We start from the raw sequence: 115,343 nt of genomic DNA, 5'->3' as shown, positions 1-115,343 counted from the left end.
TCCGCCTCTACCTGGAGCGATTCGCCCTGACGATCACGGGAATGCAACCCGGCATGGACGAGCTGCTTGATGGCCTTCACGATCAGGGCTTCACCTTGTGGGGACTGTCCAATACCACACGGTCCCATGCCAGGTTGGCTGAACGGAAACTGGAGACGCTCGGCCTCCTGGATGGCGCCCTTATATCCGCTGAAGAGCATGTGCAAATGCCTGATTCTCTGTTCTTCCAGCTTGCCCTGCGCCGGTTTGGTATATCTCCCACCCAGGCGGTTTTCATCGGTGACTCACCAGATCAGGTGGAAGCCGCCGAGTCCTGCGGAATAAGGAGCATCCTCTTCAAAGGCGCAGACCATCTTCGTGAGGAAATACTGAAACTGTCATGACTTCCTGACTTTGATCCAGGGATCTCAACGTACGCATACAGCAGGCAGATGCGTCTTATCGGTATGCGCCCGAATGCCTGTCCTGCCTCAGACGATGCGGCGGTCGGCCGCCCAACGCGTGAGCTCGCTTCGGTTGGAGAGCTGGAGTTTGCGCAGCACGCTGGAAACGTGGGTCTCGACCGTCTTGACCGAGATGAAGAGTTCGGAGGCCACCTCCCGGTAGGTGTATCCGCGAGCAATCAGGCGCATGACCTCCTGCTCCCGGGAGGAGAGTCTGTCCAGTTCATCGTCCTGGGCGGGTAGGCCGGTCTCTGTGGCCTCGTCGTCCTGGAAGGCTGAGAGGACGAATCCCGCCAGTTTGGGTGAGAAGACCGCATACCCTTCGTGAACCTGGCGGATGGCTGAAATCAGATCGTTGGAGGAGATGGTCTTGGTCACATACCCCTGAGCACCGGCCCTGATGACCGAACCGACATCCTTGGGCGAGTCGGAAACGGACAGGGCCAGGAAGACGGAGTTCGGCGAAAGGGGGTGGGACCTGGTCAGGATTTCAGCGCCTCCGCCACCCTGCCCGCCCGGTACGTGAACGTCGAGGAGGACAACATCCGGCTGGGTCTCCCGCACCATGAGAATGGATGATTCCACATCCGGGGCCTGCCCGACAATGCTGAAGTGGGGTTGGAGCGTGGCGATGACGCCAGTGCGGAACATCTCATGGTCGTCAACAACGGCGACACGTATTGACTGAGTGTCATCCGGCCTGCCGGCGGAGGCATCAATGCTCGGATCCGGACCGTCCCCGACTGTCCTCCGACCGCCGTTCTTTGCGGTCAAATCATGGTTTTCCACAAGCAGAATCCTATCATTCCGTCGTCTGTCGGAGGTCTCGGCCTCCATTGGTCTCTTACTGTTTGCCCGCCTGCTGGCTGGCTGTCGAAAGAGGCATGTGCATCCTCACCTCTGTGCCCCAGCCAGGTCGTGAAACTATCTCGACCGTACCGCCCTGTCGCTTGATGCGCCCCACGATGGACTGCCTGATGCCCAGACGGTCCGGTGGCACCTTGTCCATGTCGAAGCCGGAACCGTGGTCTCGCACGAACAACTCGACCTTGCTGTGCCCGGCCTCGCAGTATACCGATATGGGTTCGCCCCCGTGGGTCACCGCATTGACCAGGGCCTGGCGTGAGGCATCGAGAAGGGCGTCCGTCTGGGCGCAGGGCATGGCATCGCCGACGGTGACCACCTCGATTGGCCTTCCGAACGAATCCTCGATCTCGGCGGCTATGTCGCGGATGCCGGTCCCTACCGACCGCTCCGAGGGGGTCCGGTCCTGGTAGAGCCAGTTGCGCAGGTCGCGTTCCTGGGACCTGGCCAGGGTGAAGACGGTCTGGGGATTGTCGGCATGGAGCTGGATGAGTGCCAGGGTCTGCAATACCCCGTCATGCAGGTGGGCGGTCATGTCGGCGCGTTCCTCCTCGCGTTCCTTCAAAGCGCTCTCCCTGCTGAGTTGGTGGATCAGGGAGCCGATCCAGGGTACGGCGACGGCCGTGATTCCCAACAGGAGTATGGCTGCCATCGACATCATGGTCAGCGCCCGGTTGAGCGGGAGGGTGGAAAGGAGGAAGGTGATGACCGAAGCGAGTATGAGGCCCAGGCTGGTCAGTAGGAGGGGGATGCGGAGACCGGAGTCCCCGGTTTGGATCCAGGAGAGGCCGATGCCGGTCAGGAAGAGGAGAGCCGGTATGACGACCGCGGGTCTCACGTTGCCGATGAGCATGAAAAGGGCCAGAAGCAGAAGGATGATGCCCAGGCCTGCTATCAGTTTCGGCTTGGAGGTGTTGCCGAAGAGCCGGCCCAGGACAGTGTGCTGCCTTTCTTCGGGGTGTTGCCCTGGAGTGGAGGTTGTGTTGCCCCGAGAGAGCGGGGACTGACTTTGGGGAGGGGCCATTGCTGCGGCAACCGGGTCTCCGGAGGGAAGTGTCAGCCAGAGAAAGACATACGGGATGGCGCCCACAATAGTCAGAGCCAGGAGAAGGGCGACGATGCGCACCCATCCCACCTTGATGCCGAGATGAAGACTGATTCCCTTGCAGACACCGCAGACCATACGTCCGTCTTGGGGGCGCATCAGAGGAAGCCTTGCAGGATGGATGGGGGCCGGGAACTGTTCCGGATAAGGGCGTTCCTGCCATTGGTATACCTGCTGGGGCGGCACCCCCTGCCGGTCTTCAGGATTCTGTTGCGAACCAAACCGACCTTGGAAGTTCCTCTGTGTCGAGTTCATGCTTCCATTATTTACCGTCGGGAGTAATCAGGGGGGAGGTTTCAGGGTTTTTCAGGGTCGAATCAGGGTGTTTCCCTATGCCCGGGCAGACTTCTTTCTGCTGTAATACAAGTATGAGCGGATATCAAAACAATCGTAACGGGCAGCCCGATGAAAGGCTGAGCGAAAAGCTGTTCCGGATGAGCCGGGAATCCTACCTGGTGCGTCCGGATGACAGGTGGATTGGTGGGGTCTGTGGTGCTATCGCCCGGCGTATGGGCTGGAACGTGGCCCTGGTCAGGGCCGTGATGATTCTCTGCATATTCCTGTTCGGGGCTGGTGCAGCCTTCTATGGGTTCGCCTGGTTCGTGTTCCCTGACAGTTACGGAGCCATCATCGCCGAGGACATACGTGACGGGCAGTGGCAGGGTTCCATGGTCGGCATCATCATTTGCTGGCTCTTGGCTGCAGGGGCCCTGGGAATCGGAGTGGCTTCCTTCCTTATTGCGGGACTCCTGCTGTATTGCCTCATCAGATGGAGCAGGCAGGAGGCCTTACGGTATTTTGCCGGCAACGCTGGCCCCGACGGAGGTCCAAACGCCGCCCCTGGGTATGGCTCAGGACCGCTCGGTCCCTCCCCGGCAGGTCCTGGCCCATATGCTCCCGGGCCATATGGTGCACAGGGGCCATACGGAGCAGGTCCTTACGGTTATGGTGGCAATGGTTCCGGCGGTTTCAACCCGGGTGCGGGTGCCTCAAGTGGTAGTGGCCCCGGTATTGGTGGTTCCGCTCCTTATGGGGCCGGTATAGGTAACTCCGGTCCTGCTGGCCCCGACCCTCGTGGTCAGGGGATTCAGAACCCCGGCCCCTACGCCTTGGGTTCCGGCGTTCCCGGTTGGCAGGGCGGACAGCAGCCTCAGGCCGCGTGGCAACCCCATTCCACCGGAGTTGGTCCGGACCAGCATCAGTCCGGTACCGGTGGCGGACCCGCTTCCCCAGGCGTTCGTGCGGCTTCTTACCCCTCTGCGAGTGCTCCGGCTCCGGCCTATACAGGTCTGTCGCCGGAGCCTCGGCCCCGTGTGCGCAGGCTGCGTCGGAAACCCGCAGGCCCGGGGTTGGTCAGCCTGATGCTGGGGCTGATACTGGTCTCTGGCGGAGTCGTCTGGATAGCTGCCGTCAATCCATACCGCGGCCTCCCCGATACCATACGGATGGCGCTGGTCTGGGCTGCTGCTGTGACCCTGGTGTTGGGAATCACCATCCTGGTCCTTGGATGCATCGGGCGGCGTTCCGGAGGGCTGACCCCGATTGCGATTATTTCGGCCTTGGTGGTTTTGGTTTTGAGTTGCATCAGCATAGGGGTCGGTAATGCGGAATACGCCATTCGCTCCAACCTGGATACCTACCACACGATCCGCGTGGGTGAGAGTGGTAGGAAAATGGGGTCGACCAGAGAGGAGATGGAGAGGTACAGGTCCGGAATTCTCCTGAAGGGTGATGTCGACCACCGGGGCAAGGCGGTCATTGACCTGACCGACTTTGAAAAGAACAATGGCACCCATCAGGTCGAGATGACCGACTCGGACATTTCAACCTCAGGCTGTCCGATCGGTGAAATCCGTCTTGCTGCCTTATTCGCCGATATTGAGGTCATCCTGCCCCAAGGTTGCACGTATTCCTTTGCGCATCCGGGCGACGATCTCCTCAACTACGGACCCGATGTCGAGCCGCGCCTACTGATGAACAGGGACTGGTGGAAGCAGCAGATACAGGACCGGAAAGAGAACGGTCTGGTGCCTTGGTATTGGAGTAATTTCGATCAGGGCGACGAAAAGCACATGCCGGATAATCCGGAGTTGAATATCATGCTTCGGCCGGACATCGGAGGCCACCTCGAGGTCACTACAAGGGGTACCGCCACCCTGCCTGAGAGGAAGGCGGTTAACAACGACAACCACCGGAACAGGTACCACGACGACGATGAAGATTGGTACACGGATCAGGGGGATGAGGATGATGAGTGAGCAGACCGATTCCGAGAGGGGTAAGAACGAAATGGGTGCGGAGGAAGTGAAACCAACCGGGTCGGAAACCACTGAGATGGAATCGACAGGCACAGACCCATCCGAGCTGAATACGGCTGAGATGGGTGAAACCGCAAGGGGTGCCGAGGCGCATCTTGGAAGCGGTGCACCCGTTGATGCCGCCGATAAGGGTGGGTCGGATACCGATACGCTACGTATGGATGAAACAAACATGACCGGGGCAACGGCACCGGGGTCGGGCCCTCAGAAGGCTCCCTTCCAGCCCAACTCCGCTCCCATGTACCGGGCCCCCAGACAGCCCGACCCTGAACCGATACGACCAACCGGGGCAAGCACCCCGACCATCGTTCTGGGGTGCGTCATTTCGCTCTTCGCTCTGGTCTTCCTCATCCTGGGCCTGGTTTACCTCCACTACGGGCAGAAGATGACAGAGGTCCTCAACTGGTCGGTCATCTTCCCTGTCTTCTTTGCGGTCATCGGCTGCCTTCTGGTGGTCATTGCCATCATGTACTGGATGTCGGGAGTGTACAGGAGGCATCGAGATTCCAAGGACCTGCGAGGAACAGCCGAATTCCATGAGGACCAATCGTCACAGGTGAGCGAGAAGGACGCTTCGGCGGTCAATCGGTCAGATACCGGGCCCACGGTCAGAAGCTGAACAGCCCCCAGAAGGCCAGGGTGGCGAGAATCATGATGGATCCGATCACGGTCAGGACCAGGGTGAGCCAGTGTCCCCAGCCTGCGGCCAGATGGATTACATGGGGCGGCACCTCAGTCCCTTCCTCCTGATTGTTCGAAGGAACCCTGATTACAGCCCGTGTAATCAGCGAGGCCAGGACCAAGCTCAGGACCAGGGCCAGGCATCTGAGCCCGGTCCATCCTGCCACGGATGCTGACGACAGAGGTTCGAGGGTCAGGGCGTGGCGAACCACACGCAGCGCATACCAGACCAGGAGCCCCATAACGACCAGTGACCCCAGACCCAGGCCGCATAGTCTGACGGCAATCCCGCTACCGTATCCAGTTGTTCCGGCCCGAGCCTCTTCCGGGTCGCGCTGCAATCTCCGCTTCCTTACCCAGGTTGCCAAGGCCATCCCGCAGGAAGACAGGAGCGCGAGCAGGAGGAGGACGGGACCGCCCACCATCAGTATCAGGAGTGTGTTCAGCGAGCGCAGGAGCCCAGAGCTGGTTTCCTCGGGCGCGGCAAAGAGCTGATTGGGGCTGCTCCCGGCAATCATGGGCGTTGCCCACTGGTCGGCTCCGGTGCCCTCGGCAACCCCGTTGATCCAATCCTCCAGGTCGTGCGTGTAATGGGACTCCAGCGGGAGTCCATCCTTGGCCAGGCGCGATCCGGTTCTGATTTGATGGTTGGTGGGGTAATACCGGACGGTCACGTTCCGGTTGCCGGCATCCCGGGCGCGGCGCATGATTTCCCTGGCCCCCTGTTCCACCGGCATGGAGACATCCTCGGTACCGTAGTTGACCAGGGTCGGCTGGGTGATGTGGTCAAGATAGGGGAGGGACTCAAAGTCGGCATATTCGAGACCCAGGGATGAGAAGTCCATCCCCAGGAGTTTCGGTATGACCTTCTTGATGCCCGACGGGGCCTTGATCAGATCGAGATATGAGGTTGCGGCCATGGGCATCTGCTGGCGTCCCGGATAGACGGGGGCGGAGGTCAGGATGGTGTAGGCCACGTCATGTCGGCGGGCGGTCATGATGCTTGAAATCCATGTGCCCTCGGATTCGGCGTATATGCCGACCATGGCCGGGTTGACTCCGGGCCAGGACCTCAGCTTCTCGAAGGACTTGTCGTAATCTCGCGACATGGCCTCGTAGTTCCTGTGCAGGGTGGAATACGTGTCCAGGCGCTTGTCGGGTACCAGGGTGGTGATGCCTGCCGAGGCCATGGCTGAGGCAAGATCTCCGTATACCTCGGAAGCCTTGCCGGTTCCTGCCCCGTGGATGAAGAGGCAGGCCGGCCTGGGGCCGGGGGCTCCCACGGGTTGGCGCACGATGGCATCGATGGCATGTCCAGGAGCCAGCTCGATTTGGATTTGGCTCTCCCGTACCTTATATGTGCCTTCAGGGGTGGTCGGCCCTTTTGAGGAGGCGATGGCCGTCTTCCTGGTGTCGACCTTGATATGGTCCTGGTACCGTTCCACCTGCCAGTTCGTGTTCATGGCCGAACCCAGCTGGACAAAGGCCACCAGGATGATGATGTATGTGGCCGCCAGGACCATCAAGCGTTTTCCGATTCGCACTGGACCAACTTTAGCGAGTCCCTGACCCATACATGGTGCGAGGAGGTCTCGCCCTGCCTAGGACTGCGCCCGCTCAGCCTCATCCAGGCTGTTGAACCCGTTCTGCTTGACTGTGAACAGGATTGTCTCCGCCGTCAGATTTCGCCCTTGGGAGACCATGTCGGCAATCATCCGCTCATACAGGCCCAGGGTCCTGGCTGAATAGGTGCTCAACTCCCCTCGGAGGTAGGTTTCGAACGAGGTGGAATCAGGGGTGTCCTGGCTGGTTCTGAGCACCCTCATCTCCCTGCCAAGTCTGGGGTAGCGCTCGCGGAATTCCTTGGCCCAGGCCACCTGCTGGTCGATGATGGCCTCCTGTCGGGTCTGACGCTCGATGCCCAGTTTCGGCAGGTAGGGGGCGATGTCGCGCCGGTACTGGTCGGGGACCGTGGACTCCATCATCCTTCCGTACTTCTCGGTCAGGAGGTTGCGCCCCGTGGCATCGGCCTGGTTCAGATCGTCGCCATAGCTGGATAGGAGGTCGGCCGGCCAGGTCATGAACTGGCTCAGTCTCATCTGGTGGAAAATCGGCCAGTTCCCCTGGCAGTTTGCAGGGCCGCCCTCGTTGTTGACACCTTGGAACTGAGCCCACTCGTGCCTGACGATATCCTCCCGCAGGGATTGGTCATCCCGCTGGTCTTGTTCGTCGTCTTCGCTTGTCATTCGACGTCCTTTCCGGATTCGCCCCGTTTTGCTGCCCTTCGCGGGTCCCTTAGATGCTGTGCAGGACCGGGTCGGTGCCATGGATATGTGCCTCGATATAGGGGCGCTGCCATTCCAGGAAGGTCTCCCGACTGTTCGTGAGCCCCTCGGCCTGCAGTTCATGGACGATCCGAGCGCAGATGCCCTCTATCTTCTCCTGTACCTGCTTGGCGGCAGGGCCTGCCCCCTTGCCGCCCTCGCCGAATCCGGCTCCGCCGTAGCAGGCGGCCGAGGCGAGCCTGAGAACGTCCTCCAGTTCCTGGGTGACCTCTCCCAGTCGGGCGGCCATGAGTCTGCTGAGACGACGCAGGGCCGCGAACTGCCACTTGTAGTAGGGGAGGTAACCGACGGTCAGGGGGTTGTTGACCAGGAAGACCAGGGAGGCGGTGGCCCGAACGAATTCGTTGATGGAGAGCATCGCCGCCGCCCCATCCCCACGTGCCAGGGACCTGGGAAGGTTGTACTGACCCGCCTGGGATATCATGCCCAGGCGGCGCGATATGAGGCTGAAACGCACGTCATCCGGCATGTTCTTGAAACCCTGCCGGACTGAGAGCATCCTGCCCAGGGGGTCGGCGAAGATCTTCCCGTTCGTGGCGGCGGCCAAGGTCGGCTCGTCCAGGAGGAGCCACTCGTGAGGATGATCCTCGGGAGGCGCCTGCCTGTACCCGGTCAGGGATTCGAAGAAGTCGCCGATTTCAAAAACGCCGACCCTCCTGTTGGCCCCCTTGGCCCGGACACTGTCGGTACGGGGATGGAAGCCCATGAAGTCCTGGGGGAGGACCAGGTAGTCGGCTTCCAGATCCTCGCCAATGGCCTGGTAGTCCTCCTCCGTCAGCCAGATGCAGAACCCGGGTCCGAAATCATGGTCCCTGGAGACGGCATCGTCAAAACCGTAACAGTCCGACCCATGCCCCATCAGTCCCACAGCCATACGACGTAAATACCGGGGGTACCTTTCCTGAATCATGGGTTTGCCGACTTGCTCCCAGTATGCCTTTGACAGGGCCAGACCACTGATGTCAGGTGTGGTCGAAGTCTTGTAGGAATCCAGGTTGTATCCGGTAACTGAATCGTTGTCGGTGCCGGTATTCCTTCCATTTGCCAACGGACGTGTGGCAGTGGGGAGGGAGGCTTCGACGGCATCGGGATCCTGTCCGGCCTCCTTGGCCGCCTCTTCTGCCTGCTCTAGGTTCTGACTGGTGATGGTGTAGTAGTCGCTGCCCTTGCCGTACCTGGACTCGATGATTGCCAGGGATTGACGATAGGCCTGTACTGCCTGGTCGAACCGGCCGGCGAAGAATCTGACCTGGGCGTATCCAGCCAGCGCCGAGGCATAGTGGGCGCTCTCCTCCAGATGACCTTGCCGGTAGATTTCCAGGGCTTTGACGGCGTGGTTCGTGGCATCCTGAACGATTGCCTCGCGTTTATCCTCGTGCTTGCCGTCCGTACCCTCCTGGAGGAGCAGGAGAGCCAAATTGGTGTTGGTCGATGCCAGATCCAGGTCTGCTGAGGGATCGGGGCTCGAGTCCTCCAATATGGTCATCGCCTGGCGTAGTTCCTGCTCGGCCTGGTCGAACCGCCCGGTCTCGCTGTAGAGCATGGAGAGGTTGTTGTGCAGGGCCGCCAGCCTTCTATCATCGGGCTTGAGGGTTTTTGCTGCCGAGGCCAGGGCCTGTCGGTAGAGGTCCTCTGCCTGGTCATACTGCTTGGCTGCGCGCAGGCCTGTGGCTGCGTTGATCAATGTGGTGGTCCAGGCCTCGGATCCTTCAATCCGCATCCGTGTGGCCAGCTCAATGGCCCGCTGAATAATCCACATGTTCTCCTTGTGTCGTCCCTGGGAGCGGTAGAAGCCCATGGTCTCGTTGAGTACGGTCAGGAGTCCTGCGTCGTCTCCAGCGTTTTCGGCATCCACCAAGGCTTGCTGTAGGTAAGGTTCGGCGTCGTCCTTGGCCTTGCCTGCCTGGAAGATGGCATCCAGACCGTCCAGGAACGCCTGGCTGTCAAATTCCCCGTCAGTCTGCATGTGTGCTGCGGAGTCTTCCCCCTGATGATTGTCGGCCTGCCTGTCGTCGACCATGTGGCCTCCCTCGCCTTTGATGACACTGCGAACCTGGCGGTACGTAGAGCAGTGTTCCCATTCTAAATCCGCAAGCATGAACGAACGCGGGAAACGGACGTTGATTTGGTCACACCGTTGCCGTGGTCTTGTCTGCATCGGTGATGGAAGTGATTACGTGCAGAGGAACGTCCGGTTGCGATTACGGATAGACGCATCAGGGCAAATAAAACGCAAGGGCAGACGATAACCGTCTGCCCTTGCGTGTGTCCGTCGGGGTAGGGGGATTTGAACCCCCGGCCTCTTCGTCCCGAACGAAGCGCGCTACCAAGCTGCGCTATACCCCGTGACAAGTCCTTGATTTTACACGGTGGGGTGGTACAAGACCATTCGGCGTGGCGGTTGGGGCTCATCCATAGGTGCCGTGTATCGGCTTTTGCGTACACTGTTGGGTTATGAGTGAGACTAGCGAAACCACGGAAAGACCACAGGACCAGGAGCCCGGCGAAGAGGGCATGAATACCATCCAGCGTGCCCAGATGCTGCTGGATCAGGACAATGCCATCGCTGCCCGGGTTGAATCCGGAGCCAGCCCCGAAGAGGCCATAGACTCCAGCAACAAGGAATTCGGTCCCCAGGCGCATCCCGAGCAGGTGCAGATCCGTGTGGCCAAGCGTGCGCAGATGCTCAAGGATGGCCTTGAACCATATCCGGTTCATCTTGATGTGACGGAGACCATCAATCAGGTTCGGGACCGTTATGAAGGCAAGCTTGAACCCGGCCAGGAGACCGAGGACGTGGTCGGCATCGCCGGGCGCGTTCTCTTCCTCCGCAACGGCGGTGGTCTCTGTTTCGTTCAGCTCTCCTCGGGCGACGGTACCCGTATCCAGGGCATGGTCTCCAAGAGGGAGATAGGTGCCGATTCCCTGAAGCGGTTCAAGCAGCTGGTCGACCTGGGCGACCACCTGTACCTGCGCGGCAGGGTGGTGTCGTCCAAGACCGGTGAACTCTCGGTCTTCGCCACCGAGTGGGATATCGCCGCCAAGGCATTGCGGCCCATGCCGGCCCTTCATAAGGACCTGACCGAAGAGCAGCGTACCCGCAAGCCCTACCTGGCCATGATCGCCGATGAAAAGGCGCGCGATATGGTCAGGCACCGTTCGGCGGCCGTCTCCTCCCTGCGTCGCACCTTCGACGGGCATGACTTCATGGAGGTGGAGACCCCCATGCTGCAGACCGTCCATGGGGGAGCGGCGGCGCGACCCTTCACCACCCACATGAACGCCTTCGATATCGATCTCTTCCTGCGCATCGCCCCTGAGCTCTTCCTCAAGCGTTGCCTGGTGGGAGGCATTGAGCGGGTCTTCGAAATCAACCGTGATTTCCGCAACGAGGGCGCTGACGGCACCCACGCCCCGGAGTTCACCATGCTTGAGGCATATCAGGCCTACGGTACCTACGACACCATCGGTGATCTGACCAAGGAACTGATACAGAACGCCGCCCAGGACGCCTTCGGCTCCATGGAGGTCACCCTGCTCGACGGGCAGAAGTACGACTTCGGTGGCGAATGGAAACAGATCAGCATGTACGAGTCCCTGTCTGAATCCCTGGGTGAGGAGATCACCCCGGAGACGGGCAAGGATCACCTGCGGGCCATCGCCGACAAGCTGGGCCTGGAGGAGGAGCCGGCCGAGAACCACGGCAAGCTGGTCGAGCATCTCTGGGAGCACTTCTGGCAGGACAAGCTGTACGAGCCCACCTTCGTGCGGGACTTCCCCGTCGAGACCTCGCCCCTGGTCAAGGCCCACCGGACCAAGAAGGGCGTCGTGGAGAAGTGGGACCTCTACGTGCGCGGGTTCGAATTGGCGACAGGATATTCCGAGCTGAACGATCCGGTGGTCCAGCGTCAGCGCTTCGTGGAGCAGGCCAAGATGGCGAGCCAGGGCGATGTGGAGGCCATGGATATCGACGAGGACTTCCTGGAGGCTCTGGGTGTCGGTATGCCGCCGGCCGGGGGTATGGGCATGGGTATCGATCGGCTTCTGATTGCTCTGACCGGTGCCTCCATCCGGGAGACCATCACCTTCCCCCTGGTCAAGCCCCTGGCTTGATTCGTCCCACCGGCGCGACCGGCGGATACAGCTGGGCCAGGTTTGTGGCAATTGCCAATGCATGAGGAGTTGCGATGAATACAAGATTGTGGATTAACGGTATGAGGCCCAAGACCCTTCCTGCCTCGGTGGCGCCTGTCTGTGTGGGCACGGCCGCCGCCCTGGTGGTCCGGGCCCGCCTTCAGGAGCAGTGCAACAGTGGCTGTTCGGTCACCCCTCCCGATCCCAATCTGCTTCAGGCCACTCCTGGCAGGATTGCAGTGGTCTTCGTCCTGCTCGTCTTCCTGGCCCTGTCCATGCAGATTGCCGCGAACTTCTCCAATGACTATTCGGATGGCATACGCGGCACCGACGAGAATCGCGGGGCTGCCGAGGCGGTCTCGGGGAAGCCCCAACGCCTGGTCGCAGCAGGGGTGGATCCCCGGAAGGTCCTTCGAGCCACCCTGATCGCTGCTGGAATTACCTGTGTCATGGGGCTGGCCGTCATGGCCATCACCGGTCATTGGTGGATGATTCTGGTAGGCATCTGCTGTCTGGCTGCCGGATGGTTCTATGTCGGCGGCAAGCACCCGTACGGATACCATGGCCTGGGTGAGCTCAGTGTCTTCATCTTCTTCGGGCTGGTGGCAACCCTGGGTACCGAGTACTTCATCATCGGGTCCGTGGACCTGACCGGAATCCTGGCTGCCTGTGCCTGCGGGCTGAACTCCGTGGGCCTGCTCATGGTCAATAACTATCGCGACATCGACTCAGACCGGGAGGCCGGCAAACACACGTATGCGGTCCTGGTAGGAAAGAGGATGGCGCGTATTTCCCTCTATCTGGTCTATGCAATCAGCATTCTGATTTCCCTGGTCCAGTTCGTCACGATTTCCTGGACTTTCGGCACGGTTTCCGTCCCGGCCGTCATCATTGTCATCCCCATCGCGGCCTTCCTTCTCCTCATTTGCATGAAGTTCGCCAAGGGGCATCAGTCCAAGGCCTCTGTGCTGGCAGGCAAGGGAACCTTGGTGTCGGCTCTGTGCTGGACTGTCGGGCTTCTTCTGGAACTGGTATGACTCTCAGCCGACGAGTATCAGGTCTTTGAACCGTCAGTAGCTCTGTGACAGGTTGCGTTGCAGTGCTCCGCCCGTCTCGTTGGCGCCGCACTGATTTGGATGGTCGACTGCGGCGACACTCAACCAACTGGGGCCGGGCGATTTCGGGATATCGCCCGGCCGATAGGCCTTCTGATGAGGTCTCTCATTCTCCCGCGATATGCCGTGTACTCGGGAGAACCTCGGTAATCCCCTCCGCTTGTTTCAGGATAGGGAGCAGGTTGAGATAACCCTGGTCGGGAGTCCCACTCAAGTCTTAGACTCTTGTATATGACTTACAAACTAGTACTGCTCCGGCATGGCCAGAGCGCATGGAACAAAACCAATCAGTTCACCGGTTGGGTGGATGTCCCGCTGACCGAGCAGGGTGAGGCTGAAGCCAAGAAGGGCGGCAAGCTCCTCAAGGACAAGGGTGTTCTGCCTGATATCGTCTTCACCTCCCTCCTGCGTCGCGCCATCAACACCGCCAACATCGCCCTGGATGAGGCGGACCGTCTCTGGATTCCCGTCAAGCGCGACTGGAGGCTGAACGAGCGTCATTACGGAGCCCTGCAGGGTAAGGATAAGAGCGAGATTCGCGAAGAGTACGGCGATGAGAAGTTCATGCTCTGGCGTCGCTCCTATGCCACCCCTCCGCCCGAGATCGATCCTGATGACAAGTACTCCCAGTCGCATGATTCCCGTTACGCGGGCGATCCCGTGCCTCGTGCAGAGGCCCTGGCCAACGTGGTCACGCGCGTCACCCCGTATTGGGAGAGCGATATCGTTCCCGAGCTCAAGACCGGCAAGACCGTCATGATTGCCGCCCATGGCAACTCGTTGCGGGCCATCGTCAAGATGCTCGACAACCTGACCGAGGAAGAGATCGCCAAGGTGAACATCCCCACGGCCATCCCCCTGCTCTACGAGCTGGATGAGAACTTCAAGCCCATCAAGCCCCGTGGCGAGTACCTGGACCCGGAGGCCGCCGCCGCCGGTGCCGCTGCCGTCGCCGCCCAGGGCCAGAAGTGATTCTGAGCCGGTAATTCAGTCCGGCCTGGTATCACCAGTCCATATAAAAGGTGGTGCCCCCTCAATGAGGGGGCACCACCTTTTATATACCGGGCGAGTCTGGTGTCTTCCCGATGCCCAGTGATTGATTATCTGGTCTTGATCTGCAGGTTGATGCTTGTTCCAGGGGTGACTTCCTCCTCGACTCTGACGGCGGACCCGTCATGCAGGTGGAGCACGCTGGCCTGGTATCGTCTGCTCTCGCCATTCAGCGTCACATCTTCCAGCATGGTGTTTGGTTGCATGGCGATCTGAAGGCTGACATGGAGGGTTTCGTCGGTCCGGTTGGTGAAATGGAGGGTGTTCCCATCCTGTCCGAAGTCGATTGTCCCCCCGCAGAAGGCCAACCCCTCCCAGGTGAAGCTTCTCCATGGCGTATAGGGGGCCACCTTGATGCTGCGGGTATCCTGGTCGCGCTCGATGCCCATGATGTCGTGGAGGAAGAAGCTGACGAATTCGCCGGCGCACCAACCGCACTTGCCCAGACCACGCTTGACTCGGGTCGGATCCTGCTCGGCATGTTCAAAGGGCCACCACCAGAATGAGCCGTCCAGGTCGGTGGTCTTGCGTAGTTCGAGCAGGCTCCGATTGAGCTCCTCCCGGGTGTTCGCCCGGCAGAGGCCATGGATGTGACCGGGATAGGTGATTCCATTGCTGTCATCGAAGTCCCAGAAGTCGATTCCTCCGGTAACCGGGGCGTAGTAGGGGTCGCTGGTGCTGTGGGCCCAGATGGCGTGATTGCGGATTCGTTCGTCGTCGCGGCTGGCGAACCCGTAGACCGATGCCAGGGTCAGGTCGCTCTCCTCTCCATCATGGACACCGATGATGGTTCCATCCTCGTTGGCTCCCTCCACGTACATGGGTATGCCGTCGATGGTTTGGACGCACTCATCGTGCAGTGACCGGCGAAGTTGGTCCGCTATGCTGCCTAGCTGCTCGGCCTGGTCTTCGTCCAGGAGGTTGGTGAAGTCCTCGGCCATGGCTTTGGCTGCCTTCCAGGCCAGTATGTTCGATCCGGTGTGGTAGTCGCCGCGAGAGGGTCCATCCGAGATGTACAGAGTCTCATAAAGGCGTCCGGGTTCCGGTCGTTTTGCGATCAGGTCCGAGGCGAGTCTGCGTATGTAATCGGAGAACACCACTTGGTTGACATGGAGGGCCTTTGCTCCGTACCGGTGCGTCAGCATCGAGGCCAGGACGACGGCCAGACAGGAGTTGCCCAGAGAGTGCTCGAATCCGCTGGCATCCGGGTGCATTCTGGCCTCGCGTTCCCAGGCCTGCTCTGGTATGCCGTATTGGGCCAGGAATTCGATCATCGGATTGGCCAGGTCAGGATTGCTGTCGACCAGCCCCATGGCGCAATATCCGAAGTCACGGGTCCACACATCAGGGAGTGGATTGGCGTTGGAGCCCCAGAACGAGCCGGCGGCCCGACCGTCGTCAAGGAGCAGGAGACTCTGCCGGGCCAGTTCGGCTGAGCGGGTTACCAGTTCGCCGTACCAGGGATCCTCGGGAATGGTCAGCCTGCCCAGGTTGTTGCGTCGGGCGGCCAGGGTCTCTTCAAGGGCCTTCCGGCAGTCTTGGATGCTGGCGTATGTGGTTAGATTCCTCCGGTCTTCGGAGAAATCGAGGACGGCAGCCACGTCCTGGCTCTCACCTGCTTCCAGATGGATCCTTCCGGTTCCTTGAAGGGGTATGTCAGGTTTTGAGGCATCCCGATCGATGCGGTCCTGGCTCTTCGGGTGGTCGTCCAGGAGATTGACCGACAGGGGGAGGGGAGCCGTTCCGTCCTTTCCTTGAACGGAGGTGAGGGTGGACAGGTCCACGTCCACCGGCCCACTGCCCTTGTTGGTCAGCCTGCACAGCTGGATCAGGCTCAGGGGCCGCCGCCCGCCCTGCTGCGGCACGAAGACCGTGGTCCGACTGTGAAGGCCGTCGATGCTTGCGTCGAAAACGGGAATGAGGTCATCAATGAAGGAGAGTGCGGGGGACTGGCTCCTGCGGCCATGGCAGGAGACCTGCAACCCCATGTGTCCCTGGCAGAATGCCATTTTCTTATATACGTAGACACCGGGAATGGTCTTGCCTCGTACGTCATCGAGTCCGACCGCGGTAACGGCTCTTCTGACCTGACCGCTCCTGTCCAGGGCGGCCAGGAGTCGGTTGTTGGACACATCCACGCTGAAGGGGTAGTCGGTGAACCTGCCCAGGTCGCACTCCATGACCATACCGTCGGGCCATTCGAGACCGGCTGCGGCGAAGAGGCTGGTCCTGTTTCGTGCCGCCCCTTTCCGGTCGTATCCCATCAGAGAGGTATCGGCGGTGGTTTCCTGGGTTTCCGGGGTTGGAACCGGCATCAATTGCTCCTTCCAGCAAGAGTGTGGAAAGTCCGTATCGCGCCGGGCATCGATCCTTGGCCGGCACACGTTCCAGGAGTCCCCTCATTGCGGATTCCTGCTTTCCTCAGCCAATGATAACGTATACATCGATAAAATCAAACGTCGAGATGACCTGACGGATACCTGTCAGTGTTCCGGGGGTGCCGTGGTGCTGCGGACAGCCAGGAAGGAGGGTTGGATCCGTACGCTCTCGGAGGGCTCCTGACCAGCGAGCAGTCCAAGGAGGGTAGTGGCCGCTGACCGTCCCATTTCGTAGGGGTCCTGGTGAATGGTGGTCAGCCCGATCTCGCGAGCATAGGTCGAATCGTCGAATCCGACCACCGACATGTCCCGAGGCACCATCCAGCCTGAGCGTTGCATGCAGAATATGAGTGGGAGGGCGTATTCGTCGTTCATGCAGATTACGGCCGTGGGGGGTCGATTCATCCTGGACAGCTGGGAAAGGGCGTAATCCGCCCGCGTCTCGTCCTTGGGCGCATGGATGACTGTGGGTTCCACCTGGTCGCCGAGCTTGGAGCAGGAGGAAAGAAAAGCCTGGAGTCGAGCACGGCCGTTCCACTTGAAGGACTCGGTATCCGGGTCCAGGCATACGTAGGCAATGCTGCGGTGTCCCTGGTTGAACAGGTGGTTGACAACCAGTTCCATGCTGCTGGTCTCGTCAATGCCGACCGTTGCAGAGAACTCCGGAATCGGCTCGGTGTTGATTCCCAATAGGGGGATGCCGGTCGTTGCCAGTTTGTCCGCTTCGGTGTGGGATATCTGGAAGGACACGACCATGACGGCATCAGCGTTGCGTTTGATGGACATGTCGGAGAAGAAGGCGTGACGCTCCTGAACATCGGATACGGCATAGAGGGGTATGTCGTATCCCTCGTCATGGAGGATGGAGTTCAGTCCCGCCAGGACGTGGGAGTCGTACCAGGAGTCCAACTCCCCGCCTGTCAGGAAAGCGATTCGTGATGACTTCCCCGATTTCAGGGCCGATGCGGATCTGGATATGGTGTAGTCAAGTTCCCGGGCGGCTTCGAGGACCTTCTTCCTGGTTTCCGGAAGCACCTTGTCGGGGAGGGTGAAGGTCCGGGAGACTGTGGCTATGGAGACCCCGGCCCGTTCGGCCACGTCCTGTATGGATGCTCCCACGGTGCCCCCCTCCATTCCCCCGCTCAGGCTTGCAATACCAAGGGAATACTATCATGGCGAGCTATGTGAGTGGATACGTATACATAGGATGCCTGGTTTTTAGTCAGCGCTCATCTCTTTCCCTGTAGCGCGAGTTTTGGTAGAGCGCTGATTTTAAGCCATTCCATCGTGACGACCTTATAGGGCTCTGATGTGCTTGCCAATAGTAGAAGTGGGTGCTAACGTTTACATCAACAATCGGGGTGCCAATGGCGGTTCAGGTGTTCACCATCCCGATGGGTTGCAATCGCAAGTCGAACTTCGGCATCAATCCAGGCCGGTTCGGACGGGCAGAGGAGAACTGTCAATGAAGATAAAAGAGAACAAGCTGATGCGTGCCATTACCGTGGGGCTTGCCGTGGTGGTTCTGGCACCCCTGTCTGCGTGTGCCGGCTCGGGAGGGGGCGAAGTGACAACCCTGAGCTTTTTCCAGACCAAGCCGGAAGCAGTGGAGGACTACTCCAGAATCATCGCGGATTTCGAGAAGTCGCACCCGAATATCAAGGTGGTGCAAAATCAGGTCTCATCCGCAGATACGGCTCTGAGGGCCCTCCTGGTCAAGGACCGCACCCCCGATGTCATAGCTCTGAACCCAAATGGAAGCATGGGTAAGATGGCCAAGGCCGGCGTCTTCTATGATTTCAGCAAGACTTCGATCGCCCCACGGGTGCGGCCGGCCATGCAGTCTGTGATTAACGGGCTGGGGCGCGACGGTGGGCAGATCAATATGCTTCCCTACGCAGGCAACGTCTGCGGCATCACCTACAACATCGATATTTTCAAACGCTACGGCATTGAGGAACCACGTACCTGGAAGGACCTTGAAAATGCCGTGACCGTGCTGGAGGCCAACGGAGTGGCTCCCTTCATCGGCACCCTTGGCGACCCCAACCGTGTTTCCACGCCCTTCGACGGCCTGGCACCTTATTACGACAATGACGGGTTCTGGGACAAGATGCGTGACGAGGGCAGGAGTGTGGGACCGGATTCACCCGTCTCCTTCGAAAAGAACTTCAAGCCTCTGTTGGAACGACTCCATTGGATATACCAGCACTCGACCAAGGATGTCAGAACCATGACATACGAGGACGGCAACTCGGCCTTCGCCAGGGGCGAGGGGGCCATGCTCCTGGCCGGGAACTGGTCCATGGCCCCGGTCACGCAGATCAACCCCAAGATACATATAGGCTTTTTCCCCTATCCGACGGACGACGCCAGGGATGCCATCCTGGTCTCGGGAGGGGATGTGGCCATCACCATGGGGGCCGATCCCAAGCATGAGAAGGAATCAATGGCCTTCATCGACTATCTCTTCTCCGATGAGGTGCAGCGCAGATTCGTCAAGTCCCAGCAGCTCATCCCCTCCCTCTCGTCCATTCCGGTCGATGAGGTCCCTACCCTGAAACCGGCGCAGTACTGGATCGATTCCGGCAGGATCAAGGGGTATGCGGATCATCAGATACCCTCAAGCATCAGTTACAACCCCATTCTGAACAAGGCCATGCTGGATGGCGACCTTGATTCGGCCCTGTCCACACTCGACAAGGAGTGGGGCAAGGTCGCGGCCAGGACCATCGAGTGAGCGGAGGCAATCCCATGACTATGACACAGGCTCGACCCGCAGTGGGCGGGGGTACGATGAGGCGCAAGCGCCGCAAACTGGCGGAGGCAACCTATTATTGGATGGTCTGGCCCTTTGTCATTCTGTTCGCCATCTTCCACACCATCCCCATGCTGGCCGGCATCTTCTTCAGCTTCACGAACTATGCCGGCTACGGCAAGTGGCGCATGGTAGGGTTCTCGAACTACATCAACCTCTTCGGGGACGACAGGGTTCTGCACTCCTACCTGTTCACCATATTCTTCTCCTTGGTGGCCACGATACTGACCAATGTCATTTCCCTGGCGGTCGCCCTGGCCTTGAATGCCAAAATCAAGGCCAGGAACTTCTTCAGGGGGATATTCTTCATACCCTACGTCCTGTCCATGCTCATCATCGGCTATGTCTTCCAGTTCTTCTTCTCCAAGTCGGTGCCGAGGATATTCTCTTCGATTCCCCTGCTCAGGGACAACATCCTGACCAACGAGCACTGGGCCTGGATTCCCATCGTCATCGTGACGGTCTGGCAGGCCTGTGCTTTCGCCATCATCATCTATCTGGCGGGTCTGCAGACCATACCCGAGGACCTGTATGAGGCCGCCTCGCTTGATGGGGCCACGGGGTTCAAGGCCTTCAAGTCCATCACCCTGCCCCTGATCATGGGGTACGTGACCATCAACGTGGTGCTCAACATCAAGAACTTCATGCAGGCCTTCGACCAGATAGTCGCCCTGACCGATGGAGGGCCTGGCATGGCCACCGAGTCCGTGACTTTGCAGATATACCAGGGAGGGTTCACGGGAGGGGAATTCGCCTACCAGTCCGCCGATGCCGCGATTCTCTTCCTTATTATCACGGCCTTCTCCTTTATCCAGCTCCGTTACCTTAATCCGAAGGAGGATTAAGAGCCATGACCGCCAGTCAAGTTATGAACTCAGCCCCGGCACAGTCGACCGATGCGTCGCCTCATACCGGAAGAAGCTTCGGCAGGCGCCTCCACGGTGTCAATTGGTGGTTGACGGCCCTGGTTGCCGTTTGCTCCCTGACCGTTCTGGTGCCGCTTTATTTCGCTGTTGCCATTGCCCTGAAGAGCCCTGAACAGTTGGCCCAGGGAACCGGCTTCGAGTGGCCGAACCCGGTGCACTGGAGCAATTTCGCCGAGGCCTGGCAGCGGACCAACTTCCCCAGCGCCCTGCTGAACACGGCACTGATAACGGTTTGCTCGGTGGTTCTGACCCTGCTGACCAGTTCCGTATTGGCCTATGCTCTGGCAAGAAACATGCACAGGCCGTTCTTCAAGATCGTCTACTACTACTTCCTGGCAGCCATGTTCATCCCCTTCCCGATCGTCATGTTGCCGGTCGTGAAAGAGACGGGTCTGCTCGGGTTGGACAATCAGGCCGGTCTGATTGTGCTCTATACCCTGTATGGGTTCTCGATGAACATCTTCCTCTACACGACCTATCTGCACTCCATTCCCATGGAGCTGGAGGAGGCCGCCCGGGTTGATGGCGCCTCTACCTGGCGGGTCTTCAGGCAGATCATTTTCCCCCTCCTGATGCCGATGAACGCTACGGTGGGCATCCTGACCTGTGTCTGGGCATGGAACGACTTCATCATGCCCTTGGTGGTGCTGACGGACCCCAGCGCAAGGACCCTGCCGCTGGCCCAGTATGTCTTCCAGGGTCAGTACAACACCAACTACACCGTGGCATTTGCTTCCTATCTGATGGCCATGGCGCCACTGCTGCTTGTCTATATCTTCTCCCAGCGGTGGGTCATCTCCGGTGTGGTTCGCGGCTCCGTCAAGTAGACGGATGGTTTGACCGGTCGTCCTCCTTATCATCAGAGCTGTCCGACACCAGGGTGCCGGACAGCTCTGATGCATGCATCGATTGCCGTTTTACTCCGCTCAGGGAGCGTATGGAAAGACGGCCCCTTCCAATGCCGGCCACGCCAGATGCGGGGGAGGGGTCAGTCCAGGTCGGTGTCCAGATCCCTGGGGTCCTTTGACGGATCGAATCCCGATACGATGTAGACCACGCGGCGGGCGGCCGAGACGCCGTGGTCGCCAAGGCGCTCCATGAAGCGGGCCACCAGGACCATATCGATCAACTGTTGCCTGGACCCCCTCCAATCGTCGGAAAGCGCATATTCAAACGTCTTTTGGTGGAGTTTGTCCATTTTGTCGTCGTTGATGATGATCCGCTCGGCAATGGTCGTGTCCCTGTCGGAGAGCATATCGACCAGGCGGTCGGCCAGGACGTCCAGGAACTCCTGCATCTGCTGGAAGAGGGGGACGACCTCTTCGGGCAGGGTGGGGTCGGGGTAGGACCGGCGGGCGGTCTCGGCGATATGCCGTGCCAGGTCACCCATGCGCTCGAAGGTCGCCGAAAGACTCAGCGTGGAGACCACTACACGCAAGTCGGTGGCCACAGGACTCTGCTTGGCCAGTAGCCTGATGCACTGGTCGATGATACTGGCGTGGAGGCGGTCGATGTCGGCATCGCCGTCGATGACTTCCTGGGCGGTCTCGACGTCGCACTTCAGCATGGAACGACCGGCCTTCTTGATGGCATCGCGGACACTCAGAGCCATACGGTCGAGGTCGTCGGCAACCAGCCCCAGTTCCTCGTTGAAGATCACTCGCATGTCTGTTCCCTTTCGGCCTTGGTCAACGGTATGGTCCCAGTCTATGCGACCGGGGCGGCAAGGAAAAGTCCGGAGCAAGCGGCGGGTGGGTGTGCTGAATCGGAATCGGGTATGCGAGAATGGTGCCGAAACGATCAATGGCAATCGGTCCACGACACGACGTCCACCGTCGGTGCAGAGAGACCGGAGGGAGTCGGCATATGGCATCGATCATGGCACGTCTGTGCAGCTTCCTGGGAGACCATGAGGAGGATGACGATCAGGAGGAAGAAGAGGACCTGGACGATTCGACCGAAGCCCTGCTTTCCCTGATTCCGGCAGCCACTGTGGTGGTCGATGGGGACGACGAGGTGGTCAGATCCAGTCCTGATGCCTACAGGCTCGGCATCGTCGGGAACGACGAGATATGCGACCAGCGAATCCTTGACGCAATCGCGCAGGTTCGCCGGTCCGGTGGGCGTCGGAGCCTGTCGCTGACGACAAGGACACCTACGGAATTCGCCGTCGATACCGTGGCCTCGATCGGAACGGACCAGGATGATAAGAATCCTCAGGGTACCGGTGCATCGGATGAGGGGTTGCCGGAAGATGGGGATGAAGAAGACATCGTCCGCGCCCGGGCCGTGTCCAGGACCAACTGGCTCAAGGTCACCCTGGGACGAGTAAACGACTCCCTGGTCGTGGTCCTCATTGACGATGTGAGTGAGTCGGTCAGGTTCGCGCGGACCAGGGATGCCTTCATGACCAATGTCTCGCGGCAGTTGCTCAAGCCGGTCCAGGCCCTGGAGGAGCTGGCCGCACAGCTCAAGACCACCTCAGATCTGGAGGGTGACGACCCCGACCTCCTCCGTAGCCACCTGCGCAGCGTCTCAAAGGATGCCTCCTCCGTGCAGCGGTACAGCGCCTACCTGGGGCACGTACTCAAGGACCTGCTCCTCCTGATTCGTGCTCAGGAGCGAATCAAACCCAGCAAGGAGAACACCCTGGATGTGGCCGGGGAAATCGAGGAAGTGGTTCGCGATGAGCGGGATAGCGCGGACCTGGCCGATGTCAGGTTGCAGTGGCGGTGTGACAGACCCCTGACCATCCATGGCGACGGGCAGCAGATCAGGGTGGCCCTGGCCAAACTGATCGAAAACGCCATCTCCTATTCACCGGAGGGCTCGACGGTCTCCCTGGTGGCGCAGCCGTCCAAGGACGGGCGCTTCGCGGTCATCAGGGTCATCGACCGCGGCAGGGGCATAGACAAGGCCGACCAGGGCCGGATATTCGAGCGGTTCTATCGTGCTGACAATCAGAATAAACAGACAGCCATCGGTATCGGGCTGGGATTGTCCATCGTCAAGCATGTAGCCCTGACCCATCATGGCTCCGTGACGCTATGGAGTGCGCCAGGACAGGGGAGTACCTTCAGCCTGATCCTGCCCCTGGCCGGGGAAGGCGACGAAGAGGACGTTACTCGGCCAACCGACGATAATCCCAACGGTTGAAATGCTCCCAGACAATCAGGAGTATGCCGACTCCCACACCGGAAAGGCAGACAATCAACGGCTTCGTGGTTTCGAATCCGATCAGTTTGAGGACTGCCATGACGGCCAGGACCAGGGTCCACACCACTGTTCCGAAAAGGAAGATCTTGCGCAGGTCGACCTGGACCGGCTTGGGGGAGGGTCTGCGTACATCCGGGTCGAAAATTGGGGCAAGCTTCATGGCTACCACTGTATCCGATTTCTCGACATCGGGCCATGTAGGTAACACCCGCGTCTTTGTCAATCTTGCTCAGAAACCGAGTCCTGTCATATCATGACGTGATTGGCGGGGGCCTTGTGCCCGATCTGTGCAATGACTTCTTCAGAAAGGGGCTTGTGTGTTTCCGATCCGAGCCGTGGAGAAGCATTACGCCTGGGGGTCCTATGACCGACTGCAGCAGATGTTCCACCTTGGTCAGGAGGGTGGCGGCAGCTCCGAACCCCTGGCAGAGATGTGGTTCAGTGGCCACGCTGAATCCCCGTCGGCCCTGACTCTTTCCGGTGGGGACACGGTTCCCCTGACCGATGCCATCCGGCGCGATCCCATGACCATGCTGGGCGAGCAGGATTCGCGGCTCTTCGGCCCGACCCTGCCCTACCTCTTCAAGGTAATATCCGCCCGGATACCCCTATCCCTCCAGGTTCACCCCTTGGATTTCGAAGCCCGGGCAGGATTCAACCGGGAGAACGCCGCCGGCATACCCCGGGAGGCGCCTGACCGTTCTTTCAAAGACACCCTGGCCAAAAACGAGATGGTGGTGGCACTGGAGCCCTTCACGGCCTCTGTAGGTTTCTCGCCGGTGGCTTTCCAGCTGACCCTCTTGCGCGCGGTCGACCACCCGCTGGCCCGATTGATGGCAGAGGCCCTGACTGCGCGGACCTTCCACATGGGGGTTCCCCCGGCCCAGTTCGCCCAAGCCGATGCCATGATGCCCGTCTCCTCGCTGATATGGCCGGACTCCAGGCGACGAATCTTTCGGGCCTTTCATACCGCCATCACGGCTCCGGAGGAGTCATCCGCCGCGCTTGGTGCCGCCCTTGAGTCGGCCAGCCAGAAGGTCAAGGGGCGTAAGACCCATGCCGTCATGGACAACGCTCTCCAGGCCGCACAAGCCTTCCCGGGAGACCCGTCGGTCCTGTGTCTGCTGATGCTCAACCCGGTCTGTCTGGAGGAGGGTGAGTCCGTTTATATTCCTGCGGGCACCCCTCATGCATATATCCACGGTACGGCGGCTGAGATCATGACCAACTCCGACAACGTGCTCCGTGCCGGCATGACCCCCAAGCACCGCGACATCCCCAACCTGTTGCGCAGTCTGGATTGCCAGCCCAACGCCCCTATCGACCCGTCCAGCTCCATGATCGCCACCCTGATCATGCACAACATGGTGACCTACAAACCCAAGATCAGCGAGTACATGCTGGTATATGGGAATGTGTCAGCGGGTGAGGCGGCCTGGCCCCTGATGGCAAGACTGAACCAGCGGTACGGTGACCTGATCGAGAAGCTGGGGCCGCGCCGGCTCATGATTCCCCGCAAGGGTCCACGCATCCTCCTCTGTACCGAGGGGGCGATCCAGTGTTCGACCGAGTACAGCTCCGTTACCTTGAAGCAGGGTCAGGCCGTCTTCATCCCGTCGGAGGACGGGCGGGTTGTCGTCACCCTGCCGCAATCTACCGTCCAGGAGACTGGAACGGCGACGGAGAACGGCTCCTTCCTTCTGGCCGCGACCCCTGTCTGAGTAGCGGCACCAGTTCGCTTTCGGTGGATAGAAAAGCCGACACGCCCGGATAAACACGCCGTAATTGAATGTCCCGGGCCACAATTGACCAACTTTTCGCCAGTCCGTATAATCCTTATGAACATGCGGTTGCTCAAGTTGGGTGGCGTACAGGGAGTGGGTTGAGTACGCCAGTATGGACAACCGATCACAGTTGTCGAACGTAGTGGTTTGGTTTAAGGTGTTCACCTGTGAAGTTTTAGAGTGGTACGACACGATAGTCGTGTTGGAACGCAATAGGAGTGATTGATATATGAAGCATGCTGCGCACAGGGCTCCGGCCAGGAAAGGCGCACGTATAGGCAGATTAGTGTCCCCTCCTTCGAGCTCCACCCAGCAGGATGGCATGGATGCCGATGATGCCCTGGTTGCGAAACTTAATGAGGTGGCCCCTCCTACACGTCGCTCCATTCGCCTGGCCGCCAAGGCCGAGGCACGTCGCGCACACCTTGTGACCGGTTCGGCCCTGACCGTTCTGGTCGGTGCCGCAGCTTCTTCTCTGACTTTCTCGCAGAACAGGAATGATGGGGTTTCCCCCATGGCCAGCAGTACCGGGAGCTATCTGGCCACTCCGGCCGGGTCCCTGGATTCGACCGTCTATGGCAGCACCACCGTTTCCCGTTCGGAGACCCGTCAGAGTCTTCCCACCGAGTCCCAGACGAATGAGGGTTCCTGGCAGCTCGGTGATAGTGATCTTGATGCTAGCCAGATGTCCAAGTCTCTGGCTGAGAATCCGGTTGTCGCCAACCTGATGGACGAGAACCGGGACGCGATTCCCGAGGGGTTCAACCCGAATCATGCCACTGGTGAGAGAGGCAACGCTTACGAGTTCAGCCAGTGCACGTGGTGGGCCTATGTTCGCCGTCATCAGCTGGGCCTGCCTGTCGGTTCCCACCTGGGCAATGGCATGAACTGGGCTAATTCGGCCAGGGCGCTGGGGTACTGGGTCGACAACACCCCCCGCAATGTCGGCGATGTGATCGTCTTCCAGCCGGGTCAGGAAGGGTCCGACATGACCTATGGTCATGTGGCAATCGTCGAGAAGATCAACCCCGATGGTTCGATAGTTACTTCGGAGTGCGGTGCCGTCATGAACGGCAAGACCTATTCCCGCACCCTGACCAATGTTCACGCGCTGCAGTACATCCACTACTGAGCGCAATCCCTGAATTCCCGGGCGGCCTGTTCGGGAGTTCATCACTGTGCCGGGCTTCCCGCCACCTCGGTGCGTTCGCTCATTTCATATCGGATGCACCTGAGCATTGAACAGTCATCAGTTGTTGTGTTAGGATTGTAATTGATGAATAACTTACACAAAAAAGTGACTCGTCTTGTGACAGCCGCCCTGTGCGGTTCCTTGCTTGCAGGTATCCCTGCTGTGGCTAATGCCGCTGGTAGTGCGGATTCTGCTGTTGCCTCGTCACGATCTTTCACACCTCATAACAGGGTGAAGGCAAACCTTCTTGATGAGTCGATTTCGACTACGGTCGAAAAGGACTCCAACTGGGGTGGCATTGAATCCCTGGATGTTCCTGTGACCAAGTCCCAGGCGGAAAAGGATGCCGAGGCCCGTCAGGCGGCCCGCGCTGCTCAGGCCGCCCAGGCCGCTCAGAACGCCCAGACAAGGAATCAGTCCGGAGTTGCCAGCCGCTCCAGTCAGCGGGCTACTCAGCAGGTTGCCGTTGATGATGCCCCTGTGACCGGGACCGGTCAGGATGTCGTTAGCTACGCCATGCAGTTCCAGGGTGTCCCTTATGTTTTTGGTGGTGAGACCCCGAGCGGATTCGACTGCTCAGGATTCACCAAGTACGTTTTTGCCCACTTCGGAATCGCGCTTCCGCACAATGCCGATGCTCAGGCCGGATTCGGCACGCCGGTCAGCACTCCTGCCCCCGGTGACCTGATGGTTGCTCCCGGGCACGTGGCCATCTATGTGGGTAACGGATACATGATTCATGCCCCCGCTCCGGGCCAGACCGTCAAGGTACAGGCTCCCTACCGGTCTTTCGAATACAGGAGACTGGTCTGACGTTACCGAGGTCGGTTAAGCAAAAAGGCCGACTGGAATAGGACTTGCCAAGCGCCCCCTTTTGGGGGCGCTTTTTGTGTGCAGGTCAGGTTTCTGCGGGCCGGTTGCGGCAGTTGGCATGAGTGCTGGAATCCCTGTCGCGGCAGACGCAGGTCATGGAAGGCGTTTTGTCCTTGGGCGTGTTCCCCGTCCGCCGACTTATTTGTGGAACGCGAGTGAGCTATTCTGACAGTAGAGCGATACCGGGTTGCAGTATCGCCTTGAGCACAAGGAGGTCGTCTCATGAGCAACGATAAGGCTGTTCTGGTAGGTGTCGACGGTTCGGATGCGAGTTACAAGGCTGCCTGGTGGGCTGCCAATTTCGCCAAGCATGCAGGTCTGACTTTGCAAATCGTATGCGCATACTCCCTGCCAAGCTATGCAGCGGTTTCATTCGATGCCACCTATACCACCATGGGCGATGATGTGGCCGCCCACAATGATGCTCAGGAGATCCTCTCCAAGGCCAAGGCCATCGCTGATGACCAGGGTGTCAGCGCGGCGACACTGATTGTCACCGGCGACCCCTCCTCGGTCTTTGTCGAGCTCAGCCGTAACTACAAGCTCATAGTCATAGGAAACAGGGGCAAGGGTGGACTGGCCGAGCGTCTGTTGGGTACCACCAGTTCAAGTCTGCCTGCCTACGCTTACTGCCCGATTGTGGTCGTGCCCTATACCGACGATGATGGGAACCTGATGCACCTGAACAATCAAATCAGGAGCGTGGCAGTCGGATCGGACGAATCGAAGTGGGGACTGAAGGCCCTGCAGATTGCCGCCGGGTTTGCCGACAGCTGGGGGGCTGAGCTGAACGTCATGTCGGCCGTTCCCAACATCTCGGGCCTGACGGGTACCGGATCGGCGGAGGAGCAAAGCGTCATGGAATCGTACATGGACGATTTGAACACCCGTATCGCCCCTTTGCTGAAGACCTACCCCAATCTTCATGTGACCAAGAGTGTGGTGCCTGGTTCGGCGGTTGAGGCCCTTACCCAGGCCAGCAAGACCCATGATGTGGTGGTTGTCGGATCCCGAGGTCGCGGAGGCTTCACCGGTCTCCTGCTGGGGTCAACGAGCCAGGGCCTGCTGCAGCATGCCGTGAGCCCTGTCTACGTGGTCCCCCGTAAGTACGTGGAGGCCGAGGAGTCCGGGCTCAAGGCCGCCGCAGAGGGCGGTCTGATTGTCGAAACGAAGGACATCGATCAGATAACCGGAGTGGAACAGGTCTCCGTCGATACGGCGAAACCTGAGCAGCTGGCCGATATCGAGTCCACGATTGACCCGGAACGCCGGAAGTAAGGGCGAAAGACCTGATCTCCTGACATTCGCGTAAGGAATTGAGCCTAGATGGTGGTACGTCGGCCGACTTTATGATTGCCGGGCAGGATTCAGATACAAGGAAGACCCTCTGGGAGGAACTCCAACCCAGAGGGTCTTCCTTGTATGCGAGTTGACTTGCGCAGACCTCGTCCGGTGTCAGTGACGAACCTTGACGGACAGCCTGACCGGGGTCTCATGCTCATAGGTGTGCTCGACCGTGCAGGCCTTGGCGATGTGACGACGGATCCGCTCCTCGAGCTTGTCGGCATCCTCCTGGCTCAGATGGGCATCGGTGGCATCCACGTCCACCTGCTCTGTGAAGTTCAGGTAGGCGTCGTCATCAGGGTCATAGGTCCCGTCGACGACTATCCTGGCGCCCTTACCCTCGCCAAGTGAGTTCTCGATGGCGAACTGGCTGGACAGGGCCCCACAGCCGGCCAAGGCGATTTTCATCAGGTCGCCGGGGTTGAACTGTCCCTTACCCTTGCCGAACTTGATGTGGGCGCCCTCATCCGAATAAGCGTCCCAGGAACCGTCCTTGTTGCGTTCCACCCACAGTCTCTTTCCCATGTTTCCTCCTTGGTCGGGTATCCCATAAAGGGGCACCGGTCGCCGTCGGCACCTGCCGTCGGTCCTGTTTTCTTCAATCTAACCCTAACCGACCACATTGGCCGTTATTCTTTGTCACCGGCGTAGAGGTGGTGCAGGAAGGCAGCAGGCAGAGGATGAGGCGTCGATCCGGGGGAGGGGCAATGACCGGCGTCCGCGGTTGGGACTGCGGGAGGAGTCCTCCCGCTCCAGTCCAGAGATTCAGCTCCTGGGGAGGATACGGCTTGGTAGACTGGCTACCATGGTTTTGTCCCAAGAACAGTTGCAGGAAATTCGTTCCAGGATTCCGGAACGCCCACAGACCGATATCCCCATGCCCTATGAGGATCTGGTCCGCAGGATACTCATGGAGGGCAACCTCAAATCGGACAGGACCGGGACGGGTACGATCTCCCTCTTCGGTCAGCAGATGAGGTTCGACCTCTCCTCCTTCCCCCTGCTGACGACCAAGAAGGTCTACTTCCGCGGCATTGCCTACGAATTGCTTTGGTTCCTCAAGGGGTCGCAGAACGTGCGCTGGCTTCAGGAGCACAACGTGCATATCTGGGACGAATGGGCGGACCCGGAGACTGGCGATCTGGGTCCTGTATACGGGGTGCAGTGGCGCAGCTGGCCCGCGCCGACCCCGGATGACCCCAACCGGACCATCGACCAGATTCAGAAGGTCATCGACCTTATCAAGACCCATCCCGACTCCCGTCGGATGATTGTCAGCGCTTGGAATCCCGCCGAAATCGATCAGATGGCCCTACCGCCCTGCCATGCCCTCTTCCAGTTCTATGTGGCAGACGGTCGCCTGAGCTGTCAGCTGTACCAGCGCTCCTGTGACATGTTCCTGGGCGTTCCGTTCAACATTGCCTCGTACTCGCTTCTCACCATGATGATGGCCCAGCAGGCCGGCCTTGAACCCGGGGAGTTTGTATGGACCGGTGGGGACTGCCACGTTTACGACAACCATATCGATCAGGTCCTGGAGCAACTCTCCCGTGCGCCTTACCCCTATCCTGGGATGCGGATCCGGAAGGCTCCTTCGATTTTCGAATACCAGTATGAGGACTTCGAACTGGTCGACTACCAGAGCCATTCGGCCATCAAAGCCCCGGTGGCCGTCTGAGAGTGCGCCCGGATAAGCTTGCGCCGTCAGTGCAGGCGATTATCATGGACTCGTATATCCAACTCTTCACGAGGAGTGAACGCAACAGATGGAGCATGACAGTAGTAGCCGTAGCGGCTATCACGAACCCGAGCCCGGGCAGGCCGGGCTTTTAGGTGGTGAGGATTGGCAGGATCTGGAAGGTGACATCGAACGTCCTTCGTCCGTCAATCTGATCTGGGCACAGGCGAGGTCCATGGATGGACGGCCTGGTGCCATAGGAAATCAGAATGGGATGCCCTGGCATCTCAGTGAGGATATGAGGCACTTCAAGGAGCTGACCATATCCCACCCCGTGGTCATGGGGCGTAGGACCTGGGAGTCCATGGGGTCCAAGCCGTTGCCCAACCGGGACAACATCGTCGTCACGACCGATCCCCGGTACCGGGCACCGGGTGCCACGGTGGTTTCGGCCGCAGAGGATGCCCTGGATCTGGCCCGGCAGGAGACCATACCTGCGGACGGGATGGACCGGGGGGAGATCTGGATCATCGGTGGGGCCAAGCTCTTCGAGCACTTCTTCTCCCTGGCCGACCGTGCCTTTGTGACAGACCTGGACCTTGAGGTCCCCGCCGATACCTTCATGCCCGACATGGATGATCTGGTCCAGGAGCGGTTCTGGCGGGTGGCCGAGCAGGGGGAATGGCAGGTCCCGGCCGATTCCGAACAGCGCTCCAGGATTGGACGGTATCGTTTCACGACATATGAGAAGGTGCGATGATGGGCACAGGCAAGAAGGAAGGCACTCGCGAGTCGGGGCCATATACGGTCATGACGGTCTGCACCGGCAACATCTGCCGCTCGCCCATGGCGGAAATCATTCTCCGGAAGTTCTTTGCTGATCGGGGGTTTGAGAGCGATAGGGTCGTGGTCCAATCCAGTGGGGTCAGCGACGAGGAGTTCGGCAACCCCATAGACCGCCGTGCCCAGAAGGTCCTGCGTGATCGGGGGTACGAGGTGCCTGCCGATCACTTCGCCCATCGCATCAGCCGGGAGGAGGCTGACGAGTCGGATCTGCTTCTGCCCATGACCGCTGAGCATATGAGATCCCTGCTTCGTCTTCTTCCGGCGGAAAAACGTCAGGCCGTCCACCTGTACAGGAGTTTCGATCCGGATCTGCCCAAGCCGGCACCCGGGCAGGAGAGCAGGATTGATCTGGTCGACCCCTGGTATGGCGGCTCCCATGAATTCGAAGTGGCCATCGACCAGATTGAGCACACGGCCCCTTACATTGTCGATTGGGTGATTGAGCGGCTCTGAATGAGGAGGGGCTGCAACACTTCTGTAGTTGCGCCCATTGTTGCCTCTGCAGGATACGCCTGGGGTTGCTGATTGTGGTGGTGGTCGGGGCAAATCTGCCTCGGCCACCATTGTCTATTGGACCGCCTCGCCCAAGCGTTGGTCGCCTCGGCAAGATATGGAAAATCCCTCTTACCACAAGGGGAGAGGGATTTGTGCTGGTGGCTCCGAGCGGGATCGAACCGTTGACCTAGCGATTTTCAGTCGCTCGCTCTACCAACTGAGCTACAGAGCCATGAACAGTCGAAAAGACCCGGACGAACCGGGCCAGACCATTCAGAGCGACTCCGGCCGGACTTGAACCGGTGACCTCCGCCGTGACAGGGCGGCGCTCTAACCAACTGAGCTACGGAGCCGTGGCTGCGTGAACAGCCAAGAGAAAAGTCTACATGACGGCCGAGGGATTGCAAGCCCCCGGCGCGTCGTTGATGGAAACGCCGTATCAGTCGGTCTGGTTCCAGGTGGCCACGTCGATGTGGTGGTCTGGATTGGCCTGCCATGCCTCCCATGCGGACTCGACGATGTCGTGCACGTTGTACTTGGCATGCCAGCCCATTTCCGTATTGATGCGAGAGGGGTCGCCGATGAGGTGTGGCGGGTCGCCTGCGCGGCGCGGTTTGACGGCCTCGGTGAAGGGGAGACCGGTGACCTTCTTGACCTCGTCGACGATTTGGCGGACCGAGGTGCCCTCTCCGGTTCCGACATTGAAGGCGTCGTACTTGCGTTCATCCTGGTTCAGGTATCCCAGGGCTGCGATGTGGGCATCGGCCAGGTCGGAAACGTGGATGTAGTCGCGTACGCAGGTGCCATCGGGGGTAGGGTAGTCGTCGCCGAAGATGGCTGGCGCCTTGCCCTGCTTGAGCCTATCGAAGAGCATGGGGATGAGGTTGAGGATGGCGGGATCTTCGAGTTCCACGGGTCCGCAGCCGGCTACGTTGAAATAGCGCAGGGCGCAGAAACGGATGCCATGAGGTTTTTCGCAGGACCGGGCCATCCACTCGCCAACGAGTTTGGTCTGCCCGTAGGGGTTGATCGGGAGCATGGGCTGAACGTCCTCGGGCACCACGTCGACAGGGGGCTCGCCGTAGGTGGCGGCCGAGCTTGAGAAGACCAGCTTCTTGGCATCCGTCTTGGCCATGGCTGCCAGGACATTGATCATGCCGTTCAGATTCTGTCGGTAGTACCAGATGGGCTTCTCCATCGACTCTCCGACCTGCTTGCGGGCGGCGAAGTGGATGACCGAGTCGACATCGTTCTCCCTGATGATTTCAATCAGGCGTTCATCGGCTCCGGGTGCGGCTACGTCTGCTCCGTAAAGACGGGCATTGCCAATGCGGGAGGGTTTGCCGTAGCTCAGGTCGTCGACCACAACGACCTCCGTGCCGGCTTCCTGCAGGGCGTGGACCACATGGGCACCGATGTACCCACATCCACCTGTAACCATAACTGACATGCGTATGCCTTTCCTGTCGATAACCGGCCCGGAGGCTTGTTCGGTTTTGCAATATTGTGTTATCTTTTGTTACATATTGAGTATATCACGGGCACATATTCATGCCATGCCCATGTTCATGCACTTTCTAGGATATATAGGAGATGTGATGAGCACAGAAACACAGAGCAATGCCGGCCGGCGGTCCATCGTCTCGTATGTGAGGCGGTCCGAGAAACTCAACGACCGACTGGCGAGGGCCTGGTCTGAGTATTCCTCCCGTTATCTTCTCGACCTGGGCCAGGCAGAGGGTTCGCTGGCGGTAGGTGAGGGTTTCCGCTTTGATTCCGCAACGGTCGAATCGATCTGGGGCAGGAAGGCCCCACTGATTGTGGAAATCGGATCCGGTCAGGGGGAGAATGTTGTTGCTTCGGCCCGGGAGCATCCCGATTGGAATTACCTGGCCCTGGAGGTCTATCAGCCAGGGTTGGCCCATACCATGTTGATGGCGGGGAAATCCGAACTGGATAATCTGCGTCTTGCCCAGGTCAACGCCCCGGACCTCCTGACCCGAATGGAATCAGGACTGATCGCCGAAGTCTGGACCTTCTTCCCCGACCCCTGGCCCAAGATGAAGCATCACAAGCGTCGTCTGGTCCAACCGGCTCTGGCTGATGACCTGGCGGATTGCCTGGAACCTGGAGGGGTCTGGAGAATAGCGACCGACATCGAGGATTATGCGCTGCATGTGCACGAGGTGATGGACGCGAATCCGCGATTCAGAAACCTGGGCAATCTGCAGGTAAGTCTGCCCACCCAGCATGTCGGCAAGGGAACGGCAGACCAGGCCGAGACCCTTCCTCATGCTGCCTTTATGGAGTCTGATCGGTTCGACGGCAGAATCGTGACCAACTTCGAGCGGAAAGGCATCGAAGCAGGTCGGGTCATCCATGATCTGACGTATCAGGTCTCTCCCGTACGGTGACCCGGCCCGAAGGATATCTCGCTTGAATCCTCCGAAGCGCACGGAAGGTGGCGGGAGCCATCGGTCGATCGCGAAACTTGTCGAGGAGGTTCCCGGGAGGGCGGGTATGTGCCTGGTCGTTTCTGTCTGGGGGAGTAAGGGAGGCCCGCGATGGTCAAGAGGATAGTGGTGGGGATGCTGGCTCATGTCGATGCCGGCAAGACCACGCTCTCAGAGGCCATGCTGTATCAGGGAGGACGGATTCGCCGTCTGGGCAGGGTCGATCATGGCGATGCCTATCTGGACACCTCGGATCTGGAGCGGCAGCGTGGTATCACCATCTTCTCCAAGCCGGCCCAGCTGACCTATCGAGATGTGGATCTGACCCTTGTCGATACACCCGGCCATATGGATTTCGCCGCCGAGATGGAACGGACCTTATCGGTGTTGGACTATGCCCTTCTCGTTATCGACGCCACCTCCGGGTTGGAGGGATATGCCGACACGCTTTGGCGACTTCTGGCACGATATGGGGTACCCACCTTCATCTTCGTCAACAAGCTCGATGCAGTAGGTGCCGATGCCACCCGCATTCTCGATGCATGCAGGCATCGTTGGTCTCCGGGCTGCTTTGATTTGAGTCGAGGACTTGATTGCAACGACGCGGAGGATGTTGCCCTGCTTGACGAGGGCATCATGGATGAATACCTCAAGTCCGGATGTATTGCGGATGAGAGTCTGGCAAGATTGGTGGCTGATCGCCGTCTCTTTCCCTGTTTCTTCGGATCCGCCCTTCGGCTGGATGGGGTGGATGCCCTTCTTGAAGGACTGGAGCGGTACACCCTATCGCCCGTGTACGGTACGGAGTTCGGTGCCAGGGTCTTCAAGATATCGCATGACGACAAGGGCGCCAGATTGTCCTGGCTTAAGGTGACTGGTGGTGATCTGCCAGTCAAATCCTCTTTGGATACGGAGGTGGGCAGACCCACCGGGGATTCCGGGAAGGCCGACTGTACTGGGGCCAACGAGACGGTTGACCAGCTCCGTGTCTATTCCGGGTCCACCTATACCTTGACGGACTGTGCCCGGGCAGGCGGCATCGTGGCGGCAACCGGCCTGGACCTGACCCGACCTGGGCAGGGTCTCGGGTGTGAGTGGAAGGACCAGACGCCGGTTATGGAGCCGGTGCTTACCTATGCGGTGGTGACTGAGGGGTTGGACCCACACTCGGTGTTGCACGCATTGCGCATCTTGGAAGATGAAGATCCCCTCCTGCACGTGGTCTGGCAGGAACGGCTCCGGGAGATTCACCTGCGCCTCATGGGTCAGGTTCAGTTGGAAGTGATACAGGAGGAGCTGGATCGACGATTCGGCATACAGGTCTCCTTCAGTCAGGGCGGGATTTTATACAGGGAGACGATTGCGGCTCCGATTGAAGGGGTCGGGCATTTCGAGCCCCTCCGACACTATGCCGAAGTCCACCTGCTCCTGGAACCCACAGAGCCGGGGAGTGGTCTCAGTTTCGCATCGGACTGCAGCCTCGACCGTCTAGACGGGAACTGGCAACGGCTCATCATGACCCACCTGGCTGAAAAGGAGCACCTGGGGGTTCTGACGGGAGCACCCATTACCGATATGCGCATCACCCTCTTGGACGGCCGCGGGCACATCAAACACACAGAGGGAGGGGATTTCCGCCAGGCCACCTACCGGGCCGTCCGACAGGGGCTGATGAAGGCGCACAATATCCTGCTGGAGCCTTGGTATCATTTCAGGCTCACCATCCCCCAGGCGAATCTGGGCAGGGCCATGTCGGATATCTACCGGATGAAGGGGAACTTTGCGGAGCCGCAGACGGACGGCGATGCTGTCGAACTGGAGGGGGACGCGCCGGTATCGCAGATGCGCGATTACGCCATGGAGGTCAGCACCTACAGCCATGGCTGCGGGCATCTGACATGCGTCTTCAACGGATATCGCCCCTGCCAGGACCAGGACGCAGTGGTGGATTCCGTCGGTTATGACCCTGAATCCGATCTGGAGAGCACCTCTGACTCGGTCTTCTGCGCCCACGGGGCCGGGTATACGGTCAAATGGAACAGAGTGGAGGATTTTATGCATCTTCCCGGCGGTGCGTATATCTGAATCCCGGAGTCCCCGTTTTGGAAAGTGCGGATCGGGTATTCTCCAGGCATGGGTTATGCCGTGACCAATAGTGGAACAAGTGTGTACTAGGTTGGCTCGGAATAGCCTGAAACAGCTTGATTCGCGTTATTTGGGTGCAGTCTGCCAACTTCTGATTAGCGGTTGAATTCCGCCATTTTCCGGCTTTTCTCTGGTACCCCCGGAGAGAGTCGAACTCTCGTTGTCAGATTGAAAGTCTGGTGTCCTAACCGTTAGACGACGGGGGCGAACGTGCCTATAATACCTGGCTCCCCCGGACCAGGCAAGCCTGGTGTGCCGTGTCGGGGGAGAGAGGCTGTATAGGGGGGCATGGAAGACGGCTTGATCAGTCTTCCTGATCCATCTCCTGCTCATGGCGGTGGAAGAGCTCCATCTGCTCGCTGATCCATACCCGTTCCGCCGGGTTGATGTCAGCTGATTCCAGGTACTTCTGGTAAACGGGGTAGAAGGCCCGCAGGATCGGATAGAGGGCGTAAAGCGTGTGTTCCGGTTTCTGTTCGCGAGTGTGCTGGGGGTGGGCGTCGAAGGTGTTCTTGAACCGCTGCATGTAGTGGCGGAAGGAGGTGAAGGAGGTATCCATCCTGCGGGCCGATATGCCCGCGTTCATGTCCTTGCAGTAGACGGTTTTGAACCCCTGGTCGATCAGGTGGAGGGAGACATCGACATCCTCGTGCAGAATGTCGGCCTTGTCTCTGCAGACCTCGTTGCGGATGGCCTTCCATGCCGTGGCGCGAAGTGCCATGTTGGAGCCATACAGCAGGTACTGGCCATCGTCGGCACGATAGATGGCCTTACGTATGGTGTCATCGCCCTTAAGGCCGATCTTCTTTCCGGGCATGTCGTAGTATGCGACAGGGCCGGTGGCCCCCATGGCATCCGGGTCCTCGGTGAAAGTACGGCTGACCACCTCGACCCAGTTCGGTCTCAGCATGCAGTCAGCATCGATTCGGCCGAGAATGTCACCCTTGGCCCTGTCCAGCCCGTAGTTCCGGCTGGGAATCAATCCCTGGTCCTTGTCCTGATGGAGAAGTTCCACGTGCTGGTCGGGATTGCGGTCGATGAAGTCCTGGACGATGGCCGCTGTGCGGTCGGTGGACTTGTTGTCCACGACCAGAACCTCGAGCGGGGCCTGACTTTGCCTGGTGGCATTGACGAGGCAATCACCTATGCGATCCTCCTCGTTCCAGGCAGGAATGACTATGGAAACGGTCAACATGGTTTACAGGATACGTGTCACGGGATACACCGGAAGAAAATCGGCAGGCCGGACGGATTCCCGAGGGCTCTCTCCCCGGGGTCGAATCATGTCAGCATGATTGGGATAATGGAGACCATGGCGAACGATAAAAAGCAGCTGTTCGATTTTGCGACTGTCTTCCCGCCCAAGGGTGACCCCCGCAGACCACCGGAGTGGTTCGGTCGGGCCCTCTTCTATGTGGTCATCGCGGTGTTCCTGGCCTGGTTCGCCTATTCATCCTGGTGGAAGCTTGAATTCCTGGTGCTGGACGTGATTATCTCGGTCTTCGTCGCCCTGGCCATGGAACCCCTGGTGGTCAACCTGGTCCGGCACGGTTGGAAGCGGGGCGCGGCGTCGGCTGTCACCCTGATCGGGTTGATTATCGTTGTCATCGTCCTGATGGGTTTGTTCGGCAACCTTTTTGTCAAGCAGCTGATCGGCATGGTCAATGGGGCTCCGGCCTTCTATGACCAGATAGTGGATTTCATCGGGAAGTACACCCAGTGGCGCATGCCTCCCATGCAGGATCTGGGGGGTGAGATAGCCAAGAACATCCAATCCTCCTGGGTGACTGATTTCGCCGGTCAGGCCGTGAACACGACCGTGGGCTTCTTCGGGGTCATCATCAACATGATGACCGTTCTTCTGGTCACCTACTACATTTCCGCAGCCGGTCCGAAACTGCGCAGGAGCCTTTGCCAGTGGCTGGGCCCCAACAGCCAGCGGCGTTTCCTCTTCGTGTGGACCATCGCCCAGGATCAGATTTCCAGCTTCCTCTTCAGCAGGACCATCCTGGCCCTGATTTCAGCAGCCTGCATGTCGGTCTTCCTGGTCGCCCTCAAGGTGCCCTACTGGTTGCCGCTGGCCCTGTTCTGCGGCCTCGTTTCCCAGTTCGTCCCCACCATCGGCACCTATATCGGAGGTGCCATACCGATTGTGGTGGCCTGGGGGAGCAAGGGGCTCCTGATCGCCGTGGCTGTCCTTGTCTACATCATCATCTACCAGCAGATAGAGAACCTTATCCTGGCGCCGAAGATATCGGAGCGGACCATGGACCTGAATCCGGCCGTGGCCTTCCTTTCCGTCCTGGCATTCGGCGCTGTCTTCGGAGCTCTCGGGGCCTTCCTGGCTCTGCCTCTTGCCGCCAGCTTCCAGGCGATTTTCAACGCTTCCATCAAACACTATGAGCTGATTGATTCTCCGCTGATGCAGGATCCCAAGCCGGTAGGAAAGTCCAAGGTGGTCGAGAGCGTCGAGGCCTTCAACGAGCACGTGGTCCAACCGGTCACCAATCACGTAGGTGCCCGGTCGGCCAAGGGGAGCAGTGCCCGGGTGAGCGTTCAGGATCCTGTCTCCAGGATTGCGGAACAGCTTTATCGGCCGCCGACGGCGGAGGACCTTGACGAGTCACGGACCGTTGCCATTCCCAAGTCCGACAAGGCCAAGGGCAAGAGTCCGCTCAAGGGGGCCGAGGGTGGTGAAGCAGGGCAGGGAAACCCTGAATCCGGAAGTCCTGCGCAATCCTCCCAAGAGGCTAATCCTCGTAAGGGGTGGCGCTGATGGCCTTTTTGAAGGTGCTTGACATCCTCATGATGATTCTGGGGTCGGTCGGCGTGGTCTATCAGGCCATCTGCATCGTAACCTCATTCGTGTCCAAACCTGTGGTCTTCCCCAAGGCCCCTTATAACAAACGTTTCGCGGTCCTGATTTCGGCCCGTAACGAGGAGGGTGTGGTCGGGACGCTGATCGACTCCATCCAGTCGCAGACCTATCCCAGCAGTATGGTCGACATCTGGCTGGTGGCCGACAACTGCACCGATGATACGGCCGGGCTGGCCCGGTCCAAGGGCTGTCACGTGGTCGAGCGGCAAGACTCCGAACGGATAGGCAAGGGGTACGCCCTCTCCTATCTTCTCGACAACATCATCAGCCAGGGGTACTCAAAGCAGTATGACGCCTTCTTCGTCTTCGATGCCGACAACCGGCTTGACCGTCACTACATCGAAGAGATGAACAAGGCCTTCCAGTCCGGGTTCCGTATCCTGACCAGTTATCGCAACTCCGTCAACTTCTCCGACAACTGGGTTTCCTCGGGATCGGCCCTGTGGTTCATCAGGGAATCGCGCTTCCTCAATTCCTCCAGGATGGTCTTCGGGTCCAGCTGCCACGTGGGCGGTACAGGATTCATGTTCTCCAGGGAGGTCATGGAGCGCAACAATGGTTGGAAATTCCACCTTCTGACCGAGGATCTGGAGTTCACCATGGATTCCGTTCTCCACGGTGACAGGATCGGGTATTGCGGCACCGCAATCCTCTATGACGAGCAACCCGTAACCTTCAAGCAGAGCTGGCGACAGCGGTTGCGGTGGAGCAAGGGCTTTCTCCAGGTCTTCCGCTACTACGGGCCTGCCCTGATAAGTCGTGCTTTCAGGGAGCGTGACTTTTCGGCAGTCGATCTGACCATACTGATCTGCCCTTTGACCGTTCTTGCCGTCATCCGTTGCGTCTTCGGTGTCCTGTTCCCCGCCCTCGGCTTTGTGACCTGGGGGAGTCAGATAACGGAACTGGTGGATTGGGTGGCTTCTGCGCTCCTGGGCATTCTGGCATTGATGGGTCTGGCTGCCATCACCGTCCTGGCTGAGCGTGACAAGATTGGCGCTTCCAACAAGGAGCTCTTCGCATACTGCCTGAGTTTCCCAATCTTCATGTTGAGCTACCTGCCCATCTCCTTCCAGGCCATCTTCGCCAACCCGGGATGGAAACCCATCGAGCACAGCGGGAAATAGGCTATCTCCGGAGACCCGGGCGCGAGGGCCGGGGCCGGGGTGGACTAGGCTGTCTGATGTTCATACCCGTTCCCCCGGGGTGGGGGTCTTCCTCGCAGGAGTGTTCAATTGGATGGTAGACACCAAGTGGTGCAGACCCGAAGGTCGCTGGTGGCGCGGCGGTGGAGAGTGGCCCTGTCCATCCTGATGTCGGTGATCCTGATCGGTGGGTATGCAGTTGCGGACGTCATGGATCTTCTGCCAGGTCCTTTGACCCTTGAAACATCCAAAACCAGAACCATCTCGCCGGCCAGATCCGTCCGTGCACCCGCAGATGACCTGGGGGGTGACGGTGCCGGTGGTCCTGTTGACCAGGCTGTGGCCCGGCAGCTGGTAGAGGAGTTCACTACTACTCCGGGGTTGGGGCATGACTACTCCCTGGTCGTCCACCAGGCGGATGGGAGGCCGGTCGTTGAAGAGTCTGCCCAGGTGGTGCGGCAGCCCGCTTCGACCATGAAGACCCTGACGGCAGCCGCAGCCGCCTCCGAACTGGATATGTCATCCTGCCTGACCACCGATGTGCAGCTCAGAGAGGTCTCGGGCGACCACGCCGTGCTGGTGCTCAAAGGACATGGCGATATGCTGCTGGGGACAGGCAACAATGATCCCGCTCATGTCAACGGCCGTGCAGGTCTGTCCAGCCTGGCCGCGAAGACGGCTGGAGCCCTGCGTAAAGCCGGCGTCAGCCGGGTGTGGGTGGCCTATGACGACAGTCTCTTCGGTGAGGAAGGGGAACCCGAAGGAATCCAGGAAAACAATCCTGACGGTGTTTACTTCCAGCATCCCACTTCCATGGCCATCGACCAGGCCCGTGACTGGACCGGCATCCAACAAGGTACCGATCCGGATGCAGGCGGTGTATATCTGCCCAGGGTTGTCGATCCGGCGGCAGAGGCCACCAAGGTCTTTGCCAGGGTCCTGGCAGGCAACGGTATAAAGGTCGATAATCCGGATCAGCCCAATCAGGCCGAATCCGGACAAGGGTCGGTCATCGCCAGTGTTCAGTCAGCTCGTCTCAGCGAAATCATGGCTCTGATGCTCAGAACATCAGACAACACGCTGGCAGAGCTCTTCGGCCGACTGACCGCAGCCAAACTGGGCAAGGAGAACAGCCCTGGTGGAGCAGTAAAGGCCGTTACAGAGGCGCTTGACCACCTTGGAGTGAATACAGGTGGGCTGGTCATGGCCGATTGCTCCGGACTGGCCCCCGGATCCGAGCTGAGTGTGAACACCCTGGTTCAGATACAGGAGCTTGCCCTTGAATCCAAGGGAATCACCCCTGTAGCCAAAGGACTCTCGGTCGTTGGGTTGACTGGAACCGCAGCGGAGAGGAAAGTGAATGATCTTGCAGACGGTCTGGTCAGGGTCAAGACCGGCACCCTGGATCAGGTCACATCCATGACGGGCAACGTTTCCCGAAGATCCGGCGGGAGTCTGGTCTTCGCCGTCATCGTCAACAACCCGGAGGATATGACTGCCGCCCGGCAGGCCGTGGATCGGCTGGTCACATCCCTGGACCGTTTGTAACCGTGCGTACGCCGAGGAGGGATGGTGCATCGTGGTGTATTCCGCTCAGATGAAGAAGGCCGTGGGAGCCCTCCGCTCCAGTCTTGAGGGCGCCGGGCTGGGCAGGCAGGGCGATAGGTTCACCCGACACGGCAGCCATCTGCCCGACCCCGATGCGCCGCTCGTACTTGTGGCCTGCTCCGGCGGGCGGGACTCCATGGCTCTGGCATCGGTTGCTGCTACGGTCTCGTCCATGTTGGGTCTGCGATGCGGGGCGATCCTGATTGATCATGGGCTCTCCGAGGGGTCCGATCGAGTCAGCCTCGAAGCCGCAGCGAACTGCCGGAAGCTGGGTCTGGACCCTGTTCTGGTCAGGTCTGTCCAAGTGCGCCGCACCAGTGCAGGTCTGGAGGCCGATGCCCGTGAGGCCAGGTATGAGGCCATAGGTGAAGAAGCCGGACACGTTCACGCCTCGGCCGTCCTTTTGGCCCACACGATGGATGACCAGGCCGAGACCGTGCTCATCGGGCTTATCAGGTCCCAAGGTCTGGATGCCATCACCGGTATGAACCATCGGATGAAACGGGACGGGCTCGACTATCTGCGCCCCTTCCTGGGACTTACCCGGCAGGAGACGACGGAGATATGCCGGCAGCAGGGGCTCTCCTGGTGGGATGACCCCACCAACGGCGATGGGTTCCCTGACGACCAGCCCCTTCCTGCGGACCTTCCCCTGCGCTCGCGGGTGCGGCATGACCTCCTGCCTGGGCTGAGCCGGTTCGCCGGTCGCGACATGGTCCGTCGTCTGGCCCAGGGGGCGGACCTTGCCAGGCGGGATGCCGAATATCTGGACCGGCAGGCGGATGCTTTGGCCGACCAGGTGGTCATGCCCCCCGAACCCGATGACGCCGACCAGGGGATTCTGGCTCGTCTGGATGCCCGCAGTCTTTCCGCCCGGGATTCGGCCCTTCGCTTACGGTTCCTGGCCCACCTTCTGTCCAATCTGGGAGTCCCGGCGAGCTCCCAACAGGTTGAATCGTTGGATGCCCTGGCTTCGGATTGGCACGGCCAACAGGGGCCCGTTTTTCCCAGTTCGTATTCAGCTTTTCGTAAGTGTCAAGTCATTCTCATATGCAATGATGGAGTCCATGCGAATCGCTGATATTGAATCCCACATTGATCATGAGTTGGTATCCAAGCAACAGATAGAGGACCTGATTCAGAAGACGGCCGTCCGTATCAGCAAGGATTATCAGGGCAAGGACCTGATGATGGTGGCCGTGCTCAAGGGGGCTTTCAATACCCTGGCCGCCATCTCCCAGGCCGTCACCATCCCGGTCCAGATCGAGTTCATGAGCATCTCCAGCTATCCCGGTCAGAAGACCACGGTTTCGAATGGTGACATTACGGTGCGGATGGATCTGGGGTGCGATGTACGCGGCCGGCATATTCTGATCGTCGAGGACATCATCGACTCCGGATACACCCTGCATTGGTTGGTGAACGAGCTGAAATCCCGTGGGGCCGCATCCGTAGAGGTCTTCGCCCTGCTCGACAAGACCGTCAGGCATGAGGTCGAAGTGGACGTCAAGTATCCCGGATACACCATTCCCGATGAGTTCGTAGTCGGCTTCGGTCTTGATTATGACGAGCAATACCGTAATCTTGACTCGATCGCCGTGCTCAAATCGGACGAGTATCTGACGCAGGAACAGAACCAGGGGGAAATCGCATGAGCTACTCGCAGGGACCACAGCAGGGTCCGCCCAGGAACAACGGCGGCAACCGAAATGGGGGAAATGGCCCAGACAAGGGCAACAACCCCTTCTTCAACTTCAACCAAAACGGGGGAGATGGGAAAGGGCCGGACTCGAACCGGTCCTTCTGGCGTTCTCCCTGGCTCTGGGCGGTACTGGCCGTACTGATCATGATGGGCATCTTCGGCTTCTTCAGCAGCCAGAACGGCCCTCAGACCATCGACACCAAGGATGGTCTGGAGCTTCTGGCCGGTAACCAGAGGAGCGGGGCGGTCAAATCCGCTGAGATAACCGAGAAGATGCAGGTGGTCGAGCTCAAGCTCAACGACGATTTCACCAAGGACGTCGAGGGCTTCCAGGGGAAGAAGACAAACAAGAATTTCGGCAAGGACGTTCAGTTCTACTACGTGTTCGACCAGGGTCCCCAGGTGGTCAAGGCCGTCGAAAAGGCCAACCTGAGCGAGGGCTACAACTCGGTTGTTCCCCAGACCAGCATGATGAGCCTGTTGATTTCCTCGGTTCTGCCCATGTTGATCATCCTTGGTGTGTTCTGGTTCCTGCTTTCCAGGATGTCCTCGGCAGCCGGGGGCAACATGTTCGGCATGGGGGGCAAGAAGAACTCGGCCCGGCTCAATGACGGGCAGACCCCGAAGACGAAGTTCGCCGATGTGGCCGGCGAGGAGGCCGCAGTACAGGAGGTCGAGGAGATCAAGGACTTCCTCAAAGACCCCTCGAAGTACAAGGCTCTCGGTGCCCGCATACCTCGCGGTGTCCTGCTCTATGGCCCTCCTGGAACCGGTAAGACCCTTCTGGCCCGGGCCATAGCCGGTGAGGCCAGCGTTCCCTTCTACTCCATGGCAGGTTCTGACTTCGTCGAGATGTTCGTCGGTCTGGGTGCATCGAGGGTCCGTGATCTCTTCGACGAGGCCAAGAAGAACGCACCGGCCATCATCTTCATTGACGAAATCGATGCCGTGGGTGGCAAGCGCGGCTCCGGCATGAGCGGTGGTCATGATGAGCGTGAGCAGACCCTGAACCAGCTTCTGGTCGAGATGGATGGTTTCGACAACGATACGAATCTGATCATCATCGCCGCCACCAACCGACCCGACATTCTGGATTCGGCCCTGCTGCGTCCCGGTCGTTTCGACCGTCAGGTGGCCGTTGAGGCACCTGACCTGGAGGGGCGTGAGGCCATCCTCAGGGTTCACGCCAAGGGGAAGCCGTTCGTGCCGGATGTCGACCTGCATACCGTGGCGGTCCGCACCCCCGGATTCACCGGTGCGGACTTGGCGAATGTCCTGAATGAGGCCGCGCTCCTGACGGCCCGCTCGGATGCGCAGCTGATCGACAACCGGGCCATCGACGAGGCCATCGACCGTGTGCTCAGCGGTCCCCGACGTCGTACCAAGGGGATGGCCCTGGAGGAAATGCGCAATACGGCCTACCACGAAGGTGGTCACGCCATGGTTGCCGCCGCCCTTCACCACACCGATCCGGTCACCAAGGTCACCATCCTTCCCCGTGGGCGTGCTTTGGGCTACACGGCTGTCATGCCCACCCAGGACCGTTACTCCCAGTCTCGCAACGAGCTCCTGGACCAGATGGCCTACGCCATGGGTGGCCGTGTGGCCGAGGAAGTTGTCTTCCACGACCCGACCACCGGAGCCTCCAACGACATTGAGAAAGCCACCAGCATCGCCCGCCAGATGGTGGTCGAGTATGGGTTCTCCTCCAAACTGGGTGCCATCAAGTGGGCTGATGGAAGCGATCAGGATTCCGGTCTTGACGCCCTGAAGCCCCGGGCCTACTCGGAGCAGACTGCCGAAGTCATAGACAGGGAGGTCCTTGACCTGGTCGAGACCGCCCACACTGAGGCCTGGCAGATCATCAGCAGGAACAGGGATGTGCTGGATGAGCTGGTCCGTCAGCTCCTGGTCAAGGAAACCCTGAACAAGGATGAGCTGGCTGCAATCTTCGCCAATCTGAGAAAAGCGCCTGAGCGGGAGCTTTGGCTCTCCGATGTGAATCGGCCCGATTCCGAACTGCCACCGGTGGAGATCCCCAAAGAGCTTGAACGGAGTGTGACCGGCACGTCCTCCCCGTCCGGTCCGGCACCGAATACCACCCCCGCACAGGGGTAGTGGGTTTTTCGGCGCCACAAACGCTGTGTGGCCTGTCGCCCTGGTCGTGATGGGGTGTGGGGATTGCTGTGCCGCTGAGAGGGGTTGACGCATGGATTCGATTCAACTGAGCAGGATCAGGGCCAAGCCCCTGAGTCCTCCTGATGGACACGATTACACCTACCAGGTCGATGCCACGCTTTTCCTTGATTTGAGCGAGGCCGGCAGGTTTGATGATGCGACCGCAACCGTGGATTATGTCCAGGTGGTCAATAGGATTATCTCCCTGATTGAGCATGACTCCACGGATCTTCTTGAGGCCCTGACCACGAGAGTGGCTGATGCCATCCTTCTCTCGCATCAGGTCAGGCGGACCAGGGTATCGGTAACACGTCTAGGCGCCGATGATCAGACCGAGGCGGACTTTCAGGTGACCGTGACCATCGAAAGGGCTGCTGAAGGGGATGGTCAGGCCACCCTGGCCTCCCTGGTTTCAGCCCAGGAGCATGGGGCTGCCCCGGTGGAGCCAGGATTCGGGGAGGCCCGCCAGACGCAGGCACGTTCCGCCTCTCATCCGGCCTTGGGCGTTGGGCTCGCCAGACATCATGACGAGGCGCGGAACCGGCACTATGCGGATGAAGACCATATGCAAATCGGCTCAGGCGCGGATGTGGATGACACTGATGGCAGGTGGCCGTCCGGGCCGCAGACGGATACGTCCGAGGCTGAAGGTCCCGTTCAGATGCATCAGGCGGTTGTCGCCATGGAGTGCGTCGATGAGAACTCCAAGCAGGCCATGTATGTGGCCCTGGCATCCTTGGACGGGGTCCCGGGTAGTCAGGTAGTCGGGATATCGCCTTTGTACTCTTCCGTCCATCCGGGTGCCGGGCGTGGCCCCAGCCTCTGCGCCGTGGTCATGGTGCAGACACCGTTGGGGCCTCGGGACCTCTATCGGACCCTGACCATGATTGAGTCCACTTGCCGGGGCGGAGACCCCGGATCGGAGGGTTCCGGCCCCCTCGTCTTGAGTATCGTCGATTACGAAGGCTTGGAGGTCGATGAGGACGGGCTGAGGTTGCCCCTGGCCGGGGCGGCCACCAGGGCTTCGGTCCTGGTGCCTTGGGCCGCCCTGGATGCCGATGCTGTCCTGGCCGGTCCAAACGGCGGATCCGTGGCCGAACTCTCACGGAGGGCACCGGATGTGGGATGCCTGCATCTCCTGTCCGAGGACTGGATATTGGATGGTTTGTCATGAGAACACGTCGTACGCCGTTGGCCTACTACCTGGTTGCGCTGATTCTGGGAATGGCAGGAGGCCTGACCATATCCGAAATCAGCATGTCATCCCGAACCGACCTGATGGGGGCGCCCTGGTTGGTCTCCCTCCTGCTCTTCATCCTCGGTGTCATGATTCTGCTTATGGCCATCCAGGTGCACAGGTACGCCAAGGGCGAGCGAAAAGAGATGGATTCCCGTTTTGCCGTCAACACGCTGGTCATGAGCAAATCCCTGGGAATTGCCTGCGCTGCCCTTCTTGGGTGGTATGGCAGCCAGGCCCTGGTCAGCATGGGTCATTCCAGTGCGCCCTACTATGCGGCGGTCATGGGGGAATGCCTGGCTGCTTCGGCAGTGTGTCTGATTGATGTGGTCATCGGGGCTGTGGGGGAGTGGCTCTGCCAGCTACCTCCGGATGAGGGGCCCGAGAATCCCAAGAAGCGGAATTCCGCAAAGCGTCGCTTGCCGGATGCTGCTCAGAAAGAGAGCATGGACCGCTGAGCCATGCAGCAAGCTACATGTGACTCCGGCCTCTCAACGACGTGGACGGAGCCACATGAGAGGCCGGAAGCAACCAGATATCAGGCCTTCTCCTGGCTGTCCTGGGGAACCCGAATCATGGCCTCCTGCACCATTGTGGCGGCAAGAGCCCCATCCTGGGTGTAGACCTTGGCCACGCAGAGGCTGCGACCATGGTCGGCAACCGGGGAATCCTGGACGAAGAGGTGCCACTGGTTGAGATCGATGTCCTGATACCACCACATGGAGTGGTCGATGGAGGCGAAGGAGATTCCCCTGGTGGTGATTCCCAGGCCGGAGCGCCGCAGGGCGGGCTCCATCATGATTTGGTCGCACTCAAGCGCTAGGAGGGCACGGTTCATGGTCTGCGACATGTCCAGGTGCCCATCGGTCCGGCTCCATACCATCTGACGACCGGAATCGTTGGCAACGGCCTCCTTGTCGACACCCATCAGGACGGTCTTGCCCAGGTGGCGGATGTCGAAAGGCGACTGGGTCACGTAATAGTCGGCGAAGGGAGACTTCTCAACATAGGGACGCATCAGGTCCTTTGCGCTGGTCAAATCCTCGGGGTCGGGCAGATCCGTGGGCATGGGGTCTGCGTACCTGACGCCCTGCTGTCCGGGCTCCTGATAGGAGAGGATGGTTGTCAGTATCGTGCCCTTGGACTGGGTCACATCGGCACGGCGCGAGGAAAAGGACCTGCCGTCACGCATGGTCTCCACATCGATTCCGACCTTCTCCTCGATACTGCCTGTACGGAGGAAGTAGGCGTGGGCAGAGTTGGGCTGCCGCCCCTCGGGGACGGTCCGTGACCCGGCCATGATGGCCTGGGCCACGATCTGCCCCCCGTATATTCTCTTGGTGGGGAAGTAGAGGGAGTCCCCCTCAAACAGGGTGTGGGCACCCTCCTGGCCCGTCCCTGCGACATCCAGGACCTTTACCACGTGCTCCAATGGAGTTTCTTCAATGGTCATATTCTCCCCCATCCCTTGATGATTGTGTGCCGGAGCCGGTTCAACGGGTCAGCTTGCGGTGAATCCTGTGAGGTCGTGATGCTTCCTCGCCCAAACGCTGGATCTTGTTCTCCTGATAAGCCTGGAAGTTGCCCTCGAACCAGTACCAGTTTGCCGGGTTCTCATCCGTGCCCTCCCAGGCAAGGATGTGGGTGGCGACCCTGTCCAGGAACCAGCGGTCGTGGGATATGACCACTGCGCAGCCGGGGAATGCCAGCAAGGCGTTCTCGAGGCTTTCCAGGGTCTCCACGTCCAGGTCGTTGGTGGGCTCGTCCAGGAGGAGGAGGTTGCCCCCCTGCTTCAGGGTCAGGGCCAGGTTCAGTCTGTTGCGCTCACCACCGGAGAGGACCCCGGCCGGCTTCTGCTGGTCCGATCCCTTGAACCCGAAGGAGGCCACATAGGCGCGGGTGGGAACTTCGACGCCGGCCACTTCGATGAAGTCCAGACCGTCGGAGACCACCTCCCAGAGGTTCTTCTTGGGGTCGATGCCTTCGCGGTTCTGATCCACATACGAGATCTTGACCGTATCGCCGACCTCCAGGGAACCCGAGGTCAGGGGCTCCAGGCCTACGATGGTCTTGAAAAGGGTCGACTTGCCGACGCCGTTGGGGCCAATGACGCCAACAATGCCGTTCCTGGGCAGGGTGAAGCTCAGATCGTCAATCAGGACCCGGTCGCCGAAGGCCTTGTGGATATGCTCGGCTTCCAGGACCTTGGATCCCAGGCGTGGCCCCGGCGGAATCTGAATCTCGGAGAAGTCCAGTTTCTTGTTGTTCCTGGCCTCGATCTCCATCTGCTCATAGCGTTCCAGACGAGCCTTGTTCTTGGCCTGCCGGGCTTTGGGGGAGGAGCGGACCCATTCCAACTCGGAGTTCAGTCGCTTGGCCAGGCGGGCATCCTTCTGTCCCTGTACCTCAAGACGCTTGGCCTTGGTGTCGAGGTAGGTGGTGTAGTTGCCCTGATACGGGTAGAGGTGTCCGCGGTCAACCTCGCAGATCCACTCGGCCACGTTGTCAAGGAAGTACCGGTCGTGGGTCACGGCCAGGACGGCTCCCTTGTAGGTGTGGAGATACTGCTCCAGCCAGAGTATAGACTCGGCGTCAAGGTGGTTGGTGGGCTCGTCCAGAAGCAGGAGGTCTGGGGCCTCAAGCAGGAGCCGGCAGAGGGCCACGCGGCGGCGCTCACCACCCGAGATGACCGAAACCGGGGTGTCGGGGTCGGGGCACTGCAGGGCATCCATGGCCTGATCCAACTGGGAATCCAGGTCCCATCCGTCTGCCGCGTCGATCTCCTCCTGGAGCTTGCCCATCTCGGCCATCAGCGCATCGTAGTCGGCATCGGGGTTGGCCATCTCCTCACCTATCTGGTTGAAGCGCTGGACCTTCTCCATAATGTCGCCGTAGGCCATGCGGATGTTCTCTCCGACGGTCTTGTCCTCGTCCAGGGGCGGTTCCTGCTGAAGGATGCCCACCGAGTAGCCCGGGGTGAGCTGGGCCTCGCCGTTGCTGACGGTCTCCAGGCTGGCCATGATCTTGAGCAGTGTGGACTTGCCCATGCCGTTCGGGCCCACCACGCCAATCTTGGCTCCCGGCAGGAAGCTCAGCGTGACGTCATCGAGAATAACGCGGTCGCCGAAGGACTTGCGCGCCTTGATCATCTGATAGATAAATTCGGCCAAGGAAACTACCTCGCAAAGGGTTGGAAAACGACGGTTCAAACTCCATTAATCGTAATGGAGACTTCCGACTTACGCAGCAGGCCATCTGGGTCTCATCCCATGAGGGACCTATCAATTTTCCCTATACCCGCATGCGGGATTTGCTGAGCGGCAGAGGGTAGCCTTGAGGAGGTGTTCCCGCCCGACATGCGCAGGTCAAGGAGCGCCGACTTGGTCTTTGCCGATACGGATGGGACCGGGCCTTCGGCTGTGCGCATGAGGAATGGGCCGTGAGCTGTATGCGGTCGCAAGGGAGTATCAATGACAGAGAAACGGCAACATGGTCGGATTTCCGCAACCCATCGGTTGCGCTGGAGGCCTCTTGATATTGCGGTCGGTGCCGGCCTTGGGGCGGTGTCGGGGTTGATTTACTGGGCTGCCAGTCTGCTCTCCTCATGGATATTCCCCTTGATGACAGCCATTCTTCCCGGGATGGCGGCTCTCCTGCATGGCATCTTCTACTTCCCCTGTACCTTGTCCCTGCTGATATTGCGCAAGCCCGGTGCGGCCGTCTATGTAGGAATCGTCAGCGTGCTGGTCGAGATTCTGCCGGGCAACGCCTATAACGGGCCGATGATTTTCGTGCAGGCCATCGTCGAGGCCCTCTGCGCGGAGCTGGCCTTCGGGATATTCCGCTACCGTCGGTGGACCCTGGGAACGACCATTCTGGGAGGTCTCCTGATAGCCCTGGCGTACAACGCCTTCCTCCTGGCCTTCTACTACCAGGGAGTCTCCCTGCTTAGTCCGAGGGGGATCATCGGCACCATCTGCGAACTAATCAGTGGGGTGGTCCTGGCTGGTCTGACCAGCTGGTTCCTCTTCCGGGCCATCGGCAGGACCGGAGCGCTGGATCGGCTTGCATCCGGGCAGGATGTCAGGGGGGTCTGAAAACCGACCCCTCCGCCCGCCAATATTGACCATAGTTTGTGAAGCTGTGACAAGGCCCGTACCGGGCAGGAAGGGTCCAACCATGACCAACCTTCGCTCCTACTTTGCGGCAGCGGTACTGCCGCTCATCCTGGCAGCGGGTGCCTGCGGCTCCTCCCAGACTTCCGAAGAACACCGGATTGACCCCCAGGCCGCCGTCAGTGTCAACAATGTTGAGCCCACGGCTCCCCTGATTCCTTCAAGCACCAATGACACCGCAGGTTGGAAAGTGGTGACCCAGCTTTTCGACGGGTTGGTCACCTTCGATGCCAAGGGTGGGATGACGCTGGTCGAGGCCAAATCAATCACCCCCAATGAGGATGCCAGCCGGTACACGATTGTCCTCAAGCCAGGACTCACGTTCAGTGATGGGGAGAAGATCACCGCCAAGACCTATGCCGATTCCTGGTCCTTTGCGGCGAATGCGGCCAATGGGCATCTGGGGGCTTCGGCCTTTTCGACCATCGCCGGATATGAGCAGGTGCAGGACGAGCATGGCGACCCCAAGGCACCCCTATCGGGTCTTCGCGTGGTTGACGACCTGACCCTGGAGGTGACCATGGGTAAGCCGGATTCCTCCTTCCCCTACAAGGTGGGAGATGTGGCCTTCCTTCCCCTGCCGTCATCCGCATACAAGGACATCAAGGCCTTCGGCAAGAACCCGATCGGGAACGGGCCCTACCGCTTCAAGTCATGGGTGCCCAATCAGGGAATCAGGTTGGAAAGGGACCCCGCATACAAGGGACCACGCAAGGCCCGGAACGGAAGTCTGGAGTTCAGGGACTACCAGAGTCTTGATGCTGCCTATGCGGATGTTCAGGCCGGACACCTGGATGTGCTCGATACGGTTCCGGTTTCCCGCCTGAAAACGTTCCATACTGATTCGGGCCTGCATCCCTTGGTCAAGCCGGGGCCGGCCTTCCGGTCCCTGACCATCCCGCAAGGCCTGCAGCATTTCCAAGGGCAGGAAGGCGCCCTGCGCCGGGCGGCCCTGTCGTATGCCCTTGATCGTGCGGAAATAGCCGACAAGGTCTTCGCCGGTTCGGTCACTCCAGCCACCGATTTCCTTGCCCCCACCATCAGAGGGAACGCCTCCGACATCGGAGGCAGGAAAGTGCTGGACCACGATCCGGACCAGGCCCGTAGCCTCTGGGAGGAGGCTGACGCCATCTCTCCATGGGAAGGTACGCTCCGCATTGCCTACAGTGCCGACGGGACCGACAAGGACTGGGTTGATGCGGTTCTGCACGAGTACGCCCAGGTTCTGAACATCAAGACGGAGTCGAACATCTTCCCGACTGGCAAGGAGTTCAATACGGCGGTTCATAATCGCCAGGTCGACAGTATTTTCAATTCCGGCATCACCTCGGACTATCCCCATCCCGAGGGTTACCTTGTTCAGGGATATGCCTCCAGTCAGGCGGACGGCAAGGGGTTGAACAACGGGGACTACAAGAGTGCGGAGTATGACACCCTTCTTGCCCAAGCCGCCTCCAAGACCGACCAGGACGAAGCCATGCAGGATTACCGCCAGGCCGAGGCCGTCCTCCTCAGGGATCTTCCGGTGCTGCCGCTCTGGTACAGGAAGGTCTCCGCAGTGGCCGGCAAGCAGGTTCGTCAGGTTCCCTTCGGCTACATGGGTCTGCCGGTCTACAACCAGGTCACCAAGTAGGTTCGACGAACCGTACCTGGCTGATGACGAGTCGTTTTGATACCATGACTCTGGCCGATGTGATCGGCGCGGGGCCTTAGCTCAGTCGGTTAGAGCAAACGACTCATAATCGTTCGGTCCAGGGTTCAAGCCCCTGAGGCCCCACCAAAGAACCCCCTACAGGCACAAAGCCTGCGGGGGTTCTCTGTTTCTTCCTGTCAGCAAATCTCTCGGTCCTGTGACGGGCAAGTTCTGAAGGATTGAAGCAAGACCGATTGCCCTATGTGCCGTGGCGAGATGTTCATGTGGGGACTTTGCCCTGGAACCGCTGGTTGTTGCTAGGCTTATTGAAAGGACGGACCGTGAGTGGTTCGCGGTCCGTCCTATCGCGGCCTAGCTCTAGCACCATGCTGTGTGCCGATTCCATATGGGTCGACGAACATGGCAGCCGGGGGAAATGGAGCTAGGCGCGTTTACTTTTATCGAACCAACCACTCCACTTTCCGGCCTGCGGCTGCCAGGTGAACGGGGTGATGGGCATGGTTCGGGATTGGTCTAGCGACCAAAAAGCTGTATATCGACTGGGCATAGGGGAAGAGATATGCCTGATCCCAGACACAGTCTGATAGTGATTGCGGTATATAGCCGCACAGATGGGAAAAACTGATACATGCGCTCTCCATACTGAGACTCTGCATAAGGCAGATTCTCAAGCGAAACTATCGTATATACGTTTTCCCCCGTATAGAGATATTCTCTGGTTTACAGCATACACCCGCCCGTATCGGTGTCAAAAGGGCAAGGCGCATTCCCGATTCATATGGTCGGACATCCGGCATGATGGGGAAGCTGCTGAGGTCAGGACCTGTTCAAGATGGAATGGGCAGGCCGGGCTTTGATCAAGAGCGTGTGCGTAAAGAGGGCTCCCGGTAGAATTCAGGATGGACACCGTTCCGGCGACGGCTACCGTCCTCTGATTGCAACTGGTGGATGCCGGCCTGTCATCCGAGGGAAAGGAAAACGATGAAGTACGATTTCACAACGATTATGGACAGGCATGGCAGGGATTCCATAGCGGTGGACGGGCTGGGTACGGAGCCCGGTTTCGCCCCTGATCCCCCCAAGGACGGGTTCGATGTGATTCCCATGTGGGTGGCCGACATGAACTTCCCGACCGTGCCCACGGTCCAGGAGGCAATAATCGAACGTGCCAAGCATCCGGCGTTCGGGTACTTTGATCCGACTGATGAGTATTACGATGCCATCATCGATTGGCAGCGTGCCCGTAACGGTGTGGAAGGTCTGACCGCTGAAGACATCGGTTATGAGAACGGGGTTCTGGGTGGTGTCGTATCCACCCTGACGGCATTCGCAGCGCCTGGAGACAAGGTCCTCCTGCATAGTCCGACCTATGTGGGATTCACCAACTGCATCGAGAACAACGGATACCATATCGTCCACAGCCCCCTGAAGAAGGATGAGCAGGGTGTCTGGCGGATGGACTTCGAGGACATGGACCGCAAGCTCAAAGAGAACAACATCCATGTGGCTGTCTTCTGCAACCCCCACAACCCCTGTGGGCGCGTTTGGGAGAAGTGGGAGATCGAGAAGGCCATGGAGGTATACAAGGAGAACGACTGCGTGGTCATCTCCGATGAGATTTGGTCCGATCTCATACTGGCCGGTAACAGGCACACCCCCACCCAGTCGGTGAGCGAGGATGCCAGGAACAGGACGGCCGCTTTCTACGCACCAAGCAAGACCTTCAACCTGGCCGGTCTGGTGGGCTCCTACCACATCATCTACAACAAGTACCTTCGCGACAGGGTGGTCTCCAAGGGCTCCAAGGCCCACTACAACGATATGAACGTCCTGTCCATGCATGCCCTGATTGGAGCCTATAAGCCGGAGGGGCAGGAATGGGTCGATGAACTGCGTCAGGTCCTGACCGGAAATGTGGACTATGCGTGTGACTACATCTGCAGGCGTTTCGAGGGGGTGGATGTTTCCAAGCCCCAGGGAACCTACATGCTCTTCGCGGACTGTTCGCAGTGGTGCGAGTCCCACGGCATCAGCCTGGACCAGCTGGAGAAGCGAGCCTGGGATGTCGGCGTGGCAATCCAGGATGGACGGCAGTTCAAGGCCCCCTGTGCCGTCCGCATGAACCTCGCCCTGCCGCTGAGCCGGGTCGAGGAGGCCATGGAGCGTCTGGACAGGTACGTTTTCAACGCTTGAGCGACAGGGGGCTGCACAGCCCTGTAGTCACTGGAACTGCATGCCTCCATCGACGATCAGCGTCTGCCCGGTGATGTAGTCGGAATCATGGCCGGCCAGGAAGGCGACGGCGTTGGCCACATCGCTGGGCTCGGAAAGTCGTCCCATGGCGATGCCATCGGAGAAGGTCGACATGCCCCACTCGTCGTCCTTGCCGGCATTCTTGCCCACCTGATGGGCAATGTCCATCATCATGGGCGTCTTGACGATGCCCGGGGCGTAGGCGTTGGCGGTGATCCCCTCCTTGGCCAGGTCACGTGCGGCGACCTGTGTCAGGCCACGGATGGCGAATTTGGTGGAGGAGTAGAGCATCAGATTCGGATTGCCCACCACGCCCGCCTGGCTGGTGGCGTTGATGATCTTGCCGCCGTGGTGCCGGGCACGGAACTGCTCGACGGCGGCCTGTATGCCCCATATGGTGCCTGCCACATTCACGTGGTATACCCGATCGAACATCTCAGGGGTGATGGATTCGATGGGGGTGGTTGGTCCGAGACCGGCGTTGTTGACGATGACATTGAAATCACCGAGCTGTGTGGCGGCCTTCTCGACGGCGGAGTGGACCTGGACCTTGTCGGTCACGTCCAGGGTGACGGCGATGGCCCTACCTCCGTCCTCATTGATGGAATCGGCGACGCTGGTTGCCTTGTCGCCGTTCATATCGGCCACGGCCACAGCGAATCCGTCAGAGGCAAGACGCCGCGCAATGGCCTCTCCTATGCCTTGGGCGGCCCCCGTGACGAATGCGACTTCCTGTGTCATGCTCTTCTCCTTCATTGGATGAACCGCCAATCAGGTGGTCTGGTTGTTTGATTATAGGTACGGGGTACTGGAATCTCGGGGAAGCCGTTCGGCGTGTGGCGCAATAGGTTCGGTTCTCCTGAAGGTGCGCTACAATTGTCTCCGGTTCCGGTTCACGTTGACCATAGGGGTCGGCGACCCGGTGCCCTTTGTCTCCTAGGAGTCCAATATGAAGCAGGGAATTCATCCCGATTACCATCCCGTAGAGGTCACGTGCTCGTGCGGCAACACCTTCATTACCCGTTCGACCGCCTCTGGCGATCATATGACGGTTGATGTCTGCTCGCACTGCCACCCCTTCTACACCGGCAAGCAGAAGATTCTGGACACCGGTGGGCGTGTGGCAAGGTTCGAAGCCCGTTACGGCAAGAAGAACAAGTAGCATTTCAACGCCAGTCCCGACCCGGGTCGTCTGCTATGCCCGGTTTGGAACTGGCGTTTTTCTATGCAAATCGGCCAGAGAGGGCAGGATTCGATGAGTGATGAAGAGTTCCCGGCGGCCAAGGTCGCCCTGGAGGAGTACCAACGCCTGGAGCATCAGATGAGCCAGCCCGAGGCGGCTTCGGATCCGGCCCAGATTCGTAAGCTGGGGCGTCGCCATTCCGAGCTTGCACCTATCGTCGAGGCATATCGCAGATATAAGGGTCTTCTCGAAGACCATGAAGCCGCCCAGACCATGGCTGGTGAAGACCCGGAGTTCGCCCAGGAGGCCAAGGACCTGGCCGACCGGATTCCCGCCGCCCGGGAACGCCTGCGGACTGCCCTGATTCCGCGCGATCCCGATGACTCCCGGGATGCCATCATGGAGATCAAGGCCGGAACCGGTGGCGAGGAGGCCGCCCTCTTCGCTGGAGATCTGATGCGTATGTACATCCGCTATGCCGAAAAGCGCGGATGGTCCACTGAAATCATGAATGAGAACCGCACCGAACTGGGTGGGGTCAAGGACGCCGAAATGGCTATCCGTGCCAGGGGACAGGTGGCCCCTGCCGATGGGGTGTGGGCCTCCATGAAGTACGAGGGCGGGGTCCACCGCGTCCAGCGTATCCCCGTTACCGAGTCCCAGGGGCGGATCCAGACCTCGGCGGCAGGTGTGATTGTCTTTCCCGAGGCCGACGAGGACGATGACGAGATTCAGATCGACCCCAAGGACCTGAAGATTGATATCTTCATGAGTTCGGGGCCGGGCGGTCAGTCCGTCAACACGACATATTCCGCCGTCCGCATGACCCATATTCCCACCGGAATCGTGGTCTCCATGCAGGACGAGAAGTCGCAGATACAGAACCGTCAGGCGGCCCTGCGGGTGCTCAAGTCCCGGCTCCTGGCCATGAAGCATGAGGAGGAGGCCGCCCAGGCGGCCGACATGCGCCACTCCCAGGTGCGCTCCCTGGACCGGTCCGAGCGGATTCGGACCTACAACTTCCCAGAGAGCAGGATTGTCGATCACCGTACCGGGTACAAGGCCTATAACCTGGAGCAGGTGCTGGACGGGGATCTCCAGGCCGTCATCGATTCGGATATCCAGGCCGATGAGGCCCAGAGAATGGCCTCCCAGGAGTGACTTCCGCAGGCGGCGACCCCCAGGGCCTCCCAGCCCTGATACAGGAAGGGCGCAGCATGCTCCGCGCCGCCGGTTTGGAGGCTGCCGAGCACGATGCCAGGATTCTCCTTGCCGAAGCTGCCGGTGTGGACCTGCACGATCTCGACAAGGGACTTCTGCTCGGGTGGGACCTTGACCAGCTGGCAGTCCCGACAAGGAACGCGGCGCAGGCTCTAGGGGACTACCGCAGCTGGTTGCAGAGGCGGTCTGAACGTGAGCCTCTTCAGTACATCCTCGGCCATACGGCATTCAGGATGCTTGACTTGGCCGTGGGGCCAGGCGTTTTCATTCCCAGGCCCGAGACCGAGACCGTGGTCCAGGCGGGATTGGATTGGATTGCCGCCCAGGGGTTGTCGGAACCGGTAGTGGTCGATCTCTGTGCCGGCAGTGGGGCTGTGGGACTTTCGGTCGCCACCGAGGTCGGCGGGGCCCGGGTCTGGGCTGTGGAGGCTTCGGATGAAGCGGCTGTCTGGACCCGCAGGAATGCTGATGCACAGTCTGAGGCCCTCGCTCGGTCCGGCTCTTCATATCACCTGGTTCACGGTGATGCCACCAGCGGGACGGTGCTCGCCGAACTTGACGGTCGTGTTGACCTGGTCATCAGCAACCCCCCATACATCCCCATGGATCGGGTGCCCACCCAGCCTGAGGTCAGGGACTGGGACCCGGCACTGGCCCTATACGGAGGCTCTCCCGATGGATGCCTGATACCGGAGGGCATCATCAGGCGGTCGGCGGATCTGCTCCGCCCCGGGGGCCTTCTGGTCATGGAGCACGACTGCAGCCAGGGGAGGGCACTGCGCAGTATTGCCAGGCAGGCTGGGTACGTGAATGTCTCAACAGGGCAGGACCTCGCCGGTCTGGATCGGTATCTCCTGGCTCAGGTCATATGATTGGACTGGCAACGGCCCTGACCATGGGGCACAATAGTGAGGTACGACCGAGATCGCCCTTCGACGGGCGGTGGATTTGTGGTGTGCCGATTGGTCGGCAGAAGCGGAAAGGGCAGTGAATCGGATGAGTCAGGTGCTGGATTGCAGCCATGATTCCTTGCTGCGTCTGGCAGAGGTCATCGGCAGGGGGGAATTGGCGGTTGTCCCGACGGATACGGTCTACGGCATCGTCTGCGACCCCTGCAACGACCAGGCCATTGCCAGACTCTTCGCTGCCAAGCAGCGGGCAAGAACCAAGTCGATACAGGTGCTGCTCGATTCCGTCGAGGCCATACCCGCCCTGAAGCTGAGCCTGCCCAGTCCCTTGGATATCCTGGCCGACCGCTTTCTGCCTGGTCCATTTTCGCCGATTTGCCTGGTCGGGGAGGGGTGTGGGCTCTGCACCCCCCGCCAGGAATCGGATTGCAGGACACAGGCCGTAAGGGTGCCTGATTCCGACGTGTGCCGCTCCCTCCTTGGGATGACCGGGCCCCTGGCCGCTTCCAGCGCCAACAGGTCCGGCAACCCCAGTGTCCGCACCGCTGAAGAGGCCCGCGAACAGTTGGGGGACTCGGTTGCGTGCTACCTGGATGGTGGGCCGACCCCCGGTTCGGTGGCCAGCACGGTCGTTGAGGCGGATGCCGACGATCCCGAGGGCATACGCATCCTTCGTCAGGGAGTGATTGACCAGGCGGCCCTGCGCAAGGTCATCAGGGAAGTCGCTGCGGAAGGCGGTCGGGCATGAGGGTCTATCTGTTCATCGCTGCAATCGCTGGCGGGGCCACCTGGCTGGTCATGCCCATGGTTCGGCACATCGCCATCCGTATCGGAGCGGTGGGGGAGGTCCGCGCTCGCGATGTGCATACGGTTCCGACACCCAGATTGGGTGGCCTGGGCATGCTGATCGGGTTTGCCGTCGCCATGTTCTTTGCCTCGCGAATACCGTTCATTACGGGTCTCTTCCAGACCGGCCACCAGGCCTGGGTCATCCTCGGCGGGGCCGTAGCCATCTGCCTGCTGGGCATGGCCGATGATCTATGGGACCTGGACTGGATGCTGAAGCTGGCTGGTCAGCTGCTCATATCGGTATTCGTCTCCTGGGGAGGGGTGCAGATCATCTCCCTTCCGCTGGGCTCCCTGGTGGCAGCCTCGCCCAGCCTTTCCATGGCCATCACGGCCTTCCTGATTGTGGCCTCCATCAATGCCGTGAATTTCGTGGACGGTCTGGACGGCCTGGCGGCGGGGATTGTGGCCATCGGTGGCATCGCCTTCGCCATCTACTCTTACATCATCGCCCGTATCTCGCCGGACTATGCCTCCCTGGCCACCCTGATCGATGTTGCCATGGTGGGGACCTGCGTGGGATTCCTCCTCCACAATTGGCACCCCGCCAAGCTTTTCATGGGAGACTCGGGGTCCATGCTTCTGGGATACCTGATCACCTGCGCCTCCATCGTGGTCACCGGTCGTCTGGATCCAGCCACCATCCATACCAGCATCTATCTGCCGGCCTTCATGCCCATCCTCCTGCCCATCCTGGTCCTCTTCCTGCCGGTGCTCGATATGTGCCTGGCCATTGTCCGCAGACTCAGTCACGGTCAGTCGCCCATGCATCCCGACCGGATGCACCTTCACCACAGGATGCTGCGCATCGGTCATTCCGTCCGCTCCGCCGTCCTGATTCTCTGGGGCTGGGCGGCACTGATATCGTTCGGGTCCCTCTTCATCCTCTTCTATCGTCCGCTCTATGTGGGCATAGGCTTCCTGATTGCCACACTCATTCTGACCTTTGCCACCCTGTATCCCTATTACCGCAGGCGCATTCCTGAAATCCGGCAGGAAAACGCCCGCCTCAAGGCGCAAGGGGCCGGTCATGCCGGGGACCTTGTTCGTCATGATGATTCGGACCGGGAAGACTGAGTATTCCCGGTCAACCAGGGTCTGTAGAATAACGACATGGCCTTAGATAATTCAAATATCGACTCTGCCCCATACTCGCCACTTCCCCCGATGTTCCAAAAGCTCGGACTCGCTTACGACGACGTGCTTCTGTTGCCCAACGAATCCGATGTGGTTCCCTCCGAGGTGGATACCACCACCCACCTCACCAGGAACATCACCATGAAGTCCCCGGTGCTCTCCGCGGCCATGGACACCGTCACCGAAGCCACCATGGCCGTAGCCATGGCCCGGAACGGCGGTATCGGCGTCCTCCACCGCAACCTGAGTATCGAGGATCAGGCCAGCCAGGTGGATATCGTCAAGCGGTCCGAATCCGGCATGATCTCAGATCCTCTGACCGTCACCCCTGATGCCACCCTGGCCGATTTGGACAAGCTCTGCTCGGTCTATAAGGTGTCGGGCCTCCCGGTCGTCGACCGTGAACAGCGTCTGGTCGGCATCATCACCAACCGTGACATGCGTTTCGTCAATCCTGCTGATTTCGACAGGCTCAAGGTCAGCGACGTCATGACCAAGGATCACCTGGTTACCGGACCGGCCGACATCACCAAGGAAGATGCCCACGCCCTCCTGGCCAAGTACAAGGTGGAGAAGCTCCCCCTGGTGGATGGACAGGGCAAACTTGCGGGCCTGATTACCGTCAAGGACTTCGTCAAGACCGAGCAGTATCCGCAGGCCACCAAGGATGAGCAAGGTCGCCTGAGGGTGGCCGCAGCGGTCGGATTCTTCGGAGACGCCTGGCAGCGTATCACCGCTTTGACCGATGCGGGAGTGGATGTGCTCGTGGTCGATACCGCCCACGGCCACGCCAAGCTCATGCTGGACATGATTCGCCGGATCAGGTCCGATCACGCCTTCGACCATGTCGACATCATCGGTGGCAACATCGCCACCAAGGAGGGCGCCCAGGCTCTCATCGATGCCGGAGTGGATGCGGTCAAGGTCGGTGTGGGCCCCGGTTCCATCTGCACCACCCGCGTGGTGGCGGGTGTTGGTGTGCCCCAGCTCACCGCCGTCTACGACGCTGCCCAGGCCTGCAAGGCCGCCGGTGTCCCCCTGGTGGCGGATGGTGGTATCCACTACTCCGGCGACATAGCCAAGGCCATCGTGGCCGGTGCCGATACGGTCATGCTGGGTGGTCTCCTGGCCGGTACCGAAGAGGCCCCGGGTGAGAAAGTCCTCCTGCGAGGCAAGCAGTACAAGGTCTATCGCGGCATGGGCTCGCTGGGTGCCATGGCTCCTCGTGGCAAGAAGTCCTATTCGAAGGACCGCTATTTCCAGGCCGATGTGACCAGCAACGACAAGGTGGTTCCCGAGGGCGTAGAGGGAGAGGTTCCCTACCGCGGGCCGCTCAACTACGTGCTGTACGAGCTGGTGGGCGGACTCCATCAGACCATGTTCTACACGGGTGCGCGCACGATTGCCGAGCTTCAGGAGAAGGGCCGCTTCATCCGCATCACCGACGCGGGTCTGCGCGAGTCCCATCCCCACGACATCGTCATGACCAAGGAAGCCCCGAACTACTCCGGCTTTCATGACTGAGTGACGCATTTCCACTCCGGAGATGAACGGCGCAGGACCTTAGGTGGTCCTGCGCCGTTTTGCATAACCGTGCATCCATCTGGTCGATTTCCGGCGTTGCGGATTCCGTGACGCGTAGGTATTGCCGGGAAAAATGGAATCGCCGCAGGAAATCCGTTTCCGGTCATGTCCTGGCGGTATCTTGAAATGTTCCGTCCAAGGCGGCGGAAGGAGTGACCCGGGATGCCATCCGGGTCTGAAAGGTGAGCAGATGAGCGACAAGAATGATCTGACCTTCAGTGCCGAGGAATCCCGCATGATCTGGATTGATTGCGAGATGACCGGTCTGGATATCTTCCATGACGAGCTGTGCGAGGTCTCCGTGGTTCCCACCGACTTCAACATGAAAGTCCTGGACAAGGGCATCGACCTGGTCATCAAGCCCTCCCAGTCGGCCCTGGACCATATGGATGACTTCGTCAGACACATGCACACCTCTTCCGGGCTGATCGAGGAGATGAAGACCGGTCTGACCCTGGACGAGGCCCAGCGCCAGGTCATCGAGTACATCACCCCCTTCCTTCCCGAGCACGGCAAGGCCCATCTGGCGGGGAACTCGGTAGGCTCCGACAAGAAGTTCCTAGACCGGTACATGCCCGACCTGATGGGGTTGCTGCACTACAGGGTCATCGACGTCAGTACCTTGAAGGAGTTGTCGCGCCGCTGGTATCCCGATGTCTACAAGAACAAGCCGGCCAAACACGGTGGTCACAGGGCCCTGGCCGACATCATCGAGTCCATGGACGAGTTGCGGTACTACCGTTCCATGTTCTTCACACCCGCTCCCGGCCCGGATGCAGCCCGGTCCAAGGACGGCGCGGCGGAGATCGAGCGGACCAGCCTGCTCCGGCATTACGAAGAGTCCGGCAACCCGATCGAGGACGCTGGCAGTCCCGAGAAGACCGACTACTGACCACAGTTCTGTCCGAGTCCGGGTACGACCCATGTACCTCAGGCGTGGCACCATGGAGACATGCAGCAATCCGAAGCCCTGACCATATTGAACGCGGGGGCCAACGTCTTCCTCACCGGTGCCCCCGGGGCGGGCAAGACCTATGTTCTGAACGAGTTCGTCAGCCAGGCCCGCAAGAACGGGGCGGCCGTATCCGTGACCGCCTCGACGGGCATAGCGGCCACCCACATCAATGGTCAGACCATCCACTCCTGGAGCGGGGTGGGCATCTCCACCTCCATGACGGAGTCTCTGTTGCGCCGCATCAAGACCCGGCGCGGTCGGCAGATCGAAGGAACCGACATCCTGGTCATCGACGAGGTCTCCATGATGCACGCCTGGCTTTTTGACATGGTGGACCAGGCCTGTAGGGCCGTTCGCCACAGCCCCGAACCATTCGGGGGAATCCAGGTGGTTCTTTCAGGGGACTTCTTCCAATTGCCGCCGGTGACCCGGCCCAACCATGTGGGTGGAATGATTCCCGGGCCTGAATTCCAGGTATCGCGGGAGCGTTACGCCCAGACGGGTAAGGACCCGGAGGGGTTCGTCACGGAATCCCTGGTCTGGAACGACCTTGATCCGGTCGTTTGCTATCTGACGGAACAGCACCGTCAGGATGATGGGCAGTTGCTGACCGTGCTGACCGACATCAGGGAGGGCGGGGTCACCCAGGAGGACCATGATGTCCTTGCCACACGGGTGGGTGCAGTACCGGCGCCAGGCACGGTGGCGGTGCATCTCTTCCCTGTCAACAGGCAGGCCGATGCCCTCAACGATCAGCGTCTGGCGGCCATAGGCGAGGAGGCCCATCACTACGAGGCCACATCGCGGGGTGAAACCAAGCTGGTCGAGCGGTTGAAGAAGAATATGTTGGCCCCGGATGACCTGACGCTGAAGACCGGAGCTGCGGTCATGGCCCTGCGCAATGACCAGGATCATCAGTATGTCAATGGTTCGATAGGCACGGTAAAGGGGTTCACCAGCCAGGCCAAGGGGGGCTGGCCGATTGTGTCCTTCCAGAACGGGAACGAAGTCACGATGAAGCCGGCGGCTTGGGAGACCATGGACGGGGACACGGTTCTGGCCGCCGTCAACCAGGTTCCCCTGAGGTGCGCCTGGGGAATCACCATCCACAAGTCCCAGGGTATGACCCTTGACCGGGCAGTCATGGACCTCAGACGCACTTTCGCCCCCGGTATGGGGTATGTGGCGCTCTCTCGTGTGGAGGGTCTGGATGGGTTATACCTGGCTGGCATCAATGAACACGCCTTCCTGGTTTCACCGGATGCCGTTGTCCTGGACGCGGACCTCAGAGCCAATTCCAAGGCCGCCTGTGCCCGGCTGGAGGATGAGGGTGCCCGGTCCTTCACCAAGCGGGCGGTCGGTCAGGCTCCTGAGGATGAGTTCTCCCAGGACCAGCTCTTCTGACCCGATGCCGCAGCTTTCCTGATTCAAGGGTGGGCGGGAATGCGGAGTTGTTCCGGGTTGCTGTGCAGATGAGGCTTATATTCGAAGGGGTATGTCCCTTTGCGCGAATATCTTTGAGGATATGAAAACCAAAGCCATGCGCATGTCAACACTGTTCCTGAGGACCCTTCGCGAGGACCCCGCCGATGCCGATGTGGACTCGGCCAAACTCCTGCAGAGGGCGGGATACGTGCGCAAGGTCGCGCCCGGCATCTTCACCTGGCTCCCCTTGGGACTGAAGGTGCTCGAAAAGGTCCAGGATGTTGTCCGTGAGGAGATCAATGGAATCGGGGCACAGGAGGTCCACTTCCCGGCCCTCCTGCCGCGAGAGCCGTACGAGGCCACCCATCGCTGGGAGGAGTACGGCGAGAACCTCTTCCGCCTCCAGGACAGGCACGGGGCCGATTACCTCCTAGCTCCCACCCACGAGGAGATGTTCACCCTCCTGGTCAAGGACATGTACTCCTCGTACAAGGACCTTCCCGTGGCCCTCTACCAGATTCAGACCAAGTACCGTGACGAGTTCCGTCCACGCGCAGGGCTGATTCGTGGCCGTGAGTTCGTTATGAAGGATGCCTACTCCTTCACGATGGATGAGGAGGGGCTGCAGAAGGCCTACCAGGACGAACGTGGGGCGTATGAACGCATCTTCAAGCGGCTGGGCGTGGACTACGTGATTGTCCATGCCGTCTCCGGTCCCATGGGCGGATCCCAGTCCGAGGAGTTCCTCGCCCCTCTGCCCATCGGCGAGGACACCTTCGCCCTGGCTCCTTCGGGGAAGGCCTGGAATGTTGAGGCGTTGACCACGCCCGAGCCCGAGGGGATCGACTTCTCGGCCACCCCTGATGTGGCGGAAGTGGATACGCCTGATTCCAAGACCATCGAGAGCATGGTGGGCCGGCTGAACGAACTCCATCCCCGCAGTGATGGGCGCGAGTGGACCGCCGAGGACACCCTGAAGAATCTGATCATCGCCGTCAGGCATCCGGCCGATGATGACCATCCTGACGGATGGCGGGAGCTTGTGGCGATAGGTCTGCCCGGAGACCGTAAGGTCGATATGAAGCGGCTTGAAGCGCAATTCGCCCCGGCGGAAATCGAGGAGGCCAACGAGGTCGACCTGGCATCCCATCCGGAATTCGTCAAGGGATACATCGGACCCAGAGTCTTGGGACCGCAGCGTGATGACACCGAGTCCGCCGCCCATGTGAGGTATCTGATTGATGCCCATGTGGCTTCCGGTTCCGAATGGGCAACCGGGGCCGATGTTGAGGGGAAGCACCTTGTTCATGCCGTCTACGGGCGCGACTTCCAGGCTGACGGTGTGGTCGAGGCGGCGGAGGTCCGTCATGGCGACATGAGTCCGGACGGTTCGGGTCCTCTGAGCTTTGAGCGGGGGGTGGAGATTGGACAGGTCTTCCAGCTGGGGCTCAAGTACTCCCAGGCCCTGGACCTCAAGGTCCTGGATCAGAACGGCAAGGCGGTCCCTGTGTGGATGGGCTGCTACGGCATAGGGATCTCGCGGGTCCTGGCCTGCATCGCCGAGATGCACCACGACGAGCGGGGGCTGGCCTGGCCCCTGGCGGTGGCCCCGGCAGCGGTCCACGTGCTGGCTACAGGTAAGAAGGAGGAGGCCTTCCAGGCCGCCGAAGGACTGGTCTCCCAGCTGGAGGAGCAAGGGGTTGAGGTGCTCTACGACGATCGCCCCAAGGTATCGCCCGGGGTCAAGTTCAAGGATTCCGAGCTGATTGGTGTGCCTCTGGTCGCCATTGCCGGCCGTGACACCATAGAGAACGGGACCATTGAAATCCGCAATCGCGACGGTTCCGACTCGGTCTCAGTGCCTGTTGATCAGGCCGCCCAGGTCATCATGGACAGGATTGCCACCCTGGGCTGATGTGAATCAGGGCACTTTGCCGGAGCTGTGAATGAGGAGCGGCCCGGGTCAGCTTTCGAGCATGACCCGGGCCGCCCGCTTGTATATGAAGACCGGGGGCCAGCCCGGTTCATCGCCTGCACCAGAGGCTGGTTGATTCAAATCAGATTCTGAGCAGGATGGGCAAGTGGTCCCTGCGTGAGCCGGTATCGACCGGTTCGCAGGCCTGGACCCTGTCGGCCAGACGGTCGGAGGTCAGCCAATAGTCGATTCTCCAGCCGGAGTTGTTGGCCTTGCTGGTCATGGCCCGCTGGGCGAACCAGGTATAGATGCTTCGCTGATTATCGAAGAAACCCGCCGCCTGGCCATGCACCTTCCGGAAGGTGTCGGTGAAACCTGCATCCAACAGTTGCCCGAATTTGCTGCGCTCCTGGTCGGTGAAACCTGCTGAGTGGTGGTTGGACTGGGGGTTGGCGATGTCGATCTCCTCGTGGGCTACGTTGAAATCGCCGCATGCCAGGACCGGTTTGCTGACATCCAGTTTCTTCAGATAAGCGCGGTAGCAGTCGTCCCAGTGGCCGCGGGGCTCAAGGCGCACCAGTCCGGAACCGGCGTTGGGGGTGTAGACCGTGGTGACAAAGCAGTCGGGGAACTCCAGGGTGATCATCCTACCCTCGTCATCCATGGTGTCGGGAGCGCCAATCTTCGGATAGGTGACTTCGGGTTTCGGCAGGTCCTTCCTATAGAGCATCATCGTGCCGGCGTATCCGCGCCGGGCCGGCGGCTCGGAAATCCGATGGACTTCCTCATAATCGGGGAAGTACTGCATCAGGGCTTTGAGTATCGTATCGGTCTTCTTCCGGTCATCATTGAGCTTGGTCTCCTGGATGGCCAGAACATCGGGGTTCAGGTCCCTGATGGATTCCACTACGTTCAGAGAGAGGGACCCGCGGGCACTGTTGCCGAGCAGGGCTGCGTTGAGGGAGTCGATGTTCCAGCTGACCAGTGTGTGCACCATGAGTGATGATCCTTCCGTGCCGGTATTCACTGTCTGTTTTCCTCAGTCTATCGTCGTTGCCTTCAAGCGGGGCCTGCTTTGCTCTGTAGGCTGCCGGGCCGGACTTACTGATGTTCTGCTCGTTCGCACAGGTAGTCGATTTGTTCACAAGTCATGGCTGAGGTGATGTTCGACCACATGGTCTGGCTGCAGGGAGCGAAAGGTCCTTCCGGGCCCATGATGGGTCTACCACTTGATGGGATGCACCCGGAACGGAGGCCGTGTCCCCTTCCCCCGCTCTGGCAGTCGGTTCTTCCGGTCAGGGCCCATCGAGTGGCATTCAACGGGGATACCCGGTTACAGCGAAAGAGGCAAGAGATGGCAGCCAATGAATCAAAGGTCAGCATGTTCGGATTTGTGGGGAAGGCCCCTGTGCGAATCGGGCAGCCGGAATCCGCTCCGGTGTGTACATTCAGGCTGGGTTCCACCCCGGCCTATTATGACGCAGCCAAGGGGGCGTGGATCAGAAGGCCCACCACCTGGATTACGGTCAAGGCTTTCAGAAACCTGGCTGTGAACCTGTTCCACTCTCTTCACAAGGGCGATCCCGTCATGGTGACCGGCAGCCTGGTTACCGAGGAGTGGACCAAGGAGGGGCAGTTGCATTCGGCTCTGGTTCTGGAAGCCGACGGGGTGGGTCATGATCTGAATCTGGGACAGGGTGCCTTCACCAGGGTCAAACCGGAAGAGGTTGATTCTCCGGGGCGCAAAGACCCCTGGGACGATAGGGCCGATTTGGGGGCAGGGAGCACTTGCGATGATTCGGAAGCCCTTGGAGCCGGCACCGGGGGAGGGGGTTCTCCAGGACAAGGGATGGCGGGGTCGGATACCGCAAATGAAAAGGCGAAGGCATCCACACAACCTGTGGATGCCTTCTGAACCTACGCGTCAGGTCCTGCCTGCGAGTTGACCGCAGTCATGACCGGAACCGCACGACCTACCAGATATGGACCCGGTCTTTCGGTTCCAGCCACATGCCGTCTGAGGTCTGCACGGTAAAAGCGTCATAGAACTTGTCGACGTTTCTGGCAATTCCGTTGGTTCGGAATTCGGCGGGGGAGTGGGGGTCGATCTGGAGATACTGCTCGGCCAGTTGGTCCCGGTTCTTGGTTCGCCAGATGGAGGCGTAGGAGAGGAAGAACCGTTGCAGGCCGGTATAGCCGTCCAGATACGGCGCCTGCTCCAGGGCCTCGTCCATCCCCCGGGCGCTGGTGTCGATATCGTTCCCCGTCCCGTTTTGCAGGGCCAGGGCATAGGCCTTGATGGCGATGTTTACCCCGCCCAGGTCGCCTATGTTCTCGCCGATGGTCAGGGCCCCGTTGACATGCGGTGCCTTATCGGGTTCGTCCGCGTACTTCTCCGCCAACTGTTCGGGAACGAATCCGTTGTACTGCTCTATCAGTGCCTTGGTTCGCTTTTCGAAGTTGGCCCTGTCCTGAGGGGTCCACCAGTCGTTGAGTCTGCCGTCTCCGTCGTACTTGCTGCCCTGGTCGTCGAATCCGTGCCCGATTTCGTGTCCGATTACGGCCCCGATGCCCCCATAGTTGGCGGCATCGTCGGCTGCGGGGTCAAAGAAGGGGGGCTGCAGGATGGCGGCAGGGAAGACGATGACGTTCAGGGTCGGTTCATAGTAGGCGTTGACGGTCTGTGGGTTCATCAGCCACTCGTCATTGTCGACGGGCTTGCCGGCCTTGCCGAACTGATATCCGGACTCGTACAGGTTGGCCTGGCGTACGTTCTCCACCAACCCTGCATCCTCCGACACGCGCAGCGCCGAGTAATCACGCCACTTGTCGGTGTAACCGATTTTGGGAGAGAACTTGTCGAGCTTGGTTAGGGCCTTGAGTTTGGTTTCCTCACCCAGCCAGTCCGAGCTTGAAATCGAGATACGGTATGCCTGTATCAGATTGCCGACCAGCTCCTCCATACGTTCCTTGCTGGACTGGGGGAAGTGGCGCCTGACGTATTCCTTGCCTACCTCTTCGCCGCTGATTCCGTTTACCAGGGAGACGGCGCGCTTCCACCGATCACGCATCTGGGTGGTGCCTGAAAGGACCTTTCCGTAGAAATCGAAGCGGGCCGTGTCGAAGTCCTCGGTCAGGAAGCTGGCCCATTCAATCAGGACGTGCACCCGGGACCAGAGTTTCAGATCCTCAAGGTCGCTCTCCTTCCAGAACCCGTTGAGGCCCTTCAGGAATGTCGGCTCATGGACGATGGTGTGGCCCAGGGCTGCTGCGATGTCTACGGGTTGCCAGGCCGACGCCGTGCTGGCATCGTAGGCCGCCTGCCAGGCCTTGATCCAGGCGGAGAGGTTGAAATCCGACAGGGTCTCCTGCAGCTGGTCCATGTCAGTGGGGTTGTAGGTCTTGTCCTCGTCCCTGGTCGATATGTTGTCCCAGTGATAGGAGGCGATGCGGGTCTCCAGATCCAGGAACCTGTCGGCCTGGTCCATGGCCTGGCTCTGGTCAGGGGCATAGGTCGCCAGCCTCAGGAGCCTGGCGACCATCTCCTTGTACTCCTGGCGGACCGACTGATAGTTGGATTCGCGGTAATAGGCCTCATCGGGTAGCCCCAGTCCGGCCTGCTCGATGTGGGCCACGTTGGTGCCGGGGTTGCCCGGATCGCCGTAGATGGCTATTCCGAAGAAATCGGGGCCGCCGGTGGGATTGAGCCGCCCCAGGAGGGATGTCAGCGCGGTCTTGTCCCTGGTGGCGTCGATGGCTGCCAGATCGGAGCGAATCGGGTCCAGCCCCGCCGCCTCTATGGCCTGGGTGTCGAGGAAACTCCGGTAAAGAATGGCCGATTTGGTGGCGGGACTGTCTGAGTCCTCCAGGATGTCCCTGATTTGACTTTCGGCATCCTCGGCGAGTTTGTCGAAGGACCCGAACCGGGAGCGGTCCTCGGGAAGGGTGTAGGTATCGATCCAGGGCCCATTCACATAACGGAAGAGGTCGTCTTGGGGTCGGATGACGGAAGAAAAGGATGTTGGGTCCAGACCGGACCTGACAGGTGATTGTGCTGCGTGTCTCATACCTTGCAAGCCTAACTGTTTTTTATGACATGGGCCATAATGCCCATCGATGCCTGGGCCTGGTCGATTCGGGGGCTGCATAGCCTTGCGCGGTGTGAGCGTAGGGATGAAAAACGCGGTCGGAGCTTCTGTCGCGCCTAGACTGAACATAGGAGCGTGCACCTGTACAGGTGCGCCAACACCATCTGAAAGGGGCATCATGTCAGATCCCAACCAGGGCCAGGATCCGGATTGGTACAGCGACGGGCAATACCAGGGTCCGTACGGCAACGGGAATCCCCAGGGCGGATACCCGCGGTCGGGGTCCATGCCCACCATGGACCCCTTCAGACTGATTGTCGAGGACATGGCCGGCGGAACCATGAAGGCCATACGCATCGTGCTCGGGGCCATGGGCGCCCTTGGAGTGGTCCTGGGCCTGGCTCTGCTGCTCTGGCTCGATAAGACCCTGATTGCCCTGACCGTTATTCTCGGTATCTACTTCATCATCTCCGGTGTGGTCAGGTTGGCCACCTCCATCGTGGCCCAGGGTCTGCCGGGAGGATGGCGCATTCTGGGGATTCTCTTCGGCGCCCTGATTGCCATTGGCGGCATCGTCATCATCAAGAACACGGCCCTGTCGGCATCGGCCCTGACGATTCTGGTTACGATGATCGTCGGCATAGGCTGGATCATGGAGGGCGTCATGAGCCTGGCAGCCTCCTGGGGTACGCCTCACTCCGGCTGGGCCATCTTCTCCGGAGTCGTGTCGATCCTGGCCGGTATCTGCGTCATGATCTATCCGCTGGGTTCGGTCATGTTCCTGGTCATCTTCAGTGGATGTGCCCTTCTGGTTCTGGGCATCGTCTCCATCATCAGGGCGTTTTCGTTCGGTAGACGATGACCCTCGTCCCATCGGTCCCTATTGCAGGATAAGACTGATACCAGAGCATGGGTGGGCCGGGCGGAGCAACGGCCACTCAGACCTGGTAGCCGCAGAATCAAGGGCGGCGAGTGTGCGGAGAACCCGAAAGGATGTACAGGCATGATTGAGCTGAAGACCAAGCAGGAGATCGAGGAGATGAAGCCGGCCGGCAGGTTCGTCGGTCGTATCCTCAAGGAACTCAAGGCTATGAGTAAGCCCGGGGTCAATCTGCTCGACCTGGACAACCATGTCAAGGAGCGCATTCAGTCCCGCAAGGGGGCCACGTCCTGCTACGTGGATTATGCGCCCGACTTCGGCACCGGCCCCTTCGCCCACTACATCTGCCTCTCGGTCAATGACGCGGTCCTGCACGGGGTTCCCTTCGACTATGACCTCAAGGACGGTGACCTGCTTTCCCTTGACCTGGCTATCAATGTCGACGGGTGGGTCGGCGATTCAGCCATCAGTTTTGTGGTGGGTGATGATGCCGACCCCGAGGACCTTCGTCTGATCAAGACCACCGAGGATGCCTTGGCGGCCGGTATAGCCCAGGCCCAGCCCGGCAATCGTCTGGGAGACATATCCGCTGCAATCGGCGAGGTGGCCCACGAAAACGGCTACAGCGTCAACCTGGACTTCGGCGGGCACGGCGTGGGGCGCATCATGCACGGAGATCCGCATGTCCCCAATGACGGCACCCCGCATCACGGATACAAGCTGCGTCCCGGGTTGGTCATCGCCATCGAACCCTGGTTCCTGGCAACCACCGACGAGATATTCCAGGATCCCAAGGACGGCTGGACCCTGCGCTCAGCCGATGGTTCCCGCGGTGCTCACAGCGAGCACACCATCGCCATCACCGAGGACGGGCCGGTCATCCTGACCAGTCGGGACTGAACTCCCTCCACACCATGTTGCAGGACTTTCGCATCGCACGATTTGACATCATCTTCCGGTAACGGAAGGAGTGATTCCGTCTGTTAGTATGACCGAAATTCCGCGCCGGTATAGGGAAACACCGCATCGTCGCCAGGATCCTGGTGGCTGTACCGGCAAGACGGTCCGTCGGTTGCAGATGGAGGTGTCGGATGTCAACAGCCCATTTGGTTGTCGGAGATGCGAAGTTCGATCTCCCTCTGGTCGAATCCACTGAAGGACCCAAGGGCATCCTGGTCTCCTCCCTCCGTAACGATGGTTGGGTCACCTTGGACCCGGGGTTCCTGACCACGGCCCAGTGCGAGTCGGCCATAACCTTCATTGACGGCAGACGTTCCATCCTGCGCTACCGGGGATATCCGATCGAGGAGCTCTGCGAGGGGTCGAACTTCCTGGAGGTGGCCTGGCTCCTGATTCATGGGGACCTGCCCGACAAGAGGCAGTATGACGAATTTCGCGAGCGGATACTCCACCACACCTTTGTCGGGGAGGACTTCCGTAATCTCCTCTCCTCCTTCCCCAGGAGCGCCCACCCGATGAGTGTCCTGGCCTCGGCGGTCAACGCCCTGGCCACCTTCCATCCGGATACCTGCGGATTCGGCGACCCCGACGGGTTCGAGGAGGCCTGTGCCATCATCATGGCCAAGGTCCGCACCATCGTTTCCCTGATCCACCGTCGTCGTCGGAACGAACCGCTCCTCTACCCGGATGAGACCCGTGGCTACGTGGAGGACTTCCTCAGGATGAGTTTCGCCATTCCCTACGAGCCATACCAGGTCAACCCGCTTATGGTCCAGGCGCTCGACAAGCTCCTCATCATCCATGCGGACCATGAACAGAACTGCTCCACCTCGGTCGTCAGGGTGGCAGGATCCGCCCATGCCAACCTGTATTCGGCTGTGGCGGCGGGTATAAACGCCCTCTCGGGGCCCCTGCACGGTGGTGCCAATGAAGAGGTGCTTCGACAATTGGAGGAGATTCGGGACTCGGGACTTGGCGTCCGCGCCTTTGTCGAGGAGTCCAAGAAGGAGGGGAGCAGGATTTCGGGCCTGGGACATCGGATATACAAGTCCTATGACCCCAGGGCCGCAATCGCCAAGAAATGGCTCTATGCCGTCATGGACGATGAGGTGGGCCAGCTGGGTTCAGCCGACAGGTCCCTCTTCGACGTGGCCCTGGAGTTGGAAGACATGGCCCTTCATGATGACTACTTCATCGAGCGGCATCTCTACCCCAATGTGGACTTCTATACCGGGCTGATTTATCGGGCCATCGGATTCGATCCCCAGATGTTCACGACCCTCTTCGCCTTGGGGCGCATACCTGGATGGATAGCCCAGTACCACGAGATGATGAACGATCCCACCTCGAAAATCGGACGGCCCCGTCAGGTCTATACCGGGCCGGGCAAGCGGGACTTCGTTCCCATCGAGCAACGCCGGTGATCAGGGCATGCAAATGGACCGGCGAAGGAATCGAATCACTTCAGCCGGTCCTTTGTGGTGAGGCGGGCTCAGTTCGCGTGGAGGCTTTCGTTCAGTTCGATGCCCTTGGTCCGTAGACGGACCTGGACCTGTCCGGTCTGGGAGTTGCGGATGAAGAGCAGGTGGTCCCTGCCGCTGAGTTCGGACCCCTTGACCGTGTCCTTCCTTATTCCCAGGAACTTGGCCGCCTCGCTTTCGGCACCCAGGGTGATCTTCGTTCCGGCGGTGACATAGAGACCGGCCTCCACCACGCAGTTGTCGCCCAGGGATATGCCGATGCCCGCATTGGCTCCCAGGAGGGAGTGCTCTCCGATGGAGACCCGGTGCTTGCCACCTCCGGAGAGGGTGCCCATGATGGAGGCCCCACCGCCGATGTCGGAACCATCACCCACCACGACCCCTTGGGAGATGCGCCCTTCGACCATGGAGGTGCCAAGCGTACCTGCATTGAAGTTGACGAACCCCTCGTGCATGACCGTGGTGCCGGGCGAGAGGTAGGCACCCAGACGGACCCTGTCGGCGTTGCCGATGCGAACGCCCGAGGGAACCACATAGTCCACCATCCGGGGAAGCTTGTCGATGGCGAGTACGGTCACGTCCGTTACAGGAATCCCCGGCATGGACCGGGCGGCGGCCCCGAGCAGGTCGGTCTTGCGCAGGGTGAAATCCTCCGGGGCGAAGGGGCCGTAGTTGGTCCAGACCACATTGGTCAGCTTTTCGAAGATCCCATCGAGATTCATCGAGTTGGGCTTGGACAGACGCATGCTGAGCAGGTGGAGGCGCAGGTAGGCATCGGCCGCGTCCTTGATGGGCTTGTCAAGCTCGGACACTGTAAAGACGGGCTGCCTGCGGACACCGCGGGCATCAGGCTGGTCCTGCGCAAGGTCCCCGAGCCCGTGTGCCGGACGATTCTCCGGACTGGGTGGGGCTGATATCTCCGCCTTGGGATACCAGACATCCAGGGTCCTGCCCTGCGCGTCTATGCTGGCCAGACCCCAGCCCCATCCTGTAGCTGCTGCTGTCATCGCGACTCCTTACCTGTCGTTCGGTGGGCCATCCGGTCCTCGTGTGCTCCACTCAGGATAGAACAGGATCGGTTCAGGGTTCCGGGCGGTCTTGGAGCTTGGGACCGGTCCTGGCTAAGATGGTGCCCTGTGAACAAGTACAGGGACGAACGTGAGCGCCGCGAGCGCAGACGCAGGAATGTGGCCCGGGTGGTCTGCCTCGTCATAGCCGTCGCACTCCTGGGTTCCCTGCTCGTTCCCGCGCTTTTCAGTGGTCTTTGACACCACGCTTGTCGGTCTCCCCGCAGGGTCCGCTGTCGGGGGAGTGGGGAGAGTGCCTGGTGGGATCGGCGCTGCTCCGGTAATGGGCGGTCGGGATGACCGTATCCGAATGAAACAGGTATGAAAACGTATGTGGTCGGCATGGTTCGGTGCCGACGTTTGGAATGGTGAAACAGCATGGCAGAAGTTGATTTTTCACAGGCTCTGGCTCAGGCCCGGGCAAAGTACGAGATGATCGCCAAGGCACTGGACCCGGAAGGTCTGCGCTCGCGGATTGCCGATCTCGAAAAGGAGGCCAGTGCCCCCGGGCTTTGGGACGACCAGGAGAACGCCCAGAAGGTCACCAGCAAACTCTCCTCCCTTCAGTCCCAACTCAAGCACCTGGAGTCAGCCTCCAGCAGGCTGGATGATGTGGAGACCCTGGAGGAGCTGGGGCGCGAGGAGAATGACCGGGATGTCCTGGCGGAGGCCAACAGGGAGGTCGAATCCCTGAATTCCGACCTGGCTGACATGGAGATTCAGACACTCCTCGACGGCGAGTACGACGAGCGTGCGGCCGTGGTGACCATCCGCTCCGGAGCGGGTGGCGTGGATGCAGCCGACTGGGCGCAAATGCTTCTGCGTATGTACATGAGGTGGTCCGAGCGGCACGGATTCAAGACCAAGATCATGGACACCTCCTACGCAGAGGAGGCCGGTATCAAGTCGGCCACCTTCCAGGTGGACGCTCCCTACGCCTACGGTAGGCTCTCGGTCGAGGGCGGCACCCACCGGTTGGTCCGCATCTCTCCTTTCGACAACCAGGGCCGTCGGCAGACCTCCTTCGCGGCAGTCGAGGTCATCCCCCTGGTGGAGCCCACCGATCACATCGATATTCCGGATTCGGACATCCGTGTGGATACGTATTGCTCCTCAGGACCCGGCGGACAGGGTGTCAACACCACCTATTCGGCGGTCCGTATCACCCACTTACCCACCAATATCGTGGTCACTATGCAGGATGAGCGCAGTCAGATCCAGAACAGGGCGGCCGCCATGGCCGTCCTCCAGTCCCGTCTTCTGGTTCTCCGTCACGAGGAGGAGGCCAAGAAGAAGAAGGAACTGGCCGGCGACATCAAGGCCAGTTGGGGCGACCAGATGCGTTCCTATGTGCTCCATCCCTATCAGATGGTCAAGGACCTGCGCACTGGCTATGAGACCTCGGATACCCAGGGGGTTTTCGATGGAAACATCGACGCCTTCATCGAGGCCGGCATACGTTGGCGCCACCAACAGCGTCGCGAGCAGCAGGAGGAGCGCGAGGCTGCCGGAGAGTGAACTCCGGCTCGACGACGTGGAGATGATGCCATGATTTCGCCCCTCGGGCCTAATTGGGTGCCTCTCCGGTGAGTAAGGTCGTATTAGTTGATAATGTCGGTGTGATTACCGGTGAACGGAGGGTCCATGGCGCTGATTTCACTTGATGGCGTGACCAAGATCTACCCAAGGGGGTCCCGCCCTGCCCTGGACAACATCAGTCTGGCAATCGATCGGGGAGACTTCGTCTTCCTGGTGGGCGCCAGCGGTTCCGGCAAGACCTCGCTTCTCCGTCTTCTCCTGCATGAGGAGGAGGCCACCGAGGGTGAGATCAGAGTGGCGGGGAACGACCTACGGAGGTTGCGCAACAGCGAGGTCCCCGGTTATAGGCGTTCCATTGGTTTCGTTTTTCAGGATTACAAGCTCCTGACCAACAAAACGGTGTGGCAGAATGTCGCCTTCACCCTGGAGGTCATCGGTGCCCGTCGTTCCACCATCAAGACCCTGGTGCCGCAGGTGCTGAAGACGGTGGGGCTGACCGGCAAGGAGGACAACTATCCTCACGAGCTGTCCGGCGGTGAGGCTCAGCGTGTGGCCCTGGCCCGCGCCTATGTGAACCATCCGCAGATTCTTCTGGCCGATGAGCCTACGGGCAACCTGGATCCAACCACGTCCCTGGGCATCATGGAGGTCCTCGATGCCATCAATCGCACGGGGACCACGGTGGTCATGGCAACCCACAACGAGGAGATCGTCAACTCCATGCGCAAGCGGGTGGTGGAGCTCCATGCCGGCAAGATCATGCGTGACCAGGCGCACGGCTCATATGATTCCTCGAAGTTCTTCCCCGACGCTGAGGTGGAGGCCAAGGCCCACCATGCCATCGGAGACCCGAATGACGGGGATGCCCTCGATGATGCCCGGCAGGGAGCACGCCCAAAGGTGCGCATCAGGGTTGAGGCTCCAAGAAACAAACCCATAAGCGATGGGACCAAGGGGGCCGTCGAGGTGGTTGAGGCCGTGGCTGAAGCCGTCCATGATTCGCAGTACGGGGATGAAGGAATAGCCCGCCTGGCGAATTCCGTTCACTCAGGTCGGACCGGACGCTATGGGGAGGTCTTCACCTCCGTGGAGAACACCCTTACCTGGGGCAAGGGAATCAAGAATCTGGATGAGGCCGGACAGGCCCAGGAGGCGGAAACGGGTGCTGAGTCCCGCCAGGGGAGCAGTTCGTCCGATGGGCAGGCCGATGCGGGATCCAGGAAAATGGACGCGCAGGTGGACGGGACCCAAAAGACCGGTGGCATGGCCCAAGAATCGCCCGCTTCTCGAAGCGGGGTGGAACCAAATGCCGCCTATGACCGTTTCAGGCCATCCACGGAACGGCCGGTCGTCTCAGCCGGCGGGCCGAGCCAGGCCGCTGTGCGTGACTCCGCCAAGGCTCCGCATCCAACTTCCGGGCACCAGGTGAAATCCGCAGGCAAGGCGGGCACGGTCCCTGTCCAGGCGCCGCCCGCCCCTCCGTCCCCGCCTTCGCAACCAGGGGCGGCAAAGGAACGTGTTCAGGAGGACGATAGGCAATGAGACTTCGGTTCATTCTTTCCAGCACCTGGGATAACCTCCGACGGAACGGGTCCATGATTCTATCCGTCATGTTGGTGACTTTCATATCCTTCCTCTTCATCGGGGCCTCAGGTCTGATGCAGGCCCAGATCACCAAGGCCAAAGGGGACTGGTACGAACAGGTCGAGGTCGTTGTCTGGCTCTGCCCGGACGGGACCAGCCAGGCTACATCATGCGCTACCGGCAAGGCTCCGACAAAGGACGAGATCGTCAAGTTGGAAACCACGATTCGCAACGAACTTCATGACTCGGTGGCAAAAATCACCTACCAGAGCCGTGATGAGTTCTTCAAGAACACCTTCCTTAAGCAGTACCCCAACGGGACCTATGAAGGCCGAACCCTGACGGCGGCCGATATGCAGGATTCCCTCCGTCTGAAACTGAAGGATCCGACCAAGTATCAGGTGGTCTCCGAGGTGCTGAATGGGCGTGACGGGGTCGAGGAGGTCTCCGACCAGCGGCAGATATTCGACCCGGTGTTCAAGATCCTGAACAGGGCGACCGTGGTCACTCTGGTCCTGGCCGTGGTCATGGTGGTGGTGGCCATCCTCCTCACCGGTACCACAATCAGAATGAGTGCCGCCTCAAGAAAGAATGAAACGGAGATCATGCGTCTGGTCGGTGCTTCGAACTGGACCATCCGCCTTCCCTTCATCCTCGAAGGTGTCGTTGCCTCCTTCCTGGGATCCCTCCTGGCTGTGGGGGCCCTGAGTGCCATCGTCAAGATCTTCATCACCGATTGGCTGGCTCAAACCGTTCAATGGATGCCGTATATCAACCGGACGACGGTCATGGTCATGGCCCCGGCCCTGATCTTGGGCGCCATGGTCCTTTCCACTCTGGCGTCCTCCATCTCCCTGCGCCGGTATCTCAAGACCTGAGAGGTCTTGTGATGAGATTCCCCGGAATCTCCTGCCGGAAAGAGAAACTGACATAATGTCTACTGATTACTTGGAAGTGAATGAAAGGCCCATGAACATGAAGCGTGCGAAACGGATTGACACGGCGCTTGGTCTCGTGCTGTCTCTGTCGACCCTGGTGGGCACCCTGGCCTTTGGGTATGTCAACCAGGTGCCGCAGGCCCAGGCCGCCCCGACCTGGTATGACCTCCAGCAGAAGGTGCGGAACAATGAGGCTCTGAAGAGCCAGCTGGCCGGCGTGAACGAGGATTTGGCCAACCAGATTCTCAGTTTGAACGATCTGAACTCCAACCAGATTCCCGCAGCCCAGAAGGAAGCCCAGGACGCCCAGCAGAATGCGGAGCAGGCCAATAGCCTGGCCCAGGCCACCAATGACCGTCTTGAGGCGGCCAGGCGAGACAAGGCTGACCTGGAAAAGAAGATCAAACAGACCGGCATTGATTATGACGATGCCAAGGACGGCGTGGCCCAGATGGCCCGCAAGGGGTTCCATGGGTCCGATGCCTCCCAGGTCATGGACATCGTGACCAAGTCGTCCAGTACTCAGGATTTCGTCGATAAGATGCAGTCCGACGCGGCAGTAACCAGATCCGAGACCAACGCGGCGAACGATGCGGCCAATGCACTGAATTCCTCCATGAACCGCAAGGAGCGATTGGAGGCCATCGAGAAGCAGATCACGAGTCTAAAAGCAAAAGCCGACCAGCAGGCCGCCGAGGCGCAGCAGGCTGCGGCCCAAGCCCAGGCCAAGCAGGACAGTCTCCAGGCCCTGCGTGATCAGGGTGCCCAGGTCAGGGCTGAGCTGGAAAGTCAGAAGGGTATGTTGACAACCCAGGCTGCCCGTGAAGCTGCTGACATTGTGGCCACCGAGTCGATGATCCAATCCCTGAACCAGCCAGGTATAGGTGGGTCCGCGAACCCTTCGGCGGGTGGTGCCCAGCAGATCGGAGGCGGCGGGGCGCGTCCTCCTGCAACTACTCCTCCCTCCGGTGGTGGCGGTAATACGGGCGGTAACGGTGGTGGTGGCTGGGCCAGCGGTATGAACTACGCCGTTCCCGGTAACTGCCCTGCAGGATCGGGATACTGCTACGGACACTCCACCGGGAACACCGTTGGCGGTTCCGCCTATGACGACCGCCAGTGCACCTTATGGGCGTACATCCGTCGTTCGCAGCTCAGCCTGCCTGTTGGTTCATACATGGGACATGGGTTCCAATGGGCAGATAGTGGTCGAAAGCTGGGCTATCTGGTCAACAACACCCCGCACCGGGGTGCCGTCATGGTCTTCGCCAGGGGTCAGCGCGTGGGGTACTGGAATGCCGACTGGACCTATGGACATGTTGCAATAGTGGAGCGTGTTAATGCTGATGGTTCAGTGGAGATTTCCGAGGGCGGGACGGGCTTCGCCTCTTTCCCCGCCCAGGAGAGAGTCTATGGGGCCAGTAATTACCAGTACGTGCACTACTGATTTCCTGCTTCTGAATTCGGTCGGGAACCGCAGTTTGTTGCAGGCGCCTTCCTTTAGGGAGGCGCCTTTGTGCTATTCTCGGTGCAGCATAGCCCTGGAGCAATGACCAAGACGGAAGGAGGATGCCATGGCTAAGGAGACCGGAACGACCCTGATTGCGCAGAACAGAAGGGCCCGTCACGATTATCAGGTCGAGGACAGGTTTGAGGCCGGCATCGCCTTGACCGGAACCGAGGTCAAATCCCTCCGCGAGGGAAGGGCCTCCCTGGTTGAGTCTTTCGTCAGTATTGACAGGCGCCATGAGGTCTGGTTGGAGAACGCCAACATTCCGGAGTATCTGAACGGCACCTGGAACAATCATGCCCCGAAGCGCAAGAGGAAGCTCCTGCTGCACTCCCGGCAGATTGTCAATCTGGAGCGACAGGTTCAGGCCAAGGGGTATACCATTGTTCCCCTGAGCATTTATTTCAAGGACGGCAGGGTCAAGGTGGAAATTGCCGTCGCCAGGGGCAAGCGGGAGTACGACAAGCGTCAGTCCCTCCGTGAGGAGCAGGACAAGCGCGAGGCTCTGAGGGTCATGCGCTACAAGAACAGGCGTCGCTGACCTGTTGAGGGTGTTGCATAGCCCCTGACCGGCACAATCTGCAGAGATTCCCTGCAATCCCTAATTCATCTACTGGTATGAATAACGGTGATATTTATGCATACGACACGCCCGAGTATTACATGCGGCTGAACTGGAAATTTGCCCGATAAATACTGAAACTGTGCGGAAAATGTGGGAAGGGAAGAGAAGGAAGAGTGCGGTCATCTCACTGTATCGAAGTGCATAAAAATGCAAAAAAGTGCATAATGGTGCATGCTAAGTAAGGACGGATGTGGAGACAGCTGTCAGGTGGCTGTCTTCGGAGAGGGAGCTGAATGATGATGGCGAAGATGAAAGCAGCGGCTGCAGCCGCACTGAGCGTGGCCCTTCTGGCATCGGTCGGAGCCTGCGGAACGACGGATGAGGCCGACAAGACCAGCCAGGGAGGGAATACCGAAACAAGCTCCCACCCAGCAGCCTTCGATGTCAGCGGCATACAGAAGGACCCGGCAATCGCCGCCATGGTGCCCGAGTCGGTGGCCAAGGACGGGAAGCTGACCGTGGGCATGGAGACCACGTATGCGCCCGGAGAGTTCATGGATGAGGACGGGAAGACCCCTATCGGCTACGACGTGGACCTGTCGAAGGCCATCGCCAAGGTCATGGGGCTCGAAGGCGAAATGGTCAGCGCCTCCTTCGATACCATCATCCCCGCCATCGGCAGCAAGTATGATGCCGGCATCTCCAGCTTCACCATCACCAAGGAGCGGATGCAGTCGGTCGACTTTGTTTCCACCTTCAAGGCGGGCATGGCCTTCGCCGTCAAGAAGGGCAACCCCTCCAAGATTGATCCGAAAGATATCTGCGGCGCCAAGGTCGGTGTGCAGACCGGCACCATAGAAGAGCAGCAGGCCACCGACACGATATCCGCCGACTGCAAGGCCAAGGGCAAGAAGCCTGTGGATGTGCAGTCGTACAAGCAGCAGACCGATGCCGCCACTGCGGTGGTCAACGGCAAGATCGACGTGTTCTACGCAGACTCCCAGGTGACGGGGTACGCCATCAAGCAGACCGGTGGACAGCTGGAGAAGCTGGGCAAGGATACCGATATCGTCCTGCAGGGTGCGGCCCTGAAGAAGGACAGCGGTATGGCCGAGGCCACCCAGGCGGCCATGCAGAAGCTGATCGATGACGGCACCTACGCCAAGATCCTCAAGAACTGGGGGGTCCAGAGCGGTGCCGTCGAGAAGGCTGAAACCAACCCCGCAGTCTCCGACTGAGAAGGTCGCGGGGGTCGTCAACAACTGACCCTGTATACACACATGGTCCGGCAATGGGTTCACGCACCCCGCTGCCGGACCTTCAATGGTGAGAAGCGGGCGATGCCCGCCCCCTCCACAGCAGTAGGCTGGACCTTAATCATGCCAGCCGTTCGGAAGGAAGCGCACGATGCAAACCAAGAAGAGGACGGAATCGGTTCGGATTCCCGACCGGATACAGGCCCGGCCTGTGCGCAAGCCGGGACCGATCGTGGCTGCCGTCATCGTGGCCATCTTCGTTGCCATGCTGATTCATGGCATGGTGACCAACCCCAAGTTCGACTGGCCCACGGTCTGGAAGTACCTCTTCAATGAGCACGTTCTGGACGGTATCAAGTGGACCCTCCTTCTGACCATCTACGCCATGGTTCTGGCCACGGTTCTGGCCATCATCCTGGCTGTCATGCGCAAATCGTCCAATCCGGTCCTGCGCTGGGTCAGCTGGTTCTTCATTTGGTTCTTCCGGGGCACGCCCGTATACACCCAGCTGGTTTTCTGGGGCCTTCTTTCCGTTCTGATTCCCAAGCTGGCCATCGGGATACCTTTCGGACCCGAATTCTGGAGCATAGACACCAAGACTGTGTTGAACGCAACCGTGGCCACGATTCTGGGTCTGGGACTCAACGAGGCCGCCTACCTTTCCGAGATTGTCCGTGCCGGCATCGAGGCAGTTGACCCCGGGCAGAGCGAGGCTGCCAAAGCCCTGGGCATGCCCCCCTCGATGATCATGCGTCGAATCGTCCTTCCCCAGGCCATGCGCATCATCGTGCCGCCCACTGGGAACGAGACCATAGGCATGCTCAAAACAACCTCTCTGGCCCTGGCCGTCCCCTTCACCCTGGAGCTCCAGTTCGCCACCAATGCCATCGCCAACCGCATCTACAAGACCATCCCCCTCCTGATTGTGGCCAGCATCTGGTACCTGGTCATCACGTCGGTGCTTATGGTCGTCCAGGCCCAGCTTGAAAAGCACTATGGCAAGGGATTCGATTCACGGCCTCTGGCCAGCAAGTCCCCCAAGGGGACCGACGGCAGTGAAGACGGTCAGGATGTTGACAAGATCAACCAGGTCCTGATGGCGGGGTTGAACGCATGAGCAGGGGAGCGGAGCCGGGTATGAGGAAAGACCCAGAGGAAACGGAAGGACCGGTCGTGAAAACGGATCAAAGCGAGGATCGGAAGCAGCCGGACTCTTCAAAGCCGGCCATCATCATCAGGGACGTGCACAAGGCCTTCGGTGACCTTCACGTGCTCAAGGGAATCAGCCTGGAGGTCATGCCGGGCACGGTGACCGCCATCCTGGGCCCTTCGGGGTCGGGCAAGTCCACCCTTCTGAGGATGATCAATCAGCTGGAGACCAGGACCGCCGGTGAAATCTACGTCAATGGGGAGCTCACCGGATACAGGCAGGTGGAGTCGTCACATGGCCCGGTCCTGCAGACTCTGGACGATAAGGCCATCGCCCGCCAACGGGCCAGGATTGGCATGGTGTTCCAACGGTTCAACCTCTTCCCCCATATGACAGCCCTGGGCAACGTCATGGAGGCTCCCGTCCATGTCGGAGGGGTTTCCAAGGCCAAGGCGCGTGAGGAGGCCGAGGTCCAGCTGGACCGGGTCGGTCTGGGTGACCGCATGGACTACTATCCCGCCCAACTGTCAGGCGGTCAGCAGCAGAGGGTGGCCATTGCAAGGGCCCTGGCCATGCACCCTGACATCATGCTCTTCGATGAACCAACCAGTGCCCTGGATCCCGAGCTTGTCGGGGAGGTCCTGGGCGTCATGCGCCAGGTCGCCGGCGAGGGGATGACCATGGTTGTGGTCACTCATGAAATGGGCTTCGCCCGTGAGGTGGCCGATCAGATCGTGTTCATGGACGAGGGAGTGGTGGTTGAGCAGGGCGGGCCGAAGATCATCGACCACCCTGCCACGGATCGCTTCCGGAGCTTCCTCGATACCGTTCTGTAAGGAAGAGGGGACCGCTAAGCGGTTTGGTCGTTCCATGCGCGGTTCCGGGCTGGTTCTTATTTCGATGCCTTTGACCTGGTGGGGCTTGTAGAAATTCAGGCAAGAAGACCCTTTGACGGCGGGGCCGCCCAGGCACCTGGCTAGACTAGTGGACCATGTGCGGAATCGTTGGATATGCCGGATCGGTTCATGCGGCCTGCGGAAGGCCGCTTGAAGTCTGTCTGAATGGCCTTGGGCGCCTTGAATACCGTGGATACGACTCCACCGGTGTGGCCCTGGCGGCCCCCGGTATGGAAAAGGTCAAGGTGCGCAAGAAGGCCGGGCGGTTGAAGAACCTCCTTGCGGATATCGAGAAATCCCCTTTGCCTGACGCGACCGTGGGTATCGGTCACACCCGCTGGGCCACCAACGGTGAACCGACCGACCTGAATGCCCACCCCCACCAGAGCCGGGACGGCAAGGTCGCCATCATCCATAACGGGATCATCGAAAACGCCTCGCAGCTTCGTCTGGACCTGCAGACCGAAGGGTACACGTTCGTCTCCGCCACCGACACCGAGGTGGCCGCCAAGCTCATCGGCAAGGCCGCCCAGGAGATCATCGATACCGAGGGGGTTCCGGACATCTTCAAGGCCACCCGTCGTGTGGCCCGGATGCTCAAGGGAGCCTTCACCATCCTGGTCGTCGACAGTCGGCAACCCGACCTGGTTGTCGGGGTCCGGCACGACTCTCCGCTGGTTGTGGGCCTGGGAGACGGGGAGAACTTCCTGGGTTCCGACGTGGCCGCCTTTGTCGCCTACACCAAGGAGGCCCTGGAGCTGGGCCAGGACCAGGCGGTCTGCATCAGCGCCGATTCGGTCATCGTCACCGATTTCATGGGGGAGCCCGTCCCCGAACCTCGCCGTTATACGGTCGACTGGGATGCCTCGGCTGCCGATAAGGGTGGCTGGGAGTCGTACATGGACAAGGAGATCCATGAGGATCCGGCCTCCGTGTCCGACACCCTCCTTGGACGGTATGACGACAAGGGGCACCTGGACCTGGACGAGGTTCACATCGATGCCGACGTCTTCCGCCAGATAGACAAGATCATCGTGGTGGCCTGCGGCACGGCCTCCTATGCCGGACTGGTGGCCAAGTACGCCATCGAGCATTGGGTTCGGATACCGGTGGAGGTGGAGCTGGCCCATGAGTTCCGCTACCGGGACCCGATTCTGACGTCACGAACCCTGGTCGTGGCCATCTCCCAGTCCGGAGAGACCATGGACACCCTGATGGCACTGCGGCACGCCCGGGAGCAAGGGTCGAGGGTCCTGGCCATCTGCAACACCCAGGGGTCCACGATTCCCCGGGAATCCGATGCCGTGCTCTATACCCATGCCGGGCCCGAGGTGGCCGTGGCCTCCACCAAGGCCTTCCTGGCCCAGATCGTCGCTGCCTACCTCCTGGGTCTCTACCTGGCCCAGGTCAAAGGGACCATGTACCGCGACGAGATCCATCAGACCATCGACAGCCTCAAGGCCATGCCCTCCAAGATCCAGTGGGTCCTCGACACCCAGTCGGAGAAGGTGCAGGAGACGGCTGCGCGGATGATCGATGCCCGTTCCTTCCTCTTCCTGGGTCGTCATGTGGGCTACCCGGTGGCCATGGAGGGTGCCCTGAAACTCAAGGAGATCGCCTACACCTTCACCGAGGGATTCGCGGCCGGGGAATTGAAGCATGGCCCCATCGCCCTTGTCGAGCCGGGGGAGCCGGTCGTGGTGATTGTTCCCAGTCCGCGCGGGCGGGATGTCCTCCACAGCAAGGTCATTTCGGCCATCGAGGAGGTCAAGGCGCGTGGCGCCTTTACCATCGCCGTGGCCGAGGAGGGTGACGAGGATGCCGGACGGTATGCGGATGTGGTCTTCCGCAGGCCCCAGTGCCCGACCCTGATGAGCCCCTTGGTCGATGTGGTCCCCCTCCAGCTCTTTGCACTGGACATGGCCCAACTCAAGGGTCTGGACGTGGACAAGCCCAGGAACCTGGCCAAGTCCGTCACCGTCGAGTAAGGGAGGTCATCCGGTGCCCGAGCGGCCCCATCGGTGGGTTCTGGACGAACCGGATATTCCCTTCGACATGCCTATCCTCTATGAGGATTCCAGAATCATCGCTGTCGACAAGCCGCACTTCCTGGCCACCACCCCACGGGGGATGTGGTACAGGAGCACGGCTCTCATCAGACTCAGGGAGATGAGCGGCGAGAACAGTATCACTCCGGCCCACCGCCTGGACCGGGCAACGGCCGGGGTCCTGGTCTTCGTCCGGGACCCTGCGGCCCGAGGGGCCTATCAGATGCTGTTCCAGGAGCACCGCGTCAGGAAGACCTATGAGTGCCTTGCCCCGGTCCGTCCGGTCCGCCGGCCGGTGACCGGAACCGTGACCGGTCTGAACCGGCCCCGTCCCTTTCCCCTCCTGCGCCGGTCGCACATCGTCAAGGATCGTGGTCGGCTCCAAGCCTTCGAGGTGCCCGGCAGGGTCAATGCCGAGACCCGTATCGAGTCGGCCGCTGACAAGGGGCCGGTGTTCCGGTCATCATCCGGACTGGTGGGTGCCTATACCCTCCATCCGCGAACGGGAAAGACCCACCAGCTGAGGGTTCATATGAACTCCCTGGGACTTCCCATCGTCGGTGACGACCTGTATCCCCGCGTCCTGGAGCGCCCTTACGACGACTTCAGCAACCCTCTTCAGCTGGTTGCGCGCTCCCTGGCTTTTGTCGATCCTTACTCAGGTCATGAGCGTTTGTTCTTCTCCAGCGTACCGCTCGGCTTCGTCTCAAACTCAGGTCATAATGAACGGGTGGCATCCGATACAAGGTCGTGACCATGCCAAACCCTGAGGATGGGGTCGTGGGATGGTTATCAGGAGCCCGGACAGTGCAGCGATGAAGAGCATCCAGGAGGTTTCATTCCATGAGCAAACCCGAACGTCGTCCCTACCGGTGGCCCAGCCATCTCAAAAAGCAAGCATCCAAACTGTGGTATGGCTGTGACTACAACCCGGACCAATGGCCTGAGGAGGTCTGGGATGAGGATATCCGCCTTATGAACCAGGCCGGGGTCAATGTGGTGGCTCTGGCGGTCTTTTCCTGGTCGCGGATAGAACCCTCCGAGGGCGTGTTCGACTTCGATTGGCTTGATAGGATCATCGCCAAGCTGGGGAAGGCCGGTATCGGGGTCAACCTGGCATCCGCCACGGCCTCCCCGCCCGCCTGGCTGACCCAGTCACACCCGGAGATTCTCTGGAAGGACGAGCGCGGCGATACGGTCTGGCCCGGGGCACGTCAGCACTGGCGGCCCACGTCGCCCGTATTCCGCACATATGCCCTGAAGCTCTGCAAGGCCATGGCCGAGCATTACAAGGACAACCCCTATGTGGTGGCCTGGCACGTGGGCAATGAGTATGGTTGCCACAATCGTTTCGATTATTCGGATGATGCCATGCGCGCCTTCCAGCGTTGGTGCAAGCATCGTTACGGCACCATCGACGCGATCAACGAGGCCTGGGGCACCTCCTTCTGGGCACAGCGGCTCAACGACTTTTCGCAGATACTCCCGCCCCGGTACATCGGTGAGGGGAACTTCCAGAACCCGGGTCGGCTCCTGGACTTCGAGCGGTTCAGCTCAGACGCCCTCAAGGAGTTCTTCATGGCCGAGCGCGACACCCTGGCCAAGATCACCCCGGACATCCCCCTGACCACCAACTTCATGGTCAGCTCCGAGGGATTCATCATGGATTATGACGACTGGGGACCCCAGGTGGACTTCGTCTCCAACGACCACTACTTCATGCCGGGTGAATCCCACCTGGACGAGCTGACCTACTCCTCCGGTCTGGTCGACTCCATTGCCAGGCGCAAACCCTGGTGGCTCATGGAGCACTCCACCTCGGCGGTCAACTGGCGGCCTATCAACTTCCGCAAGGAGCCGGGGCAGCTTGTCAGGGATGCCCTCGCCCACCTCTCCCTGGGGGCGGATGCCATCTGCTACTTCCAGTGGCGCCAGTCCCAATCCGGGGCGGAGAAATTCCACTCGGCCATGGTGCCCCACGCCGGCGAGGACTCACAGGTCTTCCGCGACGTCTGTGAGCTTGGCAGCGATCTGGTCGGCTTCTCCGATGCCGGGCTTGCCGGAACCGTGCTCGACAAGTCCCCGGTGGCCGTGGTCCTCGACTATGAGAGTGAGTGGGCCAGCAAGCACTCGTCCGTTCCCAGCAAGAACGTCAGTCATGGCACCGAGCCGCTGGATTGGTACCGCGCCCTTCTGGACTTGGGCATCAGGGCGGACGTGGTGCCGGTTCGTTCCGACTGGGATACCTACCCGCTGGTCGTGCTGCCCTCCCTCTACCTGCTCAGCAGGGAGAACTCGGAGAGGCTGCATGACTACGTAGCCAAGGGCGGAAAGGTCATCGTCACCTATCTCAGCGGCATAAGCGACGCCCATGACCGCATATGGCTGGGTGGATACCCCGGGTCCATCCGGGATCTGCTGGGTATCAAAATCGAAGAGTTCGCCCCCATGGATCAGCACGTCGAAGGCGGCATGGACCACCTTGACCTGACCAACGGAACGGTGGCTCATGACTGGGCCGACGTCATCGCCTCCATATCCGATGACACCCGTGTCCTGGCCCGGTACCAGGCGGATTCATGGACGGGTATGGATGGCATCCCGGCCCTAACCCTGCATGATTGGAAGCAGGGGAAGGCGGCCTATCTTGGGTGCAGGCTGGGGCGTGAAGGTCTGAAGAAGACCCTGCCTGAACTTCTGAAGGCCCTGAAGGTGGAGGGTCTGCAGGAGGCCGATGAGGCCCGCGGTGATGTCCTGCGGGTGGAGCGGGTCAGCGAGGACGGACGCAACCGGTTCGTCTTCCTTTTCAACCGCTCCCATCACCAGGTCCAGGTCGACCAGGAGGGGAGCGTCCTAGCGGCATCCCTGGCCTGGGAGGATGCGGACGCGAAGACGGCCACCCTGGATGTGAACGGCGTCCTGGTCGAAAAGGTGGTCACCCGTCGGCATTGAGGTCGTGGATATAGGCCATGCCCTTGAAAATGAGTTCGGGGTCGTAGACGTCGATCAGGTCAGTGTCCTGTGAGAAGCTGCGACCCATGCCTCCGGTGGCGACCACTTGGAAATCCTGACTGATTTCGGTCTTGAACTGGGTGATGATACGCTCCAGGCCGCCGAGGAAGTTGTAGTAGAGACCCGCCTGCATGGCCGTCCTGGTACCTGTTGCCAGGATGGTATCCGGGCGGGTTATCTCGACCTGGGGCAGCTGTGCGGTCTTCTCGAAGAGTGCCCTGGCCCCGGAACGTATCCCTACGGTAATCAGCCCTGATCTGATCGTCCCCTTGGCGTCGACGTAATTGAAGGTGGTGGCCGTGCCGAAATCCACCACCAGGACAGGTCCGCCATAGACCCGATAGGCACCGACGCAATCGGCCAGGCAGTCCGCACCCAGGGAGCGGGGGTCGTCCAGGCGGATGTTCATGCCCGTCCTGACTCCGGGGCCGACCACCAGGGGCTCAATGCCGAAGAACTTGACCAGGCAGGCCTTGAGGGGGTGCATGACGTCCGGTGCGACCGAGGAAATCACGGCATCGTCCACATCCTCCGGCCGGTATCCGGCCATGGCCAGGTACTGGGTGAGCATGAGTCCGAACTCGTCGGCCGTATGATCCGTATGGGTGGTCAGGCGGTAGGAGTCCCTGACCTGGCCCCCCTCCATGAATCCGACCTCGATGTTCGTGTTGCCAATATCCACGGCCACCAGCATGCTCGTCTCCCTTGCCACTCGGTTGGATTCCCTGAACGGGTGCCGACCTCTTGGACGGCTTCATCCCCTGGTTCCGATTCCATCATAGGGGGACGGTGCGGTCATGTCGCCGCAATCCTGTTCCCGCCGGGTTTCGGGGCTATGCTGGTCAGTGGTGATCGACCAGTATGGCGGTCAACCGGAATTCGCAAGGAACACAGGTATGAGACCAGATGAACCCGGCGTGCATGCTCCTGGCAGCGCGACCGAAGCAGATAAAAACCATGACCCGCTAAGTCGGGGGACGGGTGCCGAGAGTCGTCCGGGCCCAAGCACCGATCCGACCCTGAACGAGGCGTACCGGCCCATGTCGTCCTACGGCAATCCTCTGCCCTGGAAACTGCTCAGCCTGGTCCTGGCGCTGGCCCTGATGGTCTCGCTCTGGACCGGTCATAGCGGGGGGCGCATGGACCGGACCAAGGGGGGCCTGGCCGATTCGATCAGCATCGGTTTGAAGCTGGCGCCCGGCAACCTGGACATCCGCAACCAATCGGGGACCGCCCTGGACCAGCTCCTGATTGGGAACGTCTATGAAGGCCTGGTCGCCCGGGACTCGAACAACAAGGTGATTCCCGGTCTGGCCAAGGACTGGGACATCTCCGAGGACGGGCTGGAGTACGTCTTCCACCTGCACAAGGGGATGCACTTTTCAAATGGCCACACCCTTGATGCGGATGACGTGGTCTGGTCCCTGCAGGAGCTCATGAACCACCACTACCAGGGCAGCGAAATGCTCAAGAACTACAGGTCCATCGAGCGGGTCGATGCCACAACGGTCAGACTGCGGCTGACCCGGCCATACCAATACCTGCTCTGGGAGTTGAGCGGACGGGCGGGATTGGTCTTCGACCGCCAGGCCACCTATGACATGAAGACCGCAGCCCAGGGATCAGGTCCCTATCTGATCGAGACCTTCCGCCCCAACGACTCGGTCCTTCTCAAGGCAGACCCCCACTACTGGGGGGACAGGAAACCCAAGACCAGGACCATCCGGATACGGTATCTGACCGATGACAATGCCGCCGTCAACGCCCTGCGAAGCGGGGATGTGCAGGCTCTGGCACCCATCACCGCCAATCTGGCCGGCTCCTTCCGGTCAGACCCTTCCTTCCAAGTTCGGACGGGGGAGGACACGGACAAGTTCGTCCTGGCCATGAACGGCAAGGGGGAGGCGACCTCCGATATCAGGGTCCGTCAGGCCATCCGGTATGCCATCGACCATGAGCAGCTGATTGCCTCCCGTGGCGGTGTCGACAAGGCCATGGGAGGGCCGATCCCCTCCCTGGACCCGGGATATGAGGATCTGACAGGCCTTTTCCCCCATGACCCCGACAAGGCCCGCCAGTTGCTGGGCGAGGCCGGTTACGGGCCGGGGCATCCTCTGCGATTGCGGTTGACGTATGCCAATACCTACGGAACCGAGCTGGGAGATCAGCTGCGCTCGCAGCTCAAGGTCGTCGGCATCGAGCTGGACGTCAGGGTGGTGGAGTTCTCGGTCTGGCTCCAGGATGTCCATGCCAACAAGAACTACGATCTCTCCCTGGTCGACCACGGTGAGAGTCACGATTTCTATCAATGGGCCACGCCGACCTATTACTACAACTACGATTCGCCCGAAGTGCGCCGGCTCTACGACCAGGCCATGGATACGGTCTCGCAGGAACGTTCGCAAGAACTTCTGACCCAGGCTGCGCGCAAGGTCAGCGAGGATGCTGCGGCCGACTGGCTCTTCAACTACCGGATCACCACAGCCTGGCATCAGGGTCTTAAGGGGTTCCCGGTCAATCTGAACCAGTCCCTCCTGCCCCTCTCGGACCTGACCTATCGGAGGGATTGATCATGATGCGATTCCTGGTCAGGCGCCTGGCCCTTTTTGCCCTGGCGCTGGTGTTCATCTCCATCCTGGTGTTCGCCGCGCTACGTATCCTGCCGGGCGATGTGGCATCCGTGATGGCCGGGCTGAATGCCCCTCCCGAGCGGGTGGAGATGCTGAGGCAACAGATGGGGCTGGATTATTCCTATCCCAGGCAATACCTGGATTGGGCGAACGGGCTGATTCATGGGGACCTTGGGCGGTCCCTTCTGACTGGTCGTCCGGTCGCCGCCCAGGTAGGGGAGCGGGCCCAGGTCACTTTTCCGCTCATCCTGTGCGGTCTGGTCGTCGCCCTTGCGCTGGGTATTCCCCTGGGTTGTGCCTCGGCCTTGGCACGGAGTCCGAGGATGAGGTCCATCAGCCATATGGTCGCCATCGTAGGGGGAGCCGTTCCGGCCCTCTGGTCCGGCCTGCTTCTCACCATGCTCTTCTCCAAGGGGGGCGGTCTGGTCGGTCTCCTTCCATCCCAGGGCTTCCCCATCCAGGGTTGGGGCCAGCCGGGACGGGCCCTGGAATCCCTCATCCTTCCTGCCCTGTCAACGGGCATCATCGTGGGTGCCGGCATTATGCGATACACGCGCTCCCTCCTGGGTGACATGCTCTCCTCCGGATATGTGGACATGGGTATGGCCTGTGGGATGACACGGACCCAGGCCGCCCTCCGTATCGGTCTGCGGGTGGCTTCGCCGCAGCTGGTTTCCGTTGTGGGGCTGACCATGGCCGAGATGATTACCGGGGTCATGGTCAGCGAGAACCTGTTCGCCCTGCCGGGGCTGGGTTCCATGTTGGTCACCGATGTCGGGAATCGTGATCTTCCGGCCGTCCAGTCGGAGCTCTTCCTCCTGGCGGTCTTTTTCCTGTTTCTGGGATTGCTGGTGGATGTTGCCCATAGATTGATTGATCCGCGGCTGCGAGGCGCGGTCAGGCAGGAGGTGGATGCCTGATGAAGGCGGAATATGCAGGCAAGGGACACTGTGGAAGGACCTCCGTCTTTCCCGGTCATCTGGGCTTTTCCGGACGGACCCGGGTTGTTCTGGGCACTATGTGGAAGAAGGCCTCGGGGCGGTATTCCCTGATTGTCCTGGTAATCTGGGCTCTTGTTTCCTTGATTTCCCGATTCTGGACACCGGTCCCTGTCTGGGCCACTGACGGCTACCGAATCTGGCAGACCCCAAATAGTGCCCATCTCCTTGGCACGGATGGCACCGGGGCCGACATCCTCTCCTGGTTGATGGCGGGGTCGGCGACCAACCTGGTCATCAGCCTCCTGTCGGTTCTCCTGTCGGGTGTGCTGGGGCTTGGCCTGGTCATGGCCATGGTTTCACGCCATTCGGGGTTTTCCCAGGCGGTCGTGGTCCTGGTGGATGCCTTGATTTCCCTGCCCACGGTCCTCCTGGCCTTGATTCTGGCGGTCCCCCTGGGGCCCAGTATGGCTGTCGTCATTGTGGCCTGCGGAATCGGCTACGGACTCAATCTGGCTCGAATCGTGCGACCGCAGGCCCTTCTGGTGGCAGGATCGGATTATGTGCAATCCGCCAGGCACAGCGGGGTGGGGTCTGTCAGGATATTCTTCACCCATCTGGTGCCCAATATTGTCCCGGTTCTCTGCGTTCAGCTCTCCATGTCGGCGGGGACATCTGTCCTGGCCGAGTCGGGTCTGACCTATCTTGGTGTGGGCGTTCCATCGGGTCTGCCATCTTGGGGGCACTCGCTGTCTACGTCGGTCAGGTTCATCGACATCTTCCCCCTGACCGTGGTCTGGCCCGGGCTGGTGGTCACCATGGTCGTGGTGGCTCTGAATCTCTTCGGTGATGCCCTGCGTGACGCCATCGATCCGGTCACCAACCCCGGCCTCAGGGCTGCCGTGGCCTCCGCCAACCGGCCCCTCCACCGGTCCAGGAGTTGGGAGGCCCCTGAAGGCTACGTCCATGCCGACTCGACCCCCAGGCCGGCCGTCCATGACGGGCGTGCCGACCACTCCTCCCAAGGAGGCTGTGATGTCGCTGAAGATTGAAGGTCTCACCATGTCCATCAACGGGCATTCCATCCTTGACGGGGTGGATCTCAAGGTGGCGGACGGGCAGCGGGTGGGACTGATCGGCTCCTCGGGTTCAGGGAAATCGATGATTGCCCGGAGCATCCTGGGGACCGCGCCCCTGACGGCATCCTTGTCGGGTTCCATCCTGGTAGACGGATTCCAGGTTGTGGGTTCGGATGATCTCTCACTAGCGGACATGCGTGGATCACGAGTGGGGATGGTCTTCCAGAACCCATCGACGGCCCTGAACCCGGTCAGGCCGGTCGGCACTCAAATCGAGCTCCCCCTTCGTCGTCACTACCGTCTGAATGCAGGGGAACGACGCAGGCGGGTCGCGGAGGTGCTGACTGAGGTCGGGTTGGATGAATCGTTGGCCGGCTCGTATCCGCATGAGCTGTCCGGTGGTCAGCAGCAGCGTGTGGCCATCGCCACGGCCCTGGTCACCAGACCGCGACTGATTCTGGCTGACGAGCCGACCACGGCCCTGGATGCCATCACCCAGCGGCAGATTGTGGACCTCCTGGTCTCCCTGGCCGAGAGGAGCGGGGCCTCCCTCCTCTTCATCACCCATGACTTCTCCGTCCTGACCAGGGTTGCCGATTACTGCTACATCCTGGATGCCGGTCGTGTGGTCGAAGAGGGAGAAACCCGAAGTGTCCTGTGCAACCCCTCCAGCCATCAGGGCATGGCCCTGGTGCAGGCGGCCAAAGAGCTGACTCTCGGTACGGGTGAGAGCGGACTCGGCGATAAGCCCGAACCCGGGCCAGGTATCGCTGTGGTCCCGGTCGGGGAAGGAGACAGCCGTGGACAGGCATGAAAGAGCGGGCTTGTCAGGTATGGCAGATTCCGAGGTTGTCAGGTCTTCGCCCTCTGTCTCCTCCACTCCTGATCCGATTCTGGTTGGGAGCGGGCTGACCAAGACATATCCCTCGGTCGGTCATGGGAAGGTCGGGAAGGCCGCGGTGTCGGGAATCGATGTCTCCCTCTCCCCCGGGGAGTGTCTGGCGGTCATCGGTGAGTCAGGTTCGGGCAAGACCACCCTCTCCCGCCTTCTTCTGGGCCAGTTGAGGCCGGATGCGGGACAGGTGACATACCGGGGGGTGCCCGTCCAGGATGGGTCGTCGTCCGCCAGGTCCCTCGCCCGGGACTCCGCCCTCGTCTTCCAGAACCCCTTCACCTCCCTTGATCCCCGGTGGACCATCGGCCGCTCGGTTGCGGAACCCCTTCTGGCTGCGGAAAGGAGGGATGGTGGGCCCGGCTGGGGTCGCCGTCGTGTCGAAGAGAACGTCGTCGATGAGGTTGCCGATGTCCTGTCCCGGGTGCGGCTCGATCCGGCCCGGGTCATGGCCGCCTACCCGGCGGACCTTTCCGGTGGACAGGCCCAGAGGGCTGCCGTGGCTAGAGCCTTGATCGCGAAGCCGCGAATCCTTCTGGCCGATGAACCGATGAGCGCCATTGATGTTTCGGCCAGGGTGGGGATTCTTCACACGCTCCAATCGGTCATGGCCGAGTCCAGGCAGCAGTCCGGTTCATCCGACGCGATGGCGATGATTATCATCTCCCACGACCTGGGCGTGGTCCAGCACATAGCGGACAGGGTCATGGTGCTCAGTCGGGGAGTGGTTGTGGAGGAGGGGCCTGTGGAGGCCATACTTGCCCATCCCGGAGAGTCCTATACCCGGCAGCTCGTTGCTGCGGCGACCATGTGATTGTCTCCGCCCGAGATTCCGTCCATACGTGAGTTGGCGGGACGCTGGCGGGCAGCCGCTCAGGGATCCGTCCCGATGGAGGTTGACCACATGGTCATTTCGCCCACTGCGTCACTCCCGGCGAGGCAATAGACTGGAGAATCATGGTGGACATAGAGGATGCAGGACGGGCGCTGAAGCGATATTTCGGGTATGAGTCCTTCAGGCCGGGTCAGGGGGACCTGGTCAAGGCCATCCTGGGTGGGCAGGACTGCCTGGGTGTTATGCCGACCGGGGCCGGCAAGTCCATCTGTTATCAGATTCCAGCCACCCTGCTGGATGGTTTGACCATCGTCATATCGCCCCTGGTCTCCCTGATGAAGGATCAGGTGGATGGGCTGGAGGATGCCGGCATTCAGGCTTCATTCGTCAACTCCACCCAGGATATGGATGAGCAGGCCCTCGCTCTGGCCCGGGCGGCACAGGGGCGGAGCAAGATCCTGTATGTGGCCCCCGAACGGTTGGACGCCCCCAGGTTCAGGGACTTCGCCCAGCGTGTGAGGATATCCCTACTGGCTGTGGACGAGGCCCACTGTGTATCCCAGTGGGGACAGGACTTCCGTCCCTCCTACCTGGGTATCGGCGACTTCATCAGGTCCCTTCCGCAGAGGCCGACGGTTGCGGCCTTCACCGCCACGGCCACCGAGAAGGTGCGTCGCGACATCGTATACATGCTGGGCCTGAACGACCCTTATGTGGCGGTGACGGGGTTCGATCGTCCCAACCTCTTCTTTGATGTGATCAAGCTGGAGACCAAACACAAGAACAGTTGGGTTGCCCGGTACGCCCGGAAGCACCAGGACGAATCGGGCATCGTCTACTGCGCCACCCGTAAGGAGACCGAAGCCCTGGCCGATGACCTGACCAAGGTCGGCATTAGTGCCGTCAGCTACCACGCAGGCATGGATGCCCAGGACAGGGAGCGAGCGCAACGGGACTTCGTCAACGACAAGGTGCAGGTGGTTGTAGCCACCAACGCCTTCGGTATGGGCATTGACAAGTCCAATGTGCGATATGTGATACACCACAATATGCCGGAGAGCATCGAGGCTTACTACCAGGAGGCGGGCAGGGCCGGACGCGATGGGGAGCCCGCCAGATGCTCCCTGCTCTGGAATGAGAGTGACATAGTCACGCGCAGGCGGCTGCTCGACATGGACAGCGGGAATGACCGCCTGACCGGTGACCAGGCCGAAGCGGTCCGGGCCGAGCACCGGCGTCTGCTCAATGTCATGATCGGATACTGCCGGACCACCGGCTGCCTGCACCAGTACATGCTGCGGTACTTCGGTGAGGAGATGGCACAGGCCGCCGCCGGTCCGTCGCCTGCCGCCGCCGACAAGGGGGAATCCGCCCAGGTCGGACGCTCCGGAGCGGGGAGCGAGGAGGGTGAAGAAGGGTCAGGCCAGGATGGTTGCCGTAATTGCTCCAACTGTCTGAGCACCTTCGAGACCATCGATGTCAGCGACGTGGCCCGCGCCATCAGCAGGTGTGTGCATGATGTCAACCAGGGGTTCGGATCGGGGAAGATCACCCAGATACTGCGGGGGTCGCGGTCGCAGGACCTCCTTCGGCGTGGACTTGATCGATGCCCCAGCTACGGGGCCCTTTCCTCAGTTCCGGAGGCGCGAATCCGCGATGTGCTCAACCAGATGGCCTCGGACGGGTACCTGAATATCACCGAAGGCCGGTTGCCCATGGTCCACTTCGGCCCCAAGGCCGCGCAGACGGTCGCTCCCCACTTCCACTATGAAATCAAGCGGACGGAGCGGAGGGGAGTGGCTGTTGCCGTGGACGACCAGGATACCGGCAGGGTCCACGGCGCCGGCTCCTCCTTGGGCGATGCCCCCTCCTCGATGATGGGGGAGGACGGCCTCGACCAGGCCGGGGTCGGCGATGTCAGCCCCGCTGATGAAGAACTCTTCCAGAAGTTGCGCGATCTGCGAACCGTCATAGCCAGGGAAATAGGGAAACCTCCCTACATCGTCTTCTCCGACAAGGCCTTGCGAGATATGTGCCGGCTCCGTCCCACCGATGATGCGGCCTTCCTGGCGGTCAACGGTGTGGGGCAGCACAAGCTGGAGCAGTATGGTACCCGGTTCATGAAGGCCATCGCCGATTTCTCCACCGAAGGCGGGGTTGAGGGTTAAGAGACGCAGAGATGGACGAAGAGGCAGATAGACCGGTCGGCCTACCATGAAACGTATACGATTTCATCAGACTCGCCTTCCATTTGGGGGCGGCTGGCAGGAAAGGAAACGAATATGGACGACAAGCCTGTAGTCGAGAGCTTCGAACTTGACCACACCAAGGTCAAGGCCCCCTATGTCCGTCTGATTGACGAGGAGGAGGGCCCCAAGGGCGACATTATCTCCAACTATGACCTGCGCCTGGTCCAGCCCAACGAGAACGCCATACCGACCGGAGGCCTCCACACCATCGAGCACACCATCGCCGTGCTGTTGCGTGAACGGATTCCCGGCTACATCGACTGCTCACCGTTCGGTTGCCGCACTGGATTCCATCTCCTGGCCTGGGGTCGTCATTCCACCGAGGAAGTCGCCAAGGCGCTGAAGGAGTCCCTGGAGTTCATCGCGGAGAAAGCCACCTGGGATGATGTGCCCGGCACGGAAATCACCTCCTGCGGCAACTACCGTGACCATTCCCTCTTCTCCGCCAAGCAGTGGAGCCGTGACATCGTGGACGCCGGTATCAGCTCCGACCCCTACGATCGCAAGCTGGTCTGACTTCGACAGTGATTTGATTCCGGGACCATCGACGGTCCCGGTTTTTTTTATGGCTGATGACAGATATGGGGTATGCCTCTTCGCACTGCGCTAAGCCGGAGTATGCGGTTGCGGGCTTGTTCTGAATGCCGGTCATTCCAGGTCTTTCCGCAGGACATTGGAACACGGAATGAGCCGGACTATTCCCCGATTCGCTCAATGCGTAGTGGTTTTCCCGCGACGTGCCATTGGTTACACTCGTACATCGGCAAAGCGCAGGGGCCTGGAAACCCCTGCCTCTCAGGTTAGGAAAGAGGTGCCAAGAGTGCGCAGGTACGAAATGGAAACGGCTCGTTGGATTCGCCATGCCACCATGGATGACTTCGATGCCATCATGTCGGTCTATGCCTATGCCCGCAAAAAGATGGCCGAAACAGGCAACCCACGCCAGTGGGGCGACAAGTATCCGTTGCCCGAACGTATCCAGGCGGACATCGAGGGAGGGCACACCCTCCTCCTGGTGGATGACGCGGCGGCCCTGGCCGACCCTCCCGAGGATCCGAACTACCCGGAACCTGAGCTGGACGAGCATCGCGGCGAGCACGAGCGCATCATCGGTGTCTTCGCCATCTTCCATGACGAGGATCCTGACTACAGGGTCATCGACGGGGAGTGGTTGGATGACCAGCCCTACACCACCATCCACCGGGTGGCCTCCTCCGGTCTGGGACGTCATGCAGCCCACGACCTGCTGAGCTGGAGTATGCGCCATTTCGAGAACGTTCGTGCTGATACCGGAATGAAGAACTATGCCATGCAGCACATCCTTGAGACCCACGGATTCACCAAGTGCGGAAACATCGTCATGCCGCAGAACAAGGATATCGACCAGGTGAGGCTTGCGTATCAGCGCCATGACGTTACGGACGGCACCGCCTGTGGTCCGAAGGACACAGCCAGGCAACTGCTTTCCGTATAAACGAAGGCAGCAAGGATGATGTGCCGTTCATGCCCCGATAAGCGGAAGTCGTGGACGGTGTAAAGCAAGAGAATCACGGTCCCCCCTCCTCTCCCGGAGGGTCTGTGGTCCACGGGACGGCAAGTGCCGGTATGGTCAGGGTATGGACCATGCCGGCACGTTTTGACTCAGGCCTGTCGCACAATGGTCCCATGAGTTTGAATGCAGCACCGTCCTGGGACTTCTCTTCGGATGCCGGCCGAGATAACTACGAGAAGGCCCTGGAGGCTTATCCCGGCCAGGTCATCGTCGACCTTGCAACCCTCAAGGCCAACATGGGGGAGCTGGTCAGCAGGGTCGGGGAGTCCGGGTCCGGTGCGCAGGTCATGGGTGTGGTCAAGGCCGATGCTTACGGTCACGGTCTGATACCGGCCGCCTTGGCCGCGCTCGCGGGAGGTGCCACATGGCTCGGAACCGCCCAGCCCCGTGAGGCCCTTCATCTTCGGAGGGCGGGTATCGGTCCGGACAGGTGCCGGATACTGACCTGGATGTACAACGTCGACAAGGCCCCCCTGGATGACCTCATTCGCGCCGACATCGATCTGGCTGTCGGTTCCCTGCACATCATCGATCGGGTGGAGGAGGCGGCCAGGCGGGTCGGCATGCCGGCCAGGATACATGTGAAAGTCGATACAGGCTTCGGCCGTAATGGGTTCACGCCGCAAACCTTCGACTCGGCCCTGGAAGAGCTGGGCCCCCTGGCTGCCGAGGGTGTCCTCGACGTCGTCGGGCTCTTCAGCCACTTGGCAGTGGCCGATATGCCGGACGTCCCTGAGTTCGTTGCCTCGACCGATGCTCAGATCGCCTTCTTCGAGGAGTTCGTCCGTCGCCTGACCGCGGCTGGAATGAGGCCGATGATTCGTCATCTGGCCAATACCGCCGCAACCCTGAGCCGTCCCGATATCCACTACGAACTGACCCGCCCTGGTATCGGTATGTATGGGTACGAGCCTGACCCATCCATGGGCAGGTCCGCTGACTATGGTCTCAAGCCCGCCATGACCCTCCAGGCTCAGCTGAGTACGGTCAAGGATCTGGAGGCCGGGCACGGGGTCTCCTACGGTCGCACCTATTTGACCAGCTCCGATACCTCCACGGCCATCCTGCCCCTGGGGTACGCGGATGGCATTCACCGATCCGCATCAGGATTCGATGTCGAGGGTTCCACCGGAACCACCCACCAAGGTGGTCCGGTTCGACTGATGACCAAGCAGGGGCCACGTCTTGTGCGCGTCTCGGGTCGGGTCTGCATGGACCAGTGCGTGCTGGACCTGGAGGGAAAAGCCTCGACCCTGGGGGTTGAGGAGGGTGACACGGTGGTCCTGTTCGGACCCGGGAGGGGTGAGCCCTTCTGTGAGCCCACTGCCGACGACTGGGCCAGGGCGGCGGGGACCATCAGTTATGAGATCTTCACCTGTCTGCGCAACCGGATACCCCGACTCTATCTGCATGCCTCCGAAGTCATCCGCCCTGAGGATATGCACCTCTTGGACCCGGACACCGTCCTCTGAGGCTTACCGTCATGCCTGATGATCCGGCTCGAATCTCCCACCTGGGAAAGATGACCAGCCGGTGGTGTCCGGGGCGGATCGATTGTTGCTGAGCCATCCTGATTTGGTGAGATGTCCCACACTCCTTACCCGGACGGGAGAATCGTTCCCTGATATCCTTGCCAAGCTCCCGTCTGCGTGATGAGATGAGGACATGAGCACATATGCAGGTAAGGAACCAAGCAGCATTTCGTACACAGCGGTTGCCGACATCACCGGAGGCCGTAATGGGCATGCGGTCAGTCACAACCCTGATCTCACCCTGGACCTGGACACTCCCAAGGCCATGGGAGGCCAGGAAAACGGAACCAACCCCGAGCAGCTATTTGCCATAGGGTGGGGTGCGTGCTTCCAGGGCGCCATGGGACTGGCCGGCAAGGAACTGAGGGTGGCGGCCACCAAGCTGGCCCAGAGCAAGGTCAGGGTCCATATCTCCCTGGGTGACGAGGGTGAATCCTTCGGCATCAAGGCCAGAATCGAGGTGGCCCTGCCCGGCATTGACAAGGAGACGGCCCAGCGCCTGGTTGACAGGACCCAGGAACTCTGCCCCTATTCCAAGGCCACAGCGGGCAATGTTCCCACTGAACTGGTGGTCGTTGATTCGCTGGACTGAATTCTGGGACTGATCAAGACCCCCAAGTTTCAAAGTACCCAGTAATGGACGGCGGCCCCGCCTTTCGGCAGGTAGCCCTCGCCAAGGGAGCGCCATCTGGTTCTGGAGTTGTGGTTCCCGTACCGGATGGGGGACAATTGGAACATCGGTAGGGGATTGGGCAGGTGATGTTTCTGCCGGCTCGCAAAAGATTGACGGTTGTTTTGGTTCGGAAGGAGGCCCACCCAGATGGCAATCAGTGGAAGGCAGCGCCTCAGTGATGAGGGCTACACGGCCTTCGATGAGGAGCGCTGGGCTCCGGAGCCTCCAAAATCCAACTCCCGTACAGCCTTCGAGCGTGATCGTGCCAGGCTGGTCCATTCCTCCGCCCTGCGCCGCCTTGGAGCCAAAACCCAGATTCTGGTGGCGGGAACCGATGATTTCGTCAGGACCCGTCTGACCCATACTCTGGAGGTCGCCCAGATAGGGCGCCAAATCGGCACCATGCTGGGTTGCGACCCCGATGTGGTCGATTGTGCCTGCCTGGCGCACGATTTGGGTCACCCGCCCTTTGGGCACAACGGGGAGCGGGCGCTTTCCTCCATCGCCTCCTCCATCGGGGGATTCGAGGGAAACGCCCAGACCATGCGACTCTTGACCAGACTGGAACCCAAGGTCTTTCATCCTGATGGCCGCAGTGCCGGTGTCAACCTGACCAGGGCGGCCCTGGATGCCGCCGTCAAGTATCCCTGGACCTTGGCCGACGCGGCCAAGCATCCCAAGGGGGAGCGGTCTGCCAAGTACTGTGTCTATCCCGATGATGAGGAGGTCTTTGCCTGGCTCAAGCGGGACGCGCCCGTCAATACGACACCGATGGAATGCCAGGTCATGGATCTGTCCGACGACATCGCCTACAGCGTGCATGATGTGGAGGATGCCATCGTCATGGGCTCATTCGATCCACTTGCCCTGGCCGACCCGAGGGTCATGGATGGGGTGGTCGCTGCTGCTCGGTCCTGGTACGGTGAGCGCTGGGATGCGGATTTGCTTGTGCAGGCCTTGGGGAGAATGAAATCCATGCTTCCCCTGCATTTCAACGGTTCGCGTCGGTCCCTGGCCCAGCTCAAGAACATGACCAGTGCCCTGATAGGACGGTTTGCGGGGTCCGTTGAGGCCGCCACCCGCCAGGAATATGGGCAAGGCCCTCTTACGCGATATTCGGCCACTGTAGTCATCCCTGAGGGAACATCCTACGAAATCGTGGCGCTGAAGGGGATCGCCGTCTACTTCGCCATGGAACCCAGGGAACACGAGCCCTTCCATGAAGAACAACTGAAAATCATCACCGACTTGGTGGAGGTGATGATGGCTGATTCTCCCAACCCCTCGGATGCGCTGGAAACGGTCTTCCTGGAGGACTGGGTTGAAGGCTGGATCCGACTATGAACGTCTCCGCGTGGCTGTCGATCAGGTGGCCTCGCTGACCGATGGTTCGGCCCTGTCGCTCCATTCCATCATCTGCCAATAGGTTCGACAGGCCAGGGACCCCTACTGTTTCCCTGTCTGATCGAATCAGTTCCCGCGCCACGGCTAGGCTGGAGTATATGCCAGGACTGATCAAGAAAGACGACATCGAGAAGGTGCGGGCCAAGGCCGACCTGTATGAAATCGTATCCGAGAGCGTGACCTTGAAGCCCTCGGGTTCGGGAACATACGTGGGTCTGTGCCCCTTCCACGATGAGAAGTCCCCCTCCTTTTCGGTCCGACCCTCCATGGGGGTCTGGCATTGCTTCGGTTGCGGCTTGGGTGGGGATGTCTTCACCTACGTCGAGCGGGAAGAGAACGTAGAGTTCGGTGATGCGGTTGAAATCCTGGCGGACAAGTACCACATCGAGCTTCACTACGACAATGACCGCAGGGAACAACGGAAGGGGTCCAAGAGGGCCCGCCTGCTGGAGGCCAACGAAGAGGCCCAGCGGTTCTTCGTCTCACAGATCATGACCAAGGAGGCCCTGGCCGCCCGCAAACTCCTGGCAGGACGAACCTTCACCCAGGCCGACAGCACCCATTTCGGGTGTGGCTACGCTCCTCGCGGCTGGGACAACCTCGTTCGTCACCTCTCCACCAAGGGATTCACTCAGCAGGAGATGCTGGATGCGGGACTGGCCAGACAGGGGCAGCGCGGTATCTATGACTACTTCCGCGGCAGGGTGACCTGGCCCATTCGTGACTCGACGGGCCGCACTCTGGGGTTCGGAGCCCGCAAGCTCTTCGAGGACGACAGCATCGGCGCCAAGTACATCAACACCCCCGATACCCAGCTCTACCGGAAGAACCAGGTTCTCTACGGTATCGACCTGGCCAAGGATGCCATCGTCAAGAAGCGCCAGGTGGTCATCGTCGAGGGGTACACCGATGTCATGGCCTGCCACCTTGCCGGTGTCGATACTGCTGTGGCCACCTGCGGAACGGCCTTTGGCGAGGACCATGCCAAGATAGTCCGCCGGCTCATTTCCGACGATGCCCTGGGGGCGATTCAGCTGGTGGGGCCCGTCCGGGGCTCCCGTGTGGTCTTCACCTTTGACGGGGACGCAGCGGGGCAGAAGGCCGCCCTCCACGCCTTCGGGCTTGACGGCAGCTTCCTCACCCAGACCTTCGTGGCTGTGGCGCGGGACAACCTGGATCCCTGTGATCTGCGTATCCAGCATGGAGATCAGGCCGTCAAGTCCCTGGTGGATGAGGCGAGGCCCCTCTATGATTTTGTGATTGATTCGGCCGTTGATATGTTCGATACCCAATACACGACCGGGCAGATGGGGGCGGTCAAGGCCGTGGCGCCTATCATCGCCCAGATCAGGGACCGGTCGCTGGTGGGCATCTATACCCGGAAGGCTGCACGCAGAATCGGTGTGGATCTGGACCTGCTTCAACAGGAGGTCAGTGCCGCTCGGCGGAGTATGCGCATACACGACCAGAGCGCCTATGCGATCAGGCAGTCCCGGTACGGCAATGCCGGAAGGGAACCGTCCGACCGTAATCCCTATGAGGAGTCTGCGCGTCGCCGGGAGCTGGAGAAGAAGGATGCGGCCGACCAGGGATACTACAGGATTGACGATTCCGTTTTTATCTGCGAGCAGCAGTTCATGGGCCTGTTGATTCAGATACCTCGCGCCGTCAATCGTGATGTGTATAGCCAACTGAGCGTCGACAGCTTCGTGGTTCCCATCTTCCGCACCCTCTATCAGGCCGTGGAAGCCGCAGGCGGGCTGCCAGCCGCAGACACCCCACAGGGTCTGTGGATGCACAATCTGAGCAAGGAGGCTGGGCCCTTGCTGGAGTCCGCCATCAATGAGCTGGCGGTCATGCCCCTGCCCTTGGCTGCTCCCGACAAGGATGCGCAGTCTCCGGTATCGGGCCGCGTCGGTCCTGCCGGTGGTCCGGGTGCCGGTCAGGAAGCGGAGCCTGCCGCAAACGCTGCGGCCATACAGCTCAGAGAGGCCACCGCAGAAGAGCGGCAATACGCCTCGGAACTTCTGGCCAGGCTTCTTGATGCCACCTATATGCGGTTGATTTCCGCCGCCCGTCACCAGATGAACCGACTTCCGGATGGTCAGGAGAAGTTCGACCTTCTGGGCAAGATCACCGAGTATGAAACCCTCCGTAAGGAACTCAGCAACCAGGTGTTCGGCAACGTCAACTGACTGAGGAATGGTAGTGGTCCGGTTTGCATCCTTGCTTGAAAAAGGGAGCGGACCGGGTCCGGGGTGGTGGTGAGTCCTGTCGATAAGCTGTCAGTATGGAAAACGACTGGCAGAGCGAAGTGCCTATATCCGGCGGCGAGGCTGTAGAAGCATGTGAAATCTCCGATTCGCCAAGGGGCGGTACCCGCTGCTCTGGCAGGATGGACGGGGATGGGCTCCCTCTGGCTGTCTTCTGGGATATGGACGGTACCCTCATTGATTCGGAGCCTTACTGGCACCAGGTGGAGATAGAGCTGACGCAGCAGTATGGCGGGTACTGGAACGACGAGATGGGGTGGCAGGTGTCAGGGAAACCGCTTCCCCAGGTTGCGCGCCTTCTCAGGGAGCATGGGCTACAGGTTCCCGAGGAGGATATCCCCGGTATGCTCATCGACGGTGTCGCCCGCAAGGAGCAGGAACGCATGCCTTGGATCAGTGGGGTGTTCGACCTCTTGGAGGCCCTGTCGCAATCCGGCGTCCCCTCTGTCCTGGTCACCACATCACCGCGGCGCATGGCCCGGGCGGTGGTTGAGCAGGCGCCCCGAGGTGCATTTGTGGACTTCGTCTGTGGCGATGATGGGCTGGCCCAGAAACCTGATCCGGCCCCTTATCTGCATGCGGCGAAACTTGTGGGTATAAAAGAAGCCGATTGCCTGTCCGCCTGCATCGCCTTCGAAGATTCGGCGACGGGCCTTCGCTCGGCGGTCGCTTCCGGTGTCACAACGATCGCCTTCACCGGAGTCACCCCCAATCCACTTGTCGATGGCCCGCAATTCGCCTCCATTGACAGCTACGTCGGCCTCGGCCCGAACGATCTGGGTGCCTTCGTGGCAGGCAGGGGTTCCGGGCTGCATCCCTGACCGGGTGACAGCAAGGCCTGATGGACGGATCTGCAGGTCCATCACCTTCTGCAACCAACTGTTTCCGCATCGCCCTGGGACCGGCTCTGGCCCTGGGGTAGACTGTCTCGGGCAAGCTGAGATTGGAGAAGGTGATGAGCGAGGGGAAACGGACGTCGGGGGACGTGTCGGGCAGGGTGTTTACCCGTCGGAATCTGGGTATTCTTGCAGGAATCATGGCCTTGGCGGTCATGTCGCGGTTCGATTCCGTCATCTCGCCCTCGGTCGCAGCCATCCAGGCCTCCTTCCCTCACGCCGACCCATCCACGGTGGAATCGGTGGTGTCGGTAGGGGCGTCGGCCGCGATCGTTTCCGCCCTCCTCTTTGGTCAGCTCATGACCTGGATGAGGTTCAGGACCGCCGGTTGCATCAGCTGTTTCTGCATCGCTCTAGGCGGGTTGCTTCCCCTGTTCATCCATGACAACGTCAACCAGCTTCTCGTCTTCGCCCTGGTGGTTGGGTTCGGTGTGGGCATCACGACGACGATCCTTCCCAGCCTTTCGGCGCGCTTCTTCAGGGGGGATCGGCTGGCCGGACTCATGGGGGTGGTTCTGGCTGTCCAGGATGGTTCATCCATGCTCATCCTTGCTCTGGGCGGTTTCCTGGCCAAGGGCGGGTGGCTCCATAACTACTGGTTGTATCTACTTGCCCTGCCTGCCCTGATCATGGTCTTCTTCCTGGTTCCCAATGTGGGCACGGTCGAGGAGGACGAAACGGAAACCTACCATTCGGATTCCCCCACATCCGAAGTTGGACAGCAATACTGGTGGGGTATCGTCTCCTGCGTACTGATAGGATTCCTCAGCATCTTTTTGGTGGCCGTTCTTTACAACAAGCTGGCGGTCTACATAACCCGTTACGGCCTGGGAGATACCGGTGCGGCAGGTCTGGCATTGATGTTCAATACGGGGTCGTCCGTCGTGATAGGTCTCAGCATCAACGGGATCCGGCGTCTGCTCCGCGAATGGACGATTCCCGCCGCCTTTGCCCTGATGTCCGTGGGTGCGATCCTCTTCCTGGTCACCCGCTCATTCCCCCTGGTCTGTCTGTCCGCCTTCCTGGTGGGGTCGGGCAGTGCCATCATCATGGCCACCTGCCCCTTCCTTCTGTCCAATCTGACCTCTCCCAGGCGGTACCCGCTGGTGATGGGTATCTTCTCGGCCACCACCAGTCTGGGATTCACCACGTCTACCTGGGCCTTCAAGGGTCTTTCCGGACTTTTGGATCTGAATCCGGTGACCGGCAGCTTCGCCGGTATGCTCGTGATTTCCCTGGTGGCGGCGGTCATCCTTGCGGCAACGCGGTTCCAGAGGCGTATGGAGACCCACTTCATCAAAGGGTGAGTCGGTTCAAGGACGCAGTAAACCGGAGTGCCCGGAATGACCGTGGACGGGTCCGGTTCGACGTCTCAATCCTTGTCGATGGCCTTGTTGGAAGTCTGCACCTCCAGGAGGCATCCTTTCGGGGAGGCGAAGGGCTCCAATCGGGTCCTTGTCCGAAGTCCCCTGCCTGCCATGATCCCCTGGATCATGCCCAGGTGGATGGTGCAGATGATGGGGTGGGCTAGGGCGTCATCCATGAAGGGGCAGGCCGTCAGATAGCAGCTTCGTTGATCTTCTCCGATGGGTTCCGGCCTGAACCCCAGGTTCTCCAGGACGTTCAGTGGCGGTCCGGAAGGGTTTGACGGTGAAGATCCGCCGGCTGATCGGTGTTCCCGATTGGACAGGTGCCGGCCCCAGGTTCTCCCTGCTTCAAGGGCGGACTCGACTCTGGCCTGAGGGTCGGCGATGGATGATTCCAGGGCTATGCAGAGCGAGGCAATCATGTCCTCCCTTGCCTGCTCCTGGTCTGCCGGAGTGTAGATGATACTCGGCCTTCCGCGGCCGCTCTTGTGGCTGTTCGGAGAATTCGCTCCGGCGGTCTCCGCTTGGTGGCGAATCAACCTGCCCTGCTTCACCAGATGTTCGAGATGGAAGCGGGCTGTTGTCGGATGGATGCCGAAGATCATCCCGACTTGATATGCGGAGAGGCCCGGGGCGCCGGAGCGGGTTTCCCTCTGAATGCGGTCGAGGATTGCGGAACGCAGAGCTTCCCCGTTTCGTCGTTTGGCGGGGGTCTCGTTTCCGCTGGAAGGGGTTTGAATTTCCTGACTCATCGATTAAATTGTATAACTATCCAATTAAATATGAAACCACGGCAAGGTGGTCGATTCCATGCAGGATGACAAGACGACGCGCAGGACCGGAGACAAGGCTGCCCTGCCCAAAGCAAGGATTGCTCTCCTGGTCGGTGCGGGACTGGCGGCCCTTCTCGGTCTGGTTGCGGCGCTGATTCGTGCCGACCTGATTCATCCCTCCGGCAGGGTCCCCCTGGCTGACCTGCATGGAGGCTTGATGGTCTACGGGTTTCTGGGCTCGGCCATAGGCCTGGAACGGGCAGTGGCCTTTCGCTCTGGCGGTCCCGGCAAGCCGCGCTGGGGATTCCTGGCTCCGGCCATGGGTCTGCTTGGATCGCTCCTGGGCATCATGGTCCTGGTGGCTTCCGCTCTGGGTGCCCAGTCCGGGGTTCTCAGGATTGAGCTCTTGGCAGGTATTCCCTGGACCCTGTCCATGTTGGCCTTGACGGCTGTGTATGCGGCCATATGGCGCCGTCAGGCATCGGCTGAAGTGCTGATACAAACGCTTGCGTCCTTGTTGGGTCTGGTCGGGGCCGCCGGTTGGGTGGCTGGATTGGACTCCGCCGTTCTTTCTCCCTCCTGGTTGCTCTTCCTGGTACTGACCATAGTGGGGGAGCGGGTTGAACTGGCCAGGGCCGCTTTTTCGAGTGTTCGTCTGGAATCGGGGATACTCGGTTTGAGCCTCCTGCTGGTGCTGATGTTGCCTGCCCAGTGTATGGCTCCCCAGGTTGGGTATCCGCTTCTGGGATTGTCCCTGGCCCTGCTTCTTCTGGTTATGGCTGGTCACGATGTGGCCAAAACCACCTTCCGACATGGTGGACTGCCTGGATTCATGGGAACCTGCATGATGTCCGCCTACGGATGGGGTCTGCTGGCGGCTCTGATCTGGATGGTCGCCCCGTTGGATTCGCAGACCTATTGGGGAGACATGGCTCTGCATGCCCTGGCCATAGGGTTCATCCTGACCATGGTCATCGCCCACGTGTGTATGATCGTCCCCTCGGTCATCCGCAGGCCCCTGCCCTTCCACCCATTGCTCTGGGTGGCCTGGGGATTCATGCAGGCCGGACTCCTCATTCGGCTCCTGGGTACCATTCGGCTCTTCACGCCCATGTGGAAGGTGGGGAATGCCCTGAATGTTGTGGGGATGCTGGCCATGATGATGACCGTGGTCTACCTGGCCGCCTGCGGGAAACGGATTCTGGCATCCAAGCGGCAGCACCGCCGGCAGGGTGAGGATTCGGTAGACGGAATGCCCGAGGCGATTGTGCTGCGCAACGATTTGGTCCTTACCGCCATTACCGTCCTGCTCCTGGTCGCTGGAATGGTTCTGATGGTGATTCGTCCCGGGCTGGTCAAGTCGGCAGGAGACACATCCGGTATCGGGAACAGTTCTGTCCACGCGGTGGAATACGGCGTGATGCCGGCGGAAAACGTCAAACCCACCGGACATGTCACCCAGGTGACGGTGGGGGTGAAGGGTATGGCTTTCGTTCCTGACGCAATCACCGTGCCGGCAGGCGACCGTCTGGTCGTAGACTTCCGCAACACCGGCGACCAAAGGCATGATCTGGTTTTTGCGAACGGTAAGGAGACAGGTGTGGTTCCTGTCGATGGGGCCGCGCGTATCGATGTTGGCGTAATCGGGGCCGATACCCTTGGCTGGTGCTCCCTGGCGGGGCACCGTCAAATGGGTATGGAGCTGAAGGTCAGGGCCAAGGGGGCGGCATCCACGGCCGGCGACCACCACATGGAGGGTATGGCGGCGATGGGGTCTGGTGATGTTGCGGACTCTTCCGTTCCGACAGCCGCCAAGCTCAAGGCCCAGGCTGAGAAGTCCAATCCCGCATCAGCGGCCCTTACGCCCCTGAAGGACGGAAACCGGGCGGGAGTCCGGCAATATGTATTGGGCATCAAGGAGCGCAAGGAAAAGGTGGCTCCCGGGCTCGAACGGACTGTGTGGAGCTTCGATGACGCCGATGACCCACGTGATTCGGATTCGCGCCCCCGCGCCCAGGGACCGGTACTCAGGGGGCATGTGGGCGACACCTTCGAAGTGACCGTTCGAAACAAGGGCAGTATGAGCCACTCCATCGATTTCCATGCCGGCCCCGCTGTGCCGCAGGTCATGATGCGCAACATCGAGCCTGGCAAGGACCTTCGGTACACCTTCAAAGCAGAGCACGCGGGTATTTGGATGTACCACTGCAGCAGTGAACCCATGTCCAACCACATAGCCAACGGTATGTATGGGGCGGTGGTCGTGGATGATGGCACCCTGCCGGCCGTTGATGCCGAGTATGTCCTGGTACAGTCGGAAACATATCTGGGTGCCAAGGGTGGAACGGCCGATTCCGTCAAGGTGGCGTCCATGAACCCCGACATCATGGCCTTCAATGGTCGGGCATTCCAATATGACGCCCACCCGCTCGGGCTCAAGGCTGGCGAACGGGTCCGCATATGGGTGCTGGACGCCGGTCCCAATCAGCCCCTGGCCTTTCATGTGGTCGGTACCCAGTTCGATACGGTCTGGACCGAGGGGCATTATCTGATTGGCGGAACGGCTGCTGCAGACCCATCAGTATCGGCCTCTGCCGGGGCCCAGGTCCTGCCCCTCTTGCCCGCCCAGGGCGGCTTCGTGGAATTCAGGGTTGACCAGCCGGGTGACTACCCCATGGTCAATCACACAATGAGCCTGGCCGAAAAGGGCGCACACGGACTCTTGCGGGTCTCATGAGCGATGGCAGCGTAATCGCGTATCGATGATGCCGCTTGGTGGAGCCGAGATTCCATCTCGATAGTGGGTTCTTGGTTGATGTTGTATTCGAGAGAATTTGTGTTTGCGGCAGATTGGTCATCTTGTTTTGAGGGTTGTGAAATTACCCGTTCGTGAGATTGCAGTTGGGAAGGTCCCAGAGTTACAGCGGAATCCCATTTTCCGTTGCTAAGCGCATAATTAATATATGACTGCTGAGACTACGGAGCCAATTATCGTAAACCTGCCATATGGCAGATGTGAATCGGATTCCTTCCGATCGGCTGTCCAAAACCAACTAGACAGTGCCGATATGCGTTCGAGCCAGTCTCTGTTGGAGGATTATACCCAGTATCTGCTGAATTACCCTACCGTCTACGTGGTTTACGCAGCCGAGGAATCGAAGAATCCGGCTCAATCACAATACCGGTACCGAGCGTATGTCGGAGAAACCAACGATATCATCCGCCGTACTCAACAGCACCTGGGTACTGGTTTGGGGGCACGTGCTGACTGGCTCGAGGTAGCTCAAGCAGTGGCCGACAACCCCGAGGCATTCTGGCAATATGTCATTTCTCATCCACTGTTCAACAAATCTCTCACGTTGGATGTTGAGAACCGTTTAATGAGCTATCTGCTCAGTACGGATTCAGTGGTTCAACTGCAGAACAGACGTGCCAATCCCCAAGGACGGTATTACACATCGGATAAGTTCGAGGGCATTTTCTCTCAAATCTGGCATACCCTGCATGAGGAAAATCCGGTCCTCTTCCCAACGGAACAGGTTGTTAGAGATTCGGCTCTTTTCAAAGCCTCGCCCTTCCATGAACTCAGTCAAGAGCAAAAAGAGGCGGAGGAGGATATCCTGTCTGAAATAGCTCCGATATTGCAGCAAGATGACGGGACGCAAGGGAAAAGTATCCCTAAATTAATCTTCGTTCATGGTTTGGCCGGAACGGGTAAAACCGTGTTGCTCAGCCATTTGTTCTACAGGATTATGACAGAGGTATCGAGTTCTGCCCCTGTTCTCGAGGTGCTCGGCGAAGAGGTGCTAGACCATTCAGGAGAATCCTCGGATGCCCAGCAGGGGAGCATGTCGGCTTACCTTGTTGTCAACCAGTCTGAACAAGTAGCTGTTTATGACCAGATTGCTCTTAAGCTGGGCTTGCAAAGGGAGTCTAAGGAAATTGTCCTGAAGCCAAATGCTTTTATAGCCAGGCATAGTGGAAAACTGGGCAACGGTCGTCCTAATTTGGGAACGGTTACAGGGAAAGCCGACGTGGTACTCATTGATGAAGCCCACTTATTGATGACTCAGGGTTATCAGGCATATAGTGGCCGCAGTCAGCTCTATGACATCATCCGACGGGCACGAGTTGTGATAGCGGTTTTTGACCCATTTCAGATTCTGCAAGCTCGACAACAATTGAACTCTGATCTACTTAAAAAGGTCCTGGGGCCAATAGAGGGAGATGGTCAGATTCAAACAGTTCCTGCTGGACATATGAGCGATTTCAGGAGGGCTGAATTTGGTCCTGAACTCGGACTGCCCAAGGAAACTGTCGAAGTGGCTCATATTCGTTTAAAGCAGCAGTTCCGCATAGCTGCCAGCGACGGAATCGTTGAATGGTTGGACAATATCATATCTGAAGGTGTTATAGGGACTCTTCCTAGTGATCCGGGCGAGGTGGACAAAGATGGAACGTGCATACGGGAGCCTTATGAAATCAGAGTTTTCGACTCTCCGGTAGATTTGTTTAAGGCCATCAAAGAAAAGGATTGCGAGGGTACTGATGGTTGGAGGGGCAGAGGACTATCACGTATTTTGGCTACATACGACTGGAAGTATACGGAAGGATCACCGAATACAGATGATCCTTTAGGGTATTGGAACGTCAGCCTCTATCGGGATGGCGATCGTTGGATCCCTCTGCAAGCTGGTGATGCCGAAATGGCCGAGGTGAGAGCAAGGCTGTGCAAAAAGACGGATCGAGCCAAACGGGATAAACAAGTGGGCGTGCTGAGTGATGAGTTCTTTTGCAAGCCTTGGAACAATCAAATCCGGGAGATCGTGCCGAGGAATCAACGGGTTGATGGCAATAAAGCTTGGGCGGAAAAGAGGCACACGATTGATGAGATAGGGTCGACCTTCACCATACAAGGGTTCGACTTGAATTTTGCCGGGCTGATTATCGGGCCGTCGGTCAAATATCGTGATGGGAAAATCAAATTCGACAGAGATGCCAGTGCGAATTACTTGGCGACGAATAGGCGGCATGAAGGTAAGAATAGCCATGATTTTTCTGAAACCAATCTCAGGAATGAACTCAATGTGCTGTTAAAGCGTGGGGTTCATGGGCTGTATCTTTTCGCGGTCGACCCGGCTTTGCAGGCGAAGCTAAAAGAGGCGGTCGGCAATATTGCCGACTGAAGTGCCTGCCATAGGTGGTAATTTCGATGCTCTGCTCTTGTGGGTGTCGCCATTTCAGTAGATATCTGAACTTGCCTACCCCCCCCCCTGGTGGTGCCGGCGGATTATGCCGGGTGTGTCTACTGTCGGATTTTGCAGGAGGGATCGGGGAGAACGAGGCCAGGAATCTGGAGCACAAATGAAGGATAGTTCGTTTTTTTATGGGTTTGGCACACATATGGCACTCAAACTGTGGGTGATTGGCTGGTTGAGCTGATAAGCAGAACCCCTACTTTTTCTATTGGGAGTAGGGGTTAGGCCGGTGACCCCGGCCGGATTCGAACCGGCGACCTACAGATTAGAAGTCAGTTGCTCTATCCAGCTGAGCTACGGGGCCAAACGTTACCATTGTACCCACAGGGCCAGCCCGGCGAGTTACCGGCAGACGGTCGGTGCGCGAGGGCCGGTGTCGGGCCTGATGGCATGAACTAGTCTTTGCCGTGAAGCGCCGAGATGATGGAATCGGTCATATCCTCCGTGTTCAGCCTGTACCGCTGATTGAGGGTGGTCAATGGCACCCGGTCATTGATTTCCTTGTCGGCGCCGAAGGTGAGGGCTTGGATGGTGTTGGATTCGAGGCTGGCTGCGATTCCTTGTCCCCATCCGCCCAGGAGCTGCCCATCTTCAATGGTCACCACCAGACGGTGGTTCCGGTCCAGTGCTTGCAGGGTGATCAAGTCGGGATGCGAATACTGATGAGGGTCCATGACCGTCGCATTGATGCCGGCCCGCTCCCGGAGGGAATCGGCAACCTGGCAGGCTTGGGGAAGCATGTCGCCCAGCCCCAGGATTGCCACGGTATCGCCCTTTCGCAGCACTCCGTAGGAATCCCAAGGGTCCTGGGAGTCGGTGCCGGTTCCGGGATGGTTGGAACCTGGTGCCATCCCGGGTTCCATGGACAGCCGACCCTCCAGGGTATCGGGCAGTCCGGCCGCGCGTTCGGAGGCTAGGATGCGCTCTCCGGGCACTCGAATGACGACCGGGCGACGGGCGGGGCCGGTGGCCCAGGCCAGCATCCGGAGGAAGTCGGCGCCGCTCCCGGGTGCCAGGCAGGTCAGTCCGGGTATGGAGTTCATCATGGCGATGTCGCTGGCCCCAGAGTGGGTGGCATCGGTCCCGGATATTCCGACGGAGAAGTTCAGCAGGGTGACGGCACTCCCATTGATGGCCATCTCCTGCTCGATCTGGTCGTAGGCCCGTTGGAAGAAGGTGGATGAGGTCGCTACGACGGGGGTTCCGCCAGCCTTGGCCAGTCCAGCCGCGAAGGCCACGGCGTGTGATTCGGCGATACCGACATCCAGATAATGCCGCCCCGCCTCGCTGCGGAATTCGGGATCGATGCCATTGGACAGGGGGGTTGCGGGGGAGATGATCACCAGTCCGGGTTCGTTCTGGAACCGGGGCTGGAGGGCTTGCATGGCCATCCTCCCGTAGACCTTACGGGAATTGGCTGCCTTACTGTTGGCCTTGATGCCGTTCTGCCAGTGGTTGGCCTCCACCTGTCCCTCGGCCGGCAGTGCCGGCAGGGTGGGTTCATCCGCCCCGGCTCCGGGTTCTTCGCTCCTGCCCTGTCCGAGTCCGAGCCCCTTGCGGGTGTGGATATGGACCACCACCGGATGGTCGATGTCCTTGACTTCCGAGAAGGCCTGCACCAGGGGGCCTATGGAATTGCCTTCCTCCACATATCGGTAGTCCAGGTTGAGATCCCGGAAGGGATTTCGCTCGGATTGGCCGCCGGTGGCCCGCAGGGCGGCCAGTGACCGGTAGAGTCCGCCGTGGTTCTCGGCGATGGACATTTCGTTGTCGTTAACCACGATGATCAGGTTGCCGCCCTGTTCGGCCGCCCA

Annotated in this window: 91 protein-coding genes, 6 tRNA genes and 1 pseudogene (2 of these 98 running past the window's edge); 72 read left to right on the top strand and 26 right to left on the bottom strand. The window is 60.1% G+C overall.

Annotated features, from left to right (window positions below):
* Nucleotides 1-383: the 3' portion of an HAD-IA family hydrolase gene (locus bcor_RS07300; RefSeq protein ID WP_051875712.1), read on the top strand. It extends 277 nt beyond the left edge of the window; 383 of the gene's 660 nt are visible here — the last part of the coding sequence; its start codon lies beyond the left edge, outside the window; its stop codon occupies nucleotides 381-383.
* 87 nt (nucleotides 384-470) lie between these two features.
* Here bcor_RS07300 and bcor_RS05510 read toward each other — a convergent pair whose 3' ends face one another.
* Entirely contained in the window at nucleotides 471-1,280 is an 810-nt protein-coding gene (locus tag bcor_RS05510) for a LuxR C-terminal-related transcriptional regulator (protein WP_081870373.1), read from the bottom strand.
* 7 nt (nucleotides 1,281-1,287) lie between these two features.
* Nucleotides 1,288-2,511, bottom strand: a complete 1,224-nt coding sequence (locus bcor_RS05505; RefSeq protein WP_051875812.1) for an ATP-binding protein — start codon at nucleotides 2,509-2,511, stop codon at nucleotides 1,288-1,290.
* 269 nt (nucleotides 2,512-2,780) lie between these two features.
* On the opposite strand from bcor_RS05505, the gene bcor_RS05500 reads away from it, so the two are divergent.
* Together bcor_RS05500 and bcor_RS05495 are read left to right on the top strand one after the other, a co-directional pair.
* On the top strand, nucleotides 2,781-4,670 hold the full coding sequence (locus bcor_RS05500; protein WP_158332636.1) for a PspC domain-containing protein: 1,890 nt from the start codon (nucleotides 2,781-2,783) through the stop codon (nucleotides 4,668-4,670).
* Nucleotides 4,627-5,349 (top strand): Yip1 family protein, encoded by a 723-nt coding sequence (locus bcor_RS05495; protein ID WP_148303974.1) that lies wholly within the window; start codon nucleotides 4,627-4,629, stop codon nucleotides 5,347-5,349. The genes bcor_RS05500 and bcor_RS05495 overlap by 44 nt, the downstream gene beginning before the upstream one ends.
* On the opposite strand, the gene bcor_RS05490 is transcribed toward bcor_RS05495, so the two are convergent.
* The 4 genes from bcor_RS05490 to bcor_RS05475 form a co-directional block, all read right to left on the bottom strand.
* Nucleotides 5,339-6,955: an alpha/beta hydrolase family protein gene (locus bcor_RS05490; protein WP_158332635.1), complete on the bottom strand. Its 1,617-nt coding sequence runs from the start codon at nucleotides 6,953-6,955 to the stop codon at nucleotides 5,339-5,341. The genes bcor_RS05495 and bcor_RS05490 overlap by 11 nt on opposite strands.
* 57 nt (nucleotides 6,956-7,012) lie before the next feature.
* A complete protein-coding gene (locus bcor_RS05485; RefSeq protein ID WP_051875711.1) occupies nucleotides 7,013-7,657 on the bottom strand; it encodes a DUF4125 family protein in 645 nt (214 codons plus the stop codon).
* A gap of 49 nt (nucleotides 7,658-7,706) precedes the next feature.
* Entirely contained in the window at nucleotides 7,707-9,776 is a 2,070-nt protein-coding gene (locus bcor_RS05480) for a DUF4037 domain-containing protein (RefSeq protein ID WP_033497674.1), read from the bottom strand.
* Nucleotides 9,777-10,028: 252 nt separating this feature from the next.
* Nucleotides 10,029-10,102, bottom strand: a tRNA-Pro gene (locus tag bcor_RS05475).
* Between the two features lie 108 nt (nucleotides 10,103-10,210).
* Between bcor_RS05475 and lysS the strand changes: the two genes are divergently transcribed.
* The 3 genes from lysS (at nucleotide 10,211) to bcor_RS05460 (ending at nucleotide 13,977) form a co-directional block, all read left to right on the top strand.
* Nucleotides 10,211-11,869, top strand: a complete 1,659-nt coding sequence (gene lysS / locus bcor_RS05470) for a lysine--tRNA ligase (RefSeq protein WP_033497676.1) — start codon at nucleotides 10,211-10,213, stop codon at nucleotides 11,867-11,869.
* Between the two features lie 74 nt (nucleotides 11,870-11,943).
* Entirely contained in the window at nucleotides 11,944-12,927 is a 984-nt protein-coding gene (menA, locus tag bcor_RS05465; RefSeq protein WP_081870371.1) for a 1,4-dihydroxy-2-naphthoate octaprenyltransferase, read from the top strand.
* A gap of 309 nt (nucleotides 12,928-13,236) precedes the next feature.
* Nucleotides 13,237-13,977, top strand: a complete 741-nt coding sequence (locus tag bcor_RS05460; RefSeq protein WP_033490576.1) for a phosphoglyceromutase — start codon at nucleotides 13,237-13,239, stop codon at nucleotides 13,975-13,977.
* Between the two features lie 128 nt (nucleotides 13,978-14,105).
* On the opposite strand, the gene bcor_RS05455 is transcribed toward bcor_RS05460, so the two are convergent.
* Nucleotides 14,106-16,370 carry a hypothetical protein gene (locus bcor_RS05455; protein ID WP_033497678.1) on the bottom strand — a complete coding sequence of 755 codons (2,265 nt, stop codon included), beginning with the start codon at nucleotides 16,368-16,370 and terminating at the stop codon, nucleotides 14,106-14,108.
* A 168-nt stretch (nucleotides 16,371-16,538) separates the two neighbouring features.
* Entirely contained in the window at nucleotides 16,539-17,552 is a 1,014-nt protein-coding gene (locus bcor_RS05450) for a LacI family DNA-binding transcriptional regulator (protein WP_033490572.1), read from the bottom strand.
* A 346-nt stretch (nucleotides 17,553-17,898) separates the two neighbouring features.
* Here bcor_RS05450 and bcor_RS05445 point away from each other — a divergent pair, with 346 nt between their 5' ends.
* Genes bcor_RS05445 through bcor_RS05435 form a run of 3 tightly spaced genes read left to right on the top strand, consistent with a single transcriptional unit; the run spans nucleotide 17,899 to nucleotide 21,004 of the window.
* Nucleotides 17,899-19,173 (top strand): ABC transporter substrate-binding protein, encoded by a 1,275-nt coding sequence (locus bcor_RS05445; protein ID WP_033497680.1) that lies wholly within the window; start codon nucleotides 17,899-17,901, stop codon nucleotides 19,171-19,173.
* Nucleotides 19,174-19,187: 14 nt separating this feature from the next.
* Nucleotides 19,188-20,096 (top strand): carbohydrate ABC transporter permease, encoded by a 909-nt coding sequence (locus bcor_RS05440; protein ID WP_081870419.1) that lies wholly within the window; start codon nucleotides 19,188-19,190, stop codon nucleotides 20,094-20,096.
* Between the two features lie 23 nt (nucleotides 20,097-20,119).
* A complete protein-coding gene (locus bcor_RS05435; RefSeq protein ID WP_033497682.1) occupies nucleotides 20,120-21,004 on the top strand; it encodes a carbohydrate ABC transporter permease in 885 nt (294 codons plus the stop codon).
* A 161-nt stretch (nucleotides 21,005-21,165) separates the two neighbouring features.
* Here bcor_RS05435 and phoU read toward each other — a convergent pair whose 3' ends face one another.
* A complete protein-coding gene (gene phoU / locus bcor_RS05430; protein ID WP_033497683.1) occupies nucleotides 21,166-21,843 on the bottom strand; it encodes a phosphate signaling complex protein PhoU in 678 nt (225 codons plus the stop codon).
* 200 nt (nucleotides 21,844-22,043) lie between these two features.
* On the opposite strand from phoU, the gene bcor_RS05425 reads away from it, so the two are divergent.
* A complete protein-coding gene (locus bcor_RS05425; RefSeq protein WP_051875708.1) occupies nucleotides 22,044-23,333 on the top strand; it encodes a sensor histidine kinase in 1,290 nt (429 codons plus the stop codon).
* Here the strand turns inward: bcor_RS05425 and bcor_RS05420 are convergent.
* Nucleotides 23,299-23,553 (bottom strand): hypothetical protein, encoded by a 255-nt coding sequence (locus tag bcor_RS05420; RefSeq protein WP_033490566.1) that lies wholly within the window; start codon nucleotides 23,551-23,553, stop codon nucleotides 23,299-23,301. The genes bcor_RS05425 and bcor_RS05420 overlap by 35 nt on opposite strands.
* Before the next feature lie 157 nt (nucleotides 23,554-23,710).
* Here bcor_RS05420 and manA point away from each other — a divergent pair, with 157 nt between their 5' ends.
* The 4 genes from manA to bcor_RS05400 all read left to right on the top strand — a co-directional run bounded on the left by manA (nucleotide 23,711) and on the right by bcor_RS05400 (nucleotide 28,520).
* Nucleotides 23,711-25,114 carry a mannose-6-phosphate isomerase, class I gene (manA, locus tag bcor_RS05415; RefSeq protein ID WP_033497685.1) on the top strand — a complete coding sequence of 468 codons (1,404 nt, stop codon included), beginning with the start codon at nucleotides 23,711-23,713 and terminating at the stop codon, nucleotides 25,112-25,114.
* 292 nt (nucleotides 25,115-25,406) lie between these two features.
* Entirely contained in the window at nucleotides 25,407-26,309 is a 903-nt protein-coding gene (locus bcor_RS05410; RefSeq protein WP_033490562.1) for a CHAP domain-containing protein, read from the top strand.
* A 291-nt stretch (nucleotides 26,310-26,600) separates the two neighbouring features.
* The gene (locus bcor_RS07710; protein WP_051875707.1) at nucleotides 26,601-27,182 is read left to right on the top strand and encodes a C40 family peptidase; all 582 of its coding nucleotides are present in this window, start codon (nucleotides 26,601-26,603) and stop codon (nucleotides 27,180-27,182) included.
* 282 nt (nucleotides 27,183-27,464) lie between these two features.
* The gene (locus bcor_RS05400; RefSeq protein ID WP_033490558.1) at nucleotides 27,465-28,520 is read left to right on the top strand and encodes a universal stress protein; all 1,056 of its coding nucleotides are present in this window, start codon (nucleotides 27,465-27,467) and stop codon (nucleotides 28,518-28,520) included.
* 177 nt (nucleotides 28,521-28,697) lie between these two features.
* Here bcor_RS05400 and bcor_RS05395 read toward each other — a convergent pair whose 3' ends face one another.
* Nucleotides 28,698-29,111 (bottom strand): OsmC family protein, encoded by a 414-nt coding sequence (locus tag bcor_RS05395; protein ID WP_033490556.1) that lies wholly within the window; start codon nucleotides 29,109-29,111, stop codon nucleotides 28,698-28,700.
* 280 nt (nucleotides 29,112-29,391) lie between these two features.
* On the opposite strand from bcor_RS05395, the gene bcor_RS05390 reads away from it, so the two are divergent.
* The 3 genes from bcor_RS05390 (at nucleotide 29,392) to bcor_RS05380 (ending at nucleotide 31,563) form a co-directional block, all read left to right on the top strand.
* Complete coding sequence (locus bcor_RS05390) at nucleotides 29,392-30,264, top strand: thymidylate synthase (protein ID WP_033497690.1); 873 nt, start codon at nucleotides 29,392-29,394, stop codon at nucleotides 30,262-30,264.
* Between the two features lie 88 nt (nucleotides 30,265-30,352).
* Nucleotides 30,353-31,024 (top strand): dihydrofolate reductase, encoded by a 672-nt coding sequence (locus bcor_RS05385; RefSeq protein ID WP_033497692.1) that lies wholly within the window; start codon nucleotides 30,353-30,355, stop codon nucleotides 31,022-31,024.
* The gene (locus tag bcor_RS05380) at nucleotides 31,024-31,563 is read left to right on the top strand and encodes a low molecular weight protein-tyrosine-phosphatase (protein WP_051875706.1); all 540 of its coding nucleotides are present in this window, start codon (nucleotides 31,024-31,026) and stop codon (nucleotides 31,561-31,563) included. The genes bcor_RS05385 and bcor_RS05380 overlap by 1 nt, the downstream gene beginning before the upstream one ends.
* A 198-nt stretch (nucleotides 31,564-31,761) precedes the next feature.
* On the opposite strand, the gene bcor_RS05375 is transcribed toward bcor_RS05380, so the two are convergent.
* The 3 genes from bcor_RS05375 to galE form a co-directional block, all read right to left on the bottom strand.
* A tRNA-Phe gene (locus bcor_RS05375) sits at nucleotides 31,762-31,837 on the bottom strand.
* A gap of 47 nt (nucleotides 31,838-31,884) precedes the next feature.
* Nucleotides 31,885-31,958, bottom strand: a tRNA-Asp gene (locus bcor_RS05370).
* A gap of 86 nt (nucleotides 31,959-32,044) precedes the next feature.
* Nucleotides 32,045-33,055: a UDP-glucose 4-epimerase GalE gene (galE, locus tag bcor_RS05365; RefSeq protein ID WP_033497693.1), complete on the bottom strand. Its 1,011-nt coding sequence runs from the start codon at nucleotides 33,053-33,055 to the stop codon at nucleotides 32,045-32,047.
* Nucleotides 33,056-33,203: 148 nt separating this feature from the next.
* On the opposite strand from galE, the gene trmB reads away from it, so the two are divergent.
* Nucleotides 33,204-34,019 carry a tRNA (guanosine(46)-N7)-methyltransferase TrmB gene (trmB, locus tag bcor_RS05360; RefSeq protein WP_033497694.1) on the top strand — a complete coding sequence of 272 codons (816 nt, stop codon included), beginning with the start codon at nucleotides 33,204-33,206 and terminating at the stop codon, nucleotides 34,017-34,019.
* A 150-nt stretch (nucleotides 34,020-34,169) separates the two neighbouring features.
* Complete coding sequence (locus bcor_RS05355) at nucleotides 34,170-36,143, top strand: elongation factor G (protein ID WP_033497695.1); 1,974 nt, start codon at nucleotides 34,170-34,172, stop codon at nucleotides 36,141-36,143.
* A gap of 191 nt (nucleotides 36,144-36,334) precedes the next feature.
* Here bcor_RS05355 and bcor_RS05350 read toward each other — a convergent pair.
* Nucleotides 36,335-36,409 (bottom strand) — tRNA-Glu (locus bcor_RS05350).
* A gap of 98 nt (nucleotides 36,410-36,507) precedes the next feature.
* On the bottom strand, nucleotides 36,508-37,398 hold the full coding sequence (locus tag bcor_RS05345; protein WP_033497696.1) for a glycosyltransferase family 2 protein: 891 nt from the start codon (nucleotides 37,396-37,398) through the stop codon (nucleotides 36,508-36,510).
* 117 nt (nucleotides 37,399-37,515) lie between these two features.
* On the opposite strand from bcor_RS05345, the gene bcor_RS05340 reads away from it, so the two are divergent.
* The 8 genes from bcor_RS05340 to bcor_RS05305 all read left to right on the top strand — a co-directional run bounded on the left by bcor_RS05340 (nucleotide 37,516) and on the right by bcor_RS05305 (nucleotide 47,406).
* Nucleotides 37,516-38,979, top strand: a complete 1,464-nt coding sequence (locus bcor_RS05340; RefSeq protein WP_033497909.1) for an AI-2E family transporter — start codon at nucleotides 37,516-37,518, stop codon at nucleotides 38,977-38,979.
* Nucleotides 38,979-40,205 carry a glycosyltransferase family 2 protein gene (locus bcor_RS05335; RefSeq protein ID WP_033497698.1) on the top strand — a complete coding sequence of 409 codons (1,227 nt, stop codon included), beginning with the start codon at nucleotides 38,979-38,981 and terminating at the stop codon, nucleotides 40,203-40,205. The genes bcor_RS05340 and bcor_RS05335 overlap by 1 nt, the downstream gene beginning before the upstream one ends.
* A gap of 108 nt (nucleotides 40,206-40,313) precedes the next feature.
* Entirely contained in the window at nucleotides 40,314-41,771 is a 1,458-nt protein-coding gene (locus tag bcor_RS05330) for a D-alanyl-D-alanine carboxypeptidase/D-alanyl-D-alanine-endopeptidase (RefSeq protein WP_206537931.1), read from the top strand.
* A gap of 31 nt (nucleotides 41,772-41,802) precedes the next feature.
* Complete coding sequence (gene tilS / locus bcor_RS05325; RefSeq protein ID WP_033497703.1) at nucleotides 41,803-42,912, top strand: tRNA lysidine(34) synthetase TilS; 1,110 nt, start codon at nucleotides 41,803-41,805, stop codon at nucleotides 42,910-42,912.
* On the top strand, nucleotides 42,899-43,486 hold the full coding sequence (gene hpt / locus bcor_RS05320; protein WP_033497705.1) for a hypoxanthine phosphoribosyltransferase: 588 nt from the start codon (nucleotides 42,899-42,901) through the stop codon (nucleotides 43,484-43,486). Before tilS ends, hpt begins: the two co-directional genes overlap by 14 nt.
* The gene (gene ftsH / locus bcor_RS05315; protein ID WP_051875704.1) at nucleotides 43,483-45,651 is read left to right on the top strand and encodes an ATP-dependent zinc metalloprotease FtsH; all 2,169 of its coding nucleotides are present in this window, start codon (nucleotides 43,483-43,485) and stop codon (nucleotides 45,649-45,651) included. The genes hpt and ftsH overlap by 4 nt, the downstream gene beginning before the upstream one ends.
* 91 nt (nucleotides 45,652-45,742) lie before the next feature.
* The gene (locus tag bcor_RS07295; RefSeq protein ID WP_051875703.1) at nucleotides 45,743-46,885 is read left to right on the top strand and encodes a dihydroneopterin aldolase; all 1,143 of its coding nucleotides are present in this window, start codon (nucleotides 45,743-45,745) and stop codon (nucleotides 46,883-46,885) included.
* On the top strand, nucleotides 46,882-47,406 hold the full coding sequence (locus bcor_RS05305; RefSeq protein WP_033497707.1) for a DUF3180 domain-containing protein: 525 nt from the start codon (nucleotides 46,882-46,884) through the stop codon (nucleotides 47,404-47,406). Before bcor_RS07295 ends, bcor_RS05305 begins: the two co-directional genes overlap by 4 nt.
* Nucleotides 47,407-47,486: 80 nt before the next feature.
* Here bcor_RS05305 and bcor_RS05300 read toward each other — a convergent pair whose 3' ends face one another.
* Both bcor_RS05300 and ettA read right to left on the bottom strand, forming a co-directional pair.
* A complete protein-coding gene (locus tag bcor_RS05300; protein ID WP_033497709.1) occupies nucleotides 47,487-48,401 on the bottom strand; it encodes an acyl-CoA thioesterase in 915 nt (304 codons plus the stop codon).
* Between the two features lie 40 nt (nucleotides 48,402-48,441).
* Complete coding sequence (ettA, locus tag bcor_RS05295; RefSeq protein WP_033497711.1) at nucleotides 48,442-50,118, bottom strand: energy-dependent translational throttle protein EttA; 1,677 nt, start codon at nucleotides 50,116-50,118, stop codon at nucleotides 48,442-48,444.
* Nucleotides 50,119-50,418: 300 nt separating this feature from the next.
* Here ettA and bcor_RS05290 point away from each other — a divergent pair, with 300 nt between their 5' ends.
* From bcor_RS05290 to bcor_RS05275, 4 genes are all read left to right on the top strand, one after another.
* Entirely contained in the window at nucleotides 50,419-51,045 is a 627-nt protein-coding gene (locus bcor_RS05290) for an ECF transporter S component (RefSeq protein WP_033497713.1), read from the top strand.
* Nucleotides 51,046-51,127: 82 nt separating this feature from the next.
* Nucleotides 51,128-52,756: a peptide ABC transporter substrate-binding protein gene (locus tag bcor_RS05285; RefSeq protein ID WP_033497715.1), complete on the top strand. Its 1,629-nt coding sequence runs from the start codon at nucleotides 51,128-51,130 to the stop codon at nucleotides 52,754-52,756.
* A gap of 70 nt (nucleotides 52,757-52,826) precedes the next feature.
* Nucleotides 52,827-52,903, top strand: a tRNA-Ile gene (locus tag bcor_RS05280).
* Nucleotides 52,904-53,758: 855 nt separating this feature from the next.
* On the top strand, nucleotides 53,759-54,970 hold the full coding sequence (locus bcor_RS05275; RefSeq protein WP_033497717.1) for a MalY/PatB family protein: 1,212 nt from the start codon (nucleotides 53,759-53,761) through the stop codon (nucleotides 54,968-54,970).
* A gap of 27 nt (nucleotides 54,971-54,997) precedes the next feature.
* Here the strand turns inward: bcor_RS05275 and bcor_RS05270 are convergent, their stop codons facing one another.
* The gene (locus tag bcor_RS05270) at nucleotides 54,998-55,771 is read right to left on the bottom strand and encodes a (S)-acetoin forming diacetyl reductase (RefSeq protein WP_033497719.1); all 774 of its coding nucleotides are present in this window, start codon (nucleotides 55,769-55,771) and stop codon (nucleotides 54,998-55,000) included.
* 208 nt (nucleotides 55,772-55,979) lie between these two features.
* On the opposite strand from bcor_RS05270, the gene rpmE reads away from it, so the two are divergent.
* The 9 genes from rpmE to bcor_RS05225 all read left to right on the top strand — a co-directional run bounded on the left by rpmE (nucleotide 55,980) and on the right by bcor_RS05225 (nucleotide 66,204).
* Nucleotides 55,980-56,192: a 50S ribosomal protein L31 gene (gene rpmE, locus bcor_RS05265; RefSeq protein WP_033490525.1), complete on the top strand. Its 213-nt coding sequence runs from the start codon at nucleotides 55,980-55,982 to the stop codon at nucleotides 56,190-56,192.
* 93 nt (nucleotides 56,193-56,285) lie between these two features.
* On the top strand, nucleotides 56,286-57,374 hold the full coding sequence (gene prfA / locus bcor_RS05260; RefSeq protein WP_033497721.1) for a peptide chain release factor 1: 1,089 nt from the start codon (nucleotides 56,286-56,288) through the stop codon (nucleotides 57,372-57,374).
* The gene (gene prmC, locus bcor_RS05255) at nucleotides 57,371-58,306 is read left to right on the top strand and encodes a peptide chain release factor N(5)-glutamine methyltransferase (protein ID WP_274518299.1); all 936 of its coding nucleotides are present in this window, start codon (nucleotides 57,371-57,373) and stop codon (nucleotides 58,304-58,306) included. The genes prfA and prmC overlap by 4 nt, the downstream gene beginning before the upstream one ends.
* A 124-nt stretch (nucleotides 58,307-58,430) precedes the next feature.
* Nucleotides 58,431-59,090: an L-threonylcarbamoyladenylate synthase gene (locus bcor_RS05250; protein WP_033497723.1), complete on the top strand. Its 660-nt coding sequence runs from the start codon at nucleotides 58,431-58,433 to the stop codon at nucleotides 59,088-59,090.
* Nucleotides 59,087-60,265 carry an MraY family glycosyltransferase gene (locus bcor_RS05245; protein ID WP_033497725.1) on the top strand — a complete coding sequence of 393 codons (1,179 nt, stop codon included), beginning with the start codon at nucleotides 59,087-59,089 and terminating at the stop codon, nucleotides 60,263-60,265. The genes bcor_RS05250 and bcor_RS05245 overlap by 4 nt, the downstream gene beginning before the upstream one ends.
* A gap of 36 nt (nucleotides 60,266-60,301) precedes the next feature.
* Entirely contained in the window at nucleotides 60,302-61,849 is a 1,548-nt protein-coding gene (gene guaB / locus bcor_RS05240) for an IMP dehydrogenase (RefSeq protein ID WP_033497727.1), read from the top strand.
* Nucleotides 61,850-62,099: 250 nt separating this feature from the next.
* Nucleotides 62,100-62,801 (top strand): oligoribonuclease, encoded by a 702-nt coding sequence (gene orn / locus bcor_RS05235; protein WP_033497729.1) that lies wholly within the window; start codon nucleotides 62,100-62,102, stop codon nucleotides 62,799-62,801.
* 60 nt (nucleotides 62,802-62,861) lie between these two features.
* The gene (locus bcor_RS05230; protein ID WP_033497731.1) at nucleotides 62,862-64,268 is read left to right on the top strand and encodes a PIF1 family DEAD/DEAH box helicase; all 1,407 of its coding nucleotides are present in this window, start codon (nucleotides 62,862-62,864) and stop codon (nucleotides 64,266-64,268) included.
* A 121-nt stretch (nucleotides 64,269-64,389) separates the two neighbouring features.
* Nucleotides 64,390-66,204 (top strand): proline--tRNA ligase, encoded by a 1,815-nt coding sequence (locus bcor_RS05225; protein ID WP_033497917.1) that lies wholly within the window; start codon nucleotides 64,390-64,392, stop codon nucleotides 66,202-66,204.
* A gap of 142 nt (nucleotides 66,205-66,346) precedes the next feature.
* Here bcor_RS05225 and bcor_RS05220 read toward each other — a convergent pair whose 3' ends face one another.
* Nucleotides 66,347-67,201, bottom strand: coding sequence for an exodeoxyribonuclease III (locus bcor_RS05220; RefSeq protein ID WP_033497733.1), 855 nt, complete (start codon nucleotides 67,199-67,201; stop codon nucleotides 66,347-66,349).
* Nucleotides 67,202-67,558: 357 nt separating this feature from the next.
* On the opposite strand from bcor_RS05220, the gene bcor_RS05215 reads away from it, so the two are divergent.
* On the top strand, nucleotides 67,559-68,119 hold the full coding sequence (locus bcor_RS05215; protein ID WP_051875701.1) for a single-stranded DNA-binding protein: 561 nt from the start codon (nucleotides 67,559-67,561) through the stop codon (nucleotides 68,117-68,119).
* 58 nt (nucleotides 68,120-68,177) lie between these two features.
* On the opposite strand, the gene bcor_RS05210 is transcribed toward bcor_RS05215, so the two are convergent.
* On the bottom strand, nucleotides 68,178-70,271 hold the full coding sequence (locus tag bcor_RS05210; RefSeq protein WP_033497735.1) for a M13 family metallopeptidase: 2,094 nt from the start codon (nucleotides 70,269-70,271) through the stop codon (nucleotides 68,178-68,180).
* A gap of 199 nt (nucleotides 70,272-70,470) precedes the next feature.
* Between bcor_RS05210 and bcor_RS05205 the strand changes: the two genes are divergently transcribed.
* From bcor_RS05205 to bcor_RS05195, 3 genes are all read left to right on the top strand, one after another.
* Nucleotides 70,471-71,154 carry an HdeD family acid-resistance protein gene (locus tag bcor_RS05205; RefSeq protein ID WP_033497737.1) on the top strand — a complete coding sequence of 228 codons (684 nt, stop codon included), beginning with the start codon at nucleotides 70,471-70,473 and terminating at the stop codon, nucleotides 71,152-71,154.
* Between the two features lie 141 nt (nucleotides 71,155-71,295).
* The gene (map, locus tag bcor_RS05200) at nucleotides 71,296-72,072 is read left to right on the top strand and encodes a type I methionyl aminopeptidase (protein WP_033490506.1); all 777 of its coding nucleotides are present in this window, start codon (nucleotides 71,296-71,298) and stop codon (nucleotides 72,070-72,072) included.
* A gap of 191 nt (nucleotides 72,073-72,263) precedes the next feature.
* Nucleotides 72,264-73,556 carry a citrate synthase gene (locus tag bcor_RS05195; protein ID WP_033497740.1) on the top strand — a complete coding sequence of 431 codons (1,293 nt, stop codon included), beginning with the start codon at nucleotides 72,264-72,266 and terminating at the stop codon, nucleotides 73,554-73,556.
* A gap of 68 nt (nucleotides 73,557-73,624) precedes the next feature.
* Here bcor_RS05195 and dapD read toward each other — a convergent pair whose 3' ends face one another.
* The gene (gene dapD, locus bcor_RS05190; RefSeq protein WP_033497742.1) at nucleotides 73,625-74,620 is read right to left on the bottom strand and encodes a 2,3,4,5-tetrahydropyridine-2,6-dicarboxylate N-succinyltransferase; all 996 of its coding nucleotides are present in this window, start codon (nucleotides 74,618-74,620) and stop codon (nucleotides 73,625-73,627) included.
* 129 nt (nucleotides 74,621-74,749) lie between these two features.
* On the opposite strand from dapD, the gene bcor_RS07705 reads away from it, so the two are divergent.
* The 12 genes from bcor_RS07705 (at nucleotide 74,750) to bcor_RS05135 (ending at nucleotide 89,118) form a co-directional block, all read left to right on the top strand.
* Complete coding sequence (locus tag bcor_RS07705) at nucleotides 74,750-74,881, top strand: hypothetical protein (RefSeq protein WP_258323549.1); 132 nt, start codon at nucleotides 74,750-74,752, stop codon at nucleotides 74,879-74,881.
* A gap of 177 nt (nucleotides 74,882-75,058) precedes the next feature.
* Nucleotides 75,059-76,198 carry a peptide chain release factor 2 gene (gene prfB / locus bcor_RS05185; protein WP_033490501.1) on the top strand — a complete coding sequence of 380 codons (1,140 nt, stop codon included), beginning with the start codon at nucleotides 75,059-75,061 and terminating at the stop codon, nucleotides 76,196-76,198.
* Between the two features lie 126 nt (nucleotides 76,199-76,324).
* Entirely contained in the window at nucleotides 76,325-77,761 is a 1,437-nt protein-coding gene (gene ftsE, locus bcor_RS05180) for a cell division ATP-binding protein FtsE (protein ID WP_081870367.1), read from the top strand.
* Nucleotides 77,758-78,681 carry a permease-like cell division protein FtsX gene (ftsX, locus tag bcor_RS05175; RefSeq protein WP_033497744.1) on the top strand — a complete coding sequence of 308 codons (924 nt, stop codon included), beginning with the start codon at nucleotides 77,758-77,760 and terminating at the stop codon, nucleotides 78,679-78,681. The genes ftsE and ftsX overlap by 4 nt, the downstream gene beginning before the upstream one ends.
* Nucleotides 78,682-78,772: 91 nt before the next feature.
* Entirely contained in the window at nucleotides 78,773-80,188 is a 1,416-nt protein-coding gene (locus bcor_RS05170; protein WP_051875700.1) for a CHAP domain-containing protein, read from the top strand.
* 127 nt (nucleotides 80,189-80,315) lie between these two features.
* Nucleotides 80,316-80,792 (top strand): SsrA-binding protein SmpB, encoded by a 477-nt coding sequence (gene smpB / locus bcor_RS05165; protein WP_033497746.1) that lies wholly within the window; start codon nucleotides 80,316-80,318, stop codon nucleotides 80,790-80,792.
* Between the two features lie 317 nt (nucleotides 80,793-81,109).
* Nucleotides 81,110-82,054 carry an ABC transporter substrate-binding protein gene (locus bcor_RS05160; RefSeq protein ID WP_033497748.1) on the top strand — a complete coding sequence of 315 codons (945 nt, stop codon included), beginning with the start codon at nucleotides 81,110-81,112 and terminating at the stop codon, nucleotides 82,052-82,054.
* Nucleotides 82,055-82,223: 169 nt separating this feature from the next.
* Entirely contained in the window at nucleotides 82,224-83,189 is a 966-nt protein-coding gene (locus bcor_RS05155) for an amino acid ABC transporter permease (protein ID WP_033497750.1), read from the top strand.
* A gap of 56 nt (nucleotides 83,190-83,245) precedes the next feature.
* On the top strand, nucleotides 83,246-84,058 hold the full coding sequence (locus bcor_RS05150) for an amino acid ABC transporter ATP-binding protein (RefSeq protein ID WP_051875811.1): 813 nt from the start codon (nucleotides 83,246-83,248) through the stop codon (nucleotides 84,056-84,058).
* Nucleotides 84,059-84,213: 155 nt separating this feature from the next.
* On the top strand, nucleotides 84,214-86,106 hold the full coding sequence (gene glmS, locus bcor_RS05145; protein ID WP_033497752.1) for a glutamine--fructose-6-phosphate transaminase (isomerizing): 1,893 nt from the start codon (nucleotides 84,214-84,216) through the stop codon (nucleotides 86,104-86,106).
* A gap of 67 nt (nucleotides 86,107-86,173) precedes the next feature.
* Complete coding sequence (locus bcor_RS05140; RefSeq protein WP_051875810.1) at nucleotides 86,174-86,920, top strand: pseudouridine synthase; 747 nt, start codon at nucleotides 86,174-86,176, stop codon at nucleotides 86,918-86,920.
* Nucleotides 86,921-87,009: 89 nt separating this feature from the next.
* Entirely contained in the window at nucleotides 87,010-89,118 is a 2,109-nt protein-coding gene (locus tag bcor_RS05135) for a beta-galactosidase (protein ID WP_033497754.1), read from the top strand.
* On the opposite strand, the gene bcor_RS05130 is transcribed toward bcor_RS05135, so the two are convergent.
* The gene (locus tag bcor_RS05130; RefSeq protein WP_033497756.1) at nucleotides 89,102-89,872 is read right to left on the bottom strand and encodes a type III pantothenate kinase; all 771 of its coding nucleotides are present in this window, start codon (nucleotides 89,870-89,872) and stop codon (nucleotides 89,102-89,104) included. The genes bcor_RS05135 and bcor_RS05130 overlap by 17 nt on opposite strands.
* A gap of 202 nt (nucleotides 89,873-90,074) precedes the next feature.
* Here bcor_RS05130 and bcor_RS05125 point away from each other — a divergent pair, with 202 nt between their 5' ends.
* The 14 genes and pseudogenes from bcor_RS05125 to bcor_RS05060 all read left to right on the top strand — a co-directional run bounded on the left by bcor_RS05125 (nucleotide 90,075) and on the right by bcor_RS05060 (nucleotide 107,438).
* Nucleotides 90,075-91,748 carry an ABC transporter substrate-binding protein gene (locus tag bcor_RS05125; RefSeq protein ID WP_033497758.1) on the top strand — a complete coding sequence of 558 codons (1,674 nt, stop codon included), beginning with the start codon at nucleotides 90,075-90,077 and terminating at the stop codon, nucleotides 91,746-91,748.
* A 5-nt stretch (nucleotides 91,749-91,753) separates the two neighbouring features.
* Complete coding sequence (locus tag bcor_RS05120) at nucleotides 91,754-92,728, top strand: ABC transporter permease (RefSeq protein ID WP_033497925.1); 975 nt, start codon at nucleotides 91,754-91,756, stop codon at nucleotides 92,726-92,728.
* 98 nt (nucleotides 92,729-92,826) lie between these two features.
* Entirely contained in the window at nucleotides 92,827-93,798 is a 972-nt protein-coding gene (locus tag bcor_RS05115) for an ABC transporter permease (protein WP_238548594.1), read from the top strand.
* The gene (locus bcor_RS05110; RefSeq protein ID WP_051875698.1) at nucleotides 93,782-94,639 is read left to right on the top strand and encodes an ABC transporter ATP-binding protein; all 858 of its coding nucleotides are present in this window, start codon (nucleotides 93,782-93,784) and stop codon (nucleotides 94,637-94,639) included. Before bcor_RS05115 ends, bcor_RS05110 begins: the two co-directional genes overlap by 17 nt.
* A gap of 19 nt (nucleotides 94,640-94,658) precedes the next feature.
* Nucleotides 94,659-95,531, top strand: coding sequence for an ATP-binding cassette domain-containing protein (locus bcor_RS05105; protein WP_051875697.1), 873 nt, complete (start codon nucleotides 94,659-94,661; stop codon nucleotides 95,529-95,531).
* Between the two features lie 143 nt (nucleotides 95,532-95,674).
* On the top strand, nucleotides 95,675-97,720 hold the full coding sequence (locus bcor_RS05100; protein ID WP_033497761.1) for a RecQ family ATP-dependent DNA helicase: 2,046 nt from the start codon (nucleotides 95,675-95,677) through the stop codon (nucleotides 97,718-97,720).
* 114 nt (nucleotides 97,721-97,834) lie between these two features.
* Nucleotides 97,835-98,317 carry an S-ribosylhomocysteine lyase gene (locus bcor_RS05095; RefSeq protein ID WP_033497762.1) on the top strand — a complete coding sequence of 161 codons (483 nt, stop codon included), beginning with the start codon at nucleotides 97,835-97,837 and terminating at the stop codon, nucleotides 98,315-98,317.
* A 319-nt stretch (nucleotides 98,318-98,636) separates the two neighbouring features.
* Nucleotides 98,637-99,275: a hypothetical protein gene (locus bcor_RS05090; protein ID WP_052115177.1), complete on the top strand. Its 639-nt coding sequence runs from the start codon at nucleotides 98,637-98,639 to the stop codon at nucleotides 99,273-99,275.
* Nucleotides 99,276-99,466: 191 nt separating this feature from the next.
* Nucleotides 99,467-100,825: an alanine racemase gene (gene alr, locus bcor_RS05085; protein ID WP_033497935.1), complete on the top strand. Its 1,359-nt coding sequence runs from the start codon at nucleotides 99,467-99,469 to the stop codon at nucleotides 100,823-100,825.
* Between the two features lie 193 nt (nucleotides 100,826-101,018).
* A complete protein-coding gene (locus tag bcor_RS05080; protein ID WP_033497764.1) occupies nucleotides 101,019-101,477 on the top strand; it encodes an Ohr family peroxiredoxin in 459 nt (152 codons plus the stop codon).
* Between the two features lie 228 nt (nucleotides 101,478-101,705).
* A pseudogene (locus bcor_RS05075) lies at nucleotides 101,706-102,984 on the top strand (deoxyguanosinetriphosphate triphosphohydrolase).
* A gap of 76 nt (nucleotides 102,985-103,060) precedes the next feature.
* Nucleotides 103,061-105,157: a DNA primase gene (dnaG, locus tag bcor_RS05070; RefSeq protein ID WP_033497768.1), complete on the top strand. Its 2,097-nt coding sequence runs from the start codon at nucleotides 103,061-103,063 to the stop codon at nucleotides 105,155-105,157.
* A gap of 200 nt (nucleotides 105,158-105,357) precedes the next feature.
* Nucleotides 105,358-106,056, top strand: a complete 699-nt coding sequence (locus bcor_RS05065) for an HAD family hydrolase (RefSeq protein ID WP_033497769.1) — start codon at nucleotides 105,358-105,360, stop codon at nucleotides 106,054-106,056.
* 134 nt (nucleotides 106,057-106,190) lie between these two features.
* Nucleotides 106,191-107,438, top strand: a complete 1,248-nt coding sequence (locus tag bcor_RS05060; RefSeq protein ID WP_081830804.1) for an MFS transporter — start codon at nucleotides 106,191-106,193, stop codon at nucleotides 107,436-107,438.
* Between the two features lie 65 nt (nucleotides 107,439-107,503).
* Here the strand turns inward: bcor_RS05060 and bcor_RS05055 are convergent, their stop codons facing one another.
* A complete protein-coding gene (locus bcor_RS05055; protein WP_033497771.1) occupies nucleotides 107,504-108,250 on the bottom strand; it encodes a helix-turn-helix transcriptional regulator in 747 nt (248 codons plus the stop codon).
* A 58-nt stretch (nucleotides 108,251-108,308) separates the two neighbouring features.
* Here bcor_RS05055 and bcor_RS07530 point away from each other — a divergent pair, with 58 nt between their 5' ends.
* A complete protein-coding gene (locus bcor_RS07530; protein WP_052115178.1) occupies nucleotides 108,309-111,008 on the top strand; it encodes a multicopper oxidase domain-containing protein in 2,700 nt (899 codons plus the stop codon).
* Between the two features lie 331 nt (nucleotides 111,009-111,339).
* Complete coding sequence (locus bcor_RS05045; protein ID WP_238548544.1) at nucleotides 111,340-113,457, top strand: DUF2075 domain-containing protein; 2,118 nt, start codon at nucleotides 111,340-111,342, stop codon at nucleotides 113,455-113,457.
* 302 nt (nucleotides 113,458-113,759) lie between these two features.
* Here bcor_RS05045 and bcor_RS05040 read toward each other — a convergent pair.
* Nucleotides 113,760-113,833: transfer RNA gene (locus bcor_RS05040), tRNA-Arg, on the bottom strand.
* Nucleotides 113,834-113,924: 91 nt separating this feature from the next.
* Nucleotides 113,925-115,343, bottom strand: the 3' portion of a protein-coding gene (locus tag bcor_RS05035) for a 1-deoxy-D-xylulose-5-phosphate synthase (RefSeq protein WP_148303969.1). It continues 477 nt past the right edge of the window; 1,419 of the gene's 1,896 nt are visible here — the last part of the coding sequence; its start codon lies beyond the right edge, outside the window; its stop codon occupies nucleotides 113,925-113,927.

It is taken from the genome of Bifidobacterium coryneforme (assembly GCF_000737865.1).
Classification (GTDB): Bacteria; Actinomycetota; Actinomycetes; order Actinomycetales; family Bifidobacteriaceae; genus Bombiscardovia; species Bombiscardovia coryneformis.
This window is presented reverse-complemented; position numbering and strand designations above follow the sequence as displayed.

Coding starts and splice junctions, on each gene's coding strand:
- ftsE (WP_081870367.1), top strand. CDS start 76,325: ATGGCGCTGATTTCACTTGATGGCGTGACCAAGATCTACCCAAGGGGG.
- bcor_RS05090 (WP_052115177.1), top strand. CDS start 98,637: ATGGAAACGGCTCGTTGGATTCGCCATGCCACCATGGATGACTTCGAT.
- bcor_RS05390 (WP_033497690.1), top strand. CDS start 29,392: ATGGTTTTGTCCCAAGAACAGTTGCAGGAAATTCGTTCCAGGATTCCG.
- bcor_RS05385 (WP_033497692.1), top strand. CDS start 30,353: ATGGAGCATGACAGTAGTAGCCGTAGCGGCTATCACGAACCCGAGCCC.
- bcor_RS05100 (WP_033497761.1), top strand. CDS start 95,675: ATGGTGGACATAGAGGATGCAGGACGGGCGCTGAAGCGATATTTCGGG.
- bcor_RS05215 (WP_051875701.1), top strand. CDS start 67,559: ATGGCAGCCAATGAATCAAAGGTCAGCATGTTCGGATTTGTGGGGAAG.
- hpt (WP_033497705.1), top strand. CDS start 42,899: ATGCGAATCGCTGATATTGAATCCCACATTGATCATGAGTTGGTATCC.
- bcor_RS05250 (WP_033497723.1), top strand. CDS start 58,431: ATGAGTCAGGTGCTGGATTGCAGCCATGATTCCTTGCTGCGTCTGGCA.
- bcor_RS05340 (WP_033497909.1), top strand. CDS start 37,516: ATGGCGAACGATAAAAAGCAGCTGTTCGATTTTGCGACTGTCTTCCCG.
- dnaG (WP_033497768.1), top strand. CDS start 103,061: ATGCCAGGACTGATCAAGAAAGACGACATCGAGAAGGTGCGGGCCAAG.
- bcor_RS05095 (WP_033497762.1), top strand. CDS start 97,835: ATGGACGACAAGCCTGTAGTCGAGAGCTTCGAACTTGACCACACCAAG.
- phoU (WP_033497683.1), bottom strand. CDS start 21,843: ATGCGAGTGATCTTCAACGAGGAACTGGGGCTGGTTGCCGACGACCTC.
- bcor_RS05065 (WP_033497769.1), top strand. CDS start 105,358: ATGGACGGGGATGGGCTCCCTCTGGCTGTCTTCTGGGATATGGACGGT.
- bcor_RS05225 (WP_033497917.1), top strand. CDS start 64,390: ATGAAAACCAAAGCCATGCGCATGTCAACACTGTTCCTGAGGACCCTT.
- lysS (WP_033497676.1), top strand. CDS start 10,211: ATGAGTGAGACTAGCGAAACCACGGAAAGACCACAGGACCAGGAGCCC.
- map (WP_033490506.1), top strand. CDS start 71,296: ATGATTGAGCTGAAGACCAAGCAGGAGATCGAGGAGATGAAGCCGGCC.
- bcor_RS05440 (WP_081870419.1), top strand. CDS start 19,188: ATGACTATGACACAGGCTCGACCCGCAGTGGGCGGGGGTACGATGAGG.
- bcor_RS05305 (WP_033497707.1), top strand. CDS start 46,882: ATGAGAACACGTCGTACGCCGTTGGCCTACTACCTGGTTGCGCTGATT.
- bcor_RS05080 (WP_033497764.1), top strand. CDS start 101,019: ATGAGCACATATGCAGGTAAGGAACCAAGCAGCATTTCGTACACAGCG.
- menA (WP_081870371.1), top strand. CDS start 11,944: ATGAATACAAGATTGTGGATTAACGGTATGAGGCCCAAGACCCTTCCT.
- smpB (WP_033497746.1), top strand. CDS start 80,316: ATGGCTAAGGAGACCGGAACGACCCTGATTGCGCAGAACAGAAGGGCC.
- dapD (WP_033497742.1), bottom strand. CDS start 74,620: ATGACAGCAGCAGCTACAGGATGGGGCTGGGGTCTGGCCAGCATAGAC.
- trmB (WP_033497694.1), top strand. CDS start 33,204: ATGAGCACAGAAACACAGAGCAATGCCGGCCGGCGGTCCATCGTCTCG.
- bcor_RS05220 (WP_033497733.1), bottom strand. CDS start 67,201: ATGGTGCACACACTGGTCAGCTGGAACATCGACTCCCTCAACGCAGCC.
- bcor_RS05170 (WP_051875700.1), top strand. CDS start 78,773: ATGAACATGAAGCGTGCGAAACGGATTGACACGGCGCTTGGTCTCGTG.
- bcor_RS05160 (WP_033497748.1), top strand. CDS start 81,110: ATGATGATGGCGAAGATGAAAGCAGCGGCTGCAGCCGCACTGAGCGTG.
- bcor_RS05115 (WP_238548594.1), top strand. CDS start 92,827: ATGTGGAAGAAGGCCTCGGGGCGGTATTCCCTGATTGTCCTGGTAATC.
- bcor_RS05060 (WP_081830804.1), top strand. CDS start 106,191: ATGAGCGAGGGGAAACGGACGTCGGGGGACGTGTCGGGCAGGGTGTTT.
- bcor_RS05105 (WP_051875697.1), top strand. CDS start 94,659: ATGGCAGATTCCGAGGTTGTCAGGTCTTCGCCCTCTGTCTCCTCCACT.
- rpmE (WP_033490525.1), top strand. CDS start 55,980: ATGAAGCAGGGAATTCATCCCGATTACCATCCCGTAGAGGTCACGTGC.
- bcor_RS05055 (WP_033497771.1), bottom strand. CDS start 108,250: ATGAGTCAGGAAATTCAAACCCCTTCCAGCGGAAACGAGACCCCCGCC.
- bcor_RS05435 (WP_033497682.1), top strand. CDS start 20,120: ATGAACTCAGCCCCGGCACAGTCGACCGATGCGTCGCCTCATACCGGA.
- bcor_RS05270 (WP_033497719.1), bottom strand. CDS start 55,771: ATGACACAGGAAGTCGCATTCGTCACGGGGGCCGCCCAAGGCATAGGA.
- bcor_RS05290 (WP_033497713.1), top strand. CDS start 50,419: ATGACAGAGAAACGGCAACATGGTCGGATTTCCGCAACCCATCGGTTG.
- alr (WP_033497935.1), top strand. CDS start 99,467: ATGAGTTTGAATGCAGCACCGTCCTGGGACTTCTCTTCGGATGCCGGC.
- bcor_RS05345 (WP_033497696.1), bottom strand. CDS start 37,398: ATGTTGACCGTTTCCATAGTCATTCCTGCCTGGAACGAGGAGGATCGC.
- bcor_RS05285 (WP_033497715.1), top strand. CDS start 51,128: ATGACCAACCTTCGCTCCTACTTTGCGGCAGCGGTACTGCCGCTCATC.
- bcor_RS05505 (WP_051875812.1), bottom strand. CDS start 2,511: ATGCGCCCCCAAGACGGACGTATGGTCTGCGGTGTCTGCAAGGGAATC.
- bcor_RS05130 (WP_033497756.1), bottom strand. CDS start 89,872: ATGCTGGTGGCCGTGGATATTGGCAACACGAACATCGAGGTCGGATTC.
- bcor_RS05400 (WP_033490558.1), top strand. CDS start 27,465: ATGAGCAACGATAAGGCTGTTCTGGTAGGTGTCGACGGTTCGGATGCG.
- guaB (WP_033497727.1), top strand. CDS start 60,302: ATGGCCTTAGATAATTCAAATATCGACTCTGCCCCATACTCGCCACTT.
- bcor_RS05335 (WP_033497698.1), top strand. CDS start 38,979: ATGGCCTTTTTGAAGGTGCTTGACATCCTCATGATGATTCTGGGGTCG.
- ftsX (WP_033497744.1), top strand. CDS start 77,758: ATGAGACTTCGGTTCATTCTTTCCAGCACCTGGGATAACCTCCGACGG.
- bcor_RS05420 (WP_033490566.1), bottom strand. CDS start 23,553: ATGAAGCTTGCCCCAATTTTCGACCCGGATGTACGCAGACCCTCCCCC.
- bcor_RS05135 (WP_033497754.1), top strand. CDS start 87,010: ATGAGCAAACCCGAACGTCGTCCCTACCGGTGGCCCAGCCATCTCAAA.
- bcor_RS07530 (WP_052115178.1), top strand. CDS start 108,309: ATGCAGGATGACAAGACGACGCGCAGGACCGGAGACAAGGCTGCCCTG.
- bcor_RS05125 (WP_033497758.1), top strand. CDS start 90,075: ATGAGACCAGATGAACCCGGCGTGCATGCTCCTGGCAGCGCGACCGAA.
- bcor_RS05355 (WP_033497695.1), top strand. CDS start 34,170: ATGGTCAAGAGGATAGTGGTGGGGATGCTGGCTCATGTCGATGCCGGC.
- bcor_RS05500 (WP_158332636.1), top strand. CDS start 2,781: ATGAGCGGATATCAAAACAATCGTAACGGGCAGCCCGATGAAAGGCTG.
- bcor_RS05445 (WP_033497680.1), top strand. CDS start 17,899: ATGAAGATAAAAGAGAACAAGCTGATGCGTGCCATTACCGTGGGGCTT.
- bcor_RS05045 (WP_238548544.1), top strand. CDS start 111,340: ATGCGTTCGAGCCAGTCTCTGTTGGAGGATTATACCCAGTATCTGCTG.
- bcor_RS05275 (WP_033497717.1), top strand. CDS start 53,759: ATGAAGTACGATTTCACAACGATTATGGACAGGCATGGCAGGGATTCC.
- orn (WP_033497729.1), top strand. CDS start 62,100: ATGAGCGACAAGAATGATCTGACCTTCAGTGCCGAGGAATCCCGCATG.
- bcor_RS05485 (WP_051875711.1), bottom strand. CDS start 7,657: ATGACAAGCGAAGACGACGAACAAGACCAGCGGGATGACCAATCCCTG.
- galE (WP_033497693.1), bottom strand. CDS start 33,055: ATGTCAGTTATGGTTACAGGTGGATGTGGGTACATCGGTGCCCATGTG.
- bcor_RS05210 (WP_033497735.1), bottom strand. CDS start 70,271: ATGAGACACGCAGCACAATCACCTGTCAGGTCCGGTCTGGACCCAACA.
- bcor_RS05140 (WP_051875810.1), top strand. CDS start 86,174: ATGCCTATCCTCTATGAGGATTCCAGAATCATCGCTGTCGACAAGCCG.
- bcor_RS05120 (WP_033497925.1), top strand. CDS start 91,754: ATGCGATTCCTGGTCAGGCGCCTGGCCCTTTTTGCCCTGGCGCTGGTG.
- prfA (WP_033497721.1), top strand. CDS start 56,286: ATGAGTGATGAAGAGTTCCCGGCGGCCAAGGTCGCCCTGGAGGAGTAC.
- bcor_RS05410 (WP_033490562.1), top strand. CDS start 25,407: ATGAAGCATGCTGCGCACAGGGCTCCGGCCAGGAAAGGCGCACGTATA.
- bcor_RS05455 (WP_033497678.1), bottom strand. CDS start 16,370: ATGCCGGTTCCAACCCCGGAAACCCAGGAAACCACCGCCGATACCTCT.
- bcor_RS05230 (WP_033497731.1), top strand. CDS start 62,862: ATGCAGCAATCCGAAGCCCTGACCATATTGAACGCGGGGGCCAACGTC.
- bcor_RS05425 (WP_051875708.1), top strand. CDS start 22,044: ATGGCATCGATCATGGCACGTCTGTGCAGCTTCCTGGGAGACCATGAG.
- bcor_RS05300 (WP_033497709.1), bottom strand. CDS start 48,401: ATGACCATTGAAGAAACTCCATTGGAGCACGTGGTAAAGGTCCTGGAT.
- bcor_RS05395 (WP_033490556.1), bottom strand. CDS start 29,111: ATGGGAAAGAGACTGTGGGTGGAACGCAACAAGGACGGTTCCTGGGAC.
- bcor_RS05205 (WP_033497737.1), top strand. CDS start 70,471: ATGTCAGATCCCAACCAGGGCCAGGATCCGGATTGGTACAGCGACGGG.
- bcor_RS05460 (WP_033490576.1), top strand. CDS start 13,237: ATGACTTACAAACTAGTACTGCTCCGGCATGGCCAGAGCGCATGGAAC.
- bcor_RS05155 (WP_033497750.1), top strand. CDS start 82,224: ATGCAAACCAAGAAGAGGACGGAATCGGTTCGGATTCCCGACCGGATA.
- bcor_RS05110 (WP_051875698.1), top strand. CDS start 93,782: ATGTCGCTGAAGATTGAAGGTCTCACCATGTCCATCAACGGGCATTCC.
- prfB (WP_033490501.1), top strand. CDS start 75,059: ATGGCAGAAGTTGATTTTTCACAGGCTCTGGCTCAGGCCCGGGCAAAG.
- bcor_RS05245 (WP_033497725.1), top strand. CDS start 59,087: ATGAGGGTCTATCTGTTCATCGCTGCAATCGCTGGCGGGGCCACCTGG.
- ftsH (WP_051875704.1), top strand. CDS start 43,483: ATGAGCTACTCGCAGGGACCACAGCAGGGTCCGCCCAGGAACAACGGC.
- bcor_RS07295 (WP_051875703.1), top strand. CDS start 45,743: ATGGATTCGATTCAACTGAGCAGGATCAGGGCCAAGCCCCTGAGTCCT.
- bcor_RS05495 (WP_148303974.1), top strand. CDS start 4,627: ATGAAGATTGGTACACGGATCAGGGGGATGAGGATGATGAGTGAGCAG.
- bcor_RS05510 (WP_081870373.1), bottom strand. CDS start 1,280: ATGGAGGCCGAGACCTCCGACAGACGACGGAATGATAGGATTCTGCTT.
- bcor_RS05195 (WP_033497740.1), top strand. CDS start 72,264: ATGTCAACAGCCCATTTGGTTGTCGGAGATGCGAAGTTCGATCTCCCT.
- bcor_RS05480 (WP_033497674.1), bottom strand. CDS start 9,776: ATGGTCGACGACAGGCAGGCCGACAATCATCAGGGGGAAGACTCCGCA.
- glmS (WP_033497752.1), top strand. CDS start 84,214: ATGTGCGGAATCGTTGGATATGCCGGATCGGTTCATGCGGCCTGCGGA.
- bcor_RS05380 (WP_051875706.1), top strand. CDS start 31,024: ATGGGCACAGGCAAGAAGGAAGGCACTCGCGAGTCGGGGCCATATACG.